Annotated in this window: 87 protein-coding genes, 3 tRNA genes, 1 other RNA gene and 1 pseudogene; 62 read left to right on the forward strand and 30 right to left on the reverse strand. The window is 65.0% G+C overall.

Annotated elements, in window-relative coordinates:
- Positions 1-249: 249 nt before the first annotated feature.
- Entirely contained in the window at positions 250-1,221 is a 972-nt protein-coding gene (locus tag ACSR1C_RS15715) for a LysR family transcriptional regulator (RefSeq protein WP_460260329.1), read from the reverse strand.
- A 131-nt stretch (positions 1,222-1,352) separates the two neighbouring features.
- On the opposite strand from ACSR1C_RS15715, the gene ACSR1C_RS15720 reads away from it, so the two are divergent.
- The 7 genes and pseudogenes from ACSR1C_RS15720 to ACSR1C_RS15750 form a co-directional block, all read left to right on the forward strand.
- On the forward strand, positions 1,353-2,915 hold the full coding sequence (locus tag ACSR1C_RS15720; protein WP_460260330.1) for an ABC transporter substrate-binding protein: 1,563 nt from the start codon (positions 1,353-1,355) through the stop codon (positions 2,913-2,915).
- Between the two features lie 84 nt (positions 2,916-2,999).
- Positions 3,000-3,962, forward strand: coding sequence for an ABC transporter ATP-binding protein (locus ACSR1C_RS15725; RefSeq protein WP_460260331.1), 963 nt, complete (start codon positions 3,000-3,002; stop codon positions 3,960-3,962).
- Positions 3,959-4,951 (forward strand): oligopeptide/dipeptide ABC transporter ATP-binding protein, encoded by a 993-nt coding sequence (locus ACSR1C_RS15730; protein ID WP_460260332.1) that lies wholly within the window; start codon positions 3,959-3,961, stop codon positions 4,949-4,951. The genes ACSR1C_RS15725 and ACSR1C_RS15730 overlap by 4 nt, the downstream gene beginning before the upstream one ends.
- Positions 4,948-5,877 carry an ABC transporter permease gene (locus ACSR1C_RS15735; protein ID WP_460260333.1) on the forward strand — a complete coding sequence of 310 codons (930 nt, stop codon included), beginning with the start codon at positions 4,948-4,950 and terminating at the stop codon, positions 5,875-5,877. The genes ACSR1C_RS15730 and ACSR1C_RS15735 overlap by 4 nt, the downstream gene beginning before the upstream one ends.
- Complete coding sequence (locus ACSR1C_RS15740) at positions 5,877-6,728, forward strand: ABC transporter permease (RefSeq protein WP_460260334.1); 852 nt, start codon at positions 5,877-5,879, stop codon at positions 6,726-6,728. The genes ACSR1C_RS15735 and ACSR1C_RS15740 overlap by 1 nt, the downstream gene beginning before the upstream one ends.
- A 1-nt stretch (position 6,729) precedes the next feature.
- Positions 6,730-8,196 carry an alkaline phosphatase family protein gene (locus ACSR1C_RS15745; RefSeq protein ID WP_460260335.1) on the forward strand — a complete coding sequence of 489 codons (1,467 nt, stop codon included), beginning with the start codon at positions 6,730-6,732 and terminating at the stop codon, positions 8,194-8,196.
- A 26-nt stretch (positions 8,197-8,222) separates the two neighbouring features.
- A pseudogene (locus ACSR1C_RS15750) lies at positions 8,223-8,561 on the forward strand (IS3 family transposase); the annotation flags it as partial.
- 293 nt (positions 8,562-8,854) lie between these two features.
- On the opposite strand, the gene ACSR1C_RS15755 reads toward ACSR1C_RS15750, so the two are convergent.
- The gene (locus tag ACSR1C_RS15755; protein ID WP_460260336.1) at positions 8,855-9,085 is read right to left on the reverse strand and encodes a pyocin activator PrtN family protein; all 231 of its coding nucleotides are present in this window, start codon (positions 9,083-9,085) and stop codon (positions 8,855-8,857) included.
- Between the two features lie 102 nt (positions 9,086-9,187).
- Between ACSR1C_RS15755 and dusA the strand changes: the two genes are divergently transcribed.
- Both dusA and ACSR1C_RS15765 read left to right on the forward strand, forming a co-directional pair.
- Positions 9,188-10,165, forward strand: coding sequence for a tRNA dihydrouridine(20/20a) synthase DusA (dusA, locus tag ACSR1C_RS15760; protein WP_460260337.1), 978 nt, complete (start codon positions 9,188-9,190; stop codon positions 10,163-10,165).
- A gap of 62 nt (positions 10,166-10,227) precedes the next feature.
- On the forward strand, positions 10,228-11,052 hold the full coding sequence (locus ACSR1C_RS15765; RefSeq protein WP_460260338.1) for a sulfite exporter TauE/SafE family protein: 825 nt from the start codon (positions 10,228-10,230) through the stop codon (positions 11,050-11,052).
- A gap of 100 nt (positions 11,053-11,152) precedes the next feature.
- Here ACSR1C_RS15765 and ACSR1C_RS15770 read toward each other — a convergent pair whose 3' ends face one another.
- From ACSR1C_RS15770 to ccmI, 3 genes are read right to left on the reverse strand one after another with little or no spacing between them, the layout of a single operon-like run.
- Complete coding sequence (locus ACSR1C_RS15770) at positions 11,153-11,392, reverse strand: DUF1289 domain-containing protein (protein ID WP_460260339.1); 240 nt, start codon at positions 11,390-11,392, stop codon at positions 11,153-11,155.
- Entirely contained in the window at positions 11,389-11,808 is a 420-nt protein-coding gene (gene ruvX, locus ACSR1C_RS15775) for a Holliday junction resolvase RuvX (RefSeq protein ID WP_460260412.1), read from the reverse strand. The genes ACSR1C_RS15770 and ruvX overlap by 4 nt, the downstream gene beginning before the upstream one ends.
- Positions 11,809-11,864: 56 nt before the next feature.
- The gene (ccmI, locus tag ACSR1C_RS15780) at positions 11,865-13,100 is read right to left on the reverse strand and encodes a c-type cytochrome biogenesis protein CcmI (protein WP_460260340.1); all 1,236 of its coding nucleotides are present in this window, start codon (positions 13,098-13,100) and stop codon (positions 11,865-11,867) included.
- Positions 13,101-13,301: 201 nt separating this feature from the next.
- Between ccmI and ACSR1C_RS15785 the strand changes: the two genes are divergently transcribed.
- The 5 genes from ACSR1C_RS15785 (at position 13,302) to ACSR1C_RS15805 (ending at position 18,729) form a co-directional block, all read left to right on the forward strand.
- Positions 13,302-14,546, forward strand: coding sequence for a sarcosine oxidase subunit beta family protein (locus ACSR1C_RS15785; RefSeq protein WP_460260341.1), 1,245 nt, complete (start codon positions 13,302-13,304; stop codon positions 14,544-14,546).
- 67 nt (positions 14,547-14,613) lie between these two features.
- The gene (locus ACSR1C_RS15790; protein WP_460260342.1) at positions 14,614-14,766 is read left to right on the forward strand and encodes a hypothetical protein; all 153 of its coding nucleotides are present in this window, start codon (positions 14,614-14,616) and stop codon (positions 14,764-14,766) included.
- Positions 14,767-14,838: 72 nt separating this feature from the next.
- Complete coding sequence (locus ACSR1C_RS15795; RefSeq protein WP_460260343.1) at positions 14,839-15,168, forward strand: sarcosine oxidase subunit delta; 330 nt, start codon at positions 14,839-14,841, stop codon at positions 15,166-15,168.
- A complete protein-coding gene (locus tag ACSR1C_RS15800) occupies positions 15,165-18,188 on the forward strand; it encodes a sarcosine oxidase subunit alpha family protein (RefSeq protein ID WP_460260344.1) in 3,024 nt (1,007 codons plus the stop codon). The genes ACSR1C_RS15795 and ACSR1C_RS15800 overlap by 4 nt, the downstream gene beginning before the upstream one ends.
- Positions 18,181-18,729 (forward strand): sarcosine oxidase subunit gamma, encoded by a 549-nt coding sequence (locus ACSR1C_RS15805; RefSeq protein ID WP_460260345.1) that lies wholly within the window; start codon positions 18,181-18,183, stop codon positions 18,727-18,729. Before ACSR1C_RS15800 ends, ACSR1C_RS15805 begins: the two co-directional genes overlap by 8 nt.
- Before the next feature lie 3 nt (positions 18,730-18,732).
- Here ACSR1C_RS15805 and ACSR1C_RS15810 read toward each other — a convergent pair whose 3' ends face one another.
- Genes ACSR1C_RS15810 through ACSR1C_RS15820 form a run of 3 tightly spaced genes read right to left on the reverse strand, consistent with a single transcriptional unit; the run spans position 18,733 to position 22,015 of the window.
- Positions 18,733-19,545: a sulfotransferase domain-containing protein gene (locus ACSR1C_RS15810; protein WP_460260346.1), complete on the reverse strand. Its 813-nt coding sequence runs from the start codon at positions 19,543-19,545 to the stop codon at positions 18,733-18,735.
- 14 nt (positions 19,546-19,559) lie between these two features.
- Entirely contained in the window at positions 19,560-20,576 is a 1,017-nt protein-coding gene (locus ACSR1C_RS15815; RefSeq protein ID WP_460260347.1) for a glycosyltransferase family 2 protein, read from the reverse strand.
- Positions 20,573-22,015: a glycosyltransferase family 2 protein gene (locus ACSR1C_RS15820; protein WP_460260348.1), complete on the reverse strand. Its 1,443-nt coding sequence runs from the start codon at positions 22,013-22,015 to the stop codon at positions 20,573-20,575. Before ACSR1C_RS15820 ends, ACSR1C_RS15815 begins: the two co-directional genes overlap by 4 nt.
- Positions 22,016-22,377: 362 nt before the next feature.
- Here ACSR1C_RS15820 and ACSR1C_RS15825 point away from each other — a divergent pair, with 362 nt between their 5' ends.
- Complete coding sequence (locus ACSR1C_RS15825) at positions 22,378-22,986, forward strand: superoxide dismutase (protein ID WP_460260349.1); 609 nt, start codon at positions 22,378-22,380, stop codon at positions 22,984-22,986.
- 129 nt (positions 22,987-23,115) lie between these two features.
- Positions 23,116-24,060, forward strand: a complete 945-nt coding sequence (gene rarD / locus ACSR1C_RS15830; RefSeq protein ID WP_460260413.1) for an EamA family transporter RarD — start codon at positions 23,116-23,118, stop codon at positions 24,058-24,060.
- Here the strand turns inward: rarD and ACSR1C_RS15835 are convergent.
- A complete protein-coding gene (locus ACSR1C_RS15835) occupies positions 23,997-24,545 on the reverse strand; it encodes an LOG family protein (RefSeq protein ID WP_460260414.1) in 549 nt (182 codons plus the stop codon). The two genes, rarD and ACSR1C_RS15835, sit on opposite strands and share 64 nt — an antisense overlap.
- 109 nt (positions 24,546-24,654) lie before the next feature.
- Here ACSR1C_RS15835 and ACSR1C_RS15840 point away from each other — a divergent pair, with 109 nt between their 5' ends.
- The gene (locus tag ACSR1C_RS15840) at positions 24,655-25,944 is read left to right on the forward strand and encodes a LysM peptidoglycan-binding domain-containing protein (RefSeq protein ID WP_460260350.1); all 1,290 of its coding nucleotides are present in this window, start codon (positions 24,655-24,657) and stop codon (positions 25,942-25,944) included.
- A gap of 91 nt (positions 25,945-26,035) precedes the next feature.
- Complete coding sequence (locus tag ACSR1C_RS15845; RefSeq protein ID WP_460260351.1) at positions 26,036-27,868, forward strand: ABCB family ABC transporter ATP-binding protein/permease; 1,833 nt, start codon at positions 26,036-26,038, stop codon at positions 27,866-27,868.
- Between the two features lie 6 nt (positions 27,869-27,874).
- Here the strand turns inward: ACSR1C_RS15845 and ACSR1C_RS15850 are convergent, their stop codons facing one another.
- Positions 27,875-31,489, reverse strand: a complete 3,615-nt coding sequence (locus ACSR1C_RS15850; RefSeq protein WP_460260352.1) for an efflux RND transporter permease subunit — start codon at positions 31,487-31,489, stop codon at positions 27,875-27,877.
- Positions 31,486-32,781 (reverse strand): efflux RND transporter periplasmic adaptor subunit, encoded by a 1,296-nt coding sequence (locus tag ACSR1C_RS15855; RefSeq protein ID WP_460260353.1) that lies wholly within the window; start codon positions 32,779-32,781, stop codon positions 31,486-31,488. The genes ACSR1C_RS15850 and ACSR1C_RS15855 overlap by 4 nt, the downstream gene beginning before the upstream one ends.
- Before the next feature lie 170 nt (positions 32,782-32,951).
- Here ACSR1C_RS15855 and ACSR1C_RS15860 point away from each other — a divergent pair, with 170 nt between their 5' ends.
- The 3 genes from ACSR1C_RS15860 to der all read left to right on the forward strand — a co-directional run bounded on the left by ACSR1C_RS15860 (position 32,952) and on the right by der (position 36,524).
- Entirely contained in the window at positions 32,952-33,611 is a 660-nt protein-coding gene (locus ACSR1C_RS15860) for a hypothetical protein (RefSeq protein ID WP_460260354.1), read from the forward strand.
- A gap of 80 nt (positions 33,612-33,691) precedes the next feature.
- Positions 33,692-35,017 carry a PQQ-like beta-propeller repeat protein gene (locus tag ACSR1C_RS15865; protein WP_460260355.1) on the forward strand — a complete coding sequence of 442 codons (1,326 nt, stop codon included), beginning with the start codon at positions 33,692-33,694 and terminating at the stop codon, positions 35,015-35,017.
- A gap of 49 nt (positions 35,018-35,066) precedes the next feature.
- The gene (der, locus tag ACSR1C_RS15870; protein ID WP_460260356.1) at positions 35,067-36,524 is read left to right on the forward strand and encodes a ribosome biogenesis GTPase Der; all 1,458 of its coding nucleotides are present in this window, start codon (positions 35,067-35,069) and stop codon (positions 36,522-36,524) included.
- A gap of 226 nt (positions 36,525-36,750) precedes the next feature.
- Here der and edd read toward each other — a convergent pair whose 3' ends face one another.
- Positions 36,751-38,556, reverse strand: a complete 1,806-nt coding sequence (edd, locus tag ACSR1C_RS15875; protein ID WP_460260357.1) for a phosphogluconate dehydratase — start codon at positions 38,554-38,556, stop codon at positions 36,751-36,753.
- Positions 38,557-39,136: 580 nt separating this feature from the next.
- Between edd and ACSR1C_RS15880 the strand changes: the two genes are divergently transcribed.
- From ACSR1C_RS15880 to ACSR1C_RS15890, 3 genes are read left to right on the forward strand one after another with little or no spacing between them, the layout of a single operon-like run.
- Positions 39,137-39,823 (forward strand): DUF6778 family protein, encoded by a 687-nt coding sequence (locus ACSR1C_RS15880; RefSeq protein WP_460260358.1) that lies wholly within the window; start codon positions 39,137-39,139, stop codon positions 39,821-39,823.
- Between the two features lie 42 nt (positions 39,824-39,865).
- Entirely contained in the window at positions 39,866-41,065 is a 1,200-nt protein-coding gene (locus ACSR1C_RS15885; RefSeq protein ID WP_460260359.1) for an RSP_2647 family RNA methyltransferase, read from the forward strand.
- On the forward strand, positions 41,062-41,610 hold the full coding sequence (locus tag ACSR1C_RS15890; RefSeq protein WP_460260360.1) for an RSP_2648 family PIN domain-containing protein: 549 nt from the start codon (positions 41,062-41,064) through the stop codon (positions 41,608-41,610). The genes ACSR1C_RS15885 and ACSR1C_RS15890 overlap by 4 nt, the downstream gene beginning before the upstream one ends.
- 94 nt (positions 41,611-41,704) lie before the next feature.
- On the opposite strand, the gene ACSR1C_RS15895 is transcribed toward ACSR1C_RS15890, so the two are convergent.
- Positions 41,705-42,397 carry a M48 family metallopeptidase gene (locus ACSR1C_RS15895; protein WP_460260361.1) on the reverse strand — a complete coding sequence of 231 codons (693 nt, stop codon included), beginning with the start codon at positions 42,395-42,397 and terminating at the stop codon, positions 41,705-41,707.
- A gap of 88 nt (positions 42,398-42,485) precedes the next feature.
- Between ACSR1C_RS15895 and ACSR1C_RS15900 the strand changes: the two genes are divergently transcribed.
- Positions 42,486-44,297, forward strand: coding sequence for an ABC-F family ATP-binding cassette domain-containing protein (locus tag ACSR1C_RS15900; protein ID WP_460260362.1), 1,812 nt, complete (start codon positions 42,486-42,488; stop codon positions 44,295-44,297).
- 46 nt (positions 44,298-44,343) lie between these two features.
- Here the strand turns inward: ACSR1C_RS15900 and ACSR1C_RS15905 are convergent, their stop codons facing one another.
- Positions 44,344-45,213 (reverse strand): TPM domain-containing protein, encoded by an 870-nt coding sequence (locus ACSR1C_RS15905; protein ID WP_460260363.1) that lies wholly within the window; start codon positions 45,211-45,213, stop codon positions 44,344-44,346.
- Positions 45,214-45,537: 324 nt separating this feature from the next.
- On the opposite strand from ACSR1C_RS15905, the gene ACSR1C_RS15910 reads away from it, so the two are divergent.
- Positions 45,538-46,131, forward strand: coding sequence for an outer membrane protein (locus tag ACSR1C_RS15910; protein WP_460260364.1), 594 nt, complete (start codon positions 45,538-45,540; stop codon positions 46,129-46,131).
- A gap of 52 nt (positions 46,132-46,183) precedes the next feature.
- Here the strand turns inward: ACSR1C_RS15910 and ACSR1C_RS15915 are convergent, their stop codons facing one another.
- Entirely contained in the window at positions 46,184-46,525 is a 342-nt protein-coding gene (locus ACSR1C_RS15915; RefSeq protein WP_460260365.1) for an MmcQ/YjbR family DNA-binding protein, read from the reverse strand.
- 204 nt (positions 46,526-46,729) lie between these two features.
- Here ACSR1C_RS15915 and cysS point away from each other — a divergent pair, with 204 nt between their 5' ends.
- The 4 genes from cysS (at position 46,730) to ACSR1C_RS15935 (ending at position 51,323) form a co-directional block, all read left to right on the forward strand.
- Positions 46,730-48,136, forward strand: coding sequence for a cysteine--tRNA ligase (gene cysS / locus ACSR1C_RS15920; RefSeq protein ID WP_460260366.1), 1,407 nt, complete (start codon positions 46,730-46,732; stop codon positions 48,134-48,136).
- 81 nt (positions 48,137-48,217) lie between these two features.
- Positions 48,218-49,837: a citramalate synthase gene (gene cimA, locus ACSR1C_RS15925; RefSeq protein WP_460260367.1), complete on the forward strand. Its 1,620-nt coding sequence runs from the start codon at positions 48,218-48,220 to the stop codon at positions 49,835-49,837.
- The gene (locus ACSR1C_RS15930; protein ID WP_460260368.1) at positions 49,834-50,559 is read left to right on the forward strand and encodes a class I SAM-dependent methyltransferase; all 726 of its coding nucleotides are present in this window, start codon (positions 49,834-49,836) and stop codon (positions 50,557-50,559) included. The genes cimA and ACSR1C_RS15930 overlap by 4 nt, the downstream gene beginning before the upstream one ends.
- The gene (locus ACSR1C_RS15935; protein WP_460260369.1) at positions 50,556-51,323 is read left to right on the forward strand and encodes a squalene/phytoene synthase family protein; all 768 of its coding nucleotides are present in this window, start codon (positions 50,556-50,558) and stop codon (positions 51,321-51,323) included. Before ACSR1C_RS15930 ends, ACSR1C_RS15935 begins: the two co-directional genes overlap by 4 nt.
- 27 nt (positions 51,324-51,350) lie before the next feature.
- Here the strand turns inward: ACSR1C_RS15935 and ACSR1C_RS15940 are convergent, their stop codons facing one another.
- The gene (locus ACSR1C_RS15940) at positions 51,351-52,571 is read right to left on the reverse strand and encodes an MFS transporter (RefSeq protein ID WP_460260370.1); all 1,221 of its coding nucleotides are present in this window, start codon (positions 52,569-52,571) and stop codon (positions 51,351-51,353) included.
- 159 nt (positions 52,572-52,730) lie between these two features.
- Here ACSR1C_RS15940 and ACSR1C_RS15945 point away from each other — a divergent pair, with 159 nt between their 5' ends.
- Positions 52,731-53,360, forward strand: coding sequence for a DNA-3-methyladenine glycosylase family protein (locus tag ACSR1C_RS15945; protein WP_460260371.1), 630 nt, complete (start codon positions 52,731-52,733; stop codon positions 53,358-53,360).
- Positions 53,361-54,029 (forward strand): alpha/beta hydrolase, encoded by a 669-nt coding sequence (locus ACSR1C_RS15950; protein WP_460260372.1) that lies wholly within the window; start codon positions 53,361-53,363, stop codon positions 54,027-54,029.
- Here the strand turns inward: ACSR1C_RS15950 and ACSR1C_RS15955 are convergent.
- Positions 54,026-54,466 (reverse strand): VOC family protein, encoded by a 441-nt coding sequence (locus ACSR1C_RS15955; RefSeq protein WP_460260373.1) that lies wholly within the window; start codon positions 54,464-54,466, stop codon positions 54,026-54,028. The genes ACSR1C_RS15950 and ACSR1C_RS15955 overlap by 4 nt on opposite strands.
- A gap of 230 nt (positions 54,467-54,696) precedes the next feature.
- Here ACSR1C_RS15955 and ACSR1C_RS15960 point away from each other — a divergent pair, with 230 nt between their 5' ends.
- From ACSR1C_RS15960 to pgi, 4 genes are all read left to right on the forward strand, one after another.
- Complete coding sequence (locus ACSR1C_RS15960; RefSeq protein ID WP_460260374.1) at positions 54,697-55,281, forward strand: HNH endonuclease; 585 nt, start codon at positions 54,697-54,699, stop codon at positions 55,279-55,281.
- Between the two features lie 99 nt (positions 55,282-55,380).
- A complete protein-coding gene (gene zwf, locus ACSR1C_RS15965) occupies positions 55,381-56,835 on the forward strand; it encodes a glucose-6-phosphate dehydrogenase (protein ID WP_460260375.1) in 1,455 nt (484 codons plus the stop codon).
- Entirely contained in the window at positions 56,832-57,506 is a 675-nt protein-coding gene (pgl, locus tag ACSR1C_RS15970) for a 6-phosphogluconolactonase (protein ID WP_460260376.1), read from the forward strand. The genes zwf and pgl overlap by 4 nt, the downstream gene beginning before the upstream one ends.
- A gap of 3 nt (positions 57,507-57,509) precedes the next feature.
- Positions 57,510-59,108, forward strand: a complete 1,599-nt coding sequence (gene pgi, locus ACSR1C_RS15975; RefSeq protein WP_460260377.1) for a glucose-6-phosphate isomerase — start codon at positions 57,510-57,512, stop codon at positions 59,106-59,108.
- A gap of 49 nt (positions 59,109-59,157) precedes the next feature.
- Here pgi and ACSR1C_RS15980 read toward each other — a convergent pair whose 3' ends face one another.
- From ACSR1C_RS15980 to ACSR1C_RS16010, 7 genes are all read right to left on the reverse strand, one after another.
- Complete coding sequence (locus ACSR1C_RS15980) at positions 59,158-59,448, reverse strand: SCP2 sterol-binding domain-containing protein (protein ID WP_460260378.1); 291 nt, start codon at positions 59,446-59,448, stop codon at positions 59,158-59,160.
- Positions 59,449-59,528: 80 nt separating this feature from the next.
- Positions 59,529-59,602, reverse strand: a tRNA-Gly gene (locus tag ACSR1C_RS15985).
- A gap of 48 nt (positions 59,603-59,650) precedes the next feature.
- The gene (locus ACSR1C_RS15990) at positions 59,651-61,696 is read right to left on the reverse strand and encodes an ASKHA domain-containing protein (protein ID WP_460260379.1); all 2,046 of its coding nucleotides are present in this window, start codon (positions 61,694-61,696) and stop codon (positions 59,651-59,653) included.
- A 94-nt stretch (positions 61,697-61,790) separates the two neighbouring features.
- On the reverse strand, positions 61,791-62,021 hold the full coding sequence (locus ACSR1C_RS15995; protein ID WP_460260380.1) for an N-(5'-phosphoribosyl)anthranilate isomerase: 231 nt from the start codon (positions 62,019-62,021) through the stop codon (positions 61,791-61,793).
- A 35-nt stretch (positions 62,022-62,056) separates the two neighbouring features.
- A complete protein-coding gene (locus tag ACSR1C_RS16000) occupies positions 62,057-63,034 on the reverse strand; it encodes a methyltetrahydrofolate cobalamin methyltransferase (RefSeq protein ID WP_460260381.1) in 978 nt (325 codons plus the stop codon).
- Between the two features lie 9 nt (positions 63,035-63,043).
- Complete coding sequence (locus ACSR1C_RS16005; protein ID WP_460260382.1) at positions 63,044-63,970, reverse strand: methylenetetrahydrofolate reductase; 927 nt, start codon at positions 63,968-63,970, stop codon at positions 63,044-63,046.
- 26 nt (positions 63,971-63,996) lie between these two features.
- Positions 63,997-64,293 (reverse strand): virulence factor, encoded by a 297-nt coding sequence (locus tag ACSR1C_RS16010; protein WP_460260383.1) that lies wholly within the window; start codon positions 64,291-64,293, stop codon positions 63,997-63,999.
- 244 nt (positions 64,294-64,537) lie between these two features.
- Here ACSR1C_RS16010 and ACSR1C_RS16015 point away from each other — a divergent pair, with 244 nt between their 5' ends.
- From ACSR1C_RS16015 to ACSR1C_RS16025, 3 genes are all read left to right on the forward strand, one after another.
- On the forward strand, positions 64,538-65,650 hold the full coding sequence (locus ACSR1C_RS16015; RefSeq protein ID WP_460260384.1) for a Ppx/GppA phosphatase family protein: 1,113 nt from the start codon (positions 64,538-64,540) through the stop codon (positions 65,648-65,650).
- A gap of 94 nt (positions 65,651-65,744) precedes the next feature.
- Positions 65,745-66,464 carry an RlmE family RNA methyltransferase gene (locus ACSR1C_RS16020; protein WP_460260385.1) on the forward strand — a complete coding sequence of 240 codons (720 nt, stop codon included), beginning with the start codon at positions 65,745-65,747 and terminating at the stop codon, positions 66,462-66,464.
- Positions 66,465-66,571: 107 nt separating this feature from the next.
- Positions 66,572-67,630 (forward strand): hypothetical protein, encoded by a 1,059-nt coding sequence (locus ACSR1C_RS16025; RefSeq protein WP_460260386.1) that lies wholly within the window; start codon positions 66,572-66,574, stop codon positions 67,628-67,630.
- On the opposite strand, the gene ACSR1C_RS16030 is transcribed toward ACSR1C_RS16025, so the two are convergent.
- Complete coding sequence (locus tag ACSR1C_RS16030) at positions 67,627-69,726, reverse strand: DEAD/DEAH box helicase (protein WP_460260387.1); 2,100 nt, start codon at positions 69,724-69,726, stop codon at positions 67,627-67,629. The two genes, ACSR1C_RS16025 and ACSR1C_RS16030, sit on opposite strands and share 4 nt — an antisense overlap.
- A 302-nt stretch (positions 69,727-70,028) precedes the next feature.
- On the opposite strand from ACSR1C_RS16030, the gene ACSR1C_RS16035 reads away from it, so the two are divergent.
- The 5 genes from ACSR1C_RS16035 to ACSR1C_RS16055 all read left to right on the forward strand — a co-directional run bounded on the left by ACSR1C_RS16035 (position 70,029) and on the right by ACSR1C_RS16055 (position 73,527).
- Positions 70,029-70,715, forward strand: coding sequence for a DUF6781 family protein (locus tag ACSR1C_RS16035; RefSeq protein ID WP_460260388.1), 687 nt, complete (start codon positions 70,029-70,031; stop codon positions 70,713-70,715).
- A gap of 2 nt (positions 70,716-70,717) precedes the next feature.
- Entirely contained in the window at positions 70,718-72,394 is a 1,677-nt protein-coding gene (locus ACSR1C_RS16040; protein ID WP_460260389.1) for an ABC1 kinase family protein, read from the forward strand.
- Positions 72,395-72,399: 5 nt separating this feature from the next.
- Positions 72,400-72,642, forward strand: coding sequence for a hypothetical protein (locus tag ACSR1C_RS16045; protein ID WP_460260390.1), 243 nt, complete (start codon positions 72,400-72,402; stop codon positions 72,640-72,642).
- A 162-nt stretch (positions 72,643-72,804) separates the two neighbouring features.
- Entirely contained in the window at positions 72,805-72,966 is a 162-nt protein-coding gene (locus ACSR1C_RS16050; RefSeq protein ID WP_460260391.1) for a hypothetical protein, read from the forward strand.
- A gap of 27 nt (positions 72,967-72,993) precedes the next feature.
- Positions 72,994-73,527 carry an HNH endonuclease gene (locus tag ACSR1C_RS16055; RefSeq protein ID WP_462563575.1) on the forward strand — a complete coding sequence of 178 codons (534 nt, stop codon included), beginning with the start codon at positions 72,994-72,996 and terminating at the stop codon, positions 73,525-73,527.
- A 173-nt stretch (positions 73,528-73,700) separates the two neighbouring features.
- Here ACSR1C_RS16055 and ACSR1C_RS16060 read toward each other — a convergent pair.
- Positions 73,701-73,790: transfer RNA gene (locus ACSR1C_RS16060), tRNA-Ser, on the reverse strand.
- Positions 73,791-73,930: 140 nt separating this feature from the next.
- Here ACSR1C_RS16060 and ACSR1C_RS16065 point away from each other — a divergent pair.
- Positions 73,931-74,755 carry a DUF2059 domain-containing protein gene (locus ACSR1C_RS16065; protein ID WP_460260393.1) on the forward strand — a complete coding sequence of 275 codons (825 nt, stop codon included), beginning with the start codon at positions 73,931-73,933 and terminating at the stop codon, positions 74,753-74,755.
- Between the two features lie 148 nt (positions 74,756-74,903).
- Here the strand turns inward: ACSR1C_RS16065 and ACSR1C_RS16070 are convergent, their stop codons facing one another.
- On the reverse strand, positions 74,904-75,029 hold the full coding sequence (locus ACSR1C_RS16070; protein WP_460260394.1) for a hypothetical protein: 126 nt from the start codon (positions 75,027-75,029) through the stop codon (positions 74,904-74,906).
- On the opposite strand from ACSR1C_RS16070, the gene ACSR1C_RS16075 reads away from it, so the two are divergent.
- The 8 genes from ACSR1C_RS16075 (at position 75,028) to ACSR1C_RS16110 (ending at position 80,675) form a co-directional block, all read left to right on the forward strand.
- A complete protein-coding gene (locus tag ACSR1C_RS16075; protein WP_460260395.1) occupies positions 75,028-75,663 on the forward strand; it encodes a 50S ribosomal protein L21 in 636 nt (211 codons plus the stop codon). The genes ACSR1C_RS16070 and ACSR1C_RS16075 overlap by 2 nt on opposite strands.
- Positions 75,664-75,682: 19 nt before the next feature.
- On the forward strand, positions 75,683-75,952 hold the full coding sequence (rpmA, locus tag ACSR1C_RS16080; RefSeq protein ID WP_460260396.1) for a 50S ribosomal protein L27: 270 nt from the start codon (positions 75,683-75,685) through the stop codon (positions 75,950-75,952).
- 84 nt (positions 75,953-76,036) lie between these two features.
- Positions 76,037-76,210 carry a hypothetical protein gene (locus ACSR1C_RS16085; protein ID WP_460260397.1) on the forward strand — a complete coding sequence of 58 codons (174 nt, stop codon included), beginning with the start codon at positions 76,037-76,039 and terminating at the stop codon, positions 76,208-76,210.
- Positions 76,200-76,739 carry a GNAT family N-acetyltransferase gene (locus tag ACSR1C_RS16090; protein ID WP_460260398.1) on the forward strand — a complete coding sequence of 180 codons (540 nt, stop codon included), beginning with the start codon at positions 76,200-76,202 and terminating at the stop codon, positions 76,737-76,739. The genes ACSR1C_RS16085 and ACSR1C_RS16090 overlap by 11 nt, the downstream gene beginning before the upstream one ends.
- Positions 76,740-76,742: 3 nt before the next feature.
- Entirely contained in the window at positions 76,743-77,285 is a 543-nt protein-coding gene (locus ACSR1C_RS16095) for a GNAT family N-acetyltransferase (RefSeq protein ID WP_460260399.1), read from the forward strand.
- Complete coding sequence (gene obgE, locus ACSR1C_RS16100) at positions 77,282-78,319, forward strand: GTPase ObgE (RefSeq protein WP_460260400.1); 1,038 nt, start codon at positions 77,282-77,284, stop codon at positions 78,317-78,319. The genes ACSR1C_RS16095 and obgE overlap by 4 nt, the downstream gene beginning before the upstream one ends.
- A complete protein-coding gene (gene proB, locus ACSR1C_RS16105; protein WP_460260401.1) occupies positions 78,307-79,413 on the forward strand; it encodes a glutamate 5-kinase in 1,107 nt (368 codons plus the stop codon). The genes obgE and proB overlap by 13 nt, the downstream gene beginning before the upstream one ends.
- The gene (locus ACSR1C_RS16110) at positions 79,410-80,675 is read left to right on the forward strand and encodes a glutamate-5-semialdehyde dehydrogenase (protein ID WP_460260402.1); all 1,266 of its coding nucleotides are present in this window, start codon (positions 79,410-79,412) and stop codon (positions 80,673-80,675) included. The genes proB and ACSR1C_RS16110 overlap by 4 nt, the downstream gene beginning before the upstream one ends.
- A 90-nt stretch (positions 80,676-80,765) precedes the next feature.
- Here the strand turns inward: ACSR1C_RS16110 and ACSR1C_RS16115 are convergent, their stop codons facing one another.
- The 3 genes from ACSR1C_RS16115 to ACSR1C_RS16125 all read right to left on the reverse strand — a co-directional run bounded on the left by ACSR1C_RS16115 (position 80,766) and on the right by ACSR1C_RS16125 (position 82,966).
- A complete protein-coding gene (locus ACSR1C_RS16115; protein ID WP_460260403.1) occupies positions 80,766-80,978 on the reverse strand; it encodes a YgaP family membrane protein in 213 nt (70 codons plus the stop codon).
- A gap of 124 nt (positions 80,979-81,102) precedes the next feature.
- Positions 81,103-81,453: a transfer-messenger RNA gene (gene ssrA, locus ACSR1C_RS16120) on the reverse strand.
- Between the two features lie 4 nt (positions 81,454-81,457).
- Positions 81,458-82,966 carry an SLC13 family permease gene (locus ACSR1C_RS16125; protein ID WP_460260404.1) on the reverse strand — a complete coding sequence of 503 codons (1,509 nt, stop codon included), beginning with the start codon at positions 82,964-82,966 and terminating at the stop codon, positions 81,458-81,460.
- A gap of 245 nt (positions 82,967-83,211) precedes the next feature.
- Between ACSR1C_RS16125 and ACSR1C_RS16130 the strand changes: the two genes are divergently transcribed.
- The 9 genes from ACSR1C_RS16130 to ACSR1C_RS16170 all read left to right on the forward strand — a co-directional run bounded on the left by ACSR1C_RS16130 (position 83,212) and on the right by ACSR1C_RS16170 (position 91,475).
- Positions 83,212-84,435: an aminotransferase class V-fold PLP-dependent enzyme gene (locus ACSR1C_RS16130; RefSeq protein ID WP_460260405.1), complete on the forward strand. Its 1,224-nt coding sequence runs from the start codon at positions 83,212-83,214 to the stop codon at positions 84,433-84,435.
- A gap of 93 nt (positions 84,436-84,528) precedes the next feature.
- Entirely contained in the window at positions 84,529-84,972 is a 444-nt protein-coding gene (locus ACSR1C_RS16135) for a TrgA family protein (protein WP_460260406.1), read from the forward strand.
- Positions 84,973-84,976: 4 nt separating this feature from the next.
- On the forward strand, positions 84,977-86,101 hold the full coding sequence (locus tag ACSR1C_RS16140; RefSeq protein ID WP_460260407.1) for a gamma-glutamylcyclotransferase: 1,125 nt from the start codon (positions 84,977-84,979) through the stop codon (positions 86,099-86,101).
- A gap of 52 nt (positions 86,102-86,153) precedes the next feature.
- Positions 86,154-87,185, forward strand: a complete 1,032-nt coding sequence (locus ACSR1C_RS16145) for a cysteine synthase A (RefSeq protein ID WP_460260408.1) — start codon at positions 86,154-86,156, stop codon at positions 87,183-87,185.
- A 5-nt stretch (positions 87,186-87,190) separates the two neighbouring features.
- Entirely contained in the window at positions 87,191-89,653 is a 2,463-nt protein-coding gene (locus ACSR1C_RS16150; RefSeq protein WP_460260415.1) for a DUF3772 domain-containing protein, read from the forward strand.
- Between the two features lie 186 nt (positions 89,654-89,839).
- Positions 89,840-89,929: transfer RNA gene (locus ACSR1C_RS16155), tRNA-Ser, on the forward strand.
- 584 nt (positions 89,930-90,513) lie between these two features.
- On the forward strand, positions 90,514-90,789 hold the full coding sequence (locus ACSR1C_RS16160; protein WP_460260409.1) for a type II toxin-antitoxin system RelE/ParE family toxin: 276 nt from the start codon (positions 90,514-90,516) through the stop codon (positions 90,787-90,789).
- Between the two features lie 12 nt (positions 90,790-90,801).
- Positions 90,802-91,101 carry a HigA family addiction module antitoxin gene (locus ACSR1C_RS16165; protein WP_460260410.1) on the forward strand — a complete coding sequence of 100 codons (300 nt, stop codon included), beginning with the start codon at positions 90,802-90,804 and terminating at the stop codon, positions 91,099-91,101.
- A 5-nt stretch (positions 91,102-91,106) separates the two neighbouring features.
- Positions 91,107-91,475 (forward strand): hypothetical protein, encoded by a 369-nt coding sequence (locus ACSR1C_RS16170; RefSeq protein ID WP_460260411.1) that lies wholly within the window; start codon positions 91,107-91,109, stop codon positions 91,473-91,475.
- Positions 91,476-91,645 lie beyond the last annotated feature (170 nt).

Here is a 91,645-nt window from a genome sequence, read left to right on the forward strand (position 1 = left end):
CCGCAGGATCGCGATAATCTGAGCCTCAGTGTATCTGCTTGTCTTCATTCGAAATCTCCTCGTTCATCTTGCCGAGAAAATTCTACTTATGCAGCCCCTTACTTTCGGGGGGGATTACCGCAAGGTGTATTGTCATGATGAGTCCGGCACGAAAGCTGATTCAAACGTGCGCAACAGATCTCAAGCGCCCGTGAACCCTGCAAGACGAATAATCGTCAAATCAAAGATAATTCATCGCATTTTGTTATGTTACAGAGAGGCCTCGGCAGCAGTCGGCTCAGTGTTCCTACAGAGGCGCATCAGCCACCGGCAGAACGCGCGCGATAGATCCGGGTTTCCGCTCCGGTCCACGGCATAGGCGCGATATTGCATGCCGCTGGAAACCGAAGAGCCGGGCAGGATTTCGAGAATCCCCTGTTTGACGAGGCTGTCGATGACGATTTCGGGACCGACCATCAGCCCCTGGCCGGTGGTGACCGCAGGCAGCCCGAGATAATGGTGATCGTATTTGGCGCCGAGCATGATTTCCGAGTTTGTCAGTCCGTTCGCTTGCAGCCAGTGGGCCACGATGTCCGGGCGTGAGGTGATCACCAGCACGGGTACCCGCTTGACCACGGATATGTCCTGCTTGCGGACAAGGCTTGGAATTCCCACGCATACCAGCCGCTCGTCGGAAAGCACCCAATGGTCCGAAGGTTCTGTAACGCTGAGGTCCCGGGTGATCAATACGTCAAAGTCGTCGGTGGAGGAGGGGGGTGATAGCGACGTGACCACGTCCACCACGGCACCAAAGTCACGGGTAAAATCATGCAAATTCGGAATGAGTGTGGTGTAGGCAAAGGTCGACAGTGATGTGCGCACGGAAATCCGGTTGGGCTCGCCATGTCCGCGGCGCATCCTCTGAACGGTGAATGCAATCGCATCGATCGGTTCGCTGACAGAATCCGCAAAAAGTTTGCCGAAATCGGTGACGACCGATTTGCGTCCGCGCCGCTCAATCAGCTTGGAACCCAAATGGCGCTCGAGAACCGCGAGATGCCGGCTTGCCGCGCTTTGCGTAATTCCAAGCACCTCGGCGGCGCGGGTCACGCTGGACTCTCGCGCGATGGTTGCGAACACCCGAATGGCGTTAAGCGGCAGACTGTCCTTGCCAAATTTACCAGTGCTTTTTGTCATGTTGTGATGTGTTTCTTTAGCGGCAAGGTGTTTGGTTTTGGCCAAATACCGCTTTCTTGTTATGCAGAAAAAGCCAATTTCCATCTCTTTTTGTTATGTATGTCACCTATCTGTAGCGAAGGGCTTTCACTTTGTCACCAGCAACTACGCTCACGCAGTCAACAGGGAGATTTGCGGTGACTAAACGATATTTCACAAACAACATTCGCATCGGGGGTCTGGCTCTGATGACAGCCGGGCTGATTTCCGCTTCCGCGCTGGCCGTCCATGCCAGCGAGCTCAAAGTGGCGGTCACCAGCCTGTCCACCCATCTCGATCCGATGGGATTTAACGCAATCGTTAACATGCGCGTATCCCAAAACGTGCTCGAAACGCTTTTGCGCTATGATCCGGAAACGGGCGAATTCAGATCGGGCCTCGCCACCGAATGGAAGATGCTCAACCCCACCGTTATGTCCTTGACATTGCGGGATGGTGTCACTTGCCACAATGGCGAGGATTTCACCGCGGAAGATGTGGCCGTCATGTTCGGCCCCACGCGCTTTCAGGGAGAAGATGCGCCGGGCTTCAATACGGCCAAGCAGTTCCTCGATGTCATCAAGGACGTGCGCGCGACGGGACCGTTGACCGTTGAGATAGAAACCCGCGAACCCGATCCGCTTTTGAAAACCCGGCTGGCCAGCTGGATGAGCGAGGTGCCGTGTGCCGACGCCTATCAGGTCGCTGGCAGCTGGGAAGCCTGGGGGCAAGCCGTGGTGGGCACGGGGCCTTACAAAGTCGCCGAGGTGCGCCCAGGTGAACTGCAGCGCTTCGAACGCTTCGACGGCTATTGGGGCGAGGCGGCCCCGGTCGATGCATATACGCTTCAGGTCGTGCCTGAGGTCGCCGCGCGGGTTGCAGGCCTTCTGACTGGTGAATTCGATATCATCACGGAAATCTTTCCTGACCAGTTCAAGGTCATCGCCGATAATCCCGGTGCCGAAGTCGTGGGAGGCTCGATCCGCAATATTCGGCTGATTACCTATGACACCCGCAACAAGGTTCTGTCCGATCCCCGTATTCGCCGCGCCCTCAATCTGGCCATAGACCGTCAGCTCATCGTCGATACCATATTCGATGGACGCGTGCCTGTTCCCAACGGGTTTCAGCTTCCCTCGTTCGGCCAGATGTATATCTCCGATTTCGCCGGAACGGGCTTCGACCCGGACAAGGCTCGCGAGTTGCTCGCCGAGGCGGGTTATCAGGGAGAGGAAATTCCGTTTCAGTATCTGACCGACTATTACACCGGCGAAGTCGTCACCACGCAGATTCTGCAGCAGATGTGGAAGGATGTGGGTCTGAATGTGAAGATCGAACTCAAGGAAAACTGGGATCAAATTCTCAATGAGGAGTTCGACGCCCAACGCGGGATCATCAACGAATCCAGCAACGCCGTTTACCCCGATCCCATCGGCCAGATTTATCGTCAATTTGGCCCCAACGGATTCTATCAAGTCAAAGGTTACTGGGCCAATCAAGCCTTCAACGAGGCGAGCAAGGGGCTTTATGCCATCGAACCCGAGGCCCGCCGAGCCGCTTTCCAGAAGATGCTGGACATCTTCGAGCAGGATGCTCCGGGCACCTACCTTAACGTGTTACCTCTGTTCTATGGCAAACGGACGGATGTAAACTGGACGCCGATCGACACCCCGTTCATGGATTTCAGAAGTGGCAATCTGGATGTGGCGGCGAGTCGGTAAACCTCAGGTTCGTCACAAGGAAAGGGAAGCAGCCGGACGCCTCCGGCTGCTTCTTGTCACTATCGGTCGTAGGTTCAGGACGTCATGCCACTGTTGAACTTTGAAAACTTGCAGGTTGATTTTGCCACACCGGACGGCACTGCGCATGCAGTGCGCGGTGTCGACCTCAGTGTTAAGCAGGGCGAGATCCTGGGCATTGTCGGCGAAAGCGGCTCAGGAAAATCAGTTTTGTTTTTGGCCGCGCTCGGTCTGTTGGCGCGGTCCGCCCGGGTCTCGGGTCGGGCGGTTTTTGATGGTGATGACCTGATCAGCCTGCCTGACGAGCGCCTGAACAGCTTTCGGGGGCGGCGCATAGCCATGGTCTTTCAGGATCCCATGTCGTCTCTCAACCCGGTGCAAACCGTGGGGCACCAGCTTGGCGAAGCGATCCGCATGCATAAAGCGCACGGCGCAGGCGGCGGTTATACGCCGCAGAGCCTGCTCGCCGAGGTTGGCTTGAACGATCCGCAGCGCCAATTGCGGGCCTATCCCCATCAATTGTCCGGGGGGCAGAGCCAGCGCGTGATGCTCGCGATGATGCTGGCCGGCGATCCGGACCTGTTGATTGCCGACGAACCGAGCACCGCGCTTGATGTGACTGTTCAGGCTCAGATCCTGGAGTTGCTGCGAAGTATTTGCCGGGATCGCGGCACGACGATTGTATTGATCAGCCATGATTTCGGCGTTGTCGCGCAAATTTGCGACCGCGTGGCTGTGATGTATGCGGGCCGCGTGGCCGAACTTGCACCGATCGATACCTTGTTCGACCAGGCGCGCCATCCATACACTATCGGCTTGCTCGGTTCGCGGCCGCGCGACGGGCAGGGTGATCGTTTGACGCCGATTGAAGGCGCGGTGCCATCAGCGCTGTCGGCGATCGCAGGGTGCACATTTGCTCCGCGTTGTCCGCGCCGTATGACCGAGTGCGCACAAACGGTTGTCAGATCCGGCAATGAAACCCACTGGTATTACTGTCAAAATCCCATGAACGTTGGACGGTGTTCATGAGCGCGGCTCCATTGCTCGATGTACAGGGGTTAAAATGCGTTTATCGCACGCGCGGCCTGCCCCTCATTTCGCCCGCGTCCCAAATCAGCGCTGTTGACGAGATGAACCTGACGATCGCGCGTGGCGAGATTCTGGGTCTTGTGGGGGAAAGCGGCTGCGGCAAATCGACCCTGGCGAAGGCACTAATGGGCGTGGGGCGCTTTGAGGCGCGGCGCATGGTTTTCAACGACGTCGATATCAATATGCCGCTGCGCCGGCGGCCTCGGCAGTTGTTCCAGCGCATCCAATACGTCTTCCAGGATCCCATGGGCGCTCTTGATCCCAGAAAACCTGTTTTGTTTCAGGTTGCCGAACCGCTGCGCATACACAGGCGCAACGGCGGCGGTTGGGCGGACGGCAAGGCTCGCGAAGCACTGCGTTCCGTCAGTCTCGGTCCCGAGATCGACCACAAGTTTCCGCACGAACTATCGGGGGGACAACGCCAACGCGTGGTGATCGCCAGAGCGCTGGTGCTGGAGCCGGAATTGCTGATTTGCGACGAGCCGGTCTCCGCTCTCGATATGTCGATCCAGGCGCAGATCGTAAATCTCCTGCTCAGCCTTCGGGAAGAGCGGGATATCTCCATTCTCTTCATTAGCCACGATTTGGGTTTGGTGAGGTATTTATGCGACCGCGTGGCAGTGATGTATCTGGGCCGGATTTGCGAGATTGCGGGCTCCGATGCGCTGGTCAACAAACCGCGGCATCCGTACACCCACGCGCTGGTGTCCGCTATCCCGCCGGCTCACCCAAGCTTACGCAAACCGTACAGCGCTCTTTCAGGCGAACCGCCGCAGCCGGGATCTCCGCCGCAAGGCTGTCGGTTTCATCCCCGGTGCACGCTTGCGCAGAACGTGTGCAGCGAAACGGCGCCGAGGCTCGAAACTTTGGGCAACACCCCGCACGCGGTGGCCTGCCATCTTGTGGGCGACGGGACAATTCCAGCATGACGGTCTTCATACTAAGAAAACTGGTCCGTGCCGCGATCACGATCGTGTTGTTGGTGACCTTCACGTTTTTTGTGCTGCGCCTGACCGGCGATCCGGCCACAACGCTGGTGGGACTGGATGTGCCGCCTGAAGCTCGAGAAGCATTCCGAAAAAAATGGGGGCTCGATCAACCAGTCTGGTCACAATATCTCGCTTATGCGAAGCAATTGATGCTCGGAGACTTCGGTCGCTCGTTCATCGGCAACCGGCCCGCGCTGGACGTTGTGTTAGAACGGCTGCCAAAAAGTCTCACGTTGATGGGGCTCACCGCTCTGGCGACATTTTTGATCGGCATCCCGCTCGGCATTCTTGCTGCCGTGAAACGCGGAAGCTGGATTGATCGCTTGGCCATAAGCGCGTCGGTGGCGGGGTTGAGCCTGCCCAATTTCGTGGTCGGTATCCTTCTCATCCTGTTTTTCGGGGTTAACTTGGGGCTCCTGCCTACAACCGGTAGCGACACCGCATGGCACTTCGTACTGCCGGTCATCACTATGGCGACGGGCGATGCGGCAGTATTCTCGCGCTTCACCCGCTCTGCAATGCTTGATGTACTCAACCAGCCCTTCATGAGAACCGCCAGGGTGAGGGGACATAGCCGGGCGAGCGCCGTGACTTGGCAGGCCATTCCAAATGCCGCAATCCCTCTGGTGACCGTGATGGGCCTTTATGTAGGACGCCTGGTGGTGGGCGCTGTGGTGACGGAAAATATCTTCGCCTGGCCCGGCGTGGGCAGTTTGCTGGTGAGCTCGGTCGAAAACCGCGATCTGGCAGTGGTGCAAACCATCATGATACTTGTCGGCGTCACCATGGTTCTGACCAATCTGATGGTTGACATAGCCTATCGCTGGCTCGATCCGCGCACGGTCAATCAGGAGAGGGGCGAATAATGCGCGGATCTAAATTTACACGCCAATTGCCGATTCTGGCTTGGGCATCGATCATTTGGGTCGGCCTGATCGTGGTCGTTGCCATATTTGCCGACCAACTCGCACCGTACGACTTCGCCAGCATCGATTTGCACCAAAGGCTCGCGCCACCCGTCTTGATGGACGGGGGCAGTATACTTCACCCGCTCGGTACCGATGATCTCGGACGGGATGTGTTGTCGCGTACCATTCAGTCTATTCGCACCAGTTTGTTGGTGGCCCTGCTTGGAACGCTGATCGGCGCGGTCATCGGAACGTGCCTCGGTTTTCTGGCCGCGCGCTATCGGGGTTGGGTGGATGATCTGATTTCCGCTGCGGTGGACTTTCAGGCCGCCCTGCCGTTCTTGATCCTGGCGCTCGCGGCACTTGCCTTTCTGGGCAACAGCTTTGCCCTTTTTGTGGGGATCATGGGCATATACGGCTGGGAGCGCTATACGCGCATTGTACGCGGTATGACCCTTGCGGCACAGGCACAGGGCTATGCTGTCGCACTCGGCATGCTGGGCGCATCGTCGTTCCGGATTTATTTCGTCCACATTCTGCCCAACATCGCCAGTGTTCTGATTGTGAACATGACGCTCAATTTTCCGGAAACAGTGCTTCTGGAAACATCCTTGTCCTTTCTTGGCCTCGGCATTCAGCCGCCGATGACAAGTTTGGGCAATATGGTCGGCTTCGGCCGCGATTATCTGATCACCGCCTGGTGGATCGCGGTCTTTCCCGCCATGGTGATCTTCCTGACCACACTGGCCTTCAGTATTCTGGGTGACTGGCTGCGCGACCGGCTTGATCCAGCATTGCGGGGAACCTGATATGAGCAAGGTCATCCTGATCGGTCTCGACGGCTTTCGTCCCGACATGCTCGATGCTGCCCGTACCCCTAATCTTCATACGCTTGCCAGCCTGGGCGTGCAATTTTCACGGCATACGGCGGTTTTCCCAAGTGAAACCTATGTCTGCACGACGTCAATCATGACCGGACAGCCTCCCGCCCGCCACGGCATTATGGCCAATTCATTCTTCGATCCCAAAGTGTCCATGCATGAACCTTGGGACGGGTCGCGGCTCGATATGATCGAGGCTGGCATGTGTGCGTATGATGGGCGGCTGATCGCAGCACCAACACTTGGCGACGCGCTAGCCCATGCCGGCAAGCGGCTCTGGGTGCTGAGCGGAAACTCTCCCGGCAGCGCACGGCTCATGCATCCCCGCATTGCCGATTATCCCAGGCATGTTCTAATCTCGGGGCACGATTTGGAGCATTCGCTGCCGGGCCATATCGCGAACGAGTGCCTTGGTGCGCTGGGAAGGCCGGTTTCCGCCGACTGGCCTTCGGACGATATGGCGGTGCAGCGCTATATCACCGATGCCTTTTTGCTGCTGGCCGGGCAGAACCCGCTGCCGGATGCGACAGTGATCTGGTATGGCGAACCTGACCATAGTTTCCACGCCTTCGGGCTTAGTGCGCCTCAAACGCGCACAACGCTCCGAAGTCTCGATGTTGAAGTGGGACGCATAGTGGACTGGTGGCAATCTCACCCCGAACGCGAACAGATCCAGCTGATAGTAACCTCCGATCACGGACACCTCACGCAAACACACCGCGTCGATACACGGTCAATTTTCGAGTCTTGCGGGCTTCGGGTCGGCCAGAACGTTGCTGAAGGGGCCGACATAGCGCTGGCGCCAGGTTACGTTGGAAATCTGCGTGTGCGCAACGGTGATCCGGGTCTTGCCGCAGCCGCCGCGGCAGCCTTGATGGCGCATCCCCAAGCAGGCTTGGTTCTTACCGCGGCAGGGACCGATATTGAAGGTATCGTTAAGGGTACGTTTTCGCAATCACTTGTCGGTTTGAACCATCCGGGCCGGAGCCCCGATATCACGTTCACGTTGCGAACCTGTGCACCGTCCGTTCCCAGTAACAAATGCACCTGCTGCTTCGACAACAGTCTTTCCGTGGGCGCAGGCACCCATGGTGGCCTCCATCCAGATGAAATGGCGTGTTTGCTTGTCATGGCCGGCGGGGCTTTCGCTCAAAGCCGGAAAATACAGGCACCAAGTTCCCTAATTGATATTCTGCCCACGATACTCTGCCTTCTGCAAGAAGACGCGAATAGCTTACCTGGCCGGGTCTTGAGCGAGGCGTTTTCAAACCATCTCCCTGCGCGGGAAGCCATGCAGGTGCAGGTATTCCGGATCGGCTCTGGTGAATACGAGCAGGAAATTCACTTCCTGAAATGGGGCAAATACCGCTATCTTAACAGGGGGCGAAGAATTTAGACACAATGCGCGATTGGCCATAGACCGATCTGCACAGCTGGCTGCGCACCCTTGCCAGTGAGCGCCAGTGCTTCGGCTTTCGGCGGCTGTTCATCCTGCGGCGGAGGGAAGGCGAGCCCTCCGGCTTCAACCGTATCTACCGGCTCCATCGCGAGGAAGCGCTGACGGTGCGCAGGCGACGGGCACGACGCAGAGCGGTAGGCACGCGAGCGCCGATCCTGGTTGAGGCCCGACCCAATGCTCGATGGTCTCTGGGCTTCGTGCACGACCATTTCGCATGTGGATGCCGCTTCCAGGTGCTGAACATCGTCGACGATGTCACGCGCGAATGTCTGGCCGCGATCCCGGACACCTTGATCTCCGGCCACGGCTTCGGCTTCGATCCCCGGGGCAGGGCATTTGGTTGCCGATATCGTGGCCGGTGTCCCGCCAATCGTACCTTGGGAGCCATTCATGTTTGACCGCCTTGGCCATTGATGTACGCTGTTTCCGATCAAACCAAATGGTCTTGGCCCTAGATTGCCAACCAATTGAGGGTAGCCACGTCGTGTTCGAGCATTTTTGGGGCAAGAAGCGAACTGCTTGCGCTTGAGTGCGTGCCTGGCGCTTTGCTCGCTCAGCTCCAGCCGTTCATCTGCGATAGTTCTTTTTTGGCTACCTAGCGCCGTGTGTCGAGATAGTCCGCCAGATCCTGCAAATGTACACCTTTAGCGCATTTTTGACTGTGTTCCATTCGCATGAGTGGCAGGGCGATATCGCCAGAACCGAGTTTGCGAAGAAATTTCGGGAGCGTCAGATGCGAAAAGAAATCGCGACGTACTTCATCGACCGGAATGATGGCTTTGCCGTTGTATTGCGCCATGAGCAGGAATGTGGTGTTGAGCGACATCGGGGATTACACTTTGAAAAACTGAATGAAATGAGTCACATAACACATCTATCGGCAATGTCAGTCTGTCCAATCTCAAGATAGTTTAAAAACTGTATATAAATGATTGAAAAACATAGAAAATTCTCCATCGCTCCCATGATGGATTGGACGGACCGCCATTGCCGATATCTGCACCGGCTGATGTCGTCTTACACGCTGCTTTACACCGAAATGGTCACTGCGCCCGCGTTGGTGCGCGGCGGGGCGCGGCATTTGCTGGGGTTCGATCCGGCCGAGCATCCGGTGGCGGTGCAGTTGGGCGGCTCGGACCCGGCCGAGTTGGCCCGGGCCACCGCGATGTGCTGCGACGAAGGCTATGACGAGGTGAACCTGAACGTCGGCTGCCCGTCCGACCGGGTGCAGTCGGGCTGTTTCGGTGCTGTGCTGATGGAACGCCCGGAACTGGTGGCCGACTGCGTGGCGGCGATGATCGCGGCGGCGCGCGTCGAGGTGACGGTGAAATGCCGCATCGGGGTGGACGATCAGGACCCCGAACAGGTTCTGCCCGGTTTTCTGGAAACGGTCAGCGCAGCGGGGGTCACGCGGTTCACCATTCACGCGCGCAAGGCCTGGCTGCAGGGGCTCAGCCCCAAGGAAAACCGCGATGTCCCGCCGCTCGACTATGATCTGGTGTTGCGGATGAAGCGGGCGTTTCCGCATCTGCATATTTCGGTCAATGGCGGGATTGCGACGCTGGATCAGGCGCGCGGCTTTCTGGAGGCGGGGCTGGATGGGGTGATGATCGGGCGGGCGGCCTATCACACCCCCGCCGATATCCTGCTGGGCGCCGATGAGGTGATCTTCGGCCAGCCGGGGCGCAAGACGGCCGAACAGGTGGTGAATGAAATGCGCCCCTATATCGCGCGGCACCTGGCGCAGGGCGGGCGGCTGCACAGTGTCACCCGGCATATGCTGGGTCTGTTTGCCGGACGCCCCGGGGCGCGCGGCTGGCGCCGGGCCCTGTCCGAGGGCGCGCATCGCCCCGATGCCGGGCTGGCGGTGCTGGACGCCGCACTTGCGTCGGTCCGCGCGGCATGATCGCGCTGGCCCTTGGCGGATCCCTTCGGTAAGGGAGGACAAAACCGGGGAGGGGAGAGACCATGGACGATCCGATTTTGCTGATGACGCTGCTGGGTCTGTTGCTGGCCATCGGCGCGCTGGCCGGGCTGATTGCCGGGCTGCTGGGGGTGGGTGGAGGCATCGTTCTGGTGCCCGCGTTTCTGTATACGTTCACGGCCCTTGGCTATGACAGCCCGCAATTGATGCAGATCTGTCTGGCCACGTCGCTGTCCACCATCATCGTGACCTCGGCCCGTTCGGTCCTGAGCCACAACCGCAAGGGCGCGGTGGATTGGGATATTCTGCGCACATGGGCGCCGGGCATCATGGTCGGTGCGGTGGTCGGGGTGCTGGTGGCGTCGAATCTGCGGTCCGGCGTGTTGCAGGGTATTTTCGGCGTGCTGGCCATTTGCATCGGCCTGTATCTGGCGTTCGGCAAACCGGGCTGGAAGATCGCCGATCAGATGCCGGGCGGGATCATGCGCGCGGTTCTGTCCTGGGCGATCGGCTTTCTGTCGGTGCTGATGGGGATCGGCGGCGGGTCTTTCGCGGTGCCGATGATGACGCTGTATGGCCAGCCGATCCACCGGGCGGTGGCGACGGCGGCCGGGTTCGGGGTGGCGATCGCGCTGCCCTCGGTCATCGCCTTCCTGTTCGTCGTGATCCCGGCCGAGGTGCGGCCGCCCTATACGCTGGGCGCGGTGAATATCCCGGCCTTCCTGATCGTGATCGCGATGACCCTGATCACCGCGCCGATCGGCGCGCGGCTGGCCCACAGCATGAACCCCAAGCCGTTGCGCCGGGTCTTTGCCGCCTTCCTGATCTTGGTGGCCGCGAACATGCTGCGCAAGGTTCTGGGCTTCTAAAACCGGCGCGGCGCGGGCGCAAAGCCGTAGACCGCACCGATGGGCGCGCCCGGATGATCGCGTGACCGGGCGTGGCCGCATGTCAGCGGTTTGCCCCCAGTCAGGTCTCGCGCTTCAGCCGCGCCGCCCGCCCCCCGCGCCGTTTGGCAATGCGCGGCGCGCGTGCCGGCAGTTGCGCCATGATTTCGGCCCGGTCCGCGGGGGTCATTTGCGCCCATCCGGCGATTTCGTCCAGTGTGCGCAGACAGCCGGTGCACAGGCCCGCGTCGGGGTGGATCACGCAGATCCGTACGCAGGGCGACTGCGGCTCGGCGCGTTTCCAGATCGCGTCGTCGATCATGCGCCCGCCCTTATGTGATGCATCCGGTCCAGCACTCCTTGCAGGATATAGCCCGCCGCGACGTGGTCGATCACCTCGGCCCGGCGACGGCGCGAGGTGTCGGCCTCCAGCAGCGCGCGTTCGGCGGCGACGGTGGACAGGCGTTCGTCCCAAAAGCCGATCGGCAATTCGGTCAGCCGCGACAGGTTGCGCGCAAAGGCGCGGGTCGACTGACAGCGCGGCCCTTCCGAGCCGTCCATGTTGCGCGGCAGGCCCAGGATCAGCCCGCCCACCTCGCGCGCGGTGGCGATTTCCAGAAGCCGGGCGGCATCGAGGCCGAACTTGCGGCGCTTCACCGTTTCCAGCGGGGTCGCGACCGACAGCAGCCGGTCGGACACGGCCACGCCGATGGTCTTGTCGCCCAGATCAAGCCCCATCAACGCGCGGTGCAGGGGCAGGGCGGCGGCAAAGCCCGCGATATCCTCGTACACGCTCACTCGGCCACGCCCGCGTTTTCGGCGGCGGCGCGGATTTGCGCCAGCTGATCGGGGCGCTGGCCAAAGACCTGCTGCGCCTCGGCCCAGATCGCGGCGGCGCGGTCGGCCTCGCCCAGCATCCCCAGCGCGTTGATCAGCTGCGCCCATTCGGCGGCGGTGCCACCTTCGTTCGCCAGCCGGTCATTCAGTCCCTCGACCATGCCGCGGATCATCTGCGTCCGTTCCTCGGGGGTCATGTCGGCGGCGGCCTGCATGTCCTCGTCGCTGGGGCCGCGCAGGGCCGGGGTGCCGGCGGCGGGTGGCAGGGTGTAATCGACCCCGGCGCGCCAGGCCAGCTCTTCGATCCCGTCGCGGATCGGCGCGATCCAGGGGGCGTCCGGCGCACTGTCGTTCAGCAGCGCGCGCCAGACCCGAAAGGCGATGTCGGGCCGGCCGGTCTGGGCATAGAGCAGGCCCAGATAGAAGCGGGCCGAGCCGTTGGTCTGATCACGGTTCAGGGCCTGTTCCAGCGCGGCCTCGGCCTCGGGCGAGATATAGCCGCCGGCGGCCAGGATCATCATTTCTGCCAGGATCGCGAAATCCTCGGCCGTGGCCTGATCCTGTTTCAGGCCGATCATCCGCGATTGCGCCACATAGGCCGCCTTGAAATTGCCAAGGGCGGCCTCGTTGCGGGCCAGCAGGATCAGACCCTCGGTATCGTCGGGGCGCTGTTCGACCACGGCGCGCAACTGTTCGACCAGTTCCTGATGGCGCGGGTCGGGGGCGTCCAGATCGGGCGAGGGCGGCAGCATCGCCTCGGCCTGGGTCTGGCGGGGGCGGTTCTGGCGGGCGGTGTCGGCGGCATCCTTGCGCGCCTGCAAGGGCAGGTCGGGATAGCCCGGCGCGCCGATCCGCTGATACAGCGCCAGACTGCCGCCCAGCACCAGCGCGGCGCAAAGCCCGCCCACGGCCCAGGTCAGCGGCTTGGGCGCGCGCGCGCCATCCGTGCCGGCCTGCAGGGCGCGGTCGGCCTCCAGCACCCGGCGCGAAACCTCCAGCCGGACCCGCTCGGCATCGTCTTCGGTGACCACGCCGCGGGCCAGATCCTTTTCGACCTCGCGCAGCTGATCCCGATAGACCTTCAGGTCATAGGCGGCCGCAGGCGCATCGCCCGCGCGCCCGCGCAACAGCACAAGCAGCAGTAGCGCGGCGACGAATGCGGCCAGAATGGCGGCGAAAAGCCAGAAACCCATGATCCCTCCCGGAAAACCTTTGGGGAGGATGTATTATTTCTGCGCCCGGTCCGAAAGGGGCAAGCGCCGGGGTGCGGCAACCCGCGCGCCCCGATGTCGTGTTTTTTTCGTATTGTGCCGTTCCTGGTCGTGGCGCATCGCGGTTTCCGTTCCACTAGGATAGCAGGGGTCACACCCGCAAAAGGGGATTCGTCCGTGTCCATGAAACGCTATTCCGTTTTCGCCCTGGCGCGCGAGGCTGCACGCTACCACACCGGCTGGGGCCGGGCCTGGGCCGCGCCCGAGCCGAAGACGCGCTATGACGTGGTGATCGTGGGCGCGGGCGGCCACGGGCTGGCCACCGCCTATTACCTGGGCCGAAACCACGGCATCACCAATGTGGCGGTGCTGGAAAAGGGCTGGCTGGGCGGCGGCAATACCGGGCGCAACACCACGATCATCCGGTCGAACTATCTGCAGGATCCGTCGGCCGCGATCTATGAAAAGGCGCGCGGGCTTTATGAAACCCTCAGCCAGGATCTGAACATGAACGTGATGTTCAGCCCGCGGGGGGTGATCATGCTGGCCCAGACCGAGCATGAAAAGCGCGGCTATCAGCGCACCGCCCACGCCAACGCGCTGCAAGGGGTGGCGACCGAATGGATCGGACCCGAGCGGGTGAAAGAACTGGTGCCGATCATCAGCCTTGATGGGCCGCGCTATCCGGTTCTGGGCGGGCTTTGGCAGGCGCGCGGCGGCACGGCGCGGCACGATGCGGTGGCCTGGGGTTATGCGCGGGCCTGTTCGGCGATGGGGATGGACATCATCCAGAACTGCGAAGTGACCGGCGTGCGCAGGCAGGCCGGGCAGGTGGTGGGCGTGGACACCACCCGCGGTGCGATCGCCTGTGGCAAGCTGGGGCTGGTGGTGGCCGGGTATTCGGGCCATCTGGCCGATATGGCCGGGTTCCGCCTGCCGATTGAATCGGTGGCGCTGCAGGCGCTGGTTTCAGAGCCGATCAAGCCGTGCATGGATGTGGTGGTGATGGCCAACACGGTGCATGGCTACATGTCGCAGTCGGACAAGGGCGAGATGGTGATCGGCGGCGGTGCGGACGGATTCAACAACTATACCCAGCGTGGCAGCTTTCACCATGTCGAGGAAACCGTGCGCGCCCTGGTGGAAACCTTCCCGATCATCAGCCGCCTGAAGATGCTGCGCCAGTGGGGCGGGATCGTGGACATGACCGGCGACCGCTCGCCGATCATTTCGAAAACCCCGCTGGGCGGGTGTTTCATCAATTGCGGCTGGGGCACCGGCGGCTTCAAGGCGATCCCGGGCAGCGGCTGGGCCATGGCCGAGCTGATGGCCACGGGGCAATCGCCGCTGGCCGCCGCCTTCGGGCTGGAGCGGTTCCGCGAGGGCCGGTTCATCGATGAAAGCGTGGCGGCGGGGGTGGCGCATTGACCCGCCGGAACCAAACCCCGACCCACCGCGTTGCACCTTTGATAACTGTATCAAAGGAGACGCCGAAATGGCTGAAACGAAAAGCAATCCCGCGCTGGCCTTCATTCTGGGCGCGGTGGTCGTCGTATTGGGCGGCGTGGTTTGGTATGTCTATTCCGGCGGCCAAATCCCCGGCCAGAATGAGCCTGAAATCCAGATCGACCTGCCCGACGGGAACTGATCCGTTCCATCCAGACCGTAATCCCGGCGGGTGCCTTTCGGCGCCCGCCTTTTGCTTGCCGGAAGTTGCCACATGCTGCTGCTGACCTGCCCCTATTGCGGCATCCAGGCCGATGAAACCGAACTGCACCCCGGCGGCGAGGCGCATCTGAAACGCTTCGGCCCCGGCGCCTCCGACGACGATTTCGAGGCCTATCTGTTTCACCGCGAAAACCCCATGGGCGTGCATTTCGAGCGCTGGCGCCACGCCCATGGCTGCGGCAAGTGGTTCCATGCCGCGCGCTGCACCCGGACGCTGGAGGTGTTCGGCACCTATCCCGCACAACTTACCGCGCCGCCCGACGCCCTTCGCGCCGCCATTTCCGCAAAACGCCCCGGCTGGCGCTGGAAGGATTTCGCATGAGCACCCGACTGGCAACCGGCGGCCGCCTGATCGACCGCAGCCGCCGCCAAGGCTTTACCTTCAACGGCAGGCATCTGTCGGGGTTCGAAGGCGATACGCTGGCCTCGGCGCTGTTGGCCAATGATCAGATGCTGATCGGCCGCTCGTTCAAGTACCACCGCCCGCGCGGGCTGGTGGCGGCGGGCGCCGAGGAACCCAACGCGCTGATGGGGCTGGGCACGGGCGGGCGGTTCGAGCCCAACCAACGCGCCACCACGACCGAGTTGTTCGAGGGGTTGCAGGCGCAGAGCCAGAACCACTGGCCCAGCCTGGACCTTGATATCGGCGCGGTGAATGCGCGCCTGTCGCGGTTCCTGCCGGCGGGGTTCTATTACAAGACCTTCCTTTATCCGCGCGCCTTCTGGAAACATGTCTATGAACCCTTCGTCCGGCAATCGGCAGGGCTGGGCAGGCCGCCGCAGGATCGCGACGCGGATGGGTACGAGCATTTCCATGCCTTCGCCGATCTGGTGGTCGTGGGCGGCGGCATTGCCGGGTTGCAGGCCGCGCTGGTGGCTGGCCGGGCCGGGGCGCGGGTGCTGGTGCTGGAACAGACCGCCCATTGGGGGGGGCGCGCGCCGGTCGATGGTGCGCGGATCGCTGGCAAGCCCGCCGATGAATGGGTCACCGACATGCTGGCCGCGCTGCGGGCGATGGATAATGTCACCCTGCGCGCCCGGACCATGGGCGCGGGGGTCTATGATCACGGCTTCGTACTGGGCTATGAGCGGTTGACCGATCATGCGCCCGAAACCGGCGGCCCGCGCCACCGGCTGTGGAAGATCCGCGCGCGCCAGGTCATCACCGCGACCGGCGCGATCGAGCGACCGTTGTCCTTTGCCGGCAATGACGTGCCCGGCGTGATGCTGGCCGCGGCCATTCGCGATTATGCGGTGAACTGGGCGGTGTCGCCGGGGGACCGTACCGTGGTGGTGACCAATAACGACGATGCCTACCGCACCGCGATCTGCCTGAAACGGGCCGGGCTGGAGGTGCCGCTGATCGTCGATGCCCGCCCGCAGGCCACGGGCGCGTTGCCGCAGGCGGCGCGCGCGCTGGGGATCCGGGTGGCGACCGCCAAGGGCGTGGCGAAGGTGCTGGGCGGCAAGCGCGTGACCGGGGTTGCGATCTGCGCCCAGGCGGGCGAGGGCACGGTGCTGGAAGAGGTGCCTTGCGACGCGGTGGCGATGTCTGGCGGCTGGTCGCCGGTGGTGCATCTGTGGTCCCATTGCGGCGGCAAGCTGTTGTGGAACGCGGATTATGCGATGTTTCAGCCCGACCCCGACCGCGCCCCCACCGGGGCGGACGGGCGGCCCTTTGTCCACGCGGCGGGTGTCGCTGCGGGCACGGGCGGTGCCGGGTTGGGCAGTTATGAAACCTTGCGCTCGGCCTCGGACGCGGCGGTTGCGGCCTGCGCGGCGCTTGGCTCTGACGCGGGCGCGGTGACCGTGCCCGACGTGGTGGAGGAGGACGAAGCCCCCCTTGCCCCGGTGTGGAAGATGCCGCAGGGTGCCGCAGCCGGGCTGCGCGCGAAGATGTGGCTCGATTTCCAGAACGATGTGAAAGTGTCCGATCTGCAGCTTGCCGCGCGCGAAGGTTATGAAAGCGTCGAACACGCCAAGCGCTATACCACGCTGGGCATGGCTACGGATCAAGGAAAGCTGAGCAATATCAATGGACTTGCGGTGCTTTCTGATGCGTTGGGTCAGCCGATCCCGCAGGTTGGCACAACCACATTCCGCCCGCCCTATACGCCGATCTCGATGGGTGCGATTGCGGGCGCGGCGCGCGGCCGTCTGTTTCAGCCGCTGCGCCGCACCCCGATGCAGGAATGGCACGAGGCGAATGGCGCCGATTTTGAACCCGTGGGCCAGTGGCGGCGGCCCTATTGCTATCCGCGCGCGGGCGAAAGCCGTGCCGACGCGGTGATGCGTGAGGTAAAGAATGCCCGACAAGCCATTGGTTTGCTTGATGCGTCCACGCTTGGAAAGCTTTTGGTCAAGGGGCCGGATGCGGGGCGGTTTCTGGATCTGATCTATACCAACATGATGTCCACGCTGAAGCCGGGCCGCTGCCGCTATGGGCTGATGTGCAGCGAGAACGGCTTTTTGATGGATGACGGCGTGGTGGCCCGGATCGACGAGGATACCTTCCTGTGCCACACCACCACCGGCGGGGCCGAGCATATCCATGCCCACCTGGAGGAGTGGCTGCAGACCGAATGGTGGGACATGAAGGTGTATGTGGCCAACCTGACCGAACAATTCGCCCAGGTCGCGGTGGTCGGCCCCAAGGCCCGCGCGCTGCTGGAAACGCTGGGGGGCATGGATGTGTCTGCCGGGGCGCTGCCCTTCATGGGGTGGGCCGAGGGCACCTTGGGCGGCATTCCGGCGCGGGTTTTCCGGATCTCGTTCTCGGGCGAGTTGAGCTATGAGATCGCGGTCGATGCGTCGCGCGGACGGGCGCTGTGGGATATGTGCGTGACGGCGGGCGAAGCGTTCGGGCTGATGCCTTACGGTACCGAGGCGCTGCATGTGATGCGGGCCGAGAAGGGGTTCATCATGATCGGCGATGAAACCGACGGCACGGTGATACCGCAGGATCTGGGGCTGGGCTGGGCGGTGTCGAAGAAGAAGGACGACTTCATCGGCAAGCGTGCGCAGGAGCGTGCGCATATGACCGACCCCGACCGGTGGAAACTGGTGGGGCTGGAGACGCTGGATGGCACGGTGCTGCCCGACGGCGCCTATGCGGTGGACGCGGGCATGAACGCCAATGGCCAGCGCAACACCCAGGGGCGCGTGACCTCGGCCTATCATTCGCCCACGCTCGGGCGCGGTATCGCGCTGGGGCTGGTGCGCCATGGCCCCGACCGGATGGGCGAGGTGATCGGCTTTGCCACGCTGGGCGGCGGTACCGTTCACGCGCGGATCGTCGATCCGGTCTTCTTTGACAAGGACGGGGAGAAGCAGAATGTCTGAACCTGTGGGCGCCGCGGTCCGGGTCGCGATTTTGCCTCCGCGCGGCATGATCACGGTGCGCGGCGATCTGGCGTCGGTGGCGCTGAAAAACGCGGTGACCGGGGTGGCGGGGGTCGATTTCCCCGGCCAGCGCCAGATCAACCATGTGGCCGAGCGGGGCATTGGCTGGATGTCGCCCGACGAACTGCTGGTGCTGGTGCCCCATGCCGAGGCCGCGCAGGCCGTCGTTACAATGCGCGCCACGCTGGCGGGTGAGCACAGCCTTGCGGTCAATGTCTCGGACGCGCGGGCGATGTTTCACATCAGCGGCCCCGGCGCGCGCGAGGCGCTGGCCAAGCTGGCGCCGGTCGATCTGTCGCCCGCAGCCTTCGGCCCCGGCACCCTGCGCCGTACCCGCGCGGCACAGGTGCCGGTGGCGCTGTGGCTGGCAGAGGACGATGCGTTCACGCTGATCTGCTTTCGCTCGGTCGCGAACTATATGTTCGAGTTGCTGAAAAACGCCGCCGCGCCCGGTGGCGCGGTCGGCTATTTCACCGGCTGAGGCTCAGGCCGCGGCCAGGTCCGCGGCGGGTTTGCAGCGGGTCACCCAGCTGTCGTCATCGGCATAGCCCAGCAGTTTCAGCGCGTCGCCATAGCGCTCGGCATAAACTTCGGCAATTTCGCGCGGCAGCTTGCGCATCCATTGCGCCGCCGCCCCCGAACTGACGTGACGCGCCACGATATCCTCGCGGTTTTCCGCTTTGGCCAGACCGCCGAACAGGCTGTTTTGCCAATAGATGTCCACCACGCGGTCGATATCCAGCCCGTCGATCGCGAACCCTGTCAGCGTTTGCCGGAACAGCGCGCAATCGGTGTCGGCGATCAGATCCTCATAGCGGATTTCGACCGCGTTGGGATTGTCATAGCGCCAGGCCAGCATTTCGCGCACCGTGTCGTCATGCTTGTGCGCCATTTCGAACAGCAGCCGGGCGTGATCGTCGGGCAGGGCGTTCAGATGATCCTGATAGTTCAGCCCGCCCCAGTCGTCGCGCTTTTCGCGCAGGAATTTTTCATTCCCCAGGCCCGCGACGCGGTGATAACGCATCCCCGACAGCAGCACGTCGCGCGGATCGCGGATCAGATGAATGAACCGCGCATCGGGCCGCGCCAGCAACTCGGCCGGAAAGGTCGAATGCCAGTTGAACAGGATCGCAGGGCCGGTTTCGGGCAGGTCGGCCAGACGCTTGGCGCGATAGACCTGCATCCGCGGGATGTTCAATTCGTCCGACACCTGCCGGAACACCTTGCGCATCCAGATCGTGCCGGTCTTGTGATGGGTGCCGATGCACAGGAATCGTGCCTTATCGGGCTGTGTCATTGGCCCTGCCTCTGTCATGCGGACTTTTTTTTTGCCTCTGGTTCGTCGTCGGGCGCGTCGAACACGCCGGTCTTGACGAAGTCGCGCCAGGCCTTGTCCTCGAGCTGATAGTCGATGGTGCGCCGGGCCACATCCAGCGTCGCATGATAGAGCGCGGCCAGAGTGTCGTCGCGCAGCAGTTCGGCGATACCGTCGGCGATGCCATCCGTGCGGATCGTGCTGTCGGGGCAGGTGTTCAGGTCCAGATTGCCCCAATAGCCGGTATCGATGCGATCCTTGTTCTTGGAATTGGCGGTGCCGCGCAGCCGTTTGAGCAAGAATTCCTCGCGCGATTTGACGGCATAGTGGTTCACCTGCGCCAGATCGTGGCCGGCCTGTTCGGCACTGCTGCGCCAGCCCTTGCGGTGCAGCGCATTGCCCAGATCCCGGCCCGAGCCGTTGACCCATTTTGCCAGATCCGGCGTGATTTCGCGGTCTTTGAAGAATTTCGGCCGGTGCACACCGAAATAATCGAATACGCGGGGCCGGAACAGGGTCTTGAAGCCACGGACCAGCCCGTTTTCGGGGGCCTCGAAATCCGAGCCATGGGTAAAGCGCCGGGTCACCGGCGCAGTGTCCATCCGGGCCTGTCCGGACGAGCCGAAGATCCGCCAGTTGACCGACACCGCATCGGCATCGCCGCAGCCCGCGATCAGATCGTCCAGTTTGCCGCCGCCGGCATGGATGTTCAGAAACTCGTCGGCGTCCAGGATCATCACCCAGTCGGCGGCGCGGACCAGTTCCATCTTGCCTGCGCGGCTATAGGCGGCGCGCTGCGGATCCATGCGCGGCCCCAGCGGGTTGTCGAAATGGTGGATCACGCCCATTTCGTCCAGCCGGTTCAGCATCAGGTTGCTGCCATCGGTGCAATCGTTGGAAAACAGCACGAAATCATCGAACCCGATCGACCGGTGATAGGCGATCCATTCCAGGATATAGGGCCCCTCGTTCTTCATCGTCGAGACGAGGACTTTGTGGCCGGACCGGCTCATCGGGACTTTCCCACAATTGTCTCCTCCGGAGCGGCCTCCTGTGTATCAAGCTGCACCGTTTCGCCGCGTTTGCGGGCGGCGCGTTTGATTTCGGTGTTCAGGGCGCGCTGTTCGCGGCGCGACAGGGCGGGCGGCGCATCCGGGTCGGTCGCGGGGCGCAGGCCGGTGACCAGGCGCAGCGGCTGTTTCGGCGCGGGCGGGTCGCCGGGGGCGTCGTCGGGGGCGTCGTCGGGTGGGGGCGCCGCATCGTCCGCGTCGTCGACCCCGGCGGCCTGGCGCAGGGCGGCGCGGGTTTCGCCTTTGCGCGCGGTCTGGCTGCGCGCGATCATCAGCGCGATGTCCTTGTCGGGCACGCCCGCCTTGCGCATTTCCTCGACCCGGTCCTGCCATTCGCGCGGCAGATGCTGGGTGAACAGGATCTCGTCCAGCTTATCGATCGGGGTTTGCGACGCCTCTTTCAGCGAGGTCAGCCATTCGTCATATTCGCCGGTGGCGCGCAGCCGGGCGACCTGGGCCGCGTGGAAATCATGCGCCTTGTCCTGCAGCGCGCGCAGCTTTGGGTCGGCCAGCATCTCGGCCATGATCCGTTTGACCGCCTCGGCGTGGCGGGCGGCATGGGGCGCGTCGATTTCGTTGCGGTCGAAGATTGCGAAATAGGCGGCGTTGTATTTGTCGGCCTTCTTGTTGACGTTACCGCGCATCCGGCGCAGCAGATAGGCCTCGTAGCTTTTGACCGCGTAATGGTTCATCTCGACCAGATCGTAGCCCAGCGTCGGCTTGGTCGAACGCCAGCCCGACAGGTTGAAATCGGTCGGCATCGCCACGCCCGAGCCGTTGACCCATTTCTGTTCCATCAGTTTTTGCAGCTTCTCGGGCTGCTGCTTGGCCTTGCGGATATGCGGGCGGTGGATGCCCAGTTTGAGATCCCCATAGGGGCGGAACAGGGTCTTCACGCCCCAGCCCTTCTTGAAATCGTCCGGCGCAGCGCGGGTGTAATGCTCGGTCACCAGACCGGGGTTCCAGTCGGTGATTTCGCTGGAGCCGAAAAAGCGCCATGTGATCGCCACCGCGTCGGTATCCGCGGGCAGGGCGGCGGCCAGATCGTCGATCTTTCCGTCGCCGACCTTGATCGACAGGAACTCGTCTGCATCCATCGTCAGGATCCAGTCGCTGTCGAGCACGGCGTCGTTCTTGCTGGCCAGTTGCAGCGCGTGGGGCTGGGGTTTCTTGTCGTCTGGGACGACATTCTCGAAATGACGGCAATAGCCCATCTCTTCGAGCCGGATCAGCATCTCGTCGGTGCCGTCGGTGCAGTTGTTGGTATAGACGCAGATATTGTCGAAGCCCAGATGGCGGTGATAGGCCAGCCATTCGACCAGACTGTGGCCTTCGTCCTTCATCATCGAAAGGATGGTATAGCGGTGTGTCTTGTCACTCATCACGATCTTGCCTGTCTGGGGGCGCGGCTGCGACCGCATCCGCTGCGGCCGTGATCTGCCTGTCCCGTCTGTTCTGTGCCGGTCACGGCCCCGCTGGGTTCGCAAAGCTCTTTTCGACGCCAAACCCGGCGATATCCCGCCCGCGGTCCGGTTCCCCGGCTTTTAGAACATGATTACAACGATTTCGCTGCGGTTGCGCCAAGGATACAGCGCTTGGCGCCGATGTCGAGGGTTTGGCGCGGGCATCCGTTAATTTCCGCGCCGCTGTGGCGCTTCGGGCGGCTTCGGGGGCTTGACCTTTGCGCGTGGCACACTCCATTTAGGGGGCGAAGCATTTACTCCAACCAAGAGGGGCCGAACAGATGGCTTTCGAACTTCCCGACCTTCCCTATGCCCACGATGCGCTTGCCGATCTGGGCATGTCGAAAGAAACCCTGGAATACCATCACGACCTGCACCACAAGGCCTATGTCGATAACGGCAACAAGCTGGTGGCGGGCACCGAATGGGACGGCAAGTCGCTTGAAGAGATCGTCAAGGGCACCTATCAGGCCGGCGCCGTGGCGCAGAACGGCATTTTCAACAATGCCTCGCAGCACTGGAACCACATGCAGTTCTGGGAAATGATGGGCCCCGGCGAAGGCGCGATGCCCGGCGAGCTCGAGGCGCGTCTGAAGGATGCGTTCGGTTCGGTCGATGCGTTCAAGGAACAGTTCGCCGCCGCGGGCGCGGGCCAGTTCGGGTCCGGCTGGTGCTGGCTGGTGGCCGATACCGACGGCACGCTGAAAGTGACCAAGACCGAGAACGGCGTGAACCCGCTGTGCTTTGGTCAGACCGCGCTGCTGGGTTGCGATGTGTGGGAGCATTCCTATTACATCGATTTCCGCAACAAGCGCCCGGCCTATCTGACCAACTTCCTGGACAAGCTGGTGAACTGGGAAAACGTGGCCGAGCGTCTGGCCGCCGCCTGATCCGCCCGTCAGGTCTGATCCGATTGCGGCCGCCCCTTCGGGGGCGGCCATTTTCGTTACCTCGGCGCCTGCGGCGCCTCGGGGTGCCTCCGGCGGGAGTATTTGCGCCAAGAAGAAGGGATGCGGGAAATGGGTGAGGCGCGCAAGGGGGTGCTGACGATGGTGGCGGCCTGCTGCATCTGGGGGCTGTCGTCGCTGTATTACAAGCAGTTGGCCCATGTGCCGCCGCTGGAGGTGCTGAGCCACCGCACCTTGTGGTCGCTGGTGTTTTTCGGGATCGTGCTGCTGTTGCAGCGGCGGCTGGGCGCGGTCGTACGCCTGTTCGGTCAGCCGCGGGTTCTGGTCGCCGTGTTGCTGGCGGCGGTGCTGATTTCGACCAACTGGTTCTTTTTCATCTTTTCGGTGCAGGTGGGCCGCGCGGTCGAGGCCAGTCTGGGGTATTACATCTTTCCGCTGGTCGCGGTGATGCTGGGATATGTGGTCCTGGGCGAGCGTTTGAGCCGGGCGCAATGGCTGGCGGTGGCGTTGGCGGCGGCGGGCGTCGGGGTGCTGACCCTGGGGCTGGGCGTGGCGCCATGGATATCGCTGGCACTGGCGGCCAGCTTTGGTCTGTACGGGTTGATCAAGAAGGGGGTGCCGGTGGGGCCGGTGGTGTCGGTCACCACCGAGGTGCTGCTGCTGGCGCCTTTGGCGCTGATCTGGTTGTGGGGTGTTCACACCCAGGGCTGGGGCGGGCTGGTCGGGCGCAATCTGGGCGCGTTCGGGCAGGGCTGGCATGACACGGTGATGCTGATGCTGTCGGGGCCGCTGACCGCCGGGCCGCTGATCCTGTTTTCCTATGCGTCGAAACGGGTCAGCCTGGCGACGGTGGGGGTGGTGCAGTATGTCAACCCGACCCTGCAATTCCTGGTGGCGACCCTGGTGTTTCGCGAGGCGTTCACCGGCTGGCACGCCATTGCCTTTGCGTTTATCTGGGCGGCGCTGGGGCTGTATTCGGCGGAAAGCCTGCGTCAGGACAGGGCAGCGCGCAGGGCCTTGTCTAGTGCCGGGACCGAGGGCACGACGGTGATATAGGCCTTCATGTCGGGTTCGGCGAAGCCTTCGGCGATGTAGTGGTCGATCAGCGCGGTCAGCGGATCCCAGTAGCCTTCGGTATTGAGTAGCAGGATCGGCTTATCGTGCAGGCCCAGCTGGCGCCAGGTCAGCACCTCGAAGAATTCATCCAGCGATCCGGCGCCGCCGGGCAGCACCACGATCGCGTCCGAATTCATGAACATCACCTTTTTGCGTTCGTGCATGTTTTCGGTGACGACAAAGGTTGAAAGATCGCGTTTTCCCACCTCGCGGTCGAACAGGTGCACCGGGATCACCCCGAAGGTCTGGCCGCCTTCGGCCTGTGCGCTGCGCGCCACGCGCCCCATCAGCCCGACATCGCCCGCGCCATAGACCAGCCGCCAGCCGGCCTGTGCGATCGCCCGGCCGGTGGCGTCGGCGGCGGCGGCATAGGCGGCGCGCCCGCCATCGCGTGAGCCGCAAAAGACACAGATCGAGTGTTGCATAGATGGCACGGGACCTCACGGACAGGGGTTCTGGACCCGTGATAACGGGGTTGCTATGGTCCCGCAAGCGCGGCTCGGGGGGATCGGGCGCGCAAGGGGATACGGGTATATGGCACTCTGGGCGAAACTCGGGTCGAAGGGGCCGGCCGTGCTGGCCGGTGCGGCGCTGGTCGCAGCCGGCGCGGGGCTGTGGTTTTTTACGCAATCGGCATGGCGGGTGCCCCCGCCCGAGGCCGCGCCTGTTGCGGCGGCGATGGCCCCCGAGGCGGTGCCGGAACCGGGCGCGTCCGCAGCCGCAGCGCCCGAGGCGGTGCCGGTGGTCGCCGAACGCGTGCCTGCCCCCCCGACCTTCGATGTGGTGCGGGTGGAGCCGCTGGGCGGTGCGCTGGTTGCGGGCTCTGCCGCGCCCGAGGCGCAGGTGGTGGTGCTGATCGATGGTGCGCAAGTGGCGCAGGCGCGGGCCGACAATGGCGGCAAGTTCGCGGCGCTGTTCGATGTCGCGCCCAGCCCGCAACCGCGGGTCGTGTCGCTGGAGATGGAGCTGGCGGACGGCGCGCGCATCGCGTCCGAGGTGACGGTCATCCTGGCCCCGGTGGCCGGGCCGGACGAGGTGGCGGCGGGCGATCCCATGCCGGTGACGGAACTGCCGGCAGCTATGGCGGACGTGGCCGCAGCACCTGGCGAGGTCGGGCCGCTGGCAGGGGCGGAGGCCACGCCGATCGCAGAAACGGAGATGCCCGAGGCCGTTGTGCCGGCCCCCGCGGCGCGCGTCCCGCCAGAGAATTCCGTGGCGGAAACGGAGGCCCCCGAGGCCGTCACAGGCGCCCCGGCGGCCCCGCGCGCGCCCGCCGTCTTGCTGGCTGATGATGCAGGTGTGCGCGTGTTGCAGCCCGCCAGCGGCGGCGTGGTACCCGAACTGGACCAGGCGCTGGTGATCGACGCGATTTCCTATGCCGCGGGCGGGGTGGTGAATTTCGCCGGGCGCGGCGCGGCGGGCGGGGTGGTGCGGCTCTATCTGGACAATGATCCTATCGCCGATGCCGAAATCGCGGCCTCGGGCCGGTGGCAGGCCGCGGCCGGCGGGATCGCCGAAGGGATCCACACGCTGCGGGCCGATCAACTGGACGGCGCGGGCAAGGTGATCGCGCGCTATGAAACCCCGTTCAAGCGCGAAGCAGCCGCCGTTCTGGCCGATGCGACCCCCGCGATAGCGACCGAAGGCGGCACCGGGGTGGGTGTGGTGACGGTGCAGCCGGGCTTTACCCTGTGGGGGATCGCGCGCGAAAACTATGGCGAGGGGGTCCTTTATGTGAAGGTCTATGAGGCCAACCGCGATCTGATCCGCGATCCCGATCTGATCTATCCCGGCCAGGTCTTCACGGTGCCCGCGCCCGAATGATCCGGCCTGTGATCCGCGCTATGGCCCACTCTCTGGCCTTTCGTCGCATGGCGCACTAGGGTCCGCGGCGAGAGCAGTCAAGGTAGCCGTCATGTCACCCAGACCCACCACCGCCGATATTTCCAAACTCGAACGCGGTCGCGCACTGCGCACGATTGCCCGCGTCGGCCCGTATCTGTGGCCCGACGGGCAGGGCTGGGTGAAGCGCCGGGTGGTTCTGTCGCTGGTCTTGCTGGTCGCGGCCAAGCTGATCTCGGTCGGGACGCCGTTTTTGTACAAGGCGGCGGTGGATGCGCTGGCCGGCGAGGGGCAGTCGGCGGCCTGGATGCTGGGCGCGGGGGCGGTCGGGCTGACCGTGGCCTATGGCATGGCGCGGCTGATGAATGTGGGCTTTCAGCAGTTGCGCGATGCGGTTTTCGCACGGGTGGCGCAGGGCGCGCTGCGCAGTCTGGCGCTGGAAACCTTCACCCATATCCACCGGCTGTCGATGCGCTATCACATCACCCGCAAGACCGGTGGCCTGAGCCGGATCATCGAGCGTGGCGTGAAGGGGGTGGAATTCCTGCTGCGCTTTCTGCTGTTCAGCGTGGGGCCGCTGGTGCTGGAGCTGCTGCTGGTCGCGATCATCTTTTACGTGGTGTTCGATGTGCGCTATCTGGCGATCGTTCTGGTCACCATCGCGCTTTATGTGCAGTTCACCTTCAAGATCACCGAATGGCGGGTGAAGATCCGCCGCCAGATGAACGATCAGGACACTGACGCCAACCAGAAGGCGATCGACAGCCTGTTGAATTTCGAGACCGTCAAGTATTTCGGCGCCGAGGCGCGCGAGGCCGGGCGCTATGACGCGGCGATGGCGGGCTATGAAGAGGCCGCGATCAAGACATCGCTGTCGCTGGCGTTTCTGAATTTCGGCCAGTCGCTGCTGATCACGGCCGGTTTGGTCGGGGTGATGGTCCTGGCGGCGATGGGGGTGCAGCAGGGCAATCTGACGGTGGGCGATTTCGTTATGGTCAACGCCTACATGATCCAGATCACCATGCCGCTGAACTTTCTGGGCACGGTCTATCGCGAAATCCGGCAAAGCCTGGTCGATATGGGCGAGATGTTCGATCTGCTGGGCCAGCCGCCCGAGGTCACCGACAAGCCCGGCGCACCGGCACTGAAGGTCGCCGGCGGCAAGGTCGAGCTGCGCGATGTGCAGTTCGGATATGACGCCGCGCGGCCGATCCTGAAGGGCATCAGCCTGACGGTTCCGGCGGGTGGTTCGGTGGCGCTGGTCGGGCCGTCGGGGTCGGGCAAGTCCACCATCGGGCGGCTGCTGTTCCGGTTCTATGACGTGAATGGCGGCGCACTGCTGATCGACGGGCAGGATCTGCGCGATGTGACCCAGGACAGCCTGCATGCCGCGATCGGGGTGGTGCCGCAGGACACGGTGCTGTTCAACGACACGATCTATTACAACATCGCCTATGGCCGCCCCGAAGCCAGCCGCGCCGAGATCGAAGAGGCCGCGCGCGCCGCCAAGATCCACGATTTCGTGGCCGGGTTGCCAGATGGCTATCAGACCATGGTGGGCGAGCGCGGGCTGAAACTGTCGGGCGGCGAAAAGCAGCGTGTGGGCATCGCCCGGACCCTGCTGAAGAACCCGCCGATCCTGCTGCTGGACGAGGCGACCTCGGCGCTGGACAGCGAGACCGAGCGCGATATCCAGGGCGAGTTGAAGGCGATGGGCAAGGGCCGCACCGTGCTGTCGATCGCGCACCGGCTGTCCACCATCGTCGATTCCGACGAGATTGTGGTGCTGGAACAGGGCAAGATCGTCGAGCGTGGCCGCCACGAGGCGCTGCTGGCGCGCGGCGGGCGCTATGCCGCGATGTGGCAGCGCCAGCAAGCCGAGGAGGAGGGCGAGGCCGCCGCCTGATCCGGGTTACTCGGCGGCGCGCAGCGGGTTGTCGCCTTCGGTGTCGGGGGTGTCGCTGTCACCTGCGCCCTGCGGTATCTGTTGCGGTTCGTCGATCTGGTCGGGATCGGCGGGGACCGGATCGGCGATATCCTCTTCCCACAGGATTTCGGGGGCGCGGGTGCTGCGCGTGGCGCGGTGCAGCGCGATATCACGCGCGGCCCGGCTGCCCTGGCCCAGCGACAGCGCCGTCAGCCGCCGCACCGAGCCATAGGCGCCAGACCAGAACCACACCCGCAACGCCAGCATCGAGGGGGTGAAAATCAGCGTCAGCACCGTGGCGATCCCCAGTCCGAACACCACAGCCGTGGCCAGTTGCGTCCACCACAGCGCGGTGGGGCTGTTGACCGAATAGCCACCATTGACGAAGTCGAACGACAGGCCGAACATCATCGAGGCAAGCCCGGCCATGGTCGTGACCGTGGTCAACAGCACCGGGCGGATCCGTTCCTCGACCGTGCGGATGATCGCCTCAATGCGCGGCATATATCGCGAGAATTCCTGATAGGTGTCGATCAGCATGATATTGTTGTTCACCACGATCCCGGCCAGCGCCACCACGCCGGTCCCCGTCATGATGATTGAAAACGGCTGGCCCATCACCATCATGCCGATCAGCACGCCGGCGGTGGACAGCACCACCGCGATCAGCACCAATACCGCGTTGTAAAGGCTGTTGAACTGCGCCAGCAGGATGATGAACATCAGCGCCAGCGTTCCGGCGAACGCCTTCATCAGAAAGGCGCCGGATTCGGCCTGATCCTCCTGATCGCCGGTCCACTCCCAGCCGATACCCGCCGGCAGCGGGTCGGATTCCAGCCACTCGGTCAGGCGCGCGATCCGCTCATTGGGGTTGATCGGCTCGCCCTTGTCATTGCTCAGCCCGGCGGCCACGGCGGCCTTGACGTCGAAATAGCGCGCGCCATCGACGCGGGTGATGCGGCCCAGCTTGGCGACCGGCTGGCGGGTGACGAAATTCGACAGCGGCACCAGCCCGTCGCCGGTGCGCAGCTTGAGGCTGTCGAGGGTCGACAACACGCGGTCCTTTTCGGGCAGGCGCACACGGATGTCGATCTCTTCGTCCGAGGAGGGCACCCGCATCGTATCGAGCAGCAGCCCGCGGGTGACAAGCTGCACCATCCCGCCCACGGTGGCGACATCGGCGCCGTAGCGCCCGGCCTGTTCCACATCCACATCGACCTGCCAGTCGATGCCGGGCAGGGGTAGCGTGTCTTCCACATCGGTCAGGCCGGGGGTTGCCTCGAACCGCTCATGCGTCAGCGTGGTGGCGGCGATCAGATCGTCCCAGTCGTCGCCGGTCAGGCGCAGATGCACCGGCTTGGCCGAGGCCGGGCCGCGGTCCTGGGCCAGAATCTCGGCCTTGAGGCCGGGAATGTCGGTCAGCGCGGCCTCGATCCGCGCCAGAGCCAGATCGCCGTCCATCTGCGGATCATGTTTGCGATCTTCCCAAAGCTGCAACTCGATCTGCACCTGGCCGATCGTGTCCAGCGGCGGTTGCGCGCCGCCTGTGTTCTGGTTCAGCCCGCCATTTCCGGCGAAGGCAAAGACGCTGTCCACCGCGGGCTCGGCCAGCACGATCTGCTCGACCTGGCGCACCATCTGGTCTTTTTGCTCCAACGACAGGTTGCCGCGGGCGCGGACATAGACCAGGGCCTGTTCGGGTTCTGAGTCCACGAAGAACTCGACGCCGTTGTTGTTCTGGCCGTAAGCCGCGAAGATCGCGACGACCAGCGCACCGACGGCACCGACCGCGACCAGCGGCATGACCGGGTTTCCGGTGATCAGCGCCAGCAGCCGGCCAAACACGCTGCGGCGATAGCCGGCGCGGATCCGTTCGCGCCGCCAGCGGAGTTTCGCGGCCGTGATCGCGACCGAACTGCCCGCCGCCCCAAGCAGGAACAATACCGCGCCCGGCACGGTGCGAAAGGCGGGGGGCAGGCGCGTGGTGTCGATCAGGTAATCGGGGTTCAGCGTCTGCATTGCGCCTATGAACACCAGCGCCAGCATCACCGGCACAAGGGCCGCGCGGGCCAGCCAGGGCAGCGGGCGCAACTGCCCGGCGGCCTGTTCCAGCAGCCGCGAAAACCGGCCCGACACACCGCCGACCACCGGCAGATAGATCAGCGCCACCACCAGGCTGGCCGACAGCACGAAGATCATCGTGACCGGCAGAACCCCCATGAATTCGCCCACCACGCCGGGCCAGAACAGCATCGGCAGAAAGGCGCACAGCGTCGTCGCGGTCGAACTGACGATCGGCCAGAACATCCGCTTGGCGGCCTCGGTGAAGGCGGTCATCGGGCCGGCGCCCTCGTCGATGCGGCGGTCGGCATATTCGACCACCACGATGGCGCCGTCCACCAGCATCCCCACCGCCAGGATCAGACCGAACATCACCATGTTCGAGATCGCCACATCCATCAGCCCCAGCAGCACGAAGCACAGCAGGAACGAGGTCGGGATCGCGAACCCCACCAGCAGCGCCGAACGGGTGCCCAGAAAGGCCAGCACCACGATCATCACCATCGCCACCGCCGTCAGGACCGAGCCCTGCAACTGTTCGACCATGGATTTCACCGTGCGCGACTGGTCGAGCGACGTGCCCACAGTGACCGCCTGGCGCAGATCCTCGGGCCAGTCGGCGCGGGCCGCCGCAACTTCGGCGCGGACCAGGTCGGCAGTGTCGATGATGTTGAAGCCCTTGCGCTTGACCACCTGCAACGCCACCGTGGTGTTGCCGTTGAACCGGGCGGTGCCCTCGCGGTCCTGAAAGGTCAGGCGGATATCGGCCAGATCGCCCAGCGTCACCACCCGGTCGCCATGGGTCTTGACCGGCAGATCGTACACATCCTGCGGCCCGTCGAAGGACGATGGGATCTTGACCGCGAAGGCCCCCGATGCGGTTGTCATCTCGCCCGCGGCGATCAACTGGTTGTTGCTGACCACCACATTGATCAGTTCGGCGGCGGTGACGTTATAGGCCTCCAGCCGCAGCGGATCGATCACCACCTCCAGCATCTCGTCGCGCTGGCCGGCCAGCCCGGCCTCCAGCACCGGATCCAGCCCTTCGAGCCGGTCCTGCAATTGTTTGGCGACGCGCAGCAGGGTGCGCTCGGGCACCGCGCCCGACAGGTTCACGATGATGATCGGAAATTCGGAAAAGTTGATCTCGGTAACGGTGTATTTCTCGGCTCCCGCCGGAAAGCTGGCCTCGGCGGTATTCATCGCGTCGCGGATATCGGCAATGACCTTGCTTTTGTCCCAGCCGAAATCGAATTCCAGCGCGATGCCGGCGTAATTTTCCTGGGCGGTGGCGCTCATGGTCTTCAGCCCGTCCAGGTCGGACAGCTCGGTTTCCATCGGCTTGATCAGCAGCTTTTCGGCATCGGCGGCGGAAATGCCGGGGAACGGGACCGAGACGAAGATCGCCGGGATCTCGATATCCGGCTCGCCCTCCTTGGGCAGGCCGGTATAGGCGCTGATCCCGGCGACCAATGACAGCACGATGAAGGCCACCACCATGCGCGAATGATGCGCGGCCCAGTCGACGATGCCGGTCATTGCGTCACCCCGTCGAAGACCGGGCGCACCGGCACGCCGTCGATGACGAATTCCTGGCCGATCACGATCACGTCGGCGTTATCGGGCAGGCCGGTCACCCAGATGCCGCCGACCGTGTCGCGCAGCACCGCGACCGGAACGAACAGCGCGGTATTGCCTGCCGCGACCAGCCGCACGCCAAGCTGGCCCGAATCGTCCAGCGTCAGCGCCGACAGCGGCAGCAGATGCGCCTGTATATCGCCCGAGGACAGCGCCATCTCGACGGTCTGGCCATCGCGGATCGTCAGATCGGGATTGGCGATCTCGACCTCGACGCGGAAGGTGCGGGTGGCCGGATCGGCCGAGCGGCCCAGGAAACTGACCCGGCCCGCGACTTCGGCGCCGGTGGCCAGCCGTGCGGCGGCGTCGGTGCCGGGGGCGATCTTGTCGACCTCGGTTTCGGGCAGAAAGCCCACCAGTTTGATCGGATCGAGTTGCAGCACCTCGGCACAGAGCGAGCCGGGCTGCAACAGCGTGCCCAGCTCGGCGCTGTCGGTTTCCAGCACGCCCGCGAAGGGAGCGGCGATGGTCAGCCGCTCGATTTCCTTCTGCGCGGCGGCGACGGCGGCCTGGGCCGCGCTGATCCCCGCGCGCGCACCGTCCTGCGCGGCGCGGGCCGATTCGACCCCGGCGCGCGCTGACGACACTGCCGCCGCCGTGGCCGCGGCGCGGGATTGCGAGGCAAAGCCCTGTTCTTGCAGCCGCGCGGCGGCGTTGTCGTTGATTTCGGCCTCGGCCAAAACCGCGCGGGCCTCGGTCAGGCGGGCCTCGGCCTCGGGCAGGCTGGCGCGGGCCTGCAGCAGCCGGGCCTCGGCCTCGGCCAGGCTGGCGGCGCGGGTGCCGGGGTCGATCTGGCACAGGGGCTGGCCTTCGGTGACGAAGGCACCCTTGCGCAGCGGGGCCGAAATCACCCGCCCGCTGGTCTCGGCGCGGATCTCGACCTGGCGCGCGGCCTCGGTCCGGCCGCGCACGGTCACGACATCGTCAACCGGGCGCGCCGCGGAATGGAGTGCCACGACCGATACCGGCCGCAGGGCCGGGTCTTCGGGCGCGGGCTGATCGGCTGCGGCCGGGGGCTGTGTCGCCCGGGGGGGCGCCGGACGGCCGGCGAAGGACAGGACGCGGTCACGCTCCATTACCATCAGATACAGGGCGACGGTTACCAGAAGAGCGGTCAGAACAGATATAATTCGCATGTAGTCCTCGACATGATCCCCGGTACCGGCCTCCTCCGGCACCGGATCGTTCGTCAAACCGCCGTGCGGGCCTGTCCCCCTCCCGCCGGTTTCATGCGCTGAACGATCCGGTTAAGGCTAAGCTGATCGGCCCCGTCGCGCAAGCATCGCGGCGGCAGGGCTTGGCAAGCTTGGCGGCTGTGGGGTAAGACGGCCCCGGCAGGCCCCGGTTGGGTGGAGTGAGGCGCATGAGCAATCCCGAGAGTTTCATCGACGAGGTGACCGACGAGGTCCGCCGCGACAGGCTGTTCGCGCTGTTCCGCCGCTATGGCTGGATCGCGGTTCTGGCGGTGATCGTGATCGTCGGCGGCGCATCCTATCTGGAATGGCGCAAGGCGCAGGATCAGGCCGCGGCGCGGCAGTTGGGCGATACGATCCTGGGGGCGCTGGACGCGGGCGACGATCCGGCGGCCCGGGTGCGGGCGTTGGATGGCATCGCCGCCGAAGGCGAGGCGCACGCGCTGGTCGCGCTGCTGGCGGCGGGCGAAGAGGTGGGCGCCGGCGAACGCCCCGCCGCCGAGACCCGGCTGCAGACCCTGGCCGAGGATATGACGCTGCCGGTGGCCTATCGCCAGCTTGCGGTGCTGAAACTGGTGATGCTGCAGGGCGCCGACGCGCCGCTGGCGACCCGCCGCGCCGCGCTGGAACCACTGTCGGCACCGGGACAGCCCTATCGCCCGCTGGCGCTGGAGCAACTGGCGCTGCTGGCGGCCGAGGCGGGCGACACCGACACCGCGATCGCCCATCTGCGCGACGCGATTGCCGCCAGCGATGCGACGCCGGGCTTGCGTCAGCGCGCCAGTCAGTTGATTGTGGCGCTGGGTGGCATGCCGGAGGATGCGTCCTGAAGCCGGGGCGCGCCAGACGGACGAAACACGGGATGAGGCGTGGCTGTAGACCGCGTCGAACACTGAGGGGGCACGGGGCTGTGAAATTCACGCAGGGCGTCGCGATTGTTGGGATACTTGGCCTGCTGGCGGCTTGTGGCCCGCGTGAGGTGATCCTTGAAGGCGAGCGTATCGACGTGCGCGACTCGCTGTCCGGGGCGGACCCGGCGGCTGCGCCTGCGGCCGATGTCGCCCGCGCGGTTCCGATCCGCCTGCCGGCGCCGCAGACCCAGGCCGACTGGCCGCAAAAGGCAAGCAACCCGCAGCACCTGCCGACCCATGCCGCGCTTGGCGCAGCACCGGTCGAAATCTGGAACGTGAACATTGGCGCCGGCGAGACCTCCAAATACCGGATCAGCGCCGATCCGGTGGTGGCCGATGGCCGCATCTTCACGCTGGATGCGCGCAGTCAGGTGATGGCGCATTCCACCGCGGGCGCGCCGCTGTGGTCCGCCGATCTGACCCCGGCCTCGGAACCCAACAAGGACGCCACCGGCGGCGGGCTGGCCTATGGCGGCGGGCGGCTGTTCGCGACCAGCGGTTTCGGTCTTCTGGTGGCGCTGGACCCGGCCACCGGCCGGCAGATCTGGACCCAAAAGACCGATGCGGTGATCACCAGCGCGCCGACCTATCGCGACGGGCTGGTCTATGTGGTGTCGCGCGACAACAGCGCCTGGGCGATCCGGGCCGAGGACGGGCGCGTGCAGTGGCAGTTGCCCGGCACGCCGTCACCCTCTGGCATGATCGGTGGCGCGGCGCCTGCGGTCACCGACCGGCTGGCAATCTTTCCGTTCGGCTCGTCCGAGCTGGTGGCGACCCTGCGCAAAAGCGGTGTGCGGGTCTGGGGCGCTGCGGTGTCGGGCCAGCGGCGCGGCCGGGTCTATTCCACCATCACCGACATCACCGGCGATCCGGTGGTCGACGGCGACGTGATCTATGTGGCCAGTCAGTCGGGCCGCACCGTGGCGATCAAGGCGGCGGGGGGCGAGCGGCTGTGGACCGCCGAGGAAGGATCCTACAGCCCGGTTCTGCCGGTCGGCGGTTCGGTCTTCCTGCTGTCGGACGAGGCCAGGCTGGTGCGGCTGGATGCGGCCACCGGCGATCTGATCTGGGCCGTCGATCTGCCCTATTTCGTCAAGAAAAAGCCGAAGAAATTCAAATCCGTTCACGCCCATTACGGGCCGGTTCTGGCTGGCGGGCGGCTTGTGGTGGCCTCGGATGACGGGCTGATCCGGTTTTTCGCGCCCGAGGATGGCAAGCTGCTCGGCACGACCGAGCTGCGCGGCGGCGCGACAAGCGATCCGGTGATCGCGAACGGCACGCTGTACCTGGTGACGTCGAACGGCCAACTCCACGCTTTCCGCTGACGCGGGAATGGTGTAGGCGGGCGGTTCGGCAATCGCTTCGGAGCTGGAGATGAGCTTTACCCTCGCTATTGTGGGCCGCCCCAACGTGGGCAAGTCCACGCTGTTCAACCGCCTTGTGGGCAAGCGCCTGGCGCTGGTCGACGACCAGCCCGGCGTGACCCGTGACCTGCGCGAGGGTGAGGCGCGGCTGGGCGATCTGCGCTTTACGGTGATCGATACCGCCGGGCTGGAAGAGGCCACCGACGAAAGCCTTCAGGGGCGGATGCGCAAGCTGACCGAACGCGCGGTGGAAATGGCTGATATCTGCCTGTTCATGATCGACGCGCGCGCCGGCGTGCTGCCCGCCGACGAGGTCTTTGCCGAAATTCTGCGCAAGAAGTCCGCGCATGTGATCCTGGCCGCCAACAAGGGCGAAGGCAGCGCCGCCGATGCCGGTGTGCTTGAGGCCTATGCGCTGGGACTGGGCGAGCCGATCCGCCTGTCCGCCGAACATGGCGAGGGGATGAACGAGCTTTACAGTATCCTGGCGCCGCTGGCCGATGCCTATGCCGAACGAGCCGCCGCCGATGTGCCCGACGTTGACGTGGATGTCGACGAAGACGGCGAAGGCGGCGCGCGCGTCCTGAGTGCCGCGCGCCCATTGCAGATCGCTGTGGTCGGCAGGCCGAATGCCGGGAAATCCACACTTATCAATGCCTTGCTGGGTGAAGATAAACTTTTGACCGGGCCCGAGGCCGGGATTACCCGCGATGCAATCTCGACCCAGTTCGACTGGGACGGCACTCCGGTGCGGATCTGGGACACCGCGGGCATGCGCAAGAAGGCCAAGGTGCAGGAAAAGCTGGAAAAGCTATCCGTGTCCGACGGGCTGCGCGCCGTCAAATTCGCCGAGGTCGTGGTGGTTTTGCTGGACGTGGAAATTCCGTTCGAGCAGCAGGACCTGCGCATCGCCGATCTGGCCGAGCGCGAGGGTCGCGCGGTGGTGATCGCGGTCAACAAATGGGATCTGGAAGACGCGAAGCAGGACAAGCTCAAGGAGCTGAAAGAGGAATTCGCCCGCCTGTTGCCGCAGCTCAAGGGCGCGCCGTTGGTCACCGTTTCGGCCAAGACGGGCCGCGGGCTCGACCGGCTGCATGGCGCGATCCTGAAGGCGCATGAGGTCTGGAACCGGCGCATCACCACGGCGCAGCTGAACCGCTGGCTGGGCGGGATGCTCGAGGTGCATCCGCCCCCCGCGCCGGGCGGAAAGCGAATCAAGATGCGCTACATGACCCAGGTGAAGACCCGCCCGCCGGGCTTTGTGGTGATGTGTTCGCATCCCGAAAAACTGCCCGAAAGCTATCGGCGCTACCTGATCAACGGGCTGCGGACGGATTTCGATATGCCCGGCACACCGATCCGGCTGACGCTGCGGTCGCAGGCCGACAAGAACCCCTATAAGGGCAAGACGAAATCGACGCCCTCGCGGCTGCGCAAGCATTTGGGCAAGAAGCCGCATTCAGAGTAAGCTGGCAGTCCGGGCGGCCTGACCAGGCAGAGCGCCTGCGGCGCAAGCCATTGGTTTGCGGCCCTGCGGGCCGGTATGCCTCCGGCGGGGATATTTCGCCCAAAGCAAAACCGGGATGTCATTTTCCCAATTGCTTTGGTGCAAATATCCCGGGGTTTGGGGCAGCGCCCCAATCGAATGCATGTCGTGCGCCGAAGGCGCGCAATGTGACGGCAATCTGCCCCCGTTACACCACCACCGCCGCTCCTTCGGTTGCCAGGCCCACATTCCGGCGGAAGTTTTCGAACAGTTCGCGGCCCAGCCCCTGGCCGTTGGCCGACAGATCCGCCACCACCGGCATACGGTCGTCAAACCCGTCTTCCAGCACCTGCAACGTGCCCGCCACCGCGTCCAGCCGCACCAGATCGCCGTCGCGCAGTTTGGACAGCGGTCCGCCCATGGCCGCTTCGGGGCAGACATGGATTGCGGCGGGCACCTTGCCGCTGGCGCCCGACATGCGCCCGTCTGTCACCAGCGCGACCCTGAGGCCGCGATCCTGCAGGACTGCCAGTGTCGGTGTCAGCGAGTGCAGTTCGGGCATCCCGTTGGCGCGCGGCCCCTGAAAGCGCACCACGACCACGGTGTCGCTGATGAATTCACCGGCGCGGAAGGCCAGCTTGACCGCTTCTTGGTCCTGAAAGATGCGGGCCGGGGCCTCGATCACATGGCGTTCGGGCGCCACGGCCGAGGTCTTGATCACGCCGCGGCCCAGATTTCCGGTCAGGCTTTTGAGCCCGCCGGTGGGCTGGAACGCGTCGCGCGCGGGGCGCAGGATCTTGTCGTTCAGGCTTTTGCCTGCGCCCGGTTGCCATGCGACCCGGCCCGCGACCAGTTTGGGTTCGCGGGTATAGTCGGCCAGCCCGTCGCCGGTCACGGTGGTGGTGTCGGGATGCAGCAGCCCGGCCTCCAGCAGCTCGCCGATCATGTAGCCCAGCCCGCCCGCGGCGTGGAAATGGTTCACATCGGCCAGTCCGTTGGGATAGACCCGCGCCATCAGCGGTGTGGCTGCCGCCAGAGCCGCGAAATCGTCGATATCCAGCACGATCCCGGCGGCGCGTGCCATGGCGGGCAGGTGCAGCACCAGATTGGTCGATCCGCCGGTGGCCATCAGTCCGACAATGCCGTTCACGAAGGCCTTTTCGTCCAGAACCTGGGATGCGGGGCGGAAATCATTGCCAAGCGCGGTGATGGAAATCGCCCGTTCCGCGCCGGCCACGGTCAGCGCGTCGCGCAGCGGGGTGTTCGGGTTCACGAAGCTGGCGCCGGGCAGGTGCAGCCCCATGAATTCCATCAGCATCTGGTTGCTGTTGGCGGTGCCATAAAAGGTGCAGGTGCCCGGCCCGTGATAGCTGGCCATCTCAGCCGCCATCAGCGCGTCGCGGTCCACTTCGCCCGTGGCGAATTGCTGGCGCACCTTGGCTTTTTCATCATTGGGCAAGCCCGAGGTCATGGGCCCGGCGGGCAGGAACACCGCCGGGATATGGCCGAATGCCGCCGCCGCCATCACCAGCCCCGGCACGATCTTGTCGCACACGCCCAGAAACACGGCCGCGTCGAAGGTGTTGTGCGACAGCGCCACGCCGGCGGCCAGCGCGATCACGTCGCGTGAAAACAGCGACAGTTCCATCCCGGTCTGGCCCTGGGTCACCCCGTCGCACATCGCCGGAACCCCGCCCGCCACCTGTGCGGTGCCGCCCGCCGCGCGCACCGCATCCTTGATCAGTGCGGGGAAACGCTCGAACGGCTGATGCGCCGACAGCATGTCGTTATAGGCGGTGACGATGCCCAGATTGGGCGCGCGGTCTTCGGCAAGTGCGGCCTTGTCGGGGCCCATCGCGGCATAGGCGTGGGCCTGATTGCCGCAGGTCAGATGGGCGCGGGCCGGTCCGGCCTCGACCGCGCGGGTCATGCGGTCCAGATAGGCGCTGCGCGTCGGGCGCGAGCGGGCGATGATGCGGTCGGTGACCTGGGCGACGGTGCTGTTGAGGGCCATGGGTGTTCCTTCCTAAGCTCGGTGCCTTTGGGAAAGCTATAGGCGTTAGCGCTAACCAATCCAACCCGCTGCATGATCCCGGCGTGCGGATCGGCACGGAGTGACCGAATTTGCCCCCAAATGGCGCAGGACCGGGCAGCCAGCGGATTGTCTGGCCGTGTGGAAAATGAGTTTCGAGACGCGGGCCATTTGCCCTGTCTTGTTCTATGTCGGCCCTTTGGCGCCGCGACGCAAGAGTCGCGATTACAGATCCGGTGTGCGGATTTCGCCGCCTCACATCGTCAAAGCGGCGCGTCGCGGATCGTGCCACCGGGCGCGACGGACACAAAGCAGGCCCGGTTCCGGTCGCCTTTTGGGCGTCGGTTCGCCTGGCGCATATGATGTGTCTAACCTTTGAAAACAGGTGATTAAATTTGGTTTCCATGGTGGAAACGCAATGTTTCCGCGTCACAGGATAGCCCCGGAAACGCATAAAGTTTTCCTCAGTTTCGCCCGATTCGCGGTGCAATTTCCGTACCAGAGCAAAAGGGGCCGCAAGCGCCTCGTATCGTGGGCTGAATGAGGCCCGAAGGAGTGAGACATGAAACCGATCCGCCTTACCCTGGCACTGACCGCCGCCCTTGGCCTGTCGGCCTGCGCGTCGGTTGACACCGCCAGCCGGAACACGCCCTATCTGGCCCCCGCGTCGCAACCGCATCAGTTCGACGTCGCAGGTGGGTCCGGCACCGCGTCCACCGTCGAACAGGCCGCGCCCTATGATGTGGCGCGCGTCGATGTCCGCGTTCCCGAGACGCTGAAAGTGTCCGAAGCCAACACCTATTTCCCTCGCGCCGATATCGTCTGGCGCGAGGATCCGCTGGGCGACCGCCACGCGCAGGTCCGCGCCATCGTGCAGGCCGCGGCGGAAACCGCGCTGGCGCCGCTCGATACCGGCCGACCGGTGATCGTGGACATTCAGATCACCCGGTTTCATGCGTTGACCGAAAAGACCCGCTATACGATCGGCGGCACCCATGACATTCATTTCTTCCTGACGGTGTTCGACGCCAGGACCGGCACGATGCTGGCGCAGCCGCGCATGGTCGAGACCCAGTTCGAGGCCTATGGCGGTGCCCGCGCGCTGGAGGCCATGAGCCGGGGCGAAACCCAGAAGGTGCGCATCACCAACCACCTGATTCAGCTGATCCGCACGGAAATGGGCCCACACCTCGCACCGGCCGCGCCGCAGCCGCTGAACCTGTCGGCGCTCAGCTCGCGCGGGATCTGAAGACCCCTTTCCGAGCCGGCAAGAAGCGATTAGGAGGAGGGGATGATACCCTCCTCCTTTCCCGTTGTGCGGCTTCGCCCCAAGGCCAACGCCCGCGCCATACGCCACGGTTTTCCGTGGGTTTACGCCAATGAGCTGGTCACCGACCGGCGCACCAAGGCACTATCGCCGGGCAGTCTTGCGCTGCTTGAGGATGACTTGCATCAGCCGATGGGCGTGGTTGCGGTCAACCCGCTGTCCAAGATCATCTGCCGGGTGCTGGACCGCGATCCGGCGGCGGTGATCGATCAGGCGTGGCTTGCTGCCCGCCTGACCTGCGCGCAGCAGATGCGCGAGCGTCTGTTCGATGCGCCGTTCTATCGTCTGATCCATGCCGAGGCCGACGGGCTGCCCGGCGTGGTGATCGACCGGTTCGGCGATGTGGCGGTGATTCAGCCCAACGCCGCCTGGGCCGAGGCGCTGATCGGCCCGCTGGCCGCCGCACTGGCCGAGGTCACCGGCGTGAGCACGATCGTCAAGAACGGCACCGGGCGCGCGCGGGCGCTGGAAGGGCTGGACGAGGAAACCGTGGTACTGCGCGGCGGATTGGATGCGCCGGTGCCGGTGCCGATGAACGGCGCCACCTATATGGCCGATATCCTTGGCGGGCAGAAGACGGGGCTGTATTTCGATCAGCGCCCGAACCACGCGTTCGCCGCCGGGCTGGCGCGCGGCGCGCGGGTGCTGGATGTGTTTTCCCATGTGGGCGGGTTTTCGCTGGCCGCGCTGGCCGGGGGGGCGGCACAGGCGCTGGCGGTCGATGGTTCGGCCCCGGCGCTGGCGCTGGCCGAACAGGGCGCGGTCGCGATGGGGGCGGACGACCGGTTCGCCACCCGCCGGGGCGATGCGTTCGACGTGATGACGGCACTGGCCGAAGAGGGCGCGCAGTTCGACATGGTGGTCTGCGATCCGCCGGCTTTCGCGCCCTCGAAGCCGGCGCTGGAGGCGGGCTTGCGCGCCTATGAGCGGGTCGCGCGGCTGGCCGCGCCGCTGGTGGCGCCGGGCGGTTATCTGGCGCTGTGCTCGTGCTCGCACGCTGCCGATCTGGCGCGGTTCCGCGCCGTGTCGGCACGCGGCATCGGGCGGGCCGGGCGGTCGGCGCAGTTGATCCATACGGGCTTTGCCGGGGCGGATCATCCGCTGCTGCCGCAACTGGCCGAATCGGGCTATCTGAAGGCGCTGTTCTTCCGCCTTATGCCATGAAAAAGGTGCTGCTGGACGCCTGTGTGCTGTACCCGACCGTGCTGCGCGAGATCTTGCTGGGCGTGGCCGGGCAGGGGCTGTTCACGCCGCTGTGGTCCGAGCGGATACTGGAGGAATGGGCCCGTGCCGCGCGCAAGATCGGCCCGACCGGCGAGGCCCAGGCCCGCGCCGAGATCGCGCTGTTGCGGGCAAACTGGCCAGATGGGGTGGTTGCGCCGCATGAAGGGCTGGAGGCGCGGCTGTGGCTGCCCGATCCGGCCGATGTGCATGTGCTGGCCGCCGCGATCGCCGGGTCGGCGGATAGTCTGCTGACCTTCAACGCGGTCGATTTCCCGCGCCACACGATGGCCGAGGAAGGGGTGGTGCGGCTGGGGCCGGATGAGTTCCTGCTGGATCTGTGGCACAGCGACCGCGACCCGGTGGAGCGGGCGGTTGAGAGGGTCCGGGCCGAGGCCGCGCGCCTGTCGGGCGAGGAGGTGGCGCTGCGCCCGCTGCTGAAACGTGCGCGCCTGCCGCGGCTGGGCAAGGCGCTGAGCATGGCATAGATTCTTCGGATTGCGGCCCGTTCCGGGCCATTTTCATGATTTGCGCCCATGCGGGCGCGGCCTTCGGCGAGAGTATTTTCGCCAAGAAGAAGGATCAGTCGGCGGGGGCGGCGGCCCAGCGGCGTTCCATCGCTTCGATCGCGGCGATGCGGTCGGCGGTTTTGGGGTGGCTCATCAGCCAGGCCGGGGCGGGGGTGTGACGCGCTGTCAGGCGGGCGAGCTTTTCGAACAGCGATTTCTGCGGCCCGGTACCGATGCCCGCCTTGACCAGAAGGGCGCTGGCATAGGCGTCGGCCTCGTATTCATCCTGGCGCGACAGCCGCGCGGCCAGAACCGAGGTCAGCGCGTTGGCGATATAAATCCCAAAGCCGGGGATCAGCCGCGACAGCACCATGCCCAGCGCCGCGCGCATCGCGTTCTGGCCGGAAAAGTCGATCATCCGGCGGCGCGAATGGCCCAGCGCCACATGGCCCAGCTCATGCGCGATGACGCTGGACAGCTCTTCGGCACTGACGCTGCCCGCGCGGTATTTGTCGTAAAAGCCGCGGGTCAGGAAGATCCGCCCGTCGGGGGCGGCCAGCCCGTTGACCGGGGCGATTTCATAGAGATGCACCCGGATTCGTGGCAGATCGAGCGCGCGCGCCATCCGGTCGGTCAATGCTTTCAGCCGCGCGTCGGCCAGTTCGGTCGAGCGCGCGTTCAGTTCGCGCGTGGTGCGCCAGACCGAGAACCGGTACATCGCCAGCGCATAGAGGACCGCCAGAAGGATCGGGGTGAGTTTCAGCATGGGTCAGATATGGGGCAGGGAGCGCGGCGGTGCAATCGCCGTTTCGTGCCCCGTTGACGCCGACCTGCGGGCGATATAGCTGGCGGATATGGCGCGCATTCCTCTTCTTCAGCTATCCGACATTTCGCTGACCTTCGGCGGTGATCCGATATTCTCCGGTCTTGATCTGGTGGTGCAGCCCGGTGACCGGGTGGCGCTGGTGGGGCGCAACGGGTCGGGCAAATCCACGCTGATGAAGGTGATGGCCGGGCTGGTCGAGCCCGATGCCGGGCTGCGGGTCGTGCCGCCGGGCACGTCGGTCGGATATATGGAGCAGGACCCGGATCTGTCGGGCTTTGAGACATTGGGCGATTTCGCGGCCTCGATGCTGGATCCGGCCGAGGCCTACCGGGTCGAGATGGTGGCCGAGGGGCTGAAATTCGACCCTGCCACCCCGGTCGCGACCGCCAGCGGCGGCGAGCGGCGCCGCGCCGCCCTGGCCAAGCTGCTGGCCGAGGCGCCCGAGCTGATGCTGCTGGACGAGCCCACCAACCATCTGGACATCGAGGCGATCGGCTGGCTGGAAGACCAGTTGAAAAACACCCGCGCGGCCTATGTGCTGATCAGCCACGACCGGGCTTTTCTGCGCGCGCTGACCAAGGCCACGCTATGGATTGATCGCGGCCAGGTGCGCCGGCAGGAAAAGGGGTTCGATGCGTTCGAAGCCTGGCGCGACAAGACCTGGGACGAGGAGGACGAGGCCCGCCACAAGTTGAACCGCAAGATCAAGGCCGAGGCCCGCTGGGCGGTCGAGGGCATCAGCGCCCGGCGCAAGCGCAATCAGGGCCGCGTGCGTGCGTTGCAGGGGCTGCGCGAGGAACGCGCCAACATGATCCGCCGTCAGGGCACCGCCGAGATGGCGCTGGAGGCGGGGCAGAAATCCGGCAAGCGGGTGATCGACGCGCGCGGGATTTCCAAGACGTTCGGCGACCGGGTGATCCTGCGCGAGTTTTCGTTGCGGGTGATCCGTGGCGACCGCCTGGCCTTTGTCGGGCCGAACGGCGCGGGCAAGACCACGCTGCTGAAGATGTTGACCGGCGAACTGGCGCCCGATACCGGCGAGGTGGTGCTGGGCACCAATCTGCAGATGGCGGTGTTCGATCAGAATCGTGCCCGGCTTGATCCCGATATGACGCTTTGGGACAGCCTGACCGGCGATCCCGAGATGCGGGTGTCGGGCAAGGCCGATCAGGTTCTGGTGCGGGGTCAGCCGCGCCATGTGGTGGGGTATCTGAAGGATTTCCTGTTCGACGAACGTCAGGCGCGGGCGCCGGTGCGTTCTTTGTCGGGCGGCGAAAAGGCGCGGCTTTTGCTGGCCAAGATCATGGCGCGGGAAAGCAACCTGCTGGTACTCGACGAGCCGACCAACGATCTGGATGTGGAAACGCTCGATCTGTTGCAGGATCTGCTGGGTGACTATGACGGCACCGTTCTGCTGGTCAGCCACGACCGGGATTTTCTGGATCGGGTGGCCAGCACCACCATCGCGATGGAGGGGGACGGCGCGGCCACGGTCTATGCCGGGGGCTGGTCGGATTATCAGGCGCAGCGCGGCAGCAGAGAGGTTGCAAGCGATGCGGCCAAATCCGCCGCCCCGGCCAAATCGAAACAGCCGGCTGCGAAGAAAGGCCCCGAGGGGCTGTCGTTTACCGAAAAACACCGGCTGGAGACATTGCCCGGCGTGATCGAACGGCTGGAGGCGGAGATCGCCAAGCTGGAAGAGCTGATGTCGGACCCCGAGTTGTTCACTAAAGAGCCGGTGAAGTTTCAGAAAGCGACCGACGCGCTGATCGCCCGGCACGAGACGTTGGCAGAGGCCGAGGCGGAGTGGATGGCGCTGGAGGAAAAAGCCGCGGGCTAGACCCGGCCCTTGGGGGCACGCGGTTTTGCCGGGGCATCGCGGCGCGCTACCAGCGGCCCGACGCGCCGCCGCCCGACGAGCGTCCGCCGCCAAACGATCCGCCCGACCCCGAGGAAGCCCGCCGCGCGATAGGATAGGGCGCGTGGTCCTCGTACCCGCACTGCGGGCAGCGGGTGGTGCGGGTGCCCGAACCGGGGGTGGCCGGGGTCGCGGCACGGGTCACCTGGCGGCTGCGGCGCAGCCCCCGGCGCCCGCAGGACGGGCAGGTGCGCAGCCGCTGACCCAGATCCCCGATCCGCCGCCGGAACGCGATGGCGGCAAAGGTGGCCAGCATCCCCAGCGGTATCAGCACGTTCAGCGCGCCGTTGATCCGGTCGTGCAGCGACGGGGCCGGGGCGGGCTGGCCGTTGGCAAAGGGATAGGCGATCTGGCGCAGGGCGGCGTCGGTTCCGACCTCGATCCCGCGCGCATAGCGGTCGTCGCGGAAATTGGGCACGAAGTAATCCTCGATCACCTCACGCGCGACGCGGTCGTAGCCCGGGCCATAGCCCGCGCCCAGCTCGATCCGCATTTCGCGGTCACGCCGGGCGACCAGGATCAGCAGCCCGTCATTGCGCGTGGCATCGCCGATGCCCCAGTGGTTGAACAGCCCGGTTGCGAAGCTTTCGATCGAGGGCGCGGGATCGTAATTTGCGCGGGTTTCGATGGTCAGGAGCGTGGCCTCGATCCCAGTGTCGCGGCGCAGCTCCTGCAGCATCCGGGTGACCCGAGCCTCGTCCTCGGGGGGCAGCAGATCGGCGTAATCGTTCACCAAAAGCGTCTGGTGGGCGGGGTAGGGGTCAGCCCGCAAGGGGCCCGCCAGTAAAAGTGCCAGAAGAAGGGCCAGGCAGACGGGTCGGGTGGCGGCGGTCCGCATGGCGGGGCTCCGTTTCGGGACATCCGCATCAGGTAAATCCTGCGCGCCGCACCTGTCCAGCCGTTTCGGGCACCGTGCCGTTTGCTGCGCTGCGGCTTCACGTCTGCGCGAGGTCGCGGAAACGTGTGGAACCGGCAGGTTTCCGCCATGTTCCGCAGGGGAATTTTCCCCCGAATGGCAAGGATTTGCCGGCTTTCACATCACGCCTGCGCGAGGCCCTTGTTTCTGCCTTCTGTCGCTCTTTCTTACTGCACAGAGCCGGGCGCCGAAACGGGCGCGCCGGTTGGCAAAACGACAGGCAAACCGTCGTAAAGGAGTAGACAGATGAAGACCCTTCCGATTTTCGCCGCCCTGACCCTGGCCGCCAGCCCCGCGCTGGCCGGCAACCTGACCCCCGCCCCGGCAGAGCCGGTGATCACCACCCCCGCGCCGGTCTTTACTCCCGCCAGCGACTGGACCGGCGCCTATGCCGGTGCTCAAATCGCCTATGGCAATTTCGACACCAGCGGTGACGTGGATGTCGATGGCGACGGCGTCCTTGGCGGTATCCATGCCGGTTACAACTATGATTTCGGCTCTTACGTTCTGGGTGGCGAACTGGAATACAACGCGGCCGATATCAGCCTGTCGGGCGGCGGCGATATCAGCGATCTGAGCCGGCTGAAGCTGCGCGGCGGTTACGACATGGGCAAGACGCTGATCTATGGTACGCTGGGCGCCTCCTATGCCGAGATCGACCTGGGCAGCGGCAGCGATGACGACAGCGGCTATTTCGTCGGCTTCGGTGCCGAGCACATGATGACCGAGAATGTCTCGCTTGGTGGTGAACTGGTCTACGACAAGTTCGACGATTTCGGCGACAGCAACACCGATATCGAAAATACCTCGCTCGCGGCGCGGGTGTCGTTCCACTTCTGATCCAGCGGCGGGCCGGTTCACCCCGGCCCGCCCGTCCTTTCCGGGGGCAAGATCAGTCCAGTTCGGCCTGCACCCGTTTGGGCAATGCGGATCGCACGGTCTGATAGCTGTCCAGCAGCCGTTCCCTGACCTCGGATTCGTCCAGTTGGTCCAGATCAATCGCGATCCAGCCGCCGCGCGGCAGATAGGGTGCCTTGCCCGCGCGCCCGACCGAGATCAGCATCTCGGCCATCTGGGTGTCGGGGCATTTCACCGAAACCCGGCCGCTGCCTCGCGCCAGCAGGGCGAATATCATGCCATCGACCTTCCACACATCGGTTTCCGGGCCGAAGGGTTGCTCGCGGCAGGCCCCGATCAGGTCGTCGCAGAAGGTTTTGACGGCGGCTTCATCCATGGCGCAAGCGTGCCAGAGGGCGCGAGTCGGAACAAGCCTCTTGGCAGATGCGCGCGGGGCTGATATCCCGATGCCATGACCAATGGCACCATCATTATCTGCTGCTGCATTACCCGCTGACATCGTCAGGCGGGCCGGTCCTCTTTTCAGTCACATCTGAAGTTGTTAAAGCCCGCCGCGGGGACGCGCGCGAAGGGAACGCTTATGACCGAGATCAGGCTGCACAACACGAAGACCCGCAGGAAAGAGGTCTTTACCCCGATTGATGCGGACAATGTGCGGATGTATGTCTGCGGCCCCACGGTCTATGACCGCGCCCATCTTGGCAACGCGCGCCCGGTGGTGGCGTTCGACGTGCTATTCCGGTTGTTGCGCCATGTCTATGGGCCCGATCATGTGACCTATGTGCGCAATTTTACCGATGTGGACGATAAGATCAACGCGCGCGCCGCGGCCACGGGCCGGTCCATCCGCGCGATCACCGACGAGACGATGCAGTGGTATCTGGACGACATGAAGGCGCTGGGGGCGCTGGAGCCCACCCATATGCCGCGCGCGACGGAATATATCCCGCAGATGGTAGCGATGATCGATGATCTGATCGCAAAGGGCCATGCTTATGTGGCCGAGGGCCATGTGCTGTTCGCGGTGGAAAGCTATACCAATTACGGCGCGCTGTCGGGCCGCACGGTCGATGACATGATCGCCGGTGCCCGGGTCGAGGTCGCGCCCTATAAGCGCAACCCGATGGATTTCGTGCTGTGGAAGCCGTCGTCGGATGATCTGCCGGGCTGGGACAGCCCCTGGGGCCGTGGACGGCCGGGCTGGCATATCGAATGCTCGGCCATGAGTTATGAACTGTTGGGCGAGAGTTTCGACATTCACGGCGGCGGCAACGACCTGATGTTCCCGCATCACGAGAACGAGATCGCGCAAAGCTGCTGCGCCCATCCCGAGGGGCGCTTTGCCAATGTCTGGCTGCATAACGAGATGCTTCAGGTCGAGGGCAAGAAGATGTCCAAGAGCCTGGGCAATTTCTTTACCGTGCGGGATTTGCTGGATCAGGGTATTCCGGGAGAGGTGATCCGGTTCGTGTTTTTGTCGACGCATTACCGCAAGCCGATGGACTGGACGGCAGAGAAGGCGCGGGAGGCTAAGGATACTCTCTCTGGCTGGTATAATCTTACAGATGGCGTCAGGGCCGACCCTTCTATGGACTGGCGGATAGTCGATGAGCTGTCTGATGATCTGAACACAGCGGGCGCTATTTCAAAGCTCCACGAGATAGCGAAAGGCGGTACCGCTGGCCAGCTTAAATCAGGTATGAGGCTTTTGGGTCTTCCAGATGCTGAGAACGTCGATTGGTTTAGGACTGAGTTGGTGGCATTGAGCAGTACATTTAGCACTGGTCCAACGCGGTTATTCCATAGTGAGATCGTTCCCTTTCTCAGGAAGTGGCAAGAACTAAGAAGCGCAAAAGACTATGCGGCTGCGGATGCACTGAAGGCGAAGCTGGAGGCAATTGGCCTCAAGCTTGTCAATTCCAAACATGGCCCCACTGCAGTCGTGCCAAGTGGCTTCGACCCTGCCAAGCTGGAGGCCCTCCAATGACCGTTCGCAAGCGGAAGAATTTTCACGAAAATTCTTCGGGCCCGAAAAATCTTCGTGAAGATTTTTCACAGGAGGCGACCAATGCCTAAAGATCGCCTCTATCTCTACGACACCACCCTGCGCGACGGCCAGCAAACCCAGGGCGTGCAATTCTCGACCGCCGAAAAGCAGCAGATCGCACAGGTGCTCGACACACTCGGCGTTGACTATATCGAAGGCGGCTGGCCCGGTGCCAACCCCACCGACAGTGCGTTTTTCGACGCGGCCCCCGACACGCGCGCCACGATGACCGCCTTCGGCATGACCAAGCGCGCCGGGCGCAGCGCCGAAAACGACGATGTGCTGGCGGCGGTGCTGAATGCGGGCACGCCTGCCGTCTGCCTGGTGGGCAAGACCCATGATTTCCACGTCAGCACCGCGCTGAACATCACGCTGGACGAAAACATCGAAAACATCCGCGCCTCGGTCGCGCATCTGGTGGCGCAGGGGCGCGAGGCGCTGTTCGATGCCGAGCATTTCTTTGACGGATACAAGGCCAATCCGGGCTATGCGCTGGACTGCCTGCAGGCCGCCCACGGCGCCGGGGCGCGCTGGGTCGTGCTGTGTGACACCAATGGCGGCGCGCTGCCGGCCGAGGTGTTCCAGATCACCAGGGCGGTGATCGACGCCGGCATCCCCGGCACCCATATCGGCATTCACACCCATAACGACACCGGCAATGCGGTGGCGTCATCGCTGGCGGCGGTCGACGCGGGCGCGCGGCAGGTGCAGGGTACGCTGAACGGGCTGGGTGAACGCTGCGGCAACGCCAACCTGACCACCCTGATCCCGACGCTGCTGCTGAAAGACCCCTATGCCAGCGCTTTCGACACTGGCGTGACGCGGGACGCGCTGCGGGGACTGACCCGGTCCGCGCGCCTGCTGGATGACATCCTCAACCGGGTGCCGGTCAAAAGCGCGCCGTATGTCGGGGCCTCGGCCTTTGCGCATAAGGCGGGGCTGCATGCCAGCGCGATCCTCAAGGATCCCACCACCTATGAGCATATCGCCCCCGATCTGGTCGGCAATGCGCGCATCATTCCGATGTCCAATCAGGCCGGGCAGTCGAACCTGCGCAAGCGCCTGACCGAGGCCGGGCTGCATGTGGCGCCGGACGACCCGGCACTGGCCCGCATTCTGGACGAGATCAAGGAGCGCGAGGCGCAGGGCTACAGCTATGACACCGCGCAGGCCAGTTTCGAGCTGCTGGCGCGGCGCGCGCTGGGGCAGTTGCCACAGTTTTTCGAGGTCAAGCGCTACAAGGTCACGGTCGAGCGGCGCAAGAACCGCTATGACCGGATGATCAGCCTGTCCGAGGCGGTCGTGGTGGTGAAAATCGGCGATCAGAAAATGCTGTCCGTGTCCGAAAGCCACGATGCCGCGGGCAACGATCAGGGACCGGTGAACGCGCTGGCCAAGGCGCTGGCCAAGGATCTGGGCCCCTATCAGCCGCATATCGACGACATGCGGCTGGTCGATTTCAAGGTGCGCATCACCAATGGCGGAACCGAGGCCGCGACCCGCGTGATCATCGACAGCGAGGATGGTAGCGGCACCCGCTGGTCCAGCGTGGGCGTGTCGCCCAATATCGTGGATGCCTCGTTCGAGGCGCTGCTGGAGGCCATCACATGGAAACTGATCCACGACGGAGCCAAGCCATGACGGGGATGGAAGCGTTTTTCGAGGTTCACAGGGATCTGCCACGCGAGGGCCCGGGCGATCCGGCCGATGTGAACTGGGCGTTGCGCCTGGCCGATCTGCCGCCGGATGCCGCGGTCTGTGACGCGGGCTGTGGGCCGGGCGGCGACATTGCCGCGTTGCTGACGCATCTGCCGCAGGGCCGGGTGCTGGCGGTCGACGCGCATGCACCGTTCGCACGGGCCGCGGCGGAACAGTTCGCGGCCGACCCCAGGGTGACTGCCCGGGCGGGCGACATGGCGGCATTGGCCGATCAGCCCGAGGCGCCGTTCGACCTGATCTGGTGCGCCGGCGCGCTTTACTTTCTGGGGGTGGAGACGGGATTGGCGACGTTCCGCAAGGCCCTGAAACCCGGCGGTTTCGTCGCCTTCTCGGAGCCCGCCTTGTTCACCGATGCCCCGTCAGAGGCGGTGCGCGCCTTTTGGGAGGGCTACCCCGCATCCACCGAGGCCGAGGTGTGTGCGCAGGTGGCCGCGGCCGGGTTCGAGATTTTGGGCACAAGGCGGCTGTCCGATGTGGCCTGGGAAAACTATTATCGCCCGATGGAGGCGCGGGTCGACACGCTGCGCCCTGCCGCGGATGCCGATCTGACCGAAGCGCTGGACGCCAGTGCGGCAGAGGCGGCGGCCTGGCGGCGCGTGAAGGATGAAACCGGCTATCTGCTGGTCCTGGCGCGCCCGGCATGAGCATTCAGGCCTGCGCCGAGCTGGTGCAACGCGGTGATCCCGACCGGTTTCTTGCCACTATGGCGGCGCCGCCTGCCGCGCGCGCGGTACTGTTCCCGCTCTACGCGTTCAACCTGGAGGTGGCCCGCGCCCCGTGGGTCGCGTCCGAACCGATGATCGCCGAGATGCGGCTGCAATGGTGGCGCGACGCGCTGGAGGAGATCACCAGCGGTGCCACGGTGCGGCGGCACGAGGTGGTAACCCCGCTGGCCGATGTGCTGGATGCGGGCGATGCGGCGCGGCTGGACGGGCTGATCGCGGCGCGGCGCTGGGATTGCTACCGCGATCCGTTCGCGGATGCGGCCCATTTCGATCGCTATATCGACGCCACCTCGGGCCACCTGATCTGGACGGCGGCGCGGGCGCTGGGGGCGGATGCGGGCGAAGGCCCGGTGCGCGATTTCGCCTATGCCGCAGGCGTGGCGAACTGGCTGGTCGCGATCCCCGAGCTGGAGGCGCGCGGCCGGGTGCCGCTGGTCGACGGGCGTGCCGACGCGGTGGCGGATCTGGCAGGCCGGGCACTGGCGCGGCTGAACGTGGCCCGGGCTTCGTGCCGCGCGGTGCCCAAGGCCGCACGGCCCGCGCTGCTGGCGGGGTGGCGGGCCGGGGCGGTGTTGACGGCTGCGCAGGCCGATCCGGCGGCGGTGGGCGCGGGGCGGCTGCGGGGATCAGAATTCGCGCGGCGGGGCGGGTTGTTGTGGGTCAGTCTCACCGGGCGGTGGTAGCCGAATTTTCCGCGAAAATCAGTGCTGTCACGCGTCTTTCGGGCGCATCACCAGCCAGATCAGCGCGCCGCCGGCCAGCGCCAGGAACGGCACCATCGCCAAGTTGACCGCGGTCCAGCCCTCCTGCACCGACCCGCCCGAGCAGTTCATCAGCCCGCCCGAGGCGAGCGAGGCCAGGGTGACGCCGCCGAACACGATCAGGTCGTTCATACCCTGCACGCGGCCGCGTTCCTCGGGCGCATGGGCCCCGGCCAGCATCGAGGTCGCCCCGATGAAGCCGAAATTCCAGCCCACGCCCAAAAGCACCAGCGCCACGAAGAAATGCTCCAGCTCGACGCCCATCAGCGCCACGGCCCCGGCACCGGCCAGAATGGTCAGCCCCAGCGCCATGATCCGTTCCACCCCGTAGCGCGCGATCATATGCCCGGTGAAGAACGAGGGCACATACATCGCCAGCACATGCGCGGTGACCACATTGGCGGCGTCGCCGGTATCATAGCCGCAGCCGACAACCGCCAGCGGGGTCGAGGTCATGACCAGATTCATCAGCGCATAGGACACCAGCGCGCAGATGATCGCCACCGCGACGCGCGGGGTGCACAGCAGTTCCAGCCGCGAGCGGCCCTTGGGCGCGTCATGGGCCGGGGCGGCGGGTTTGGGAATGTCGATGAACAAAAACAGGACAGAGCCGATCACATTGATCGCGATCACCGTCAGATACGTGCCCAGAAACGGCACCACCATCGCCTGACTGGTGGCCTTGACCAATTGCGGGCCGATGATGGCGGCGGCCAGACCGCCGGCCATGACATAGGAAATCGCCTTGGGGCGGAACGCCTCGGACGCGGTATCGGCGGCGGCGAAACGGTAAAACCCGTGCGCCGACATATACATGCCGGTCAGGAACGAGCCGACCAGAAACAGCGGGAATGACGCCTGCGTCAGCGCATAGGCGCCAATCGCCGCCCCCAGTGCGCCGCCGGTGGTGCCCGCGAAGAACCCCGCGCGCCGTCCGAACCGCTGCATCAGCGCCGACATCGGCGTGGCCGCCAGCATCGAGCCCAGCACGATCATCGAAATAGGCAGCGTGGCGAAACAGGCATTCTTGGCCAGCGACTGTCCGGCCAGTCCGCCGATGGTGAAAAGCATCGGCATCTGCGCGCCCAGAAACGCCTGCGCCATCACCAGGACGGTCACATTGCGGCGGGCGCGGGTCTCGGCGGCGGGGGCGGCGGTCAGGTCACTCATGCAGACTGGTTAGCGCCGGGGCCGGGGCAAGGGAAGCGGGGAATGCGGGCGGGGTGTGTGATATTTTGCCTCCCGGTCAATAATCGCCTTGTGGTGGCGCGTGACATTCCGGCCTCTGGCGGGGATATTTGTCGCGAAAAAGAAACAGGAAGGTGCGCCATGGTGGGCCGGATCATAGAGACGCCCGATTGCGTGGCCGAAGGCGCGGCCTGGCTGGCGGCGGCCGAGCCGCGCTTTGGTCATGCGCTGGCGCTGACCGGGCCGTTGCCGCTGCGCCGCCGGCGCGACGGGTTCACGGCCCTTCTGGACGCGATCGTCAGCCAGCAGGTTTCGGTCGCGGCGGCCAATGCGATCTGGGGGCGGCTGAAGGTGGCGAAACTGACCGGGCCGCGCAAGGTGCTCTGGGCCAGCGAGGAAGAGCTGCGCGCCTGCGGGCTGTCGCGGCAGAAAATCCGCTATGCCAAGGCGCTGGCCGGGGCCGGGATCGACTTTGCCGCGTTGCGCGACGCCCCCACCGATCAGGTCATCGCCACATTGGTCGAGGTGCCGGGGATCGGCCAGTGGACGGCCGAGATCTATGCGATGTTCTCGCTTGGTCGGGCGGATGTGTTCGCGCCGGGCGATCTGGCGTTGCAGGAGGCGGCGAAGCTGTTGTTCGACCTGGAGGCCCGCCCGAAAGAGCGCGAGCTGCGCATCATGGCCGAGGCCTGGTCGCCCTGGCGGGGCGTTGCGGCGCGCGCGCTTTGGGCCTACTACCGGGTGGCGAAAGAGCGGGAAGGAATCCGATAGATGACCAGAGTGTTGACAAGCGACCGGCGCGGCCCGGCCAAGGGCCAGGCGACGTCGCTGGTGATCTTCCTGCATGGCTATGGTGCCAACGGGGCCGATCTGCTGGGGCTGGCCGATCCGTTGACCGAGCATATGCCCGGTACCGCCTTTCTGGCGCCCGATGCGCCTGAAAGCTGCGCCGGGGCGCCGTTCGGCTTTCAGTGGTTCCCGATCCCGTGGATCGACGGATCGAGCGAGGAAGAGAGCGAGGCGGGCATGATGCGCGCGATCGAGGACCTGAACGCCTTTCTGGATGCCGCCATGGAGGACGAGGGAATGGATGCCGAGCAGGTGATTCTGTTCGGCTTTTCGCAAGGCACGATGATGAGCCTGCATGTGGCCCCGCGCCGGCCCGAGGAATTCGCCGGCGTTGTCGGTTTTTCGGGTCGCCTACTGCAACCCGAATCGCTGGCCGACGAGGTGCGCAGCACGCCGCCGGTGCTGCTGGTGCATGGCGATGCCGATGACGTGGTCCCGGTGCAGTCGCTGCCCGAGGCGGGCGAGGCGCTGAGCCAGGCCGGGTTCGACGTCTATGCCCATGTCATGAAGGGCACCGGGCACGGGATCGCGCCGGATGGGCTGTCGGTGGCGCTGGCCTTTATGCAGCAGCGGCTGGGGCTGGAACGCTAACCGGCGATGTCCCATAGCCGGGGCTCGGCGATTTCGATCGAATTGCCCGCCGGATCGCGGAAATAGAGCGACCGCGCGCCGCCCGGCCAGCGGAAATCGGCCTCGATCGCGTGGCCAGCTGCCGTCAGCCGGGCGCGCCAGGCCGTGATTTCATTGTCGGTCGCGGCAAAACACACATGGCCCTGTCCGGTGCTGCCATGGGCGGGCACGGGCAGATCCGGGTTGGACGGCGGCTTGCAGGTCTCGGCGGGGTTGAAGACCAGCAGGGTCGTGGCGCCCACGCGGAAGAACACATGCCGGTTGCCGGCGCGGATCAGACGGTTCAGCCCCAGGACGCCGCCAAAGAATGCCTCGGCCGCGTCCAGATCATCGGCGTAAAGCGCGGCCTCCAGAACACCGGAAAACGGCGGGGCGGGGGGCAGGGGTGGCTTGGTCATGGGCCAAGACTATCTTCTGCGCAGGGTCCTGTCACCGATCTGTTTGCCTGCCTGTGGATAAACGTCACATCCCTGTCACGGATTCGTTTTACCCCTGACCGCGACAAACACAGCATCTAGCAGGGCTTGTCAGGCGTTGAACGCCATATATAGTTATTACCATATTGGGGCGGGCGCGTCCTGCCCCGGGCCGGAAGCGAGCAGTCAGGGCGAAGGCGGAGTCACGAAACATGGATGGCGAATTCAGGACGAGTTTTGTAAGGGAACCCAGCGTGCTGCGGCACTATCCGGCGCTGGTGCTGAACGCGGATTACCGGCCGCTTTCATATTACCCGCTGTCGCTGTGGCCCTGGCAGGAGGCGGTCAAGGCGGCCTGGCTGGACCGGGTCGATATCGTCGCCGAATACGAGCAGGTGGTCCGAAGTCCCACGACCGAGATCAGGATCCCCTCGGTCGTCGTGCTCAAGGATTTCGTCAAACCTCAAAAGCGCGTGGCCTTCACGCGCTTTAATCTTTTTCTAAGGGATGAATTTTCCTGCCAATACTGCGGCGGCAAGGGCGATCTGACCTTCGATCACGTGGTGCCGCGTGCCCGCGGCGGGGTGACAAGCTGGGAAAACGTGGTCGCCGCCTGTTCGCCCTGCAACCTGAAAAAGGGCTCCAAAAGCCTGCGCCAGACCGGGATGAACCTGCGCAAGCCGCCGCGTCAGCCCGGCGCGGAAGAGCTGCGCAACATGGGTCGCAAGTTCCCGCCCAACCACCTGCACGAAAGCTGGCTCGATTTCCTGTACTGGGATGCCGAACTGGAAGCGTGACGCAAGACCGTTTCCGCATCGCCCCCAAGCTGCTAGACTCTGCGGTGCGGCATGGCTAGACAGGCTTTGTGTTTGCGCTAACATAACGGGCAGGGGCAGATGGTTTCACGTGTCATTCCGGTCGATCCTTTTGACCTGATCATTTTCGGGGGCACCGGCGATCTGGCCCGGCGCAAGATTCTGCCCGGCCTTTATCGCCGCTTCTGGGCTGGCCAGATGCCCGCGGATGCGCGGATCATCGGCGCCGCCCGCTCGGACCACAATGATGCCGAATTCCGTGCCCTGGCGCACGAGGCAATCACCGAATATGTCGCCCCCGACAAGCAGGACGATGACTGCATCGCCGCCTTTCTGGACCGGCTGAGCTATCTGAAAGTGGACGCGCGCGGGCAGGAGGGCTGGGTTGAACTGGCGGGCCGGATTCGCAAGGGCGTGGTCCATGCCTTCTATTTTTCGGTCGGGCCGGGGCTGTTTGGCGACCTGGCCGAACGGCTGCATAAATTCGGGATCGCCGACGCGCACAGCCGCATCGTGGTGGAAAAGCCCTTCGGCCACGATCTGGACAGCGCCCAGGCGTTGAACGCCACGCTGGCGCGGCATTTCGACGAGCAGCAGATTTACCGGATCGACCATTACCTGGGCAAGGAAACCGTTCAGAATCTGATGGTTGTGCGCTTCGGCAACATGCTGTTCGAGCCGCTGTGGAACGCCCGCATGATCGACCATATCCAGATCACCGTGGCCGAAACCGTGGGCGTGGGCGGGCGCGGCGATTATTACGACCGCTCGGGCGCGATGCGCGACATGGTGCAAAACCACATGATGCAGCTTTTGTGCCTGATCGCGATGGAGCCGCCCTATGCGTTCGAGCCGGACGCGATGCGCGACGAAAAGCTCAAGGTGATCCGCGCGCTTGATCCGGCCGGTCTGAACGACATCGTGCGCGGCCAGTATCTGGGCGATGCGGACGGGCCCGGCTATCTGGCGGATGTGGAAAACCCCGACAGTCTGACCGAAAGCTTCATCGCGCTGAAGCTGCGGGTGTCGAACTGGCGCTGGAAGGGCACACCGTTCTACCTGCGCACCGGCAAGCGGCTGCGCGCGCGCACCTCGGAAATCGCGGTCGTGTTCAAGGATCCGCCGCATTCGATTTTCGGCGAGCAGGAGGGCCACAAGTCCAACATGCTGGTGATCCGCCTGCAACCCAATGAAGGCATCAACCTGAAGGTGACGATCAAGGAGCCGGGGCCGGGCGGGATGCGCCTGGTCGAGGTGCCGCTGGACATGTCGTTCAAAGAGGCGCTTGGCCCCGATGCCGAAGATATTCCCGACGCTTATGAGCGGCTGATCATGGATGTGATCCGGGGCAACCAGACCCTGTTCATGCGCGGGGATGAGGTCGAGGCCGCCTGGGCCTGGACCGATCCCATCATCGCCACCTGGGAGGCGCGCGGCGACCGGCCCCAACCCTATGAGCCCGGCAGCTCGGGCCCCGAGGATGCGCTGATGCTGATGCACAGGGACGGCCGCCGCTGGCGCGAGGTGAAGGCATGAAGCTGGTCGAATATGCCGACCGTGAATTGATGATGATGGGGTTGGCCGACCGCATCGCCGGCGAATTGGCCAATGCGCTACGGCTGGGCAAGCGGGCCACATTGGCGGTGCCGGGCGGCACCACGCCGGGGCCGGTGTTCGACACGCTGTGCGCCGTCGACCTGGCCTGGGACCGGGTCGATGTGATGCTGACCGACGAACGCTGGGTGCCCGAAAGTTCGGACCGTTCCAACACCCGGTTGCTGCGTCAGCGGCTGCTGGTTGAAAAGGCCGCCGCCGCCCGGTTGCTGCCGCTCTATGCCGAGGCCGCAACGCCCGAGGCAAAGCTGGCCGAGCTGTCACAGGCGATCGAGGCGGCGCTGCCGATCACGGTTCTGCTGCTGGGCATGGGCGCGGATATGCACACGGCCTCGCTGTTTCCCGGTGCCGATCTGCTGCACGATGCGTTGGACGATGATGCGCCGGTGCTGCTGCCGATGCGGGCCCCCGGCGCGCCCGAGCCGCGGGTGACATTGACCGCGCCGGTACTCAAGGGCGCGCTGCACACCCATATCGTCATCACCGGCGCCGACAAGCGCGCGGCGCTGGACCGCGCCCTGCGGCTGGCCGACCCGATGCAGGCGCCAGTCACCATTGTTTTGAAAGATGCAACTGTTCACTGGGCGGAATAGATCATGGATATTTGGAAGACCCTTATTGAAAAAGCCGACTCCGTAAAACAACGCCGCATTCTGGATTTGTTCGATATAGACAATCGTGCAAGGGGTTTCTCGGCCTCTTTGGGCGAATTGATGTTCGATTATTCAAAAACGAATATCGACGCCGAAAGTCGCGATTTGTTGCTGGCGCTGGCTGAATCCGCAGGTGTTGTCGCCCGCCGCGATGCGATGTTCGCGGGCAAGAAGATCAACGAGACCGAAGGCCGCGCCGTTCTGCACACCGCCCTGCGCCGCAGCGATGGCCCGATCATGGTGGACGGCGTGGACGTGATGCCGGGCGTGCACCGGACCCTGGACCGGATGGCCGCATTCGCCGATGCGGTGCGGTCGGGCGCATTCGAAGGGCAGGGCGGCAAGATCACCGATGTGGTCAATATCGGCATCGGCGGATCCGATCTGGGGCCGGCCATGGCCGCGCTGGCGCTGGCGCCCTATGCGGACGGGCCGCGCTGTCATTTCGTCTCGAACATCGACGGGGCGCATATCGCCGATGCGCTGGACGGGCTGGACATGACCACCACGCTGGTGGTTGTCGCCTCCAAGACCTTCACCACGATCGAAACCATGACCAATGCGCAAACCGCGCGGGCGCGGATGGCGCAGGTGGTGGCGGATCCGGCTGCGCAATTCGTGGCGCTGTCCTCGGCGCTGGAAAAGACCGCGGCCTTCGGCATCCCGGCCGCGCGCGTCTTCGGGTTCGAGGATTGGGTAGGCGGTCGCTATTCGATGTGGGGGCCGATCGGGCTGTCGCTGATGATCGCGATCGGGCCGGAAAACTTCCGCGCTTTCCTGTCCGGCGCCGAGGAAATGGACACCCATTTTCGCACCGCCCCCTTTGCCGAAAACCTGCCGGTTCTGCTGGCGATGGTCGGCATGTGGCACCGCCAGTTCTGCGGCTACGGCACCCGCGCGGTGCTGCCCTATGACCAGCGGCTGGCGCGGCTGCCGGCCTATCTGCAGCAACTGGAGATGGAGAGTAACGGCAAGCGTGTGGCGATGGACGGGTCCGATCTGACGGTGCCGTCGGGGCCGGTGGTCTGGGGCGAGCCGGGCACCAACGGCCAGCACGCCTTCTATCAACTGATCCATCAGGGCACCTCGGTCGTGCCGTGCGAATTCATGGTGGCGCGCGAAGGGCACGAGCCCGATCTGGCGCATCAGCACCGGTTGCTGGTCGCCAACTGCCTGGCCCAGTCCGAGGCGCTGCTGCGCGGCCGTTCGCTGGACGAGGCCCGGGCGATCATGGCCGCCAAGGGGCTGGAGGGGGCAGAGCTGGACCGCCAGGCGCGGCACCGGGTGTTTCCGGGCAACCGGCCCTCGACCACGCTGGTCTACCCCAGGCTGACGCCGGACATGCTGGGCCGGATCGTGGCGCTGTATGAGCACCGGGTATTTGTCGAAGGCGTGGTGCTGGGCATCAATTCCTACGACCAGTGGGGGGTCGAACTGGGCAAGGAACTGGCGCTGGCGCTGGCCCCGGTGCTGTCGGGTGAAGACAGCGGCGCGGGCAAGGACGGATCCACGCTGATGCTGGTCGACTATCTGCGCGGATAGGCGGGGGTGACGCCCCGTGCTGCAAAGGCCGGGGCGTCGCGGTCGCGGATCAGTCGGTGATGGCGCTCAGCTGCATTGCAGCGGTCATATCGCCCTTGACCTTGATCTTGCCAAGCATCAGCGCGGTGGTCGGGTTGACGGTGCCGCCCAGAAGCCCGGTGAATGTTTCAGCGTTCAGAATGACGGTGCATTTCGTCGCGTCGTCACTGGCTTTCGCGCCGGTGTCGTCGATCACGATTCTGCCTTCGTCCTTGATCTCAAGGGCGATGGATTTCGCCAGCCCGCCACCGTTAAGCTTTTCGTTCAGCATTGCGACATGGTCGTCTACGAATTGCGACATGAGTAGTCCTCCTCCTACGTTGTTACCGTAGACTTCAGTAATGTGTTCTCTACCGAGGACCAAGCAGAAAATATAGGATATGGAGCGGGTGAAGGGAATCGAACCCTCGTCACTTGCTTGGGAAGCAAAAGCTCTACCATTGAGCTACACCCGCCCGAAGCCTTCAGATAGTCAAAGCCGCACCGCCGGTCAAGCGGAAGTGTCAGCTGCGCCGCCGCCGGCGCCGCCCGCCCGCGGCCCCGTCGCCGCCGGTATTGAACGACACCTGCGGCAAGCTGACGATCTTCGCCAGTTCCGGGAACGGGTCGCTGGCATGGGGCAGGGCGTTCGCGGCGATGAAATGCTCCTGAAAGCGGGGCTCGATCGCGGTTTCCACCTTGTGAATGCGGCCCACCACCTGTTCGATCTCGGCCCGCGCCGCGATGTTGCACAGCGCGATCCGCGCGCCGGTGCCGGCGGCATTGCCGGCGCTGGTGACCTTGTCCAGCGGCGCGTCGGGGATCATGCCCAGCACCATCGCGTGTTTGGGGCTGATATGCGCACCGAAGGCCCCGGCCAGGATCACCCGGTCTACCCGGTCCACGCCCATTTCATCCATCAACAGCCGCGCGCCGGCATAAAGCGCCGATTTGGCCAGCTGGATCGCGCGAATGTCGCCCTGGGTGACGGTGATGCGCGGCCCGCCCGCCGCGCTGCCGTCATGGATCAGATAGGCATGGGTGCGGCCTTCGGCTTCGCAACGCGGCGTGCCGGTTTGTTCCGCCGAACCGATCAGCCCCGAGGCATCGACCAGCCCGGCCATGCGCATTTCGGCCACGGCCTCGATGATGCCCGAGCCGCAGATGCCGGTGATCCCTGTGGCTGCGGTGGCCTCGGCAAAGCCGTCCGCGTCCGACCACAGATCGCAGCCGATCACCTTGAAGCGCGGGGTCTTGGTGGCGGGCTCGATCTCCACCCGCTCGATCGCGCCGGGGGCGGCACGCTGGCCGCTGCTGATCTGCGCGCCCTCGAAGGCGGGGCCGGTGGGCGACGAGCAGGCCAGCACGCGGGTCTCATCGCCCAGCAGGATTTCGGCATTGGTGCCGACATCGACGATCAGTTCCAGATCTTTGGATCTATAGGGCTCTTCCGACAGGGCCACGGCGGCGGCATCGGCCCCGACATGGCCGGCAATGCAGGGCAGGATATAGGCGCGCGCGGCGGGGTTGATCGTGCCCAGTTCCAGCTCGGCCGCAGCCAGCGACAGCGACGACGAGGTGGCCAGCGCGAACGGGGCCTGGCCCAGCTCGACCGGATCCAGCCCCAGCAGCAGGTGATGCATCACCGGGTTGCAGACCAGCACCGCCTCGACGATCGCGCGCGGGTCGATTCCGGCGTCGCTGGCGACGGCGCGGGCCAGATCGTTCAGCGCCGCCCGCACCACAGTGGTCATTTCGGCGTCTCCGCCGGGGTTCATCATGACATAGGAGACGCGGCTCATCAGATCCTCGCCAAAGCGGATCTGCGGGTTCATGATCCCCGACGAGGCGCAGACCGCGCCGGTGGCCAGGTCGCACAGATGCGCCGCGATGGTGGTCGAGCCAAGGTCGATCGCCAGCCCGTAGAGCCCGCCGTCGTAAAAGCCCGGCCACAGGTCGATCAGCCGGGGCGCGTTGCCGGTATGATCGTGATGCACCGCCAGCGTTACCTGCCACTTTCCCTTGCGCAGCACGGATTGCAACCGCGCCAGAAGGGGCAGGGATGCGGTCAGGCCGGGCAGGCCCCACTGATCCTTGAGCGCGGTTTGCAGCCGCTCGAAATCGCCGGAGGGTTCGTCCATGTCGGGCTCGGACACTTCGACCAGAAAAAGCCGCGTGGCCGGATCCATGGTGATGGCGCGGGTGGTGGCGGCCTTGCGCACCACCTGTTTATGGACCTGGCTTTCGGGGGGTACGTCGATCACCACATCGCCCTGCACCGTCGCCTGACAGCCCAGCCGGCGGCCCGGTTTCAGCCCGCGCAGCCGGTCATAACGTTCTTCGACCGCGTTGACATCGCTCAGCGCGTCGGCGGCCACCGTGACCCCGTGTTTGGGGAAATCGCCATAGGCCGGGCTGATCTGACATTTGGAGCAGATGCCGCGCCCGCCACAGACGGAATCGAGATCGACGCCCATCTGGCGCGCGGCGCTCAGCACCGGGGTGCCGAGGGGGAAGCGGCCGCGCTTGCCCGACGGGGTGAAAATAACAAGGGGGTTCTGATCGGTCATGACTGCCTGTTAAGCCGGGTAATTTTGCTCATGCAACGCAAAGAAGATTTTTCACGAAAAATCTTCGGCCCGAAAAATTTTCGTGAAAATTTTTCTAACAGATGACTTTCAGTTCGGCCGGATCGCAGATGATCACGAATTGCGCGCCGCATTCGATCATGTGAAAGCCGCGCTTGCGCACCTCCAGCTCCAGCCGCTGCCGGCCGATCTTGCGTTCCACATCCACAATCTTGCGCCGCACAACGCCGCCGCTTGCTGCGGATTTCGCAGCAAATATCTGGCTCAACCAGATCTCGTTGGCGTGGATCGGGCGCATATAGGTCATGCCCCGATCTTGTCACGCGCATGGTTAACAGCGCGTTACCCACGCCGCCGCCGCCGCCCGCCGCGGGTGCCGCCCGCCTCGGACGCCTTCGATGCCTCGGGAAACGGCGTGCCTTCGGCAACCGCATCCAGCACCCGGCTGAACTTGATCCACTCATAGCCATTGGCATCGTGGTTCATCAGGAAATTGGCGGCGCGAATGGCCTCCATCTCGACCGGGCGGACGGGGTTCATGATCGCGCTGGTCATGCCCGCGCCGATCGCCATCGGCAGGAAGGCCGCATTGATCCCGTGCCGGTGCGGCAGACCGAAGCTGATATTCGAGGCCCCACAGGTCGTGTTCACCCCCAGCTCGTCGCGCAAACGGCGCACCAGGGCAAAGACCTGATGACCGGCCGACGCCATCGCGCCGATCGGCATCACCAGCGGATCGACCACGATGTCATGCGCGGGAATGCCGAAATCGGCCGCGCGCTCGACGATCTTCTTGGCCACGGCAAAGCGCACGTCGGGGTCTTCGGAAATGCCGGTATCGTCGTTCGAGATCGCCACCACCGGCACGTTGTATTTCTTGACCAGCGGCAGGACCAGTTCCAGCCGTTCCTCCTCGCCCGTGACCGAGTTCAGAAGGGGGCGGCCCTCGGCGACCTTGAGCCCTTCCTCCAGCGCGCCGGGAACCGAGCTGTCGATGCACAACGGCACATCCACATGCGCCTGAATGCGGGCGATCAATTCGCGCATCAGGGGCGGCTCGACGAAGTTGTTGTCGGCATAGCGGGGGTCTTCGGCCATCTTGTTGGCAAACACCGCGCCCGAATTCACATCCAGCACCATCGCACCGCAGGCGACCTGCTCCAGCGCGTCACGCTCGACGGTGGAAAAATCGCCCACCTCCAGCTCGGCGGCCAGTTTCTTGCGCCCGGTGGGGTTGATGCGTTCGCCGATCACGCAGAACGGCTCGTCAAAGCCGATGGTGACGGTCTTGGTCTTGGACTCGATGACGGTACGGGTCATGGGTTTTCCTTAGGTTTCCGAGGCCGGGCGGGCCGGGGCGCCGCCATGTTCGATGGCCCAGTTTGCATTGGTCCGGATCCCGCCAAGCGGGAAGAAATGCACCGCGGCGATGTTGAAATCGGGATGCGCGGCCTTGTGGGCGGCCAGATCGGCGATGAAATCGGTCGGCTCGAACGGCAGCACCAGTTTGGTCACGTCCCTTGCACGTTTTTGCAGCACCTTCAATGACGGGCCGACGCCGCAGGTGACCGCGAACCGGATCAGGGTCTGCAACTTGGCCGGACCCGCCACGCCGATATGGATCGGCAGGGTGATGCCCTCGGCGCGCAGCCGGTCGGCCCAGGCGATGACCGGGGCGGCGTCAAAGCAGAACTGGGTGGCAATCGCCATCTGCGCGTCGGTGCGTTCGGCGAATCCCTGTTTCCAGCGCAGCGCGTCCATCGCGTTGGCGTCGCCGCCGTCCGGGTCGATGTCGCGGCTGCCCTCGGGGTGGCCGGCCACATGCAGGCGGGTGAATCCGGCCTTGTCGAACAGCCCCGTCGCCAGAAGCTGCATGGAATTGTCGAACGCGCCCTGCGCTTCGGCCACGCCGCCGGCCAGCAGCAGGGCCTGGGTCACACCGGCCTCGCCCTGATAGCGGGCGATCCAGTCGGCCAGCATGGCCCGATCCTTGATGATCCGCGCGGGAAAATGCGGCATCACGTTGAAGCCGTCGGCGGTCAGGCGTTTGGCGGTGGCGACCATGTCATCGATCGGGGTGCCGTCGATATGGGCGATATAGACCCGGGTTCCGGCGGGCAGCAACGCGCGGAAATCGTCGATCTTTGCGGCGGTGCGCGGCATCACCTCGATCGAATAGCCCTGGACGAAGGCCTCGATCCGCGCCGGGGCGGAAATGTCTTGTGCCGTGCGCCGTTTGAAGTGCAGCAATCCCATCGCGGTCTCCCAAAGCGTTGCGGGGGTCAGTCCCATCCGGAATTGGCGATCAGCGCCTTCAGCCGCGTGTCGTCATACTCGGCCTCCAGTCGGGCGGCTTCGGCCGTGGCGATGTCGTCCTGATCGCCGTCGCACGCATAGGGTGCGGCGCGGCGCCATTCGGCCAGATAGGCGTCGGTATCGCGCGCGCCGACCTTCATCGCACAGCGGTCGATGGCCTGTTCGAACCGTTCCGCCAGAACGCGCTTGGCGCCGCGCCGACCCTTGCCGACGATGACCTGGGCCGGAATATCGCGCCAGAATACGATTGTGACGTCGGGCATCGCTGATTCCCCTGTTTCCGTTCTTTGCTTCTAGGCCGCGCCGGGGCGCGGGCCGCGTCGGATATCGACATGCCGCGCGCATGTTGCGACCTTGGGTGGGGTTCGATCTATGCCAGGCCGGGTCAAAGGGCCACTGGGCGGGATCTGAAATATTCTCAACAAGATTATGAATGCGCATGGCGCGCTTGCGCCGGGCCCGGGCCGGCACTAGTTTGGGGGGTAACTCAGGTTGGAGGGCGATCAGATGGCGCCCAAGCGTCCCGATGGTGCGGGCGCGTTCCCCAAGGCGGTGGTACCCCCCGCGCCAGACACACCGGATCCCGCCGCGCTGTACGCTGCGCTGGATCTGGGCACAAACAGCTGCCGGATGCTGATTGCCCAACCCAAGGGCAACCAGTTTCATGTCGTGGACAGCTTTTCGAAATCGGTGCAGTTGGGCACCGGGCTGGAGGCGTCCGGCCGGCTCAGCCGTGCCTCGATCGGGCGCACGGTGCAGGCGTTGCGGATCTGCAAGGGCAAGCTGGAGCGTCACGACGTCACCCGGATGCGGCTGGTCGCGACCGAGGCGTGCCGGCGCGCCCGCAATGCGCGCGATTTCATCCGGCTGGTGCAGCGCGAGACCGGGCTGACCCTGGAAATCATCGAACCTATAGATGAGGCGCGGCTGGCCGTCGTGTCCTGCGCGCCGCTGGTTTCGACCAAGACCGAACAATTGCTGGTGGTCGATATCGGCGGCGGCTCGACCGAACTGGTCTGGATCGATCTGTCCTCGGTGCCGCGGCACGACCGGCCCCGCGCGATCATGCGGCTGCATGCCGGGTTCCATCCCCCAGACAGCCCGTTCCCGACCGCCAAGGTGGTGGACTGGATTTCGGTTCCGCTGGGGGTGGCGACGCTGAAGGATCAGTTCGACGATGTCGAGGATGACGCCGCCCGGTTCGCGCTGATGAGCTGGTTTTTCGAGGAGAACCTGTCGGATTTCTCGCCCTATGCGGCGGCGCAGGCGCGCGAGGGGTTCCAGATCATCGGCACCTCGGGCACGGTCACCACGGTGGCGGCGTCGCATCTGGGGCTGCGCCGCTATGACCGCAACAAGGTGGACGGGTTGCGCATGACCTCTGACCAGATCGACAAGGTGATCCGCGACTACCTGACGCTGGGCCCCGAAGGCCGCCGCGCCGATCCGCGGATCGGGCGCGACCGCCATGCGCTGATCATGTCGGGGGCGGCGATCTTGCAGGCGCTGATGCGGATCTGGCCGACCGACCGGCTGTCGGTGGCTGACCGCGGCCTGCGCGAAGGCCTGCTTTACGCGCAGATGAGCGCTGATGGCGTTCTGGAGGACGGCCCGTTCTGAGATGCCGCTGCGCGGCGGATTCCATGCCTCCGGCGGGGATATTTTAACGAAAAAGAAGGGGCGGCCGCGCGTGGCGCAGACCGCAAGGAACAAGATGACGGAGAAAAAGACCAGCGGGCGCGGACAGCGCGATCTGAAGGTGAAGGTCAAAAGCGCGCGCGGGCGCAAGCTCAGCTCGACGCTGTGGCTGGAGCGGCAGCTGAACGATCCATATGTGAAACGCGCCCAGGCCGAAGGGTATCGCGGACGCGCAGCGTTCAAGATTCTGGAACTGGACGACAAGTACCGCTTTCTCGTGCCCGGCGCGCGGGTGGTCGATCTGGGCTGTGCGCCCGGCGGCTGGTGTCAGGTTGCGGTGAGGCGTGTCAACGCGTTGGGGGACCGGTCCGGCAAGGCCGTGGGCCGGGTTCTGGGCGTCGATCTGCAGGAGGTCGAGCCGATCCCCGGGGCCGAAATCCATCAGCTCGACTTCATGGAAGACGATGCCGACGACAAGGTGAAGGGCTGGCTGGGCGGCAAGGCCGATGTGGTGATGTCGGACATGGCAGCGGCCAGTTCGGGGCACAAGCAGACCGACCATCTGCGCATCATCGCGCTGTGCGAGGCGGCGGCGTACTTCGCCTTCGACGTGCTGGAGGAGGGCGGCACCTTCGTCGCAAAGGTTCTGGCCGGCGGGGCCGAGGGCGAGTTGCAAAAGCTGCTCAAGCAGCGCTTCACCAAGGTTGCCAATGTGAAACCGCCCGCCAGCCGTGCCGACAGTTCCGAGAAATTCGTGGTCGCCACCGGGTTCCGCGCGGCGCCCGCCGAGGACTGACACGCCCGACAGGCGCAACACTTCGTTTCCATATCGGTTATTTTCCCGGCCGGGCGCGGGCCCTAGGATAGCCGCGCAAAACGCGCGGGGGACTTGTGGGCGATCTGATGACACTGGCAGTGCCGGGGGCGTCCCTGACACTTGATCCCTATCTGGGCAATCTGCGCGATCTGCGCTTCCGGGCGGGGGCGCGATGGCTGGTGCCGCTGCATTCCGCGCCGTGGCTGGACGAGCCCGCGGTGCGGGCCGACCCCGCCATCGCGCCGGTCGAGCGAAACCTTTCGGGCGATTTCTTTTGCGCGCCGTTCGGCGCCTCGGCCGGGGTGCCGGTCCATGGCTGGAGCGCGAACAGTGCCTGGTCGGTGGTTCAGCTGGTGCAGTCGGGCACGGCGGCGGTGGCCGGGCTGGTGCTGGACCGCGTGGTGCAGGGGGCGCGGCTGGAAAAGGAGCTGCTGCTCAAACGCGACGTGCCGCTGCTGTATCAGTCGCATATCGTGACCGGCGGCACCGGCACGCTGCCGGTGGCGCATCACCCGATGCTGCGTCCCGGCCCCGAGGCGCGGCTGAGCTTTTCGCCCAAACAGCTGGCACTGACCGGGGATATCCCACTGGAACCCGGTCGAAACTGGTTGAAATATCCCGCGCAATCATCTGATTTGGCGGACTTTCCCGGCGCGAATGGTCCGGTCGATCTGCACCGCTATCCGGCGCGGCCCGGCCATGAGGATTTCGTGACCCTGGTCGAGGTGCCGGGCCGTCGCCTGGGCTGGACCGCGGTGCTGCGGGCCGAGGATGTCGTTTTCGTGCTGAAGGATCCGGCGGTGCTGCCGGTGACGATGCTGTGGTATTCCAATGGCGGGCGCGATTACGCGCCGTGGAACGGGCGCCATCTGGGGGTGCTGGGGATCGAGGACGGCTGCGCCCCCGGCGCCGGTCAGGGCGAGGGTGCGGTGTTGCAGGCGCGCGGTGTTGCCACCCATCTGGACCTGCACCCGGACCGCACCCATGTCATCCGCCACGTGATCGGCGTGGTGCCCCGGCCCGCAGGCTGGGGCCGGGTCGTGGATATCCGGCAGGACGGTGATCGCCTGCTGATCGAGGGCGACAGCGGCGCGCCGGTTGTGCTGCCCTTCGAGCCCGAGTTCCTGAGCGGCCCGCCCGCCTAGCGCGGCTTGGGCTTGCCGCGCCGGGGGATTGCGTTGCCGCCTTTCGCCACTTTGGGCTTGCCGGACGTGGCCGGTTTGCCGCCGGGGCCATCCTTGCGGGCTGCTCCCTTGTCGGCGCCGCGCGGCTTGGACTTGCTGCTGGGGCCTTTCGCGGGCTTGCCGTCGGGGCTGTAGCGTTTCGAGGCATCCATCGGGTTGCCACGGAACGGTTTCACCGCCGGTTTGGCGCCGGGTTTGGCCGCAGGCTTGGCGCGGGGGGCGGGTTTGTCGCCGGTCGGTGCGGCGTCCTGGCGCGATTTCTCGTGCCGGGGCTTGTCCTGGCGGGGTTTTTCGGCGCGAGGCTTGTCCTGCCAGGTTTTTTCATGCCGGGGCTTTGGCGGCTCGACCCCTGCCGGTGCGCTTTGCGCGGGTTCCCACGCAGGTTTCGCAGGGGCCGGGCGCGGGGCGGCTGCGGGCTTGTCGTGGCGCGGCGGTTTGCCGCCGGGGCGGGGGCCGGGCGCGGGACGGGGGCCGCGCGTCAGACCGGGCGCGCGGTCAAGCTGGCGCAGGGTTGCGCCTTCGTCCAGAACCATGGCCGGGCCGATCGCGGCCAAAAACCCTGCGACGCTGGTTTGCGACAGCTCGACAAAGGTTTCGTCCTGCTGAACCCGGATCGCGCCGATATCGTCCTTGCTGATATTGCCCGAACGGCACAGCATCGGCAGCAGCCAGCGCGCCTCGGCGTTCTGGCTGCGCCCGACCGAGACCGAAAACCAGGTGCTGGGTCCGAATTCGACGCGCGGGCGGGGCGCGCTTTCGGTGCCCGGCGCGGCCAGTTCCTCGGGGGCGGAATACCGCGCGCGGTAAAGCCGCAGATAGGCCGCCGCAATCTGCTCGGGATCACGCAGGCCGATCAGCCGGTCGACGAAATCGCGCTCGTCCTCGGTGATCGCTTCGTCCCAGACCGGATCGGCCAGCAGCCGCTCTTCGTCGCGGCGCAGAACCTCGTCGGCCGAGGGCGGCGCGGCCCATTCGGCGTTCAGCTTGGCCGAGCGCAACAGGCGTTCGGCCTTCCTGCGCGCCTTGCCCGGCACGATCAGGGCGCTGACGCCCTTGCGTCCGGCACGCCCGGTGCGGCCCGAACGGTGCAACAGCGTTTCGTGCCCGGTGGGCAGTTCGGCATGGATCACCAGTTCAAGATTGGGCAGATCGATACCGCGCGCCGCCACATCGGTGGCCACGCAGACCCGCGCGCGCCCGTCGCGCATCGCCTGCAACGCATGGGTGCGCTCGTTCTGGCTCAGTTCGCCCGACAGCGCCACGACCGAAAAGCCCCGGTTCGAAAACCGGGTGGTCAGCCGGTTGACCATCGCGCGGGTGTTGCAAAACACGATGGCGTTTTGCGCATCGTAATAGCGCAGAACGTTGATGATCGCGTTTTCCGCGTCCTGCGGGGCCACGTTCAGTGCGCGGTATTCGATATCGGCGTGCTGCGAGGTTTCCGCCGCCGTGGTCACGCGCACCGCGTCTTTTTGATAGCTTCGCGCCAGGGTGGCGATTGCGGGCGGCACGGTGGCCGAGAACATCAGCGTGCGGCGGGTTTCGGGCGCGGCGCCGAGGATGAATTCCAGATCCTCGCGAAAGCCCAGATCCAGCATTTCATCCGCTTCGTCCAGCACCACGGCGCGCAGCGCGCCAAGGTCGATCCCGCCGCGCTGAATATGGTCGCGCAACCGGCCCGGTGTGGCCACCACGATATGCGCGCCTTGTTCCAGCGCACGGCGCTCGGTGCGCATGTCCATGCCGCCAACGCAGGAGGCGACGACCGCCCCGGCCAGCTGATACAGCCAGGCGAGTTCACGCTTGACCTGAAGCGCCAGTTCGCGCGTCGGCGCGATGATCAGCGCCAGCGGTGCGCCCGCCGGGCCGAACCGGGGCGTGTCGCCCAGCAGGGTGGGGGCAATGGCCAGCCCGAAGCCCACCGTCTTGCCCGAACCGGTCTGCGCCGAGACCAACAGGTCTGCCCCGTCGAGATCGGGTTTGGTGACGGCGTTCTGCACCGGGGTCAGTGTGGTGTAGCCGCGCTGTTCCAGCGCATCGGCAAGAGTTTGGATCATGGTGGCGTTATCTGTCGCTTTTCATATGGGTCGCAGGGCGGTCGCGGGCGGGGCATCGGGGGCCGTCTCGGGCGCAAACGCGGGCGTGAACAGCGGCACCTAAGACTGTTGGCCCGAAAAGTATAGCATTATCTTGCGGGGCAGGCTCCACCGGCAGGATGAAAGGCGCGGCATTTCGCCGGTTTTCGGGGGGTGGGACGATTTCCGGCCACCACATGACATGCGTCAATCCGTTGCGCGGGGGATCGGGCCTATTATACAGGTCAATCATCTTATCATGCGAGGATGTCATGAGCGCCAATATGCAAAAAGACACGGATCTGGACATGTCCGCCGTCAGGGGCGATGCCCGGGGGGCGGTCGCGCAACGCGATGATATCCGCGAGGCGGTGCGCGATATCGTGTCTCGCGCGCTGGAGCGTCGGCCGTTGCAGCGCGAAAACATGCAGCAGGTGGTCGCGACGGTTCTGGAAGGCGCGGCCCTGGGCGCCCCCGAAAGCGAGGTGGACTCGGTCGCGGCGCTGAAACAGGCCGCTGCCGGGATCGACGATGCGATGGCCAAGGCGGCAGAGGCCTCGCGCCTGGCGATAGAAGAGGCCGCAGGCCGCGCCGATACGTTTTCAGAGACCGACCTGAAACAGGCGATCGACGATCTGGCCGACCTCGACAAACTGTATCTCGACGCGATCCGCACGCTGGCGAAAAGCGGGGCCAAGGCATCGCGCGCGATGCTGGACGATCTGGCCGGGCATGTGGAACGGGCCGGCACCGATACCGGGCGGCTGGTGCGCGCCTCGCTGGATGATCTGCAGGCGGCGGTTGCAAGATCGCACCGCCCGCACCTGTCGGATATCGGCCGTACGGCGCGTGCCGGGGCGGCGACCATCGCCTCGATCGGCAGTGGCATCCTGGCGGGCCTGTCCGACAGTCTGGCCCCGTCGGCGCAGGACGGCGACGCGCGGGATAAACCCGCGCCGAAAGAGAGTTGAGCATGCTTGGGATCCTCGGCGCGCCGCATGATCTGGGGCGCCTGGCAGAGATTTCGGGGATCCTGATCCGCTATGGGTTCGGCGATCTGGTGCAGCATCTGGGGCTCGACAAGGCGGCCGAGAAGGCCGGCCGCATCCTGCACCGCAAGGCCGCCGCCGAATTTTCCCATCTCGGCCCGCCGCAGCGGTTTCGCCGCGCGCTGGAAGAGATGGGCCCCACTTTCGTCAAGTTGGGCCAGATCCTGTCGACCCGGGTCGATCTTCTGCCGCCCGAGTATGTGACCGAGCTGGAAAAGCTGCGCGACAAGGTTCCGACGCTGCCCTATGACGCGCTGGTGACAGAGGTGGAGGCCGACCTGGGCTTCCGGCTGTGCGATGTCTTCGCCGCGGTCGATACGACACCGCTGGCGGCGGGGTCGATCGCGCAGGTGCACCGTGCCCGGCTGATGAGCGGCGAAGAAGTGGTGCTCAAGATCCGCCGCCCCGGCGTACGTGCGGTGATCGAGGCCGATCTGCGGCTTTTGATGCGCCTGGCCGAACTGGTGGCCGGCGAATTCGAGGAACTGCGCCGGTTCCGGCCCGGCGAGGTGGTCACCGAATTCGCGAAATCGATCCGCAGCGAACTGGACCTGGCCAACGAATGCCGCAACGCCGAGCGGATCGCGAACAACTTTCGCGACGATCCGAATATCGGCGTGCCCGCGGTCCACTGGCAATGGACCAACGAGGCGATGAATGTGCAGGATTATATCAGCGGCGTTCCGGGCAGCGATCTGGCGGCGGTGCGGGCGGCGGGGCTGAACCTGAAGCTGCTGGCGGCGCGCGGTGCCGATGCGGTGTTGCAGATGATCTTTCAGGATCGGTTCTTTCACGCCGATCCGCATCCGGGAAACGTGTTCTACCTGCCTGCGGAGCGGCTGGTTTTCATCGATTTCGGCATGGTCGGTCATATCAGCCTGACCCGCCGCGACGAATTGGTGGACCTGCTGTTCGGCGTGGTCGAACGCAAGGCCGAGCAGACCGCCGGGGTGCTGCTGAAATGGGCCGGCGCGCCGCGGTCCGAGAATGCCCAGCTTGTGGCGCAGGTCGATGCCTTTATCGACCGGGTGCACGGGGTGCCGCTGAAATCGCTCGATCTGTCGGCCTGCGCGATGGATCTGATCGCGGTTCTGCGCGAACACACCCTGGCCCTGCCACCCGACCTGACGCTGTTGGTCAAGGCGTTTACCTCGCTTGAAGGTATGGGCCGGCAGCTTGACCCCGATTTCGACATGATCGCGGCGGCGCGGCCTTTCCTGCAGCGGCTGGTGCTGGAACGCTATTCGCTGGGCAAGCTGGCGCAGGGCGCCAAAGACGGGCTGACAGAGGGTATCGAGCTGGCCACGACCCTGCCACGCGACATCCGCAACCTGATCGAGATCACGCAGAACGGCCAGTTGAAATTCGGGATCGAGGTCAAGCAGATGGACCATTTTCTGGACCGGCTGGACAAATCCATCACCCGGGTGACGATCGGCATCGTCATCGCGGCGCTGACCATGGGCTCGTCGATCGTCATGACCGCGTCGGGCGGCGAGCCGCCGGTGGCGCTGTCGGTGTTTTCGATGCTGGGGTTTTTCGGGGCAGTGGTCGGCGGGGCCTGGCTGCTGTTCTCGATCTGGCGCGGCCAGAAGGATTAACGGCGGTGCGGACAAACCAGGGGGGCATGCCACGCGTGGCGCACCTGTTCGGGCACCGGCTAGGGGTAGACCTGCCCGACGTGCTGACTGTGGCCCTGTCGTCGCCCGCACAGAGCGTCATGGACGTTCTGACCGGGGAAGGACTAGGCGACCTTGACCTTGCCGCCGTGGCCGTCTTGGCGGTGCCCCTGTGGGCACTTCCCGCCGATCAGCGGTCAACCGTCGCGGCCCTGTGCGAACACCCCTGACAATCCATCCCTAGTGCCAAGGGCAACTAACCCCGGTTCGCGTGCACCGACGCAGCCGGGGCATTTTTATGCGAATGCTCTACGTCGGGAAGGTGGCAAGTTCGTTGGATAGTTTGGCCGTGTTCGTATAGGCTTAGACCTAAACTACGGCAGGAGAAGAATATGCGGCTAACAGACCCGCGCAACGGCAAGCAATTAACTATCGACATGGATTTGGCCGAACGATGGGCCAAAGAGTTTTCGGACCATTCGCAACAGGAATGCGACCACGAACGCCAAGAACTGCGGCATGGCACGAATAAGGGCGGGCACCCCGTCACATGAATGCAATGCTTGGATTGCGGGCTTCGTGTGGGCAACGCCTTGAAAGCGCCGCCGAACGCCGCCGAACTGCCCGGCTTCGATGATGCTATGCACGACGCCTACTTGGCTACTCGGAAAGCGGCCAAGGAAAAGATTGACCTGAAATACGTCGAAATTCAGTTGCGGCGATGGAAGGCCAAGGAAAAGGGCGACAGCTACTACAGCCAAGCCCACAACGCCTATCTTGCGTCGCCGGAATGGCGCAACCGACGCCAACGCGTCATGGAACGCGCGAACGGGCTTTGCGAAGGTTGCAGGCTGGCCCCCGCCAAGGAAGTGCATCACCTAAGCTATGAGCATTGGGGCCATGAATTCCTGTTTGAACTTGTCGCCCTGTGCGGCGACTGCCACGACCGCATTCATGCCAAGGGCGACCACGAAGCCTTGGTGGCCGGTTGCAGCGGTTGCCTTCACGCCAGCCGGGGCCACTACTGCCGCCTCTACGACATTCCCATGGTCACGGCTCTAGAAGCTGACGAACTTTGCACGCTGGACCGCGACGGCTTTGAGCCTGCGAACTGACCGGCAGGCCGTAGCCGGGTGCGACATTTGCTCACGTTTCCGTGATCGAAAGACGGGCTGTTTGTCCGTCAAAATCCGGGGTCGCGCCGTGTGCAGGGAGTGGGCAGAGCTTCAAGCGTCCGGACCAACTGGCCCACAACGCTTTGAAATTAAATGATATTCCTGATGGATTGTGGCGGAGAGACAGGGATTCGAACCCTGGGTGGGCTTGCACCCACAACGGTTTTCGAGACCGCCCCGTTCGACCACTCCGGCACCTCTCCGCAGGCTCGTGGCTCGTGAGGGGGGGATTTAGTGCCAACCGCGCGGACGTGCAAGCCGTTATTTCAGCCGACCGCTTTGCAGCTTGGAAAACCGCGCCGGGATGCTTACCTTTCGCGTAAACTCACGCCCCGGAGGCCCCATGATCCGCCGTCTGCTGCCGATGCTCGCCCTTGTCGTTCTGGTGCTTCCGGCCCGCGCCGCCCCGTCCGAAGATCTGGACCGGCTGATCACGGCCCTGCGCCTGCCCGAAGTGGTGGGGATCATGACCCAAGAGGGAATCGCCTATGGTGACGAGTTGGAACAGGAAATGTTCCCGGCGCGCGGTGGGCCGCGCTGGCGGGGTATGGTCGCCACGATCTATGACGCGGATCGGCTGACCGGGATGATGGCGCAGGAGCTTGCCACCGCGCTGGACGACACCGACCTTGGCCCGCTGATCGCTTTTTACGAAGGGCCGCTGGGCAGCCGCATCACCGGGCTGGAAATTTCGGCCCGGCAGGCGTTGCTGGATCCGGCGGTCGAAGAGGCCAGTATCGAGGCCTGGCAGATGATGCAGGCCGACGACGATCCGCGCCTGGCGCTGCTGGAAGAGTTCGTCGCCGTGAATGATCTGGTCGAGATGAACGTGGTGGGCGGGCTGAACGCCAATTTCGCCTTTTATACCGGGCTCAACGATGGCGGCGCCTTTCCGCAGGACCTGGCGCAGCAGGATATGCTGCGCGATGTCTGGTCGCAGGAAGAGGCCGTGCGCGCCGATACGGTGGAATGGCTGTTTTCCTATCTGGCGATGGCGTATCGGCCGCTTGATGACGGCGATCTGCGTGGCTATATCGCGCTGTCGGAAACGTCAGCGGGGCAGGCGCTGAACCGGGCGCTGTTTCAGGGGTTCGATGTGATGTTCCGCCAGGTCTCGCGCGAGTTGGGGCTGGGGGCGGCGCAGTTCATCGCCGGTCAGGATATCTGAGCCGCACGGCCGTGCCTGTTTCGGGCTGCCCGGTTTCACCGGGGCAGGGTGGGGGATCGGCATGATTTCCCGGCCTCCGGGGCTTGACTTGCGGAGCGTCATCCCGGATAAGCCTGCATCTCTGCCAGAGGCGACTCTTGCGGAGTGTTCAAATGTCGCGCATCGGCGCGATGCAACCACTGCCCCGAAAAGGGGCGCGCTGTCCGAAGGTGGCTTTGGCCGAAACACCGCGCAAGCGGGACCACAGGATGCGGGAAATAAAGGAAATGCCCATGTTTGCGGTCCTCAAGACCGGCGGCAAGCAATACAAGGTCCAGTCCGGCGACGTTCTGCGCGTCGAGAAACTGGCTGCTGAAGCTGGCGAAAAAGTACAATTCAACGAAATTCTGATGGTCGGTGCCCAGGTCGGCGCGCCCACCATCGACGGTGCCGCCGTGCAGGCCGAAGTGATCGAACAGATCAAAGGCCCCAAGACGATCAATTTCGTCAAGCGCCGCCGTAAGCACGGCTCGCAGCGCACCAAGGGCCACCGTCAGCAACTGACCCTGCTGCGCGTGACCGACATTCTGGAAGCGGGTGCCGGCACATCCGGTGTGAAGGCTGCCGTTGGCGCGGGTTCCGTGTCCGCCGTTGCCGTGGCCGCCGCGGCCCCCGCTCCGGCCAAGAAGAAAGCCGCCCCGAAGGCCGAGGCGCCCGCCGCCCCCGCCGGTGCGGACGATCTGAAGAAACTGTCGGGCGTCGGCCCGGCGCTGGAAAAGAAGCTGCATGCGGCCGGTGTGACCACCTTCGCCCAGATCGCAGCCTGGACCGAAGAAGACGTGACCGCGATGGACGAAAAGCTGTCGTTCAAGGGCCGGATCGAGCGTGAAGGCTGGATCGCTCAGGCCAAAGAACTGGCCAACGGCTAAGGTATAGGAGAACAGCGATATGGCACATAAAAAAGCAGGCGGTTCCTCCCGGAACGGGCGCGACTCTGCCGGTCGCCGCCTTGGCGTGAAGAAATATGGTGGCGAGATCGTCATCCCCGGAAACATCATTGCGCGTCAGCGCGGTACCAAGTGGTGGCCGGGCGACAATGTCGGCATGGGCAAGGATCACACCCTCTTTGCAACCGCCGAAGGCGCCGTGAGCTTCCGCAAGGGGCTCAAGGGCCGCACCTTTATTTCGGTTCTCCCGGTGGCGGAGGCCGCTGAATAAGCCGAAACCTCAGGGCAGAGTATTATCAGGGGGATCGGTCTAAGGCCGGTCCCCCTTTTCATTTCAGACGAAAGGCCGCCGCTCATGGGCGTTGCCGTCGGATCATTTCCTGTTTTTACTGTCGCGCAGGCGGCAGTTGTGATCGTTCGTGCGGTGGCGGGGCGCCCGGCCAAGACCTATTTGACAGAGAGGCCGGCCGATCTGTTTGCGGCCGGCATGCCTTATGTTCTTTTCGAGGAGGGAAGACATGAAACTTGACCCGATCATCAACCAACCCGTGATTGAGGCCGAGCGCTTTCGTCTGCGCCCGGTGCGCAAATCGGATGCCGGCCTGCTGCAGATGTATGTGGGCGACGAACGGGTGGCGCGGTTCACCCGGTCGATCCCGCATCCGTTGCCGCCCGGCGCGACCGAGGCTTTCGTCACCCGCGCCCAGTCCGACACACGGGCCGAGGATGTCTGGGTGATGGATGGCTCCGACAGCGGATTGTCCGAGGTGCTGGGGGTGATCTCGTTGAAAAAAATGGAACGCGACCAGTCCGAAATCGCGTATTGGGTGGTGCCCGCCTTCTGGAACACGGGCCTTGCCTCCGAGGCGGTGAACGCGCTGGTGCAGGCCAATCCGCAAGGCAACAAGACGATTTTTGCCGAGGTGTTTCAGGATAATCCGGGCTCGGCCCGGGTTCTGACCAATGCGGGCTTCGACTATATCGGCGATGCCGAGGCGTTCAGCGTCGCCCGCAACGGCACGGTGGCCACCTGGACCTACCTGAAGAAGCTGGCGTAAGCCATGGATGCGGCTTGGGATATTCCGATCGCGACGCCGCGGCTGACGCTGCGGGCGATGACCCATGCCGATGCCGCCGATCTGTGCCGGATCGTGACAATCCCCACGGTCGGCCGGATGCTGTTCGTCTTTCCGCCCGACTGGACCGAACCCGCCGCGCGCGATTTCATAGATGCCTGGGCCTGGCGCGGCGATCTTCGGTTGCGGCTGGCGGTTTGCGATGCGCAGGGCCGGTTCATCGGCTCGGTCGGGGTGGCCCGGCACGAAGCGGTCGAGGTGTTCTATTTCCTTGACCCCGCCTGTGCCGGGCAGGGCTATGCGACCGAAGCGATGCAGGCCTTTCTGGCCTTCCTGTTCGCCCGGTTTGACCCGCCGGAAATCACGGCGGGTGTGTTCATCGACAACCCGGCCTCGTCCCATGTTCTGGGCAAACTGGGCTTCCAGCCCTCGGGCGATGGCATGGCCGCCTCGGCGGCAAGGCTTGAGCCCGCGCCGGTTTCCCTCTATCGCCTCAGCAAAACACGGTTTGAAAGTCTGACCTCATGAAATTTCTCGATCTCGCCAAGGTTTACATCCGCTCGGGCGGCGGTGGGCACGGTTGCATCAGCTTCCGGCGCGAGAAATATATCGAATATGGCGGCCCCAATGGCGGCGACGGCGGCCGCGGCGGCGATGTCTGGGCAGAGGCGGTGGACGGGCTGAACACGCTGATCGACTTTCGCTATCAGCAGCATTTCTTTGCCAAGTCGGGGCAGTCCGGTCAGGGCAGCCAGCGCACCGGCGCATCGGGCGACGACATCGTTCTGCGGGTGCCGGTGGGCACCGAGATTCTGGACGAGGACGAAGAGACCGTGATCGCCGACATGACCGAGGTCGGCCAGCGCGTGCTGTTGGCCAAGGGCGGCAATGGCGGCTTCGGCAACCTGCATTTCAAGACCGCGACCAACCAGGCGCCGCGCCGGGCCAATCCGGGGCAGGAGGGCGTCGAGCGTACGATCTGGCTGCGGCTGAAACTGATCGCCGATGCCGGGTTGCTGGGCCTGCCCAATGCGGGCAAGTCCACCTTTCTGGCCGCGACCTCGAACGCGCGGCCGAAGATCGCCGATTACCCGTTCACGACGCTGCACCCCAATCTGGGCGTGGTCGGCGTCGACAATGCCGAATTCGTGATGGCCGACATTCCCGGGCTGATCGAGGGGGCGCATGAAGGACGCGGGCTGGGCGATACTTTCCTGGGGCATGTGGAACGCTGTTCCGTTCTGCTGCATCTGGTCGACGGCACCTCGGACGATGTGGCTGGCGATTACCAGACCATCATCCATGAGCTGGAGGCGTATGGCGGCCATCTGGCCGAAAAGCCCCGGGTGACCGCGCTCAACAAGATCGACGCGCTGGACGATGATGAGCGGGCCGAGAAAAGGGCGGAACTGGAGGCGGCCGTGGGTGGCCCGGTGCTGATGATGTCGGGCGTGTCGGGCGAAGGGCTGACCGAGGTGCTGCGGGCCGTGCGGGCCGAGATCCAGGAGGATCGGCTGCGTCTGAAACAGGCCAGCGAGGAGCCGGAAACGTGGCGGCCCTGAACGACGCGAAACGGTTGGTCGTCAAGATCGGCTCGGCCCTGTTGGTGGATCGCGCCACCGGGGCGCTGCGGGCCGACTGGCTGCATGCGCTGGCCGAGGATGTGGCCGCCGCCAAGGCACGTGGCACCGATGTGATCCTCGTCTCATCCGGCTCGATCGCGCTGGGGCGCTCGGTTCTGGGCCTGCCCGCCACCGCGCTGCCGCTGGAACAGTCGCAGGCCGCCGCGGCGGTCGGCCAGATCAAGCTGGCCCGCGCCTATGAAGAGGTGCTGGCGCCGCATGGCATCACCACCGCGCAGGTGCTTGTGACGCTTGAGGACAGCACGAACCGCCGCCGCTATCTGAATTCGCGCAACACGCTGGAACAGCTCGTGGGGCTGGGCGTGGTGCCGATCGTGAATGAGAACGACACCATCGCCACCGACGAGATCCGCTTTGGCGACAATGACCGGCTGGCCGCGCAGGTGGCCGTGACGGTGGGTGCCGATCAACTGGTGCTGCTGTCGGATGTGGACGGATTCTATACCGCCAGCCCCGCGAGCGACCCGGACGCGCACCGGTTCGACGTGATCGAAGAGATCACCCCCGAGATCGAGGCGATGGCCGGCGATGCGGGGTCGGGCCTGTCGAAGGGCGGGATGAAGACCAAGCTGCTGGCGGCCAAGACCGCGACGGGGGCGGGCTGCGCCATGGCGATCACCAACGGGTTTGTCCTGCGCCCGCTCAAGGCGCTGGCCGAGGGGGCGAATGCGACCTGGTTCCTGGCCAAGGACGACCCGCAGGCCGCGCGCAAGCGCTGGATCGCGGCGATGAAACCGCGCGGCGAGATCACCGTGGATGCGGGCGCCGCGGCGGCGTTGCGGCGCGGCACCTCGCTGTTGCCCGCAGGGGTGATGCGCGTGACCGGGGCCTTTGGTCGGGGCGACGCGGTGGCGATTCTGGGGCCGTCCGGCGCGACGCTGGGCAAGGGGCTGACCCGCTATACCCATGACGAGGCGCAGGCGATCAAGGGCTGTCAGTCGCGTGACATTGAGGCAATTCTGGGCTATCCGGGGCGTGCTGCCCTCATCCACAGGGACGATATGGTGCTATGAAGGATATGGACAACATTCCCGCCATGATGGCCGAGATCGGCGCCCGTGCGCGCGCCGCCGCCGCCGAGCTGGCCTTTGCCCCGTCAGCGGCCAAGGCCACCGCGTTGACCGCCGCCGCCGATGCGGTGTGGGCGCGCCGGGACGAAATCATCGCCGCGAACGCGCTGGACATGATCTATGGCCGCGACAAGGGGCTGTCGCCCGCCATGCTGGACCGGCTGATGCTGGACGAAGCCCGGATCGGGGGCATCGTCGCCGGGCTGCGCGCCGTGGCCGCGCAAAACGATCCGGTGGGCAAGGTGATCACCGAATGGGACATGGACAGCGGGTTGCACATCAAGCGCGTGCGCACCCCGTTGGGCGTGATCGGCGTGATCTATGAAAGCCGCCCCAACGTGACCGCCGATGCGGGCGCGCTGTGCCTGAAGGCCGGCAATGCGGTGATCCTGCGCGGCGGCTCGGAAAGTTTTCATTCCTCGGACGTGATCCATGCCTGCCTGCAGGACGGGCTGCGTGCCGCCGGACTGCCCGCAGACGCGATCCAGCGGGTGCCGACCCGCGACCGCGATGCCGTGGCCGAGATGCTGCGCATGACCGATTCCATCGACGTGATCGTGCCGCGCGGCGGCAAGGGGTTGGTCGGGTTGGTACAGCGTGAGGCGCGGGTGCCGGTCTTTGCCCATCTGGAAGGTATCGTGCATATTTACGTGGACAAAGCCGCCGACCGCGAAAAAGCCCTGCGCATTGTGCTGAACGCCAAGACCCGGCGTACCGGCATTTGCGGCGCCGCCGAATGCCTGCTGATCCATCGCGACCTGGCGGAAACGCTGGGGGCAGAGCTGATTGAAGCGCTGGTTGCGGCGGGGGTCAGGGTCCATGCCGACGCGGCGCTGGCGCAGTTGCCCGGCACCGTGCCCGCCACCGATGCCGATTGGGGCCGCGAATATCTGGACATGGATATCGCCGCGAAACTGGTCGATGACGTGGACGGCGCGATTGCCCATATCCGGCGCTATGGCTCGAATCACACCGACGCGATCGTGACCGAGGATGACGCGGTGGCCGAGCGGTTCTTTACCCGGCTCGACAGCGCGATTCTGATGCGCAACGCCTCGACCCAGTTCGCCGATGGCGGCGAGTTCGGCATGGGCGCCGAGATCGGCATCGCCACGGGCAAGATGCATGCACGCGGGCCGGTAGGGGCCGAGCAACTGACCAGCTTCAAGTATATCGTCACCGGCGACGGCGCGATCCGGGGCTGAGGCCGGGCCGGGGCGACATGCCCCGAGGCCGGGCCACAGGTGCCGCCACCACGCAGAGCGCAGCCGCGGCACGCGGTTCGGCCGCCGGGCTTATTCGGGGGTGTCCGACATCGGGCAGGTCTTGAACCCGAAGATGCTGTAGACCGGGCAGGTTGCGAAGATGCCGGTGACCAGCGGGATGATCCCGATCAGGTAAAGCCAGCGCAGGCTGGCCTCGGCATTCAGAAAGAAGCCCGCGATCAGGGCCAGGCCCACGACGATGCGAATGACGCGGTCGGTGGTGCCGACGTTTTTCTTGAACATGACTGTCTCCAATAGTGGGCGGCCCGAATCTTTCGGGCGACATGGCCATCATACGGCGAAATGCCGCCGAAATGCCTGTGGCGTCGTCGCGCAGGCGTATTTTTCGCGATGTGGGGAAAGGGAAAGTGCAGGCTTCTGTTGCCAGGTGCCTGCGAACCCCGCCTTACGCTGCTAGGCGCAAGGGCTTAGATTTCGATAGATCGAACTGCTTACGCAGCCAGAGCCATCGGAGCTTTGTTGTCATTTGCAACTAGCTTTGTCGGACCGATAACGGTGGTACCTCACCGAGCAAAAGCTAACCCCTTTAGACGTCCGTCGATCCTGTTTCGGCCCCATGATCCCCAAATGAGGGATGTTTGGTGGAGCCGCCGGGTACCGCCCCCGGGTCCGATCCGCTTATTACGGGCGCGTTTATCGCCATAGTCCCCAAGGGAACATTGCTAATCTAGGGATGCGGCGGGGGCAGTGCAAGGGGGCAGTTACCGCGCCGCGCCGTCGAACGACAGGCCGAAGACCAGCGGCCCCAGCAGGGTGAAGACGCAAAAGACGACCGCAATGCCGACGACGTTCAGGATCGCGCCGGCGCGCACCATGTCGGCCAGTTTCATGTCGGGATAGGAAAACACGATCGCGTTGGGCGGGGTGGCGACCGGCATCATGAACGCCATAGAGGCGCTCAGCGCCACCGGCACGCACAACACCAGCGGATCGAGGTTCAGCCCCACCGCCACCGCCGCCAGGATCGGCAGGAAGGTGGCGGTCGAGGCGGTGTTCGATGTGATCTCGGTCAGATAGACCATGGATGCGGTGACCACCAGAACCAGCGCCAGCGCGCTGATCCGCATCCCGGTCACGCTGTCGGCGATCCAGGCGGCCAGCCCGGTGCCGCCAAAGCCCCCGGCCAGCGCCAGTCCGCCGCCGAACAGCAGCAGCACGTTCCACGGCAGATCGCGCGCATCGGTCCAGTTCAGCGCGAATTCGCCCCGGCGGCGCGAGATCGGCACCGCGAACAGCACCAGCGCGGCGGTCAGCGCGACCAGCGTGTCGTCCAGTGCCAGGCCGGTGACCCGGACCAGCGGCGCGCGCAGTATCCAGGCCAGCGCGGTGCAGGCAAAGACCGTGCCCACCAGCCGCTCACCCGCGGTGGCGGGACCCAGACCGGCCAGATCGCGCGCGACGGCGCTGCTCAGATCGCCCACGGCCATGTCCCGCGCGGGGTACAGCACCCGGGTCAGCAGCAGCCAGGCCAGCGGCAGCATCACCGCCACCACCGGCAGGCCGATCATCATCCAGCGGGCAAAACTGATCTCGATTCCGTAATTGCTTTGCATGAAGCTGGCCAGCAGCGCGTTGGGCGGTGTGCCGATCAGCGTGGCGACCCCGCCGATCGACGCGCTATAGGCGATGGCCAGCATCAGGGCGACGCCGAAATTGCGGATCAGGCGCGCGTCTTCGGTGGTGCGGGCGACGAAATCCACCACCGACAGGCCGACCGCATACATCATGATCGAGGCCGCGGTGTTCGAGATCCACATCGACAGCGCCGCGGTGGCCAGCATGAAGCCCAGCACGATCCGCCCCGGCGTGCGGCCCACCTTCAGGATGATATGCAGCGCGATGCGCTTGTGCAGCCCGACCCGTTGCATGGCGCTTGCGATCAGGAAGCCGCCGAAAAACAGAAAGATCAGCGGATTGGCATAGTTGGCGGCGGTATCGGTCATGCCCTGAATGCCCAGCAGCGGCATCAGCACCAGCGGCAGCAGCGCGGTGGCGGGCAGGGCGATGGCCTCGGACAGCCACCAGACCACCATCCAGGTGGTGACCGCCACCATCCGCCAAGCGGCGGGCGGCATCGCCTCGGGCGCAGGCAACAGCAACAGTGCGGCGGCCAGGGCGGGCCCGCCGATCAGCCCGGCCCAGCGGCGGCGCGGCATCTTTTCGGGGGCGATGCTTTGCGCGGGGTCGTGAGGATCGGCAGGGGCTGGCATGGGCTCTCCTTGGGTGGGTGTGGTGGCACGGGCCAGACTAGGGGCATTCCGGCCGGGGGGCGGTGTGTTCTTGTGGCGCAGGCGCCGCATCGGGGCGCGGCTGCGGCAAAAACGAAACACCCTGTGGTCAGGCGTGGGCGCATCACTCCCTTGCGGGGGCGCTTCGCTTGTGCACAACTGCTGCGATATGGGCCGCCCCGCGTACGGGGCAATACGCAGATTATGCAGACTGACAGGAGTATGCCATGGCGCTTGATCTCGATTTCGTCCGGTCGCAGTTTCCGGCTTTTTCCGAGCCCGCGCTTGAGGGGCAGGCGTTCTTCGAGAATGCGGGCGGGTCCTATACCTGCGGGCCGGTGATCGACCGGCTGACGCGGTTCTACCGCAGCCGCAAGGTACAGCCCTATGCCCCCTATGAGGCGTCGCGCCTGGCCGGCGCCGAAATGGACGAGGCCCGCGCCCGGCTGGCCGCCATGCTGGGGGTCGAGGGTGACGAGCTGTCCTTTGGCCCCTCGACCACGCAGAACACCTATGTTCTGGCGCAGGCTTTCCGGCGATGGATGAAGCCGGGAGAGGCGATCATCGTCACCAATCAGGATCACGAGGCCAATTCCGGCCCCTGGCGGCGGCTGGCCGAAGACGGCATCGAGATCCGCGAATGGCGAATCGACCCCGAGACCGGTCATCTGGATCCGCTGGAGCTGGAGTCGATGCTGGATGAAAACGTGCGGCTGGTCTGCTTTCCGCATTGCTCCAACGTGGTGGGTGAAATCAACGATGTGGCCGAGATTTGCGCCATCGCGCAATCGGCGGGCGCGTTCACCTGTGTCGATGGGGTCAGCTATGCGCCGCACGGCTTTCCCGACGTGTCGCGGCTGGGGGCCGATATCTATCTGTTCTCGGCCTACAAGACCTACGGGCCGCATCAGGGCTGCATGGTGATCCGCCGCGATCTGGGCGAGCAGCTGCCAAATCAGGGGCATTATTTCAACGCGGCCACGCTTTACAAACGTTTCACCCCGGCAGGGCCGGATCACGCCCAGATCGCGGCCTGCGCCGGCATGGCCGATTATATCGACGCGCTTTATGCGCATCATGTCGGCGGGCAGGCGGGGCCGGCGGCGCGGGCCGGGGCGGTGCATGATCTGATGCGCGCGCATGAGGTGGCGCTGCTGCAGCCGCTGCTGGATTATGTCGCCGCCAGCAATACCCTGCGCCTGCTGGGGCCCACACAGGCCGATCAGCGCGCGCCCACCGTGGCGCTGGCGCTGGATCAGCCGGGCGAGGGCGTGGCGGCGCGGCTGGCCGAAAGCGGGATCATGGCAGGCGGCGGCGATTTCTACGCCGTCCGCGCGCTGGCGGCGATGGGCGTGGACCCGGCCATGGGCGTGCTGCGGCTGAGCTTCGTGCATTACACCAGCCCCGACGAGGTGGACCGCCTGATCGCCGCGCTGGACCGGCATCTGTAGCTGCGCGCGGGCGGGGCCGGATTCGCCCTTGCGCCGCCTGCGCCGGGCCCTGAAACTGCACATACCCGTTCCAGCACGAAGGCCCTTTGCCCGATGCCCACCGCCGCCCGCCTGTTCGCCGCCATCGGCTTTGCCCTTGTGGCGTTCTTCGCCTCGGAAAGCTTTGTGTTCGAACTGCCCGAGGGCACCGATACCGGCTGGTTCAGCTATATCAACATGGCGATCGGCGCGATTGTTGGCTGGCGCACGATGGGCACGCTGGCCGGGCATGGATACGGCACCGCCGCCACCGCCGGGTTTCGCACGATTGTCACCGTCCTGTTCTATGCGTTGCTCCTGCATTCGCTGTCCGAGATGATCCGCCTGTCGATGCGCCTGCGCTATGACGGGCCGGGCGAGGCGATCATCGCCATGCTCCAGCTTATCCTGGATTACGGGTTCATGGTCGTGACGTCGGGGCCGGTGATGCTGATCCTGGGCGTGGGCAGTCTGCTTGCGGCCTGGCTTACCGAATGGGCCGCGTCGCGCTGGAGCTGAAGCAATGAAAACCATGTTCTTTTACGGCACGTTGTGCCACCTGCCGCTGCTGGACATCGTGCTTGGCCCCGAACGCGCCGCAACACAGGTCACGCCCGCGCGCCTGCCTGGCCACGCGGCCTATTGGGTGGCCGGGGCGGGCTATCCGATGATCCGGGCCGAACCGGGTGCCGCCGCCCCCGGCCTGCTGGTGTCAGGGCTTAGCGATGACGCGGTGGCGCGGCTTGATTTCTATGAGGGTGGCCATGCCTATACGTTGCACCCGGTGCCGGTCGATACCGATGCCGGGCGGCAGATGGCGCTGGTCTATTTTCCCGACACGCCCCCCGAACCCGGCGCGCCCTGGGTGCTGGCCGACTGGCAGGCGCGCTGGGGCGCGGTGACGATTCTGGCCGCGGCCGAGGCGATGCAGGGCTATGGCCACCAAAGCCCGGCTGAACTGGTGCGCCGTTTTCCGTCGATCCGCGCGCGGGCCGCGGCCCGGCTGAACGCCCGCCACAGCCCGCCCACCACGTTGCGCCGCCGGGCCGAGCCGGGCGATGTGCGGGTGCTGGACCGGCGTCAGCCCTATGCCCATTTCTTTTCGGTCGAGGAATACGACCTGACGCATGAGACATTCCAGGGCGGGCACAGCGCGCCGCTGGACCGGGCGGTGTTCATCTCGACCGATGCGGTGACGGTGCTGCCCTATGACGCGAAACGCGACCGGGTTCTGCTGATCGAACAGTTCCGCATGGGGCCCTTTGCACGGGGCGATGCGCAATGCTGGTCGCTGGAGGCGATCGCCGGCCGGGTCGAGCCGGGCGAGCCGGCCGAGGAAACCGGGCGCCGCGAAGCGCTGGAAGAGGCCGGGCTGGAGATCGGCAAGATGCTGCCGGTGGCGGGCTACTATTCCTCGCCCGGGGCCAAAAGCGAGTATCTCTACTCCTTCGTCGCGCTGACCGATCTGCCCGACACCGCCGCCGGGCTGGGCGGATTGCTGGCCGAGGGCGAGGATATCCGCGCCCATGTCGTCAGTTACGACCGGCTGATGGCGCTGCTGGACAGCGGCGAACTGGAAAACGCGCCGCTGCTGGTGTCGGTGCTGTGGCTTGCACGCCACCGTGAACGGCTTCGGGCGGACGCTTGAGTTCGCGCGGCGCGGGGGATACTCAGAAAGAACAACAAGCGGAGGGGCTGACATGGATATGCGCGCAGATCTGGCCGGGCTGATCGGGAACACCCCGCTCATTCACCTGAAAGGGCCGAGCGAGGCCACGGGGTGCGATATTCTGGGCAAGGCCGAATTCATGAACCCCGGCCAGTCAGTCAAGGACCGCGCGGCCCTTTATATCATCCGCGATGCCGTCGCGCGCGGTGTGCTGCGCCCCGGCGGCACCATCGTCGAGGGCACGGCGGGCAATACCGGGATCGGTCTGGCGCTGGTCGGCGCGTCGATGGGGTTTCGCACCGTGATCGTGATCCCCGAGACCCAGAGCCAGGAAAAGAAGGACATGCTGCGGCTGGCCGGGGCCGAACTGGTCGAAGTGCCCGCCGCCCCCTATCGCAACCCCAACAATTTCGTGCGCTATTCAGAACGGCTGGCGCAGCGTCTGGCGCAGTCGGAACCCAACGGGGCGGTCTGGGCCAATCAGTTCGACAACGTCGCCAACCGGCAGGCCCATGTGGAAACGACCGGCCCCGAGATCTGGGAACAGACCGGCGGCGCGGTGGATGGCTTTATCTGCGCGGTCGGGTCGGGCGGGACGCTGGCGGGGGTGGCGATGACGCTGCAACCCAAGGGCGTGAAGATCGGCCTGGCCGACCCCGAGGGCGCGGCGCTGCACAGCTATTACACCACGGGTGAATTGCACACCGAGGGCGGCTCGATCACCGAAGGGATCGGGCAGGTGCGGATCACCGCCAATCTGGAAGGGTTCCGGCCCGATTATTCCTATCTGGTGCCCGATGCCGAGGCGCTGCCGGTGGTGTTCGACCTGATGGAGCACGAAGGGCTGTGCCTGGGCGGCTCGTCCGGGATCAACGTGGCCGGTGCCATGCGCATGGCGCGCGACATGGGGCCGGGGCACCGGATCGTCACCGTGCTGTGCGATTACGGCACGCGCTATCAGTCCAAGCTGTTCAACCCCGCCTTCCTGAAGGAAAAGGGGCTGCCGGTGCCGGGCTGGCTGGACGCGCCCGCGCGCGCGCTGCCCGAGGTTTATGAGCCGTGAGCCGCATGGTCCGCCTGCTGGCGCTGCTGCTGTGCCTGTCGGGCGGTGCGGCGCTGTTGTCGCCGCTGGCGGCATCGGCCCAGACTGCGCAGGCCCAAACCGTGGTGCCGGATCCGGCCACGCAGATCGACTATGCCGCGTGGGAGGCTACGGCGGCCCGCGCCGAAGCGGCGATCGAGGCCGGGCGCGCCTCGAACCTGGCGCTGGAACAGGTGCGCGCCGAACTGGTGGAATGGCGGGCCAAGTTCCTGACCGGGCAGGGGGCCAACCAGACCCGGATCCAGACCCTGCGCGAGCAGATCGCGGCGCTGGGTCCGGTTCCCGAAACCGGCGTGACCGAGCCGGCCGAACTTGCCGAGCGGCGCGCCGCCCTGAGCGAACAGCTGGCCCGCGCCCAGGCGCCAGGCGTGGCCGCCGAAGAGGCCTATCGCCGGGCTGACGGCCTGATCCGCGAGATCGACACGATCATCCGGGACCGCCAGGCCGACGAGCTGTTGCAGCTTGGCCCGTCGCCCCTGAATCCGGCGCATTGGCGGGTCGGGGCGGCGGCGGCGGCGGGTACGCTGCGCGCGTTGGCGCAGGAAACCGGCCAGGCGTGGCAGAACCCGATTCACCGCACCGGCCTGCGCCAGGCGCTGCCGGCGGTCCTGTTCTATCTGGCGGTGGCGGCGGTGCTGTTGCTGCGTGGCCGGCGCTGGATCGACAAACTGTCGCAGCGTCTGGTGCGCAAGCAATCCATCGGTGGTGGCGCGGTCTATGCCGCACTGCTGTCGCTGGGCCAGATCGCGCTGCCTTTGGCCGGGGTCATGGCGCTGTTGCAGGCCGGATACGCGACCGGGCTGATCGGGCTGCGGGGCAGCCGCGTGGCCGATTTGATCCCGCCGCTGGCGATGACGCTGTTTGTTGCGCTGTGGCTGGGTGGGCGGGTCTTTCCCAAGGCCAGCGCCCGCGCGCCGTTGTTCAACCTGACCCCCGACCGCGCCGCCGAGGGGCGCTGGATCGCCACCGGGCTGGGCGTGGTGCTGGTGCTGGGCAGGCTTCTGAGCAAGGTCGCCGAGTTCGACAACTATCCGCCCGAGGCCAGCGTGACCCTGGGCTTTCCGGTCCTGGTGGCGGGTGGGCTGCTGATCTATCGCATGGCCCGGTTGCTGATGATCCATGTGCGCAGCGTCAGCGGCGACGACGGGGGCGATGATCACCCGTACCGCAACAGCATCGTTCTGCTGGTCGCGCGTGTCGCGATGGCGCTGGCGGTGGTGGGGCCGGCGCTGGCGGCGGTCGGCTATGGCAAGGCGGCCAGCTATTTCACCTATCCGGTGATCGCCACGCTTGGGGTGCTGGCGCTGCTGATGGTGATGCAGCGTTTCATCGTCGATCTGTATGCACTGGTGACCCGCGACCCCGAAGGCGCGGGCGACGCGCTGATCCCGGTTCTGCTGGGCTTTGGCCTGAGCGGGCTGGCGATGCCGGTTCTGGCGCTGATCTGGGGCGCGCGGGTGTCGGATCTGACCGAGCTGTGGACCCGCTTCAGCGAAGGGTTTCAAGTCGGCGGCACCCGAATTTCGCCCGCCGATTTCCTGACCTTCGCCGTGGTCTTTGCCGTGGGTTATATGGCGACGCGGCTGTTGCAGGGTGGGCTGCGGGCCTCGGTCCTGCCGAAAACCAAGATCGACACCGGCGGGCAGAACGCCATCGTGTCGGGGATCGGTTATCTGGGGATTTTCCTGGCCGGGCTGATCGCCATCACCGCTGCGGGCATCGACCTCAGCTCGCTGGCGATCGTGGCCGGGGCGCTGTCGGTCGGCATCGGGTTCGGCCTGCAGAACATCGTGTCCAACTTCGTCTCGGGCATCATCCTGCTGATCGAGCGCCCGGTCAGCGAGGGCGACTGGATCGAGGTCGGCGGGATGATGGGCACGGTGCGCGCGATCTCGGTCCGCTCGACCCGGATCGAGACATTCGACCGCACCGATGTGATCGTGCCGAATTCGGATCTGATTTCGGGTGTGGTGACGAACTGGACCCGGTCGAACCTGAACGGGCGGATCACCCTGAAGGTTGGCGTGGCCTATGGCAGCGATACCCGCAAAGCCCAGTCCATCCTGGAGGAAATCGCCCAGGCCCACCCCATCGTCATCATCAACCCGCCGCCGTTGGTGACCTTTATGGGCTTCGGTGCGGATTCGCTGGATTTTGAGGTGCGCGCGGTGCTGAGTGACGTCAATTTCGGGCTGTCGGTGCGGTCCGAGCTGAACCACGAGATCGCGCGCCGTTTCGCTGAAGAAGGGATCGAGATCCCGTTCGCGCAGCGCGACATCTGGCTGCGCAACCCCGAAGCGTTGCGTGGGCCGTTCGCCCCGGCTGCTGTCCCGGCGTCCGCCGCGCCCGCCGCCACGGAACCGGTCGCCCCGAGCGAGACGCCGCCGGCAATGCGCACCGACCCGATGCTGGACCCCGACACCGACTGACCGGAGAACGGCGACGGCTGACAGCCTGCTTCGCGCGCCCGTGTCTTCGCGAAGTCCTCGGTGTGCTGGAAAAGGTCGAAGGGAAGGGGGGGCACGAACCGTCACATCTATCTGCACCTGGCGACGTAAAAACCCACAATCGGGGCCTTGCGCTTTGCCCGCGATGCGGGCTAAACGGGGCGGCACGGAGAGGTGGCCGAGTGGTCGAAGGCGCACGCCTGGAAAGTGTGTAGGCGGGTAACCGTCTCCAGGGTTCGAATCCCTGTCTCTCCGCCACTTACCAAAGAAAAACCGTTCTCCTAGGTAAGCTGGCGCTAATTTTTCCCCTATATTCAAAGGCCTTAGCAGGCACCGCATTTACCTCGCGCGTGCTGTGGGACGCCGTGTCCTCTCTCTATCGGCCGATATTCTCCGCAGAGGGTAACACAAGAATCGCGCTACATTCAGTGTAACACATTGAAAATTATTGAATATTTCTGATTTTTTGGCTTCTTTCGCTGGCAATAGCGCGATGTCAATTTGGGGCTGGTATCGAACTGTGTTTGACCAAGGGGCGAGCTGGTTGATGGCGTAGCTGAAGACTTACTGCGGCAATTTTGCGGTCAGGAACTTCAATCTCCATGGTTTCCTGGTCATTCCGAAGGGAGAGAAGATGCGCCAGCGTAACGGCAAGTTGGACAAAGCCATGTGTCAACCGTTCAGTTACGGCGAATAGCTCGACGAGGATTGGGTATGACTGCAATTTCGGTTGCTGACATTGCTTGCTGGCATGAGTGGCCTGCCCGATCAGTGCGGTGCAAGGTTCAGCTATCAACCCCGATGGCTCTTGCAATGTGTCAGCAATCTGCTTACATACCACCATGATCAAGTCGTTTCAAAACAAAGAGCTGCAGAACCTGTGGGAGGGCAAGCGGTCCAAGATCGACGCCCGCTTTCAGAAGCGTGCTCTTCGACGGCTGGACGCCCTGGATGCTGCATCTGTTGCAGAGGACGTAAACTTGCCGGGGTTTAACTTTCACGGGCTGCTAGGGTTCAACCCCAAGCGCTACACAATCCATGTAAATGGGCCTTGGTCGATCACATTCGAGTTTGATGCCGGTGACGCCTATCGGGTCGACTTTGAGCAATATCACTGAGGAGGACGGAAAATGATTTTTAGAGATCAAAAACGCTGCCCAACGCATCCGGGTGAGTTGCTGCGGGATGATATTTTGCCATGTATGGACTACAGCAAAACGCAGCTTGCGAAGATGCTGGGCATTTCTCGGCAGCATTTCTATGACATCTTGAATGAAAAGAAGCCCGTCAGCGCACCCGTCGCCGCGCGCTTGGGGAAGATGTTCGGAAATGGATCGTTGTTCTGGATCCGGATGCAGGGTGCGCATGACGCATGGCATGCCGAGCGGGAAATTGATGTAAGTCAGGTGCCGACATTGGACGTTGCGTGACGTTCATGTTTGAATTCGATATTGTGATCAATTTTCCCGATGGAAAGGCTGACGAGGCTGCGGTGCTGGACGCGTTGGTTGAAGCGGGGCTGGATGACACTATTGTTGGGACCGGCCGGCCGGATGTGATCGCACTCAGTTTCACACGCAATGGCCCCAACTTGGAGCAAGTCCTTACGGATGCAGTGGCGCAGATCATGGCCGCGTTCCCTTCCGCTTCGGTGCAGATTGTGGATTTGGCGGTGTTGGGCAACACTAAACACAAGGCCGAAACCATTCGCCGAGTTCGCGCAGTTGCAGCCCAGAAGGCCACTGCTGGCGCTAGTCCTGCTTGCAGTCAGGACTTTTTGTACGGGCCTGATGGCCTGCCATGATTGGCAGCCGGTAAAGCGGTCATAAAAATTTCCATCAGAGGAATTTGCCTGAGAGTGTCCGATCTTCTGTGTAACTTCGGTTTGGTCCATGCTTCCTGAGAGGAGCAAGGACGATGACGATTTCCAAAGAACTGCTGGACGAACTTCTGAAGGGCTGCGAGCGGCCTGAG

The sequence above is a fragment of the Actibacterium sp. D185-2 genome, assembly GCF_054954595.1.

Bases quoted from the DNA above. Each gene is read 5' to 3' on its own strand.
- ACSR1C_RS15725 (WP_460260331.1), top strand. From the start codon at position 3,000: ATGCCACTGTTGAACTTTGAAAACTTGCAGGTTGATTTTGCCACACCG.
- ACSR1C_RS15730 (WP_460260332.1), top strand. From the start codon at position 3,959: ATGAGCGCGGCTCCATTGCTCGATGTACAGGGGTTAAAATGCGTTTAT.
- ACSR1C_RS15735 (WP_460260333.1), top strand. From the start codon at position 4,948: ATGACGGTCTTCATACTAAGAAAACTGGTCCGTGCCGCGATCACGATC.
- ACSR1C_RS15740 (WP_460260334.1), top strand. From the start codon at position 5,877: ATGCGCGGATCTAAATTTACACGCCAATTGCCGATTCTGGCTTGGGCA.
- ACSR1C_RS15745 (WP_460260335.1), top strand. From the start codon at position 6,730: ATGAGCAAGGTCATCCTGATCGGTCTCGACGGCTTTCGTCCCGACATG.
- ACSR1C_RS15755 (WP_460260336.1), bottom strand. From the start codon at position 9,085: ATGTCGCTCAACACCACATTCCTGCTCATGGCGCAATACAACGGCAAA.
- dusA (WP_460260337.1), top strand. From the start codon at position 9,188: ATGATTGAAAAACATAGAAAATTCTCCATCGCTCCCATGATGGATTGG.
- ACSR1C_RS15765 (WP_460260338.1), top strand. From the start codon at position 10,228: ATGGACGATCCGATTTTGCTGATGACGCTGCTGGGTCTGTTGCTGGCC.
- ACSR1C_RS15770 (WP_460260339.1), bottom strand. From the start codon at position 11,392: ATGATCGACGACGCGATCTGGAAACGCGCCGAGCCGCAGTCGCCCTGC.
- ruvX (WP_460260412.1), bottom strand. From the start codon at position 11,808: ATGGGGCTTGATCTGGGCGACAAGACCATCGGCGTGGCCGTGTCCGAC.
- ccmI (WP_460260340.1), bottom strand. From the start codon at position 13,100: ATGGGTTTCTGGCTTTTCGCCGCCATTCTGGCCGCATTCGTCGCCGCG.
- ACSR1C_RS15785 (WP_460260341.1), top strand. From the start codon at position 13,302: ATGAAACGCTATTCCGTTTTCGCCCTGGCGCGCGAGGCTGCACGCTAC.
- ACSR1C_RS15790 (WP_460260342.1), top strand. From the start codon at position 14,614: ATGGCTGAAACGAAAAGCAATCCCGCGCTGGCCTTCATTCTGGGCGCG.
- ACSR1C_RS15795 (WP_460260343.1), top strand. From the start codon at position 14,839: ATGCTGCTGCTGACCTGCCCCTATTGCGGCATCCAGGCCGATGAAACC.
- ACSR1C_RS15800 (WP_460260344.1), top strand. From the start codon at position 15,165: ATGAGCACCCGACTGGCAACCGGCGGCCGCCTGATCGACCGCAGCCGC.
- ACSR1C_RS15805 (WP_460260345.1), top strand. From the start codon at position 18,181: ATGTCTGAACCTGTGGGCGCCGCGGTCCGGGTCGCGATTTTGCCTCCG.
- ACSR1C_RS15810 (WP_460260346.1), bottom strand. From the start codon at position 19,545: ATGACACAGCCCGATAAGGCACGATTCCTGTGCATCGGCACCCATCAC.
- ACSR1C_RS15815 (WP_460260347.1), bottom strand. From the start codon at position 20,576: ATGAGCCGGTCCGGCCACAAAGTCCTCGTCTCGACGATGAAGAACGAG.
- ACSR1C_RS15820 (WP_460260348.1), bottom strand. From the start codon at position 22,015: ATGAGTGACAAGACACACCGCTATACCATCCTTTCGATGATGAAGGAC.
- ACSR1C_RS15825 (WP_460260349.1), top strand. From the start codon at position 22,378: ATGGCTTTCGAACTTCCCGACCTTCCCTATGCCCACGATGCGCTTGCC.
- rarD (WP_460260413.1), top strand. From the start codon at position 23,116: ATGGGTGAGGCGCGCAAGGGGGTGCTGACGATGGTGGCGGCCTGCTGC.
- ACSR1C_RS15835 (WP_460260414.1), bottom strand. From the start codon at position 24,545: ATGCAACACTCGATCTGTGTCTTTTGCGGCTCACGCGATGGCGGGCGC.
- ACSR1C_RS15840 (WP_460260350.1), top strand. From the start codon at position 24,655: ATGGCACTCTGGGCGAAACTCGGGTCGAAGGGGCCGGCCGTGCTGGCC.
- ACSR1C_RS15845 (WP_460260351.1), top strand. From the start codon at position 26,036: ATGTCACCCAGACCCACCACCGCCGATATTTCCAAACTCGAACGCGGT.
- ACSR1C_RS15850 (WP_460260352.1), bottom strand. From the start codon at position 31,489: ATGACCGGCATCGTCGACTGGGCCGCGCATCATTCGCGCATGGTGGTG.
- ACSR1C_RS15860 (WP_460260354.1), top strand. From the start codon at position 32,952: ATGAGCAATCCCGAGAGTTTCATCGACGAGGTGACCGACGAGGTCCGC.
- der (WP_460260356.1), top strand. From the start codon at position 35,067: ATGAGCTTTACCCTCGCTATTGTGGGCCGCCCCAACGTGGGCAAGTCC.
- edd (WP_460260357.1), bottom strand. From the start codon at position 38,556: ATGGCCCTCAACAGCACCGTCGCCCAGGTCACCGACCGCATCATCGCC.
- ACSR1C_RS15880 (WP_460260358.1), top strand. From the start codon at position 39,137: ATGAAACCGATCCGCCTTACCCTGGCACTGACCGCCGCCCTTGGCCTG.
- ACSR1C_RS15885 (WP_460260359.1), top strand. From the start codon at position 39,866: ATGATACCCTCCTCCTTTCCCGTTGTGCGGCTTCGCCCCAAGGCCAAC.
- ACSR1C_RS15890 (WP_460260360.1), top strand. From the start codon at position 41,062: ATGAAAAAGGTGCTGCTGGACGCCTGTGTGCTGTACCCGACCGTGCTG.
- ACSR1C_RS15895 (WP_460260361.1), bottom strand. From the start codon at position 42,397: ATGCTGAAACTCACCCCGATCCTTCTGGCGGTCCTCTATGCGCTGGCG.
- ACSR1C_RS15900 (WP_460260362.1), top strand. From the start codon at position 42,486: ATGGCGCGCATTCCTCTTCTTCAGCTATCCGACATTTCGCTGACCTTC.
- ACSR1C_RS15905 (WP_460260363.1), bottom strand. From the start codon at position 45,213: ATGCGGACCGCCGCCACCCGACCCGTCTGCCTGGCCCTTCTTCTGGCA.
- ACSR1C_RS15910 (WP_460260364.1), top strand. From the start codon at position 45,538: ATGAAGACCCTTCCGATTTTCGCCGCCCTGACCCTGGCCGCCAGCCCC.
- ACSR1C_RS15915 (WP_460260365.1), bottom strand. From the start codon at position 46,525: ATGGATGAAGCCGCCGTCAAAACCTTCTGCGACGACCTGATCGGGGCC.
- cysS (WP_460260366.1), top strand. From the start codon at position 46,730: ATGACCGAGATCAGGCTGCACAACACGAAGACCCGCAGGAAAGAGGTC.
- cimA (WP_460260367.1), top strand. From the start codon at position 48,218: ATGCCTAAAGATCGCCTCTATCTCTACGACACCACCCTGCGCGACGGC.
- ACSR1C_RS15930 (WP_460260368.1), top strand. From the start codon at position 49,834: ATGACGGGGATGGAAGCGTTTTTCGAGGTTCACAGGGATCTGCCACGC.
- ACSR1C_RS15935 (WP_460260369.1), top strand. From the start codon at position 50,556: ATGAGCATTCAGGCCTGCGCCGAGCTGGTGCAACGCGGTGATCCCGAC.
- ACSR1C_RS15940 (WP_460260370.1), bottom strand. From the start codon at position 52,571: ATGAGTGACCTGACCGCCGCCCCCGCCGCCGAGACCCGCGCCCGCCGC.
- ACSR1C_RS15945 (WP_460260371.1), top strand. From the start codon at position 52,731: ATGGTGGGCCGGATCATAGAGACGCCCGATTGCGTGGCCGAAGGCGCG.
- ACSR1C_RS15950 (WP_460260372.1), top strand. From the start codon at position 53,361: ATGACCAGAGTGTTGACAAGCGACCGGCGCGGCCCGGCCAAGGGCCAG.
- ACSR1C_RS15955 (WP_460260373.1), bottom strand. From the start codon at position 54,466: ATGACCAAGCCACCCCTGCCCCCCGCCCCGCCGTTTTCCGGTGTTCTG.
- ACSR1C_RS15960 (WP_460260374.1), top strand. From the start codon at position 54,697: ATGGATGGCGAATTCAGGACGAGTTTTGTAAGGGAACCCAGCGTGCTG.
- zwf (WP_460260375.1), top strand. From the start codon at position 55,381: ATGGTTTCACGTGTCATTCCGGTCGATCCTTTTGACCTGATCATTTTC.
- pgl (WP_460260376.1), top strand. From the start codon at position 56,832: ATGAAGCTGGTCGAATATGCCGACCGTGAATTGATGATGATGGGGTTG.
- pgi (WP_460260377.1), top strand. From the start codon at position 57,510: ATGGATATTTGGAAGACCCTTATTGAAAAAGCCGACTCCGTAAAACAA.
- ACSR1C_RS15980 (WP_460260378.1), bottom strand. From the start codon at position 59,448: ATGTCGCAATTCGTAGACGACCATGTCGCAATGCTGAACGAAAAGCTT.
- ACSR1C_RS15990 (WP_460260379.1), bottom strand. From the start codon at position 61,696: ATGACCGATCAGAACCCCCTTGTTATTTTCACCCCGTCGGGCAAGCGC.
- ACSR1C_RS15995 (WP_460260380.1), bottom strand. From the start codon at position 62,021: ATGACCTATATGCGCCCGATCCACGCCAACGAGATCTGGTTGAGCCAG.
- ACSR1C_RS16000 (WP_460260381.1), bottom strand. From the start codon at position 63,034: ATGACCCGTACCGTCATCGAGTCCAAGACCAAGACCGTCACCATCGGC.
- ACSR1C_RS16005 (WP_460260382.1), bottom strand. From the start codon at position 63,970: ATGGGATTGCTGCACTTCAAACGGCGCACGGCACAAGACATTTCCGCC.
- ACSR1C_RS16010 (WP_460260383.1), bottom strand. From the start codon at position 64,293: ATGCCCGACGTCACAATCGTATTCTGGCGCGATATTCCGGCCCAGGTC.
- ACSR1C_RS16015 (WP_460260384.1), top strand. From the start codon at position 64,538: ATGGCGCCCAAGCGTCCCGATGGTGCGGGCGCGTTCCCCAAGGCGGTG.
- ACSR1C_RS16020 (WP_460260385.1), top strand. From the start codon at position 65,745: ATGACGGAGAAAAAGACCAGCGGGCGCGGACAGCGCGATCTGAAGGTG.
- ACSR1C_RS16025 (WP_460260386.1), top strand. From the start codon at position 66,572: ATGACACTGGCAGTGCCGGGGGCGTCCCTGACACTTGATCCCTATCTG.
- ACSR1C_RS16030 (WP_460260387.1), bottom strand. From the start codon at position 69,726: ATGATCCAAACTCTTGCCGATGCGCTGGAACAGCGCGGCTACACCACA.
- ACSR1C_RS16035 (WP_460260388.1), top strand. From the start codon at position 70,029: ATGCAAAAAGACACGGATCTGGACATGTCCGCCGTCAGGGGCGATGCC.
- ACSR1C_RS16040 (WP_460260389.1), top strand. From the start codon at position 70,718: ATGCTTGGGATCCTCGGCGCGCCGCATGATCTGGGGCGCCTGGCAGAG.
- ACSR1C_RS16050 (WP_460260391.1), top strand. From the start codon at position 72,805: ATGCGGCTAACAGACCCGCGCAACGGCAAGCAATTAACTATCGACATG.
- ACSR1C_RS16065 (WP_460260393.1), top strand. From the start codon at position 73,931: ATGATCCGCCGTCTGCTGCCGATGCTCGCCCTTGTCGTTCTGGTGCTT.
- ACSR1C_RS16075 (WP_460260395.1), top strand. From the start codon at position 75,028: ATGTTTGCGGTCCTCAAGACCGGCGGCAAGCAATACAAGGTCCAGTCC.
- ACSR1C_RS16070 (WP_460260394.1), bottom strand. From the start codon at position 75,029: ATGGGCATTTCCTTTATTTCCCGCATCCTGTGGTCCCGCTTGCGCGGT.
- rpmA (WP_460260396.1), top strand. From the start codon at position 75,683: ATGGCACATAAAAAAGCAGGCGGTTCCTCCCGGAACGGGCGCGACTCT.
- ACSR1C_RS16085 (WP_460260397.1), top strand. From the start codon at position 76,037: ATGGGCGTTGCCGTCGGATCATTTCCTGTTTTTACTGTCGCGCAGGCG.
- ACSR1C_RS16090 (WP_460260398.1), top strand. From the start codon at position 76,200: ATGAAACTTGACCCGATCATCAACCAACCCGTGATTGAGGCCGAGCGC.
- ACSR1C_RS16095 (WP_460260399.1), top strand. From the start codon at position 76,743: ATGGATGCGGCTTGGGATATTCCGATCGCGACGCCGCGGCTGACGCTG.
- obgE (WP_460260400.1), top strand. From the start codon at position 77,282: ATGAAATTTCTCGATCTCGCCAAGGTTTACATCCGCTCGGGCGGCGGT.
- ACSR1C_RS16110 (WP_460260402.1), top strand. From the start codon at position 79,410: ATGAAGGATATGGACAACATTCCCGCCATGATGGCCGAGATCGGCGCC.
- ACSR1C_RS16115 (WP_460260403.1), bottom strand. From the start codon at position 80,978: ATGTTCAAGAAAAACGTCGGCACCACCGACCGCGTCATTCGCATCGTC.
- ACSR1C_RS16125 (WP_460260404.1), bottom strand. From the start codon at position 82,966: ATGCCAGCCCCTGCCGATCCTCACGACCCCGCGCAAAGCATCGCCCCC.
- ACSR1C_RS16130 (WP_460260405.1), top strand. From the start codon at position 83,212: ATGGCGCTTGATCTCGATTTCGTCCGGTCGCAGTTTCCGGCTTTTTCC.
- ACSR1C_RS16135 (WP_460260406.1), top strand. From the start codon at position 84,529: ATGCCCACCGCCGCCCGCCTGTTCGCCGCCATCGGCTTTGCCCTTGTG.
- ACSR1C_RS16140 (WP_460260407.1), top strand. From the start codon at position 84,977: ATGAAAACCATGTTCTTTTACGGCACGTTGTGCCACCTGCCGCTGCTG.
- ACSR1C_RS16145 (WP_460260408.1), top strand. From the start codon at position 86,154: ATGGATATGCGCGCAGATCTGGCCGGGCTGATCGGGAACACCCCGCTC.
- ACSR1C_RS16150 (WP_460260415.1), top strand. From the start codon at position 87,191: ATGGTCCGCCTGCTGGCGCTGCTGCTGTGCCTGTCGGGCGGTGCGGCG.
- ACSR1C_RS16160 (WP_460260409.1), top strand. From the start codon at position 90,514: ATGATCAAGTCGTTTCAAAACAAAGAGCTGCAGAACCTGTGGGAGGGC.
- ACSR1C_RS16165 (WP_460260410.1), top strand. From the start codon at position 90,802: ATGATTTTTAGAGATCAAAAACGCTGCCCAACGCATCCGGGTGAGTTG.
- ACSR1C_RS16170 (WP_460260411.1), top strand. From the start codon at position 91,107: ATGTTTGAATTCGATATTGTGATCAATTTTCCCGATGGAAAGGCTGAC.